A 112587-nucleotide genomic window follows, 5' to 3' on the forward strand; every position below is an offset into this window, starting at 1 on the left:
CGCGAGGTTTCGGCACGTTGGCTTTCGGGCACGTTCCTGACCGGGGTGACCTCGAGCGTGCTGATGGGCGTGGCCTTGTTCGCAGCCCTTGACGGTCGCCAGCAGCTGGCGACGCCGCCTGAAATCGCCGAGCTCATCAACCTCGCCAGCGGCGGCGACGATTCCGGCGAGCAGGCCAAGACGACCAGGCTGGTCGCGCCGCGCCAGATCGCCAGGGCCAAGGACCGCCGGCGCATGGAAGTATCGATGGTCACCAAGGTCGGCGACCGCGACGTCATCCACACCATGCCGTTCGTGCAGATCAAGATGGCGCTTGCGGCGGGTCACACCACCAGCCGTCCCTACCCGCCATTCGACCCGATGCAGGTCTTCGGCGACGACGGCGACGACAACGCTCAGCCGGCTTCCGCCACGGCGGTCGCCGGCCAGATCTATGGCGCCAAGGTCGAAAGCGAGATGAGCCTGAAGACGGTCGACTTCCCGATCGAGACGGCATCCTTCGACGAAAAGAGCGACCTCTCCGCCGATGAGGTGGAAAAGGTGGTGCGCGAAGCCGGCAACGGCCTGAGCGACGGCGCCGTTCAGGTTGCGGCGCTTCATTATGTCGACCCGCAGCGCTTCGGCGACGCCTTCGCCGAGAGCATGGCGGGTTCCTACGACGTCAAGATCACGCCGGAGAACGTCTCGGTGGCGCCGCGCGCCACGCCGGACGACCAGACGCCGGCCTTCGCCGAGGAAATCATCCCTTTCACCGAGGACACCGATATCACCGAGGCCTTCGCTGATTCGGGCTACACCGGCGATGACGCCACCGGCATGTCGGAAGCGATCGGCAAGCTCTTGAACGCGACGGCGCTCAAGGCCGGAACGGTGCTGCGCGTCGGTCTGGAGGTGCGCGGCGACGTCGCCAAGGTGGTCCGCACCAGCGTTTACGACCGCACCACGCATATCGTGACCATCGCGCTCGACGATCGCGGACAGTTCGTGCCGGCGCAGGAGCCGGAGCCTAATCCCGAATTGCTGACGGCGTTCGACGATTCGCAGCCGGTGGTGGTGCGCGGCAACCTGCCCAACGTCTATGACGGCATCTATCGAGCCGCCTATTCTTATGGCATGTCGAAATCGATGACCCAGAAGCTGATCAAGCTTCTTGCCTCGGACGTCGACTTCCAGTCGCGGCTTTCGCCGTCGGACCGTCTCGAGGTCCTGTTCTCGCAGCCCGACGGCGACGACCAGACCTCCGACAATTCGGAGCTTCTCTACGTCTCAGCCACCTTCGGCGGCCAGACGCGCAATTTCTATCGCTTCCAGATGCAGGACGGCGGCACCGACTATTTCGACGAGAACGGGTCGAGCGCCGAGCAATTCCTGCTGCGCAATCCGCTGCCCGCCGGCAAGTTCCGCTCCGGTTTCGGCGCTCGCCGGCACCCGATTCTGGGATATGTGCGCATGCACACCGGCGTCGATTGGGCCGCGCCCATCGGCACGCCGATCATCGCCGCCGGCAACGGTGTTGTCGAAAAGGTCGGCTGGGCCGGTGGCTACGGCAAGCAGATCATCATCCGCCACGCCAATGGCTACGAGACCTCCTACAATCACCAGAGCGCTTTCGCCAAAGGGATCGAGCCGGGCGTGCGCGTGCGTCAGGGCCAGGTCATCGGCTATCTCGGCCAAACCGGCCTCGCCACCGGCCCGCACCTCCACTACGAGCTGATCGTCAACGGCACCAAGGTCGACCCGATGCGGGTCCGCCTGCCGGTCGGCAAGGTGCTGAAGGGCGACGATCTCGTCGCCTTCAAGCGCGAGCGCGAGCGCATCGACGACCTGCTCAAGCAGGAAGACGGAAATTCGCTGAAGGTTGCCAGCGCCAAGACCGATTCGCAGCTTCCCAACTAATCCGGCGAATCGCCCGTCTGCCGCGGCCAGGGCAGCGCCTGTCCGGGCACGGTGAACCAGGCGATGATCGACGATAGCAGGCAAAGCAGCGTCGTGACGGCGGCAACAGCGGCAAAGGCCGAATCGCTTGCCGCAATCCTCAACGCGTCGAGATTGGCCGCGAGCCCGGACGCCGGCGGTTCGCCGAAACCGGGCATGCCGGCGGGGCTGCCGGTCGATCGCGCATAGACGAAAGCCGCGAGCGAGCCCATCGCCGCCACCGCGATCAGGCCGCCGATGCGCGAGACGGCATTGTTGATGCCGGATGCCGCGCCCGTGTCCTTGTCCTCGACGGAGGTCATGATCGCCGTCGACAGCGGCGACACGACGAGCGCCATGCCGAGCCCCATCACCGCCATCAGCGGAAAGGTCCCGGTCCAGAAATTGTGGATCCCGGCATGGGCGAGCAGGGCCATGCCGGCAAAGGCGATGGCGACGACCAAGCTGCCGGCGGCGATCGGCAGGCGCGGGCCGATCTTGTCGGACCACTGGCCGACCGGCCCCGACAGCAGCGCGATCAATGCCGACAGCGGCAGGAAGATGAAGCCGACCTCGGCCGAACTCAGTCCCCAGCCCGCGATCAGAACCATGGGCAGGTAGAACAGGTTCGCCGACAGCGCGAAATAGAGGAAGAAGGTCGCGAGATTGGCGCCGGCGAAGGCCCCGATGCGAAACAGGCCGAGATCGATCATCGGCTCGCGCTGCCAGCGCTCATAGAGAATGAAAATGAAAAGCAGGACGACGCCGGCGACGATCGCCGGCCCGGCCATTATCCCGCCGCCCTCGGCGTTCATCGCCGTCAGCCCATAGGCCAGCGCCCCGAAGGCGAGCGTGGCGAGCGCGGCGCCCCCGAGGTCGAGGCTGCGCTTTTCGGTCGGCTGGTCCGCCGGTATCTTGGCGAGCAGCAGATAGATCGAAACCAGTCCGAGCGGCAGGTTGACGGCAAAGATCGCGCGCCAGACGCCGTTGCCGAAAGTCGACAGCACGAACCCGCCGAGCACCGGCCCGAGCGCCGTCGTCATCGCCGAGGCCGCGGCCCAGATGCCGATCGCCCGGCCGCGCTCCTTTTTCGGATAGGCCTTGGCGATGATGGCGAGGCTGCCCGGAACCATAATGGCGGCGCCAATGCCCTGGATGGCGCGGAACGCGATCAGCACCGCCGGATTGGGCGCCAGGGCGCAGGCGAGCGATGCTGCGATGAAGAGCGCGATGCCGGTCACGAATGCGCGCCTTAGGCCGAATCGGTCGCCGGCGGCACCACCGGCCAGAATCAGCGCCGAAAGCGTCAGCGCATAGGCGTTGGAGATCCATTGCGCTTCCGCCAGGCTGGCGCCGAGATCGACGCGCAAGGCCGGCATGGCGATCGCCAGGATCGAACCGTCTATGAAGCCGAGCGCCGAGGCCAGGATTGCCGCGACCAGTACGAACTTGCGCTGCGTCTGCGGGCAAAAGGTGCCGTTCGCGCGCGTCGCGGTCGAAAGCGAATCGGCTGTGGCTTCACTCGAGGAAGGCATGAAAACCTGCTTAGCTCTCCGGCGTATCGGTAACAACGAGCCAGAAGATTGCAGTTCTGAAACCAGTTTGGTGACGGCATGGCCAGGAAGGTAGCTATCGTAAATGCAAACGAGCCGTCGCGTGCTAGGTTCCCGCCGGTCATTCCAGAAGGGGGAGAGCCAGCCTATGCCTCATCACCCGCTGCTCAGCGCGGATCATCCTGGTGATGCAGCGGATCTATGCAACCGCCCTGCGCGGCTCATTGCTGCGCAAAATCATCGACTGATGACCCGCCGACGAACTCGACGGTCACGCCCGGCGACACCAGCTTGGCGAGCTCTCGCGCATCCCAGTTGGTCAGGCGCACGCAGCCGTGGCTTTCGGTCTTGCCGATCTTGGAAGGATCGGGCGTGCCGTGGATGCCGTAGGTCGGCTTGTCCAGTGCGATCCAGACCGAGCCGACCGGACCGTTCGGCCCCGGCGGGATGGTCAGGATCTTGTCGTTCTGGCCCTGCTTGAAATTGATGCTGGGATTATAGGTGTAATTGGGATCGAGCGCGATGCGCGACACGGTGTGGATGCCGGTGGGCGACGGCGTGTCGGCCGAACCGATGGTGGCCGGATAGGCTGCGACCAGCTTGCCGCCCGCGTCATAAGCGAAAACTTCCTTCTTGTCCTTGTCGGCGACGATGCGGGCAACCGGCGTCGACACCAACTGGCCGAAATTGGCGACCTTGATGATTGTCCCGGGACGGTTGAAGTCGAGGCCTTTGTTGATCGACTTCAGATAGCCTTCGTCCATGTGGAAGCGCTCGGCGAGCGCCTCGGTGACCGAGGTGTAACCCATGCGGTCGAGCTTGGCCTTCTGGCTGTAGTCTTCCGGGATCGAGGCGACATAGGGTCCGGCCACGTCCTCGGGCGTGATCGTGTAGGAGGCGAAGGCGTCGCCCCCCGACTGGGCGAGCGCCGCCTTGATGGCGGCCGAGTCGGTCGATTTCAGATTGCTGCCGGTGATCTGGTTGTAGGCGGCCAGGGCCTTGTCGACATTCGAGCCGAAGCGGCCGTCGATGACTCCCGGCGAGGCGCCGGCGCGGTCGAGCAGCACCTGGAGTTCGGCCACGTCCTGGCGCACGCCGAGCGAAAGCGACGGATCGACGGTGGCCTTGCCGCCCGTGTCCGGCGGCAGCGCGGCCTGGGTCTCCGGATTGACTTGCAGCACGTCCCCCTGCCCAGGGTGCGGTTCGATCGATGCTTCGTTCAGCGGCTCGCGCTTGATGGTGTCGGACCTTGGCGCCTCCGGATAGGTTGTGGCATACCCTTCGTCGTTCGGCGCCGGCGGATAGGCCTCGACGGAATTGCCGCTGTTGGAATCGTAGTCGTCGACCGGCGGCGGGATATACCGGCCGTTCTCGTCCAGCTGCCTGCGGCGGAAGCGGGCCATGTCGTCGGGATCGTCGAGATAATAGCGGTCGTCGTCCTCGACGGGCGCACGCCCGAGTTCCTGCATCCGCAGCTGACGGCGCAGCGCCCGGCGATCGAGCCTGGTCTGCGGCGGCTGGATGGCAATAACCTTTCCGGTATCGGCATCGACAAGCACCCGGTTGCCCCTGGCATCGTAGTAGATGTCGATATTGCCGTCCTGGGCGAGCAAGAGCGCGCCGTGCTGAGCGGGCCGAACCGTCTTCTGCGCGTCTTCCAGACTCGGCGCTGCGAGCGCGCCGGAAGCCGCCAGCCCGGCCGCGAGTGCCGAAAGGGAAAAGATCGTGCGCAGCATGTGGGTCAGGCTCTCCGGTCGGCTCGGTCTTGCTGGGCGAACCCTTCGCCAGCAAACCAGTTACCAAAACTAAGGCTCCAATATGAACCGGGCATGAAGATGGCGGATTTCCGGCGTTCCCAACCGAATGTCAGTGCAGCCCCAATTCGCTGCGCGCCAGTTTCGTCAGCTTCAGCACGACCAGGCGGTGGCTTTCGCGCAGGTAGTCCTTCAGCGCGGCATCATCCACGCTTTGGCTTGTCTGGCGCTGGATCCATTTCATGCCGCGCGACGCGAGATAGGGCGCGGGCCGACAGCCCGGCTGTTCCTTCAGCACGTCAAAGGCCATGTCGGAGCATTTGAAGGTAACGAAGACCTCGCCTTCCCGGTCGTGGCCGCCGATCGCGAACACCTTGCCGCCGACCTTCCAGACGTGAGCCCCGCCCCACTGCACGACATGGGTCGTAGCGGGCAGCGTGGCGCAGAAGCCGTTATAGTCCTCGAGCTTCATTGGAATCGGCCCTCCGGGACCCGCGATCAAGCTCGGTTCTGCCGCAGGGCCCTGTCGAAAAGCAAGAGCGCGCCGCCCTGCCGGATGCGACGCGCTGCTGGTATCTTGTTTGCATTCCGGACGGAGAGCACCAAAGGCTTTTCCTGGAATTGCTCCGGTCACATGCCCCGGCTCGACTCAGGCGGCGGCTTCAGCCGCCACCACCGTCGGCTTCGAACGGAAGTTCAGGCGATCGGAACCGGCGATGACCTTGACGGTCGAGCCGTCGAGGATTTCGCCGAGCAGGATCTTCTCCGCCAGCGGATCCTGCAGTTCCTTCTGCATCACCCGCTTCAGCGGCCTGGCGCCATAGGCCGGATCGTAGCCCTTGCCGGCCAGCCACTCGATCGCATCGTGATCGAGCGACAGCGTGATCTTGCGATCAACAAGCAGGTTCTCCAGCCGCCTGAGCTGAATCTCGACGATGCGGTCCATATCCTCGCGGCGCAGCCGGTGGAACAGGATCACCTCGTCGACGCGGTTGAGGAACTCCGGACGGAACGAGGCTCTCACCACGCCCATCACCTCGTCGCGCACGGCATCGACGTCCTGGTCATCGCGGAGATTGACCAGATATTCGGCGCCGAGATTGGAGGTCATGATGATCAGCGTGTTGCGGAAGTCGACCGTGCGGCCCTGACCATCGGTCAACCGGCCGTCGTCGAGCACCTGGAGCAGCACGTTGAACACGTCCGGATGCGCCTTCTCGATCTCGTCGAACAGCACGACCTGGTAGGGCCGGCGCCGCACCGCTTCGGTGAGCGCGCCGCCCTCCTCATAGCCGACATAGCCGGGAGGCGCGCCGATCAGCCGGGCGACCGAGTGCTTCTCCATGAACTCCGACATGTCGATGCGCACCATGGCGCTCTCGTCGTCGAACAGGAAGGCGGCGAGCGCCTTGGTGAGCTCCGTCTTGCCGACGCCGGTCGGACCCAGGAACATGAACGAGCCGATCGGCCGGTTCGGATCCTGCAGACCCGCACGGGCGCGCCGCACGGCCTTGGAGACCGCCTGCACCGCCTCGCCCTGGCCGACGACGCGTTTGCCGATCTCGTCCTCCATACGCAGCAGCTTCTCGCGCTGTCCCTCAAGCATCTTGTCGACCGGAATGCCGGTCCAGCGTGACACGACATGGGCGACGTGGTCAGGCGTGACCACCTCTTCCACCATGCCGGCCTTACCGTCCTGGGCTTCGGCTTCCTTGAGCTTCTTCTCCAGCTCCGGGATCTTGCCGTAGGCAAGCTCGCCGGCGCGCTGGAACTCGCCCTTGCGCTGGGCAATCGCCAGCTCGTTGCGCATCTCGTCGAGCTGCTTCTTCAGGTCGGCGGCAAGGCCGAGCTTGTGCTTTTCGGCCTGCCACTTGGCGGTCAGCTCGGTCGACTGCTCCTCGAGGTCGGCCAGATCCTTCTCCAACTTGGTCAGCCGGTCCTTCGAGGCGTCATCCTTCTCGACCTTCAGCGCCTCGCGTTCGATCTTGAGCTGCATGATGCGGCGGTCGATCTCATCCAGCGCCTCGGGCTTGGAATCGACCTGCATCCTCAACCGCGATGCGGCTTCGTCCACCAGGTCGATCGCCTTGTCCGGCAGGAAACGGTCGGCGATGTAGCGGTTGGAAAGCGTCGCGGCCGAAACCAGTGCCGAATCGGAGATGCGCACCTTGTGGTGCTGCTCGTATTTCTCCTTCAGGCCGCGCAGGATCGAGACAGTGTCCTCGACCGTCGGCTCGTCGACGAAAACGGGCTGGAAGCGGCGAGCGAGCGCCGCGTCCTTCTCGACATGCTTGCGGTATTCATCGAGCGTGGTCGCACCGACGCAGTGCAGCTCGCCGCGCGCGAGCGCAGGCTTCAAAAGGTTCGAGGCGTCCATCGCGCCATCGGCCTTGCCGGCACCGACCAGTGTGTGCATCTCGTCGATGAACAGAATGATGCCGCCTGCGGCGGAAGTGACTTCCGACAGCACGGCCTTCAGCCGCTCCTCGAACTCGCCGCGATACTTGGCGCCGGCAATCAGCGCGCCCATGTCGAGCGCCATCAGCCGCTTGTCCTTCAGCGATTCCGGCACGTCGCCATTGACGATGCGCAGCGCCAGGCCTTCGGCGATCGCCGTCTTGCCGACGCCGGGCTCGCCGATCAGCACGGGATTGTTCTTGGTGCGGCGCGACAGCACCTGGATGGTGCGGCGGATCTCGTCGTCGCGGCCGATGACCGGGTCGAGCTTGCCCGCCCGCGCATCCGCGGTCAGGTCGCGGGCGTATTTCTTCAGCGCGTCGTAGCCCTGCTCGGCACTGGCCGAATCGGCGGTGCGGCCCTTGCGGACATCGTTGATAACCTGGTTCAGCGCCTGCGCGGTGACACCGGCCTTGGCCAGGATGTCGGCGGTCTTCGCCGACTTCTCCATGGCGAGCGCCTGCAGCAGCCGCTCCACGGTGACGAAGCTGTCGCCGGCCTTCTTGGCCAGTTCCTCTGCGGTCGAAAACACCTTGGCAAGCGGCTGGGCGAGATAGAGCTGGCCGTTGCCGCCTTCGACCTTGGGCATAGCCTCCAACGCCGCCTCGACGCCGAGCTTCACGTCGCGAATGCTGCCGCCGGCGCGCTCGATCAGAGACGCGGCAAGGCCCTCGTCATCGTCGACGAGCACCTTGAGCATATGTTCGGGAGTGAATTGCTGGTGGTTGCGCGAGAGCGCCATGGTCTGCGCGGACTGGATGAAACCGCGCACGCGCTCGGAATATTTCTCCGTATTCATGTATGTCTCCTTCCATCACCGGCCCGCTTTGCGGCACCGGATCAGATTGCGGTGACGGACCCGCTCATTCGAGCCGAGTCCTGTTCAGCCGAGATATGGTGTATTAGCTCAGGTCTCTCAAGACGCCCTGATGTCGGTCAGCGCAGAATATTCCAGGGCCTGGTCGCCCGAAGCGCGCAGCGGTTTTGGGCGAACATTAGGCTTAAAAAAATGGCTTAAGCGCTGCGGCTGCGCGACGCGCGACATCGACGGCTTCATGATCGTCCACCGCTCGCGCCCAGGGTGACGAGAAGCTCGTCCAGTTGCCCGAACGTCTCGCCCATCGCCTCCGCCGCACCGGTGCCGGCAGCGTCGAGAGCCTCCTTCGAGGGATAGAGCTCGTGCAGGACCAGCAGCGTCTTGCCACCTTTTTCCTCGAAGGTCACCGTCGTGACGGGTCCACCCTCACCGCCTTCCTCATTGGTCCAGACGAGGCGCGACTGCGGTGTCACTTCGATGTACCTGCCGAAGAACTCGTCAAGGTTTGAGCCATCGTGGCCGAACGCCAAACGGTACCTGCCCCCGACACGGACATCCATCTCGCAGGAACGCAGCACCATTCCCATCGACTTCGGGGCCCACCACTGCTTGAACAGCTCAGGCTTGGTCCACGCCTCGAACACGATGCGCGCCGGAGCGTTGAAGCTTCGCGTGACGACGAGCTCGCGGTCCGACGTCCGTTCCACAGTCGTGCGGTTCTGCATCGGTGTGGCCTCACTCCCTTTGCTTGCGTCCATCGACCTTCTCCTTTCGTTTCAGTTCCTCGACCACCTTGTCCAACACGTCGAAGCGTGCGTCCCAGAGCTGGCGGTACCTCTCGATCCATGCCGCCTCTTGCTCCAGCCCGCGCAGGCCGAGCTTGCAGGTCCGCACACGCCCGATCTTTTCCGTGCTGACGAGCCCCGCTTGCTCCAAGACACCGACGTGCTTCTTCATGCCCGTGAGGGTCATGTGGAACTTCTCGGCCAGTTCCGTGATCGAAGCGTCCGCACGGCCGAGCTCCTCCAGCACGCCGCGTCGGGTCGCATCCGAGAGCGCGGCGAATGAAGCATCGAGGCGGGTCTTGATATACTGAACCATATGGTTCAGTATTAGCGCACAAATTACCGCCATGCGAGGAAACGAAAGCGCGTCGCGCTGAAACGGATTCAGGCGACGTGCTTTAGGCACGCACAACGAAAAACGGCGGAGAAACCTCTCCGCCGTCAGACTGCTGACGAACCCCGTCGATTTTCGGCGGGGTTTTGTTTTGCAGATTGATTGCGCTTGGGAAATTGGTGGCGGGAGCGGATGTCAGGAGGCCGCCGACGCAGATTTGGCCTCAGGCGAGGACCGGTTTGGGCTTTGGCCAGAGGCTGATTGCGATCTTTTTCATGTTCTGGGCGGCGGCTGCGATCAGGCACTGGCAGGCGACGCGGGTTCGCCCTCGGAAGCGGGCGTAGCGATGGCCGAACCAGCTGCTTGGCATCGGCGAAGGATCGCTCGACCGTCTCCTTGCGACGCCGGTAGATGGCCTTGCCCCAAGCCGTGAGCCGGTTGGCATCGACGCGCTCGCGTTGATCCTGCCAGACATGGCGTGTGATGGTGCGCTCGGCCTTGGCGTTTGAGGTGCAGGAGGCCGCCAGCGGACAGTCGCGGCAGATGGCCGGATCGCTTCTGTAATGACGATAGCCGCCGCGATCGGTGCTGGCGTAGGGGAGCAACTGGCCCTGCGGACAACGATAGCCGTCCCGATCCGGCTCATGGACGAAGGCGCTCTTCCTCATCTTGCCGGGCCTTGGCGGGGTCGGGTTGCGATAGCCGATGACGCCCCGGATGTTCCTGTCCTCCAGCCCCTTGGCGATGCCTGGCGTGGCATAGCCGGCATCCAGCCCCGCCGCCGCCACAACGAAGCCGAAGCGCTCCACCTGGCGGTCGAGCCGGCCAAGATAGACGATCGAGTCATGCATGTTGGCCGGCGTGGCGAAGGTGTCGGTGATGATGCCGCAACGACCGTCCACCGTGCGGTGATCGAGATAGAAGAAGCCCTTCGGCTTGCCCTCGCGCACCATGTAGCCCGGCCTCCGGATCGGCGCGCGAGACCTTGGTCTGCTTGACCGGCGGCTTGCGCTCCTTCTGCTTCAGCGGCTTTTGGCCGTGCAGCGCCCGTTCCGTCTCGATGGCGCGGTCGAGCTCGCCCCAGTAGTCGGCACGCGACTTGGCGACCATGGCCAGGTCGTATTTGCCCTTGTTGGCGTTGGCCTTCAGGTGCGTGCTGTCGGTATACAGCACCGTCCCATCCACCAGCCCCGCAAGGATCGCCTGCTCCACGATGCGGTCGAAGATCGCCTGCGCGATCGCCTCGTCCTGGTAGCGCAGACGACGGTTCTGCGACAGCGTCGAGGCGTCGAACACCTTGTCGGTCAGCTTCAGCCGCAGGAACCAGCGGTAGGCGACGTTGACCTCGATCTCGCGCACCAATTGCCGCTCCGAGCGCACCCCGAACAGGTAGCCGATGAACAGCGCCTTGAACATCAAGGTCGGGTCCAGCGGCGGGCGGCCATTGTCGGCGCAGTACAATGGCGCCGTCAGATCGTGGATGAACGAGAAGTCGATCGATCGATCGATCTTGCGCAACAGATGATCGGCCGGAACCAGCTGATCCAACGTCACCATCTCAAGCGCGGTCTGTTCAGGGGCGGGTCGCTTCAACATGACCCAGTGAATCAAAAACCCCCGGCAAACGCCAGGGGTTTGTCAGCAATCTGACGGCGGAGAAACCTCTCCGCCGTTCGAATTGCCTGGAAATGGACCTGCGGTCAGCTATCTGCGTCGGCGACTGCCGGCTCGCCGGCGCCGCCTGCCGGCTCACCGGCGCCGTTCTCGCTCGGCGCTACATTTGCCTCTTTGGCGGCAGTCGCGGCAGTCGCGCTGCCGCTGTCCGCGACGTTGCCGCCATCGGCGGCGCTGTCCGCCCGGCCGGCATTGCTTTCATCGGCATTGCCCTGCTCGGCGCTATGGCCCTGCTCGGCATTGCCGCGACCGCGACGTGGACGTCTCTGCCGACGCCCACCGCCATTGTCCGTGCCGGCTTCGTTGCGCTCGGCCTGGGCGGCAAGGCCCGCAGGCGAGAAGCTGTCGAACAGCGGAGCCTGCTCGGCCGCAACGCCGTCTTCGGCGGAGCCCTCCGGCTTGGCCTGCGCCTCATTGCGGCGGCTCTGATCGATCTGCTGGCCGCCATGTTCGCTGCGCTCTCGCTGACCATTGTCGCCGCGCTGACCATTCTGACCGTACTGGCCATAGCCGCCATTGCGGCGGTCGCGGTGTCTGTCACGACCATTATTGTCGCGCCGGTTGTCGCGGCCGTTTTCCTGGTTGTAGGCGAGTTCCGCCGGCGTGCCTTCGATCACCGGCTGCGGCCCGGAACCGTTCGCGGCGGCCTGCGACTCGCCGGCATTTGCGTTGCCGACCGTGTCGAACTCGTCGCGATCCTCATCGACGTCGTCATCGAAGTCGTCGCGGTTCTGCTGGGCGTTCTGGATGGGCATCTGCGCCTGCGCGGCCGCGATGATGCGATTGTAGTGCTCGGCGTGCTGGAGATAGTTCTCCGCCATCACCCGGTCGCCGGAGCTTTGCGCGTCACGGGCGAGTGCGGCATATTTTTCGGCGATCTGCTGAGCCGATCCGCGGATCTTCACGTCCGGACCGTTGCTCTCATAGTTGCGCGTCAGGGGATTGGGCCCCTTGCGGTTGTTGTTGCCACCGCCGCCATTGTTGTTGCGACCGCGCATGCGCCTGTTCTGCTGTTGTGGCCTCATTCGACTCTCTTCATGTGAATTTTCTAAAACTCGTCGCGAACGGTGGCGCTCATGCAGCCGACCGTTTCGTTTTTTCACCGGCGTTCGCCCGCATCGATTGCGTTGGCGCCACGTGCCATCCTGTTCCGGTTACATCACTTGCCGGACGATTCCCGCACGAAGCATGGGCGTCGTTTGCGCAAGGAGGCAGCTATTTCCAAGGAAAACCGAATCGCTAAGAGCACTGCCTGCTTCGTCTCATCCGGTTAAGCCGGAACCTAGCTGCATTCCCTAATATTGCCAAGCGTTTTTTCGCACTGCATCAGGGGTTTCAACGCTCAAACACCAGAACCCTGTCGTTTCCGCCGAGATCGCGTCGCGCCTCCGGCAGCCTGTAGCCGGCTGCCGCGAAGATCGCGGTCACCTCGCTTAGCTGCGTATGGCCGATCTCGACCGCTACCTTGCCCTGCGCTTCCAGAAATCCTTCCGCCTCTCCGGCGATGATCCTATAGGGGATCAGCCCGTCCACACCGCCATCAAGGGCCTGGCGCGGATCGAAATCGCGGACCTCGTCCTGCAGATTTCCAATGTCTCGACTGGGTATATAGGGTGGATTCGCGGCAATTAAATGGTATCGGCCCGAAACTTTTTCGAACCAGTTGGAATGCAAGGCCTTGAAGCGCCCGCCGAGCCCCAGATCCGCGGCGTTTCGCGTGGCGGTCGCCAGCGCGCCGGGCGAAATATCAACGCCGGTCGCGGTCGCGGCCGGAATCGCGCTGAGCAGCGCCAGCGCGACTGCACCGGTTCCGGTGCCGAGATCGAGGAGACGGCACTGGCCAAGCCTTTCGGCCGTCGACTTGGCGAAGGGCAGGATCGCGTCGACCAGCGTCTCGGTATCGGGGCGCGGCTCCAGCGTGTCCGGCGACAGCGACAGCCGCAGCCCATAGAACTCGCGATAGCCGAGAATGCGATGCACCGGCTCACCTGCGACGCGACGCCTCAGGGCCGCCTCGATTGCCGCAAGAGCCGCAGAATCCACCGTTCGGCCCGGCTCCGCGATAGCCTGGGTGCGCGTGGTTTCGGAAAAATGCTCGACGATCAGCCTGGAATCGAGCGCCGGATCGGCAATGCCGGCGGCAGCGAGCCGCTCCCTCGCCGCGCGCAGCAGCGGTCGAAGTGCCGAGGGCAAAGGATCAGCCATCAATACCCATGTCGGCGAGCAGCTTCGACTGATGGTCGGCGATCAGCGCGTCGATCACCTCGTCGAGCTCGCCCATCATCACCCGGTCGAGCTTGTAAAGGGTGAGGTTGATGCGGTGGTCGGTGACGCGTCCCTGCGGGAAATTATAGGTGCGGATGCGCTCCGAGCGGTCGCCCGAGCCGACCTGCGATTTTCGCGACGACGAGCGCTCCTCGTCCGCGCGGCTGCGCTCCAGGTCATAGAGCCGCGCCCGTAAAATCTGCATGGCCCGCGCCCGGTTCTGGTGCTGCGACTTTTCCGCCTGCACCACCATGATGCCCGTCGGCAGATGCGTGATGCGCACCGCCGAATCGGTGGTGTTGACGTGCTGCCCGCCGGAGCCGGACGCGCGCATGGTGTCGATGCGGATGTCCTCTGCCCGGATATCGATATCGACCTCCTCGGCCTCGGGCAGTACGGCGACCGTCGCCGCCGAGGTATGGATCCGCCCGCCGGCCTCGGTTTCCGGCACGCGCTGCACGCGATGCACGCCGGATTCGAATTTCAGCTGCGCGAACACGCCCTTGCCCGACACCGAGGCGATGATTTCCTTGTAGCCGCCGACTTCGCCTTCGCTCGCCGAAACGACCTCGAAACGCCAGCCGCGCGAGGCGGCGTAGCGCTCATACATGCGAAACAGATCGCCGGCGAACAGGGCCGCCTCGTCGCCGCCGGTGCCGGCGCGGATTTCGAGGATGGCGTTCCTGTCGTCGGCGGCATCCTTGGGCAGGAGCAGAATCTGGATATCCTTCTGCAGCACCTCGATGCGCTCCTTAACCTCCGGCAGGTCGGCCTCGGCCAGCGCCCGCATCTCGGCGTCGATGTTCTTGTCGGCGAGCATCGCTTCGAGGTCGGCCTGTTCCTGCTCGGCGGCGCGCAGCGCCCGGATCTTGCCCACCATCTCCTGGATATCGGCATATTCGGAAGCCATTTTGACGTAGGCATCGGCCGACGGCCCTGCCGACATCTGCGCTTCGAGCATGTCGAAACGCTTGACGACTTGGTCCATGCGGTCGCGGGGCAGGTTGATCATGGGCTTGGGACTTCGGTGGACTTCACGTCAGGACGAGTCGAAACTGGCGAATTTCGAGAACCGGAGCGGAATGTACATTTAGGTACATGAGCACCGGAAGCGCAGAAAATCGACATTTGCAGACCGCCCTCACGTGAATCTAGAGCGGAATGGAGCGGTCGTCGGCAAAGGCTTGCAGCAGCGCCCGCATCGGCGTCCCTTGGACGGGGGCCATCAGATTGTCGTTGAAGAAGGCTTCCAGCTCCTGCAGCGGCAGTTCAGTCAGCATCGCCTTGACCGGACCGATCGAGGCCGGCGACATCGAGATCGAGCGGAAGCCGACGCCGATCAGCGCCATCGCCGAGATTGGCTTGCCCGCCAACTCGCCGCACAGCGTCACCGGCGTATGGTTGCGCGCGCCGGCGTCGGCGATCTGCTTCAGCACGCGCAGGAACGGCGCCGACAGCGTGTCGAAACGGTCGGCAAGCTGCGTGTTGCCGCGGTCCACTGCCATGACGAACTGGAAGAGGTCGTTGGAACCGACCGAGACGAAGTCGACCGCCTTCATCAATTCGTCGAGCTGGAACAGCAGCGACGGCACCTCCAGCATCGCGCCGAGCTTGAGGCTCGTCGGCAAATGATGCGCAAAACGCGACAGGTGCCGGACTTCGCGGTCGATGATCTCGCGCGCCTGCGCGATTTCCGACAGTTCCGTCACCATTGGCAGCATCAGCTTCAGCTCACGCCCGCCACAAGCCTTGAGCAGCGCGCGGATCTGTGTCCTGAGGAGGCCGGGGCGGTCGAGGGTGAGCCGGATCGCCCGCCAGCCGAGTGCCGGGTTTTCCTCTTGCACCGCGCCCTTGAAATAGGGCAGCACCTTGTCGCCGCCGATGTCGATGGTACGGAAGGTGACCGGCTTGCCGCGCGCCGCCTCGAGCACATCGCGATAGAGCCGCTCCTGCGCCTCGGCGCGCGGAAAGGTCGAGGCCACCATGAACTGCAATTCGGTGCGGAACAGGCCGATGCCGGCCGCTCCCGATTCTGAAAGCTGCGGCAGGTCGACGGCAAGGCCGGCATTCATCAGGAGATCGACGGGGACGCCGTCCTTGGTCAGCGACGGCTTCTTGCGCAGTTCGCGATAGATTTCCTGCCGCCGAGCTCGGAAGCGGACCTTTTCGGCATAGGCGGCCTCGAGGTCGGACTGCGGCCGCAGGTGGATGGTGCCTTCCTCGCCGTCGACGATGATGGCATCGCCGTTTTCCGCCATGGAGACGGCGCCCTTGACCTGGCCTGCGACCGGAATGCCCATGGCGCGCGCGACGATGACGACATGGCTGGTGGCCGCGCCGTCCTCCAGCACCAGGCCGCGCAGCTTGTCCCTGGGATAGTCGAGCAATTCGGCCGCACCCATCGAGCGGGCGACGATGATGGCGTCCTTTGGAAGAGAGGCCGCGACATCCTCCGGACCGCGCCCCATCAGCTGGCGCAAGAGCCGGTTGGCGAGATCGTCGAAATCGCTCATGCGCTCGCGCAGATAGGGGTCCGTCATGTGCAGCATGCGTGCGCGCATGTCGCTCTGCACCTTCTCGACGGCCGCTTCCGCAGTCAGGCCGTTGCGGATCGCCTCTTCCAGCCGGCGCACCCAGCCGCGGTCGTTGGCGAACATGCGATACGCCTCGAGCACCTCTCGATGCTCACCCTCGAAAGCGACGTCGCGGCGCTCGAGCATGTCGTCGATCGACAGCCTTAGCGAGCCGAGCGAACGGTCGAGGCGACGCACCTCCTCCTCGCTGTCCTCGTTGAACAGGTTGGTGACGACGATGCGCGGCTCGTGCAGCACGACATGGCCAAGCCCGACGCCTTCGTTGAAGGCAAGACCGGTGAAGCTTGCCGGACGGCGCAGGTCAAGTTCGAGCCCCGGCCGGGTGAGACGGGCAAGATCGCCGGTGGCGACCATCTCGGCGATCACCATCGCCGTCGTCTCCAGCGCCTCGACCTCGTCGTCGCGATAGTGGCGCATGGTCTTGTTCTGCACCACCAGGACGCCCAGCGTGCGCCCTGCCCGCAGCACCGGCACGCCGAGGAAGGAATTGTAGATCTCTTCGCCCGTCTCCGGCAGGTAGGCGAAGGCCGGATGCTCCTGCGCGTTGGAGAGATTGAGCGGCCGCGCGCTGGCGGCGATGGTGCCGACAAGGCCTTGCCCGAGCCTCAACTGCGCCAAATGGACGGCGGTGGGGTTCAGACCTTCGGTGGCGTAGAGCTCCAGCACCGAATCGGCGCGCAGCACATAGAGCGAGCACACCTCGGCGACCATGTTGGAGGCGATGTCGCGCACGATGCGGTCGAGCCGCTCCTGCGGCTCCAGCGGCTCCTGCATGAGCTCGCGGAGCCGTCTCAGCAAAACGCGCGGGCCACCGGCCATGTCACGCATCGCGGCTTCTTCTCCAATGGGCACATTGCCCGCCGCAGCTTCTGCCGCGGCCGGCGCTCACGCAATAGCGGACTCAGTTCTTGCTATTGCTTATCGAGCCCGTAGACGGAATGCAAAGTACGAACTGCAAGTTCCGTATAGGGACCGTCGATCAGTATCGAGATTTTGATCTCGGAGGTGGTGATCGCCCGGATATTGATCGCTTTGTCGGCCAGCGCCTTGAAGGCGGTGGCCGCGACACCGGCATGGCTTCGCATGCCGATACCGATGACCGAGACCTTCGACATGCCGGCTTCCGACTGCACGACGTCGTAGCCGACATCGGCCTTCAGCCGCTCGAGCACGGCCAGCGCCTTGTCGATGTCGCCCGACGGTACCGTGAAGGTCATGTCGGTGAATTTGCCGTCCTCGGAGATGTTCTGGACGATCATATCGACATTGATGTTGGCCTCGGCCAGCGGGCCGAAGATGCCGGCGGCGACGCCTGGGCGGTCGCCGACGCGGCGCAGCGAGATCTGCGCTTCGTCCTTGGCATAGGCAATTCCGGTGACGACCTGCTGTTCCACGATCTCTTCCTCGTCGCAAATAAGCGTTCCGGGCGGATTGAGCAAATCCCCCATTCCGGGCGCGTCGGGATCGTCGAAGGACGACCGCACAAAGGTACGCACCCTGTGCACCATGGCAAGCTCGACCGACCGCACCTGGAGCACCTTGGCGCCGAGCGAGGCCATTTCAAGCATTTCCTCGAACGAAATCTTGGCCAACCGCCGGGCTTTCGGCTCGATGCGCGGATCAGTCGTGTAGACGCCGTCGACATCGGTGTAGATGTCGCAACGGTCGGCCTTGACCGCGGCCGCGATCGCCACGGCGCTGGTGTCGGAGCCGCCGCGGCCGAGGGTCGAGATGCGGTTGTCCGGGCCGATGCCCTGGAAACCGGCGATGACCGCCACCTGGCTCTCGCCGAAGCGCTTGATCAGGAACGCGCCGTCGATATCGAGGATGCGCGCCGCGCCATGGGCGTTGTCGGTCTTGATCGGGATCTGCCAGCCCTGCCAGGAACGGGCATGGACACCCATGTTCTGCAGGGTTATCGCCAACAGGCCGGCCGTGACCTGCTCACCGGAGGCGACAACGGCGTCATATTCGCGCGCGTCGTGCATGGGCGAGGCCTCGCGCGTCCAGCCGACCAGCTCGTTGGTCTTGCCGGCCATGGCCGAAACCACCACGGCGACCTCATGGCCGGCATCGACCTCGCGTTTGACATGGCGCGCCACATTGCGGATGCGGGCGATGTCGGCGACCGAAGTTCCGCCGAATTTCATCACGATGCGCGCCATGGAAGCGAGATGCCTTTGACTGAAGCCGGCTTGGGGCCGGAAAATGGAAAATGCGCCCGGACCAGCCGAGCCGCGGAAATGCGCGGCCTCCTTAACTAAAACAGCAAGGCTTCGCAAGCGAGGGCGCAGGAGAAGCGGCCTTGGCCCGATTTTTGAAGTCTCCTGGCGGATTCCTGCCGCGCAATGCGATAAACTTGGAAATCGGATGGAGGAATTCATGACCGAGACGCTGGAGATCGTGACCTTCCGCCTCAAGCCGGATGCTGCGGCTGGTTTTGTTGCCCAAAATGGCTTCGTCACCGACTGGCTGGTGCGCCAGCCCGGTTTTCTCAGCCGCCATCTCGGCGAGCGCGACGACGGGAGCTGGGTCGACGTCGTGCGCTGGCAGAGCCTCGAGCAGGCCCAGGCGGCGGCACAGCGCATCATGGCCGAAATCGGCGATTGCGAGGCCATGCGGGCGATCGAGCCAGCCAGCGTGGCCATGGGTCATGCCGCGGTCGCGCTGTCGGCCTAGGCTCGACCGTCCCTCGTGCCGCTGCGGCTGGTTGGCGGCAACGGAAAAAACCTGCCTTGACTTTCGATCTCGGGAACCCGACTTCCTAGCGTTCCCCGACTTGCTGGCGTTCGAGGAGACCCGCCCCATGCCTGAGCCCCGCCGATCGACCATAGATGCCGGAGAAGTCGAACGCTTCTCCGCCCTTGCCGCCGAATGGTGGAACCCGAACGGCAAGTTCCGGCCGCTGCACAAGTTCAACCCTGTGCGGCTTGCCTATATCCGCGACCAGGTGGCGGCGCGCTTCGGCCGCGATCCGCGCGCGGCAAGGCCATTCGAGGGACTGCGCTTCCTCGACATCGGCTGCGGCGGCGGGCTCTTATGCGAACCGATGGCGCGGCTTGGCGCGGAAGTGGTCGGCGCCGACGCCTCGGCCACCAACATCGAGGTCGCTAAGCTGCACGCGGCCGAGGCTGGCGTCACTGTCGACTATCGCGCCACCACGGCCGAGGCGCTGGCCGCCGCCGGCGAGACATTCGACGTTATCCTCAACATGGAGGTGGTCGAGCATGTCGCCGATGTCGATCTCTTCGTCGCCAAATGCAGTGAGATGGTCCGGCCCGGCGGCATCATGTTCGTCGCCACCATCAACCGCACGCTGAAGGCGCTTGGCCTTGCCATCATCGGCGCCGAGTATGTGCTGCGCTGGCTGCCGCGCGGCACGCATCAGTTCGGCAAGCTGGTGCGGCCGGAGGAGTTGGCAAAGGCGCTTGGCGCGGCGGGGCTGACCATCGTCGACCGGACCGGCGTGATCTATCATCCGTTGGCCGACCGCTGGCAGAAATCCAGGGACATGGACGTCAACTACATGGTGCTGGCCGAAAAAGCCTCGGTCTGAGCGGCCAACGAAGCGTTTACGCCGCCTGCCTTTGCAGCTTAGGGCTTGGCTGGCTCTGCGCCTTGGTGGTGATGAGAACGCCGGCGGTGATGATGGCCGCGCCCAGCCAGGTCAGCAACTGATAATGCTCGCCGAGGAAGATCGTGCCGGCAAATAGCCCGACCGACGCCGCCACATAACCGATCTGGCTGAGATAGACCGGCCCGCCGACCGCCTGCAGCCGGAAGAAGAAGGCAAACATCGCCGATGCCGATGCCACCTGTGCGGCGACCACCAGCGGCACGCCGCCGAGCGGAGCAAATGCCTGCCAGCCGAGCAGCGTCAGGATGCCGATGAGAAGCAAGGTTGCCGACGCCAGATGGCTGCCGACGGCGAGCTCGATCGGACCGGTGTCCTCGGGCCAGTCGATGGTGCGGTAGATGTTGCCGGCGGCGAGGCTGACGGGGATGAGAAGGCCGACCGCCACCCAGAAATATTCGGCCGGCTGGCCGGCCTCCCCACGCGTAAGCGCGACCATCACCGCGCCGATAAAACCAACGATAATGCCGATGACGCCGAACAGGTTCGGTCGCCGCACCCCAAGCAGGATCGAGAACACCAGCGTGATGACCGGCGACAGCGTGAACATGATGCCCGTGTAACCCGCGCCGAGATGCGGGATGGCCGAGAACATCAGCAAGTTAGGAAGAGCGTAGGAGATGGCTGCGGTGATGAAGAAATAACGCAGCTTGTGCGCCGTAAGCCGGATGCGCTGACCGAGCAGCAGAAGCGTTGTGAGCAACACGCCGCCGGCGCCGAACGAGATCACGAAAGCCCAGACCATTGCCGGGGCACCGGCCGCCGTTGCCAGCTTGCCGAAGGGGAGCGTCATGCCGAGCAATCCGCCGGTGACGATCAGAAGACCCAGTGCGGAGTCCCAGAGCAATTTCATCTGCGTGATCCTGTGGCTACGCGGCCAAGCTTGGCGGCCGCTCCAACTTGGGATAATATAGCATAAAGATTCTCAATGTCAAGATACTTTACGGTGAGGCACATGGACCGTGCGGGAAGAGCGATGGAGCAATGGCGCAAGGAACGGCCGGACCTCGACGTCTCGCCGATGGGAGTGATCGGGCGGTTGAACGAAGCGTCCGCGCTGATCGCGCGCGACCGGCTCGCGCCGGTCTTTGCCCGTTTCGGCCTGCAGCAGGGCGAATTCGACGTGTTGGCCACGCTTCGCCGCTCCGGCGCGCCTCACGCGCTGACGCCGACCGAACTCTACGAGGCGACGATGGTGACCTCCGGAGCAATGACCGCCCGGCTCGACCGGCTGGAAAAGGCGGGCCTGATCCAGCGCGCGCCGCATCCCAGCGATCGCCGCGGCGTTGTGGTGCAACTCACCTCGAAAGGCCTCGAACTCATCGATGAGGCCCTTACCGCCCACGTCGCGAATGAGCATGAAATCCTCGCCGGTTTGGCGCCAGAGGACCGGAAAATGCTCGCGACACTGCTGAAAAAGCTGATCGGAACTCTTAGTTCCGGTCCTCCGGAAAGCTCGGGATCGGCATGAATTCGACGCCGTCCTCGGCGAGGCTTTTCGCCTCGTCCGGCGTGGCCTCGCCATAGATGCCGCGCGGATCGGTCTCGCCGAAATGGATCTTGCGCGCTTCCTCGGCGAACTTGTCGCCGACATAGTCGGCATTCTCGCGCACCTTGTCGGCGAGCGCCTTGAGCTGTGCCAGCGCCTGTTTCTGCGCGTCGCCCATGGCCAGCGCCATCTTCTCCTGCTTGCGTGAGGTGGAGACGGCCGGCGCCATCAGCGCCTTCTCGACCTTGTGCGAGCCGCAGATCGGGCAATCGACGAAACCGCGTTTCTTCTGCGTGCCAAAGTCGTCATTGCTGCGGAACCAGGCTTCGAATTCGTGCTCGTGTTCACAGATGAGCGAAAAGCGGATCAAGAGGCTGCGCCCCTGAGACGCGGCGCCTCGCCGGCATTGACGGTGAAATCCCGCGCGTTCTTGAGATTGGGAATCTTGCGACGCGCCGCAGCCGACTGCGCCGGGTCGATCTCGGCGACGATCACTGCGGGCTCATCATGCGCGGCCTCGGCGATGATGCGTCCCCACGGATCGACGATCAGCGAATGGCCGTAAGTCTCGCGGCCGTCCTCGTGCAGGCCGCCCTGCGCGGCCGCGATGAGATAGGCGCCGTTCTCGATCGCGCGTGCCCTGAGCAGCACGTGCCAGTGCGCCTCGCCGGTCTGGCGGGTGAAGGCCGCAGGCACCGAAAGCACCTGAGCCCCCGCCAGCGCTTCGGCACGGAATAGCTGCGGGAAGCGCAGGTCGTAGCAGACGGCGAAGCCCAGCTTCACGCCGTTGATCTCGGTGACGACGCCCTCTGTTCCCGGCTCGTAAGAGGCGGATTCGCGCCAGCTCTCGCCGTTGTCGAGGTCGACATCGAACATGTGGATCTTGTCGTAGTTGGTGATCATGGCGCCGTCGGGCGCGAACAGGAACGCCCGGTTGGCGAGCTTGCCGTCGGCGCGCAGGATGGCCGTCGAGCCGACATGCAGGAAAATGCTGAGTTCCTGCGCAAGTTTGCGCGCCGTCGAAACGACGACGTCCTTGTCTTGGCTGGTGAAAGCGGCGGCACCCGCCTGCTTGTCGCGGATGAGCGCGCCGGTCATTTCCGGCGTCTGCACGTAGGTGGCGCCCTGCTGTGCGGCCTCGCGGACCAGCCTTTCCATGTCGGCCGCGTTGCGCTCCGGGCTGGTGCCCGAACGCATCTGCACCGCCGCCGCCTTGAAAACACCCATGATCAAACCCTCGCCCCGTTGGCAAGCAACACGTCCAGCCGGCCCTCGGACTCCAATTCATGGAGGTCGTCGCAGCCGCCGACATGCGTGTCGCCGATGAAAATCTGCGGAAAAGTGGTGCGCCCATGCGCCCGCGAAATCATTTCCTGGCGCAATTCCGGCGAGAACGACGCGTCATGCTCGGTATAGGCTACACCCTTGCGCTCGAGCAACCGCTTGGCAGCGGTGCAATAGCCGCACATCATCCGGGTATAGATCGTCACATCAACCATCGATCACCAATCCTGCCTGCGCACATCGCCCAGCGGTTATGCGAAAGCGACATGCACCAAAACAACAACTTAAGCCCTATATAGTTGCAGACTCATCGGCCCGGAAGTCCCCCGGCAGGACGCGGGCAAAGGTCAGCACGTCGACCGCTCCGGCGCCGCCTTTCTTCAGCGCCTTGGCCACCGACCGCACCGTGGCGCCGGTGGTGAAGACGTCGTCGATGACGAGCACCCTTCGGCCGGCGATCTCGATTTCCGCCTCGGGCGGGACGCGGAAGGCGGCGCGCACATTCTCCTCGCGTTGGTGCCGCTCCAGCCCGACCTGCTGGCGGGTGAGTTTTACGCGCCTCACCGCAGCCGGCGCGAAAGGCAGGCCGCTCAGCTTCGAAACCGCCCGTGCCAGCTCCGCCGACTGGTTGAACTGCCGCCGGAAGAAGCGTCGCCAATGCAGCGGCACCGGGACCACGACATCGGCTTCAGCGATCAGTTCGGCGCCGGCGCGCATCATCCAGCGCGCCATCCAGGGCGCGAGATCGGTGCGATCCTGGTATTTCAGCCCTTGCACCATCTGGCGCGCGACCCCTGAATAGACGACCGCCGCCCGCGCCCGCTCGAAAGGCGGCGGATCGGCGATCGCTTCGGCGGAAAGAAAACCGTCGCCCATGTCATGCGTAAACGGCGTGCCCATCACTGGACACCAAGGCTTCTCCAGCAGTCGAAGCTTCGGCCAGCAGGCGCCGCACAGCACGCCAGGCTGCGAGACGTGGCGGCGGCAGCCGGCACAGACCGGCGGAAACAGCAGGCGCGCCGGCCAGCCCAGAGCCTGCCGCGCCATGTCCTTCATCGCAATGGTCTTGATCTTGCGCACCGGATCGGCCACGTGAAGCGAAACCCCGCGCCACCATAGCATCGGTCCGGCATGCGCCGACAACAGGAATAACCCATTGCAGTCTTTGATCGACACGGAGCTCTGGCTTGCGCACAAGCGCCGGGCGCTGATGCACCCCGTCGACGGAGCCGATTTCCTGATACGGCGGGCAGCGGAGGACCTTGCCGACCGGCTGGGCGCCGTCGAGCGCAAATTCGGCAAGGCGGCGGCGCTGTTTTGCCAGACATCGGCCGCGACCAGGGTGCTCGCCGGCAGCGGCAAGGTGGCCGACACAGTACGCGTGGAAACAGACGGTGCCTTCCTTGCCGGAGAAGCCGGCATGGTCGCCCCGGCGGAGACCGTGCCGTTCGAGGCGGAGAGCCTCGATCTTGTCGTCTCGCTGCTGTCGCTGCAGGCGATGAACGACATCCTCGGCGTGCTGGCGCAGATCCGCCGCGCGCTGAGGCCCGATGGGCTGTTCCTCGGCGCTTTAGCCGGTGCCGGCACGCTTTCCGAGTTGCGCGAGAGCCTGCTTGCCGCCGAGACCGAGCTTTACGGTGGCGCGAGCCCTCGCGTCCTGCCGTTCACCGATGTGCGCGACGCCGGCGCGCTGCTGCAGCGGGCCGGCCTGGCGCTGCCGGTCGCCGACGTGGAGACGGTCACGGTGCGCTACGATTCGTTGTTCGGGCTTGCCGCCGACCTGCGCGCCATGGGCGAGACCAGCCCGCTTTTGGACCGCAGCCGGCGTCCGGCCACCCGGCGGCTGTTCGCCCGCGCCGCCGAAATTTATGCCGATCGGTTTTCTGACCCGGACGGCCGCATCCGGGCAAGCTTTTCGATTGTGTGGATGTCCGGCTGGGCGCCCGATGCCTCACAGCAGAAACCGCTGAAGCCTGGCTCGGCCAGGGTCTCGCTGAAGACGATCCTCGAGAAGCCGACGGGGCACTGACCATGCGCGCCGCGGTCTGACCGATGCGGTCAGTGCTGGGCAAAGGCGTTGGCAAGCCTGCTGTTGTTGTCGGAGAACAGCCACTGGATCGCGTCGGCGGCCTTGCCGACGCCGCCGACGATTACAAGCGACAGCACGGCAACGATCAGGCCATATTCGATGGCCGTGGCGCCCGATTCATCTTCTATGAATTGCTGCAGCAGGTTTTTCATGGTCATCGATCCCTCTTGGCGGGAACCATAGCGCCTACCCGTTAAGAAAGGTTAACGGCAAAAGCTTAACGGGCGGTGAAATAGCGGTTTCTTGCTGAATTTATTAACCAATTAGCACTCGCCGTAGCGGCTGCCATCGTTGCGGATTACGCAAACGGAACTTGGCAGCGGCTGCAGCACGCTTCGCCGCAAGGTGTAGGTATCGCGGCGACTGATCGAACCGGTGCTGCTTAGGTCGAGTCCGCCGGTCAAGCTCTCGCGCGCGCCCTGCGGACGCAGCTGACTGTCCAGGAAAGGCGTCGCGATCAGAGCCAGCGCCACCGCGGCCGACCCGAAAAGCAGGGTGATCCGCAAGATACCCATGCCGGCATCGGCGGCGCGGAAAGCGCGGTCGGGCCGGATCGAGTCCCATTCTCTGTCGAGGCTCATGGATTGGCTCCAATCAAAATCGGCATGCCGCCACGCGGACGATTCGCGTCAATTTTCCATGTCGAGATAAATCTTCCATTAACGCTGCCTAAAGCAGACGGAGCAAACGGCAGCTTGGAGCAATTCCGGCCGGAGGTCGCCAAATCAGCATTTTGGTGGAAACGCCGAAGCGGCTGTGACGATCACAAGAGATCGATGAGGAACTGGATCAGCGGCGCGTCCGCCGGCGGCATCGGGTAGTCGCGCATCTGGCGCGGCCTGACCCATTTCAGCCCCTGCCCTTCCCTCGGCTGCGCGATGCCGCGGAAGCGCCGGCAGATGTAGAGCGGCATCAGCAGGTGGAAATGGTCATAGCTGTGGCTGGCGAAGGTGAGCGGCGCCAGGCAGGGGATCTCGGTCTCGATACCGAGCTCCTCATGCAGCTCGCGCACCAGGCATTCCTCGGGCGTCTCGCCTGGCTCGACCTTGCCGCCCGGAAACTCCCAAAGGCCGGCGAGCTGCTTGCCCTCGGGACGCTGCGCCAGAAGCACGCGTCGGTCGGCGTCCACCAGCGCGCAGGCCGCGACAAGAAGCAGGCGCTTTCCAGCTGGCGTGATCTCGCTCATGCGTCCGGCCGCCGGCGATAATGGTAGCGATAGACTTCCTCGAAGCCGAGCGACCGGTAGAGCGACAGCGCCGCAACATTGCCGGCTTCCACCTGCAGCCAGGCTTCGCGCGCGCCGCGCAGCCTGGCCCATTTCAGCGCCGACAGGATGAGGTTGCGGCCATGGCCCTTTTTGCGCGCCGATTTTTCGGTGGCGACCTCGAACAGGCCGGCGAGATCGCCGTCGTGGACGCAGATCAGCGTTGCCAGCGGCTCATTGCCGTCCTCGAGCGCAAACAGCCCCGCCTCAGGCTGGATTGCTCCGATGACTTCCGAGAGGCCGGCTCGCAGCGAGGCGTCCGAGCCGTTCGTCCTGATCGCCGCGCCGATGAAGCGGCTGATGTCTTTCAGCGGAATCTGGTCCATCGCGGCGTCGAGTTGCGCCTCTTTGAGCGGCAGACGCATCACCACCGATTCGTCGAACCGGCTCCAGCCTGCATCGTCGAGATGCGTCGACAGCACCTGCCCCGAAAGCGGCGACATACGAAAGGTCAGCGGCCGGCCGTAAGCCTCGAAGCGACGGCTGGCGCGCACGATGCGTTCGGCAATGGCATGCGTGTCGCCGGGATCGAGCGGATTGACCGAGTTCAGGCGCTTCGCCGGATGGCCCGCCGTCAGCCGCACCAACCATGTCCCGTCATAGTGAACGGCCGCCGCCGGCCAGGCGCGAAAGCCCGCCGCCTCGTAGCGGCGCACGATCGCGAGCACGCTTGCCGGATGCGTCGACACCGGTGCCATCAGCTCCGGTAGTCGCCATTGATGGCGACATATTCCTTGGTGAGGTCGCAGGTCCACACCGTCGCCTTGCCGCGGCCGATGCCGAGGTCGGCGCGGATGCGGATGTCGTCGCGCTTCATATAGGCCGAGGTCGCTTCTTCCGAGTAAGCCGGATCGCGCTCGCCCTCATGCGCCAGCCGGTTGTCGCCGAACCAGATCGACAGCCGGTCGCGGTCGGCCGGCTCGCCGGCCTTGCCGACGGCCATGACGACGCGGCCCCAATTGGCGTCCTCGCCGGCGACCGCCGTCTTGACCAGCGGCGAGTTGGCGATCGAAAGCGCGACGCGCTTGGCCGAGCGCGCGGATTTGGCGCCGGTGACGGTGACCTCGACCTGCTTGCGCGCGCCTTCGCCGTCGCGCACCACCTGCAGCGCCAGCGACTTCAGCACCTTGCCGAGTGCGCGGCGGAAGGCGCCGAGCCGCGCATCTTTCGGGTCGCTGATCTGGGGCGCGCCGCGCGAACCAGCCTTGCCGGTGGCGAAGAAGAGCAGCGTATCGCTGGTCGAGGTATCGCTGTCGACAGTGACCGCGTTGAAGGTCTTTGCCGTGCCGCGCGACAACAGATCCTGCAGCACCGGGGCTGCGATCGGCGCGTCGGTGGCGATGAAGGAGAGCATCGTGGCCATATCGGGCGCGATCATGCCGGCGCCCTTGGCGATGCCGTTGATGGTGACGTCGGCGTCGCCGAGCTTCACCATCTGGGTCGCCACCTTCGGATAGGTGTCGGTGGTCATGATGGCCTTCGCCGCCTCGGTCCACAGGTCCGGCTTGCCGTCCTTCACCAGGCCGGCGAGCAGATGGCTGAATTTGTTGGTGTCGAGCGGCTCGCCGATGACGCCGGTCGAGGCCAGGAACACTTCGCTCTCGGAGCATCCGGCGGCCTTCGCCGCCGCCTCGCCGGTCAACGCCGTCGAGGCGCGGCCTTTCTTGCCGGTGAAGGCGTTGGCATTGCCGGAATTCACCACCAGCACGCGCGCCTTGCCGGCGGACAGGTTCTGGCGGCAGTAGTCGACCGGCGCCGAGGGGCATTTCGACTTGGTGAAGACACCGGCGACGGCCGTGCCGGGATCGAAGATCATGGCAAGCAGATCGGTGCGATTGCGATATTTGATCCCGGCCTCGGCGGTAGCGATGCGCACGCCCTCGATGACCGGCATCTTGGGATATTTCTTCGGTGCGAGCGGCGAAATCGTTGCGGACATGGGACCCCGGAGCGGCAGAACGCAAATAGGAGGCCGGTTTGCCCGATAGCGCGCGCTGGCGCAAGAGCGTTCTGGCCGCGCTTCATGGGCTCTCTCGGGGTGCGCGGCATAGCGCGCGCCTGAAATGCGAAAGGGCGCCCGAAGGCGCCCTGAGCAGCATCTTTCAGGCTGGCCGGCTTACTTGCCGCTCTCCAGCGTGTCGACCGCCGACTTCAGCTTCGCGTCCGGGATCTCGATCTTGGCGGCGCCGCGCAATTCCTTGACCATGGCGAAATACTTGTCGCGGATGACGGCCTGCTTGGCCTGGTCCTTGACGTCGTCGAAGGCCGGCGGCTGCTTGGCGCGCTTGTCCTCGACCTTGATGACATGCCAGCCGAACTGCGACTGCACCGGCTCCTTGCTGTACTTGCCGACATCAAGCGCAAACGCGGCCTTGTCGAACTCCGGCACCATCTGTCCGGGACCGAACCAGCCGAGGTCGCCGCCATTCGACTTGCCGCTCGGGTCGCTGGTGTGCTCGTTGGCGAGCTTCTGGAAATCGGCGCCGCCGTCGAGCTGCTTGATGATCGCCTCGGCTTCTTCCTTCGTCTTCACGAGGATGTGACGGGCGTGGATCTCATTGACCGGCGGCGTGTTGGCGATTTCCTGGTCGTAGCGGGCGCGGACATCTGCATCCGTCACCTTGTCGACGACTTCCTTCTCGACGACCTCGCCGTGCAGGGCGCGCTGCTGCAGGAAGGCCATCCGACGCAGGAAATCGGCATCCTTGTCGAGGCCGCTGTCGACCGCTTTCTTGGCCATGACGCGGATTTCAATGGCCGCCGAAAGAGCAGCGGCGCGGCGCTGTTCCGGCGGCAGCTGCGCGAACTGCTGCGACAGCTCGCCTTCGGCCAGCGCGAGGTCGGCCTCGGTCAGCTTCTCGCCGTTAATGGTGGCGACCACGGCGTTGGGATCCACGGGAGCGGCTGCGGGAGCCGCCGCGCCCGGCTGGGCGGGCTTGGTTTCCTGCGCCATCAGCGGCGACAGCGAAAGAGCCGAGAGCCCGAAGGCCAAGCCAAGGCTGGCGAGCGACGCGCGGCGGAACGACAGGGACATCAAGATAACTCCAATGGGGATTGCCGATAAGGATCGCTTGAACGGGAAGGTTCCAGATCAGTCCGATTGTGGCGGAATTTGGCGCTGCCCATAGGGCTAACGCGGCGTTGACATCAGTTGAGCCCCCTCTTATCTGTCCAACGACTTGGCGTCCAGAACCGTTTTCCGGGCGCTTTTTGCGTTTGTCCGCATTCACGCGGATTTGATGGGCCCGCCAGGCGCCTGTCGCAAACGGCTAAAATTGCTATCGAAAGGACCATTGGATGGTCAGTCTCGGCGCTCTCGCGCGTAAGGTTTTCGGCTCTTCCAACGACCGCCGAGTCAAGGCGACCAGGCCCCGGGTCGAGGCCATCAATGGGTTGGAAAACGAGATGCGGGCGCTCTCCGATGCCGAGCTTGCCGGCCGCACCGAGAAATTCCGCCAGGACTTCGCCAATGGCGCCTCGCTCGACGACCTGCTGATCCCGGCCTTTGCCACGGTGCGAGAGGCGGCCCGCCGCGTTCTCGGCATGCGTCCCTTCGATGTCCAATTGATCGGCGGCATGGTGCTGCACAATGGCGGCATCGCCGAGATGCGCACCGGTGAGGGCAAGACGCTGGTCGCCACCTTGCCGGTCTATCTCAACGCGCTCGCCGGCAAGGGCGTGCATGTCGTCACGGTCAACGACTATCTTGCCAAGCGCGACGCCGAATGGATGGGCCGCGTCTACAAGTTCCTCGGCCTCACCGTCGGCATCATCGTACACGGCCTCTCCGACGACGAGCGCCGCGAGGCCTACGCCGCCGACGTCACCTACGCCACCAACAACGAGCTCGGCTTCGACTATCTGCGCGACAACATGAAGTATGAGCGCTCGCAGATGGTCCAGCGCGGCCATGCCTACGCCATCGTCGACGAGGTCGACTCGATCCTGGTCGACGAGGCGCGCACGCCGCTGATCATTTCCGGTCCGCTCGAGGACCGCTCGGAAATGTACAACACCATCGACGCCTTCATGCTGAAGCTCGGCCCGGCCGACTACGAGGTCGATGAAAAGCAGAAAACCACGATCTTCACCGAGGACGGCACCGAGAAGCTGGAAAACATGCTGCGCGATGCCGGCCTGTTGAAGGGCGAGTCGCTCTACGACGTCGAGAACGTCGCCATCGTCCACCACGTCAACAATGCGCTGAAGGCGCACCTGCTGTTCCAGAAGGACAGGGACTACATCGTGCGCAACGGCGAGATCGTCATCATCGACGAGTTCACCGGCCGCATGATGCCGGGCCGCCGCTATTCGGAAGGCCTGCACCAGGCCCTCGAGGCCAAGGAGCATGTGCAGATCCAGCCGGAGAACCAGACGCTGGCCTCTGTCACCTTCCAGAACTATTTCCGCCTTTACAAGAAGCTCGCCGGCATGACCGGCACGGCGCTGACCGAGGCGGAGGAATTCGCCAACATCTACAATCTCGAAGTCACCGAGATCCCGACCAACCTGCCGGTCGCCCGCAGGGACGAGGACGACGAGGTCTACCGGACGGTGGAAGAGAAGTACAAGGCCATCGTCAAGGAGATCCGCGACGCCCGAGAGCGCGGCCAGCCGATCCTGGTCGGCACCACCTCGATCGAGAAATCCGAGCAGCTGGCCGAGCGCCTGCGCAAGGAAGGCGTCAAGAATTTCGAGGTGCTCAACGCCCGCCACCACGAGCGCGAGGCGGCTATCGTCGCCCAGGCCGGCAAGCCCGGCGCCATCACCATCGCCACGAACATGGCTGGACGCGGTACCGACATCCAGCTCGGCGGCAATGCCGACATGCGCATCGCGGAAGAACTGGCGGATATGCCCGCCGGCCCGGAGCGCGAGGCGCGCGAACAGCAGATCCGCGATGACGTCGCGCAGCTGAAGGAAAAGGCGCTGGCCGCCGGCGGACTCTACGTCTTGGCGACCGAGCGCCATGAATCGCGCCGCATCGACAACCAGCTGCGCGGACGTTCCGGCCGCCAGGGCGATCCTGGCCGTTCGAAATTCTTCCTGTCGCTGCAGGACGATCTGATGCGCATCTTCGGCTCCGAGCGCATGGACGGCATGCTGCAGAAGCTCGGCCTCAAGGAAGACGAGGCCATCATCCACCCGTGGATCAACAAGGCGCTGGAGAAGGCGCAGAAGAAGGTCGAGGCGCGCAACTTCGACATCCGCAAGAACCTGCTGAAATACGATGACGTCTCCAACGACCAGCGCAAGGTGGTTTTCGAGCAGCGCATCGAGCTGATGGATGGCGAAGGCCTGTCGGAGACGGTGGCCGAAATGCGCGAGGGCGTCATCGAGGAAATCGTCGCCAAGAACATCCCGGAAAACGCCTATGCCGAGCAGTGGAATGTCGCCGGCCTGAAGGAGGAAGTGGCGCAGTACCTCAATCTCGACCTGCCGATTGACGACTGGGTCAAGGAGGAGGGCATCGCCGAGGACGACATCCGCGAGCGCATCTCCGCCGCCGCCGAGGCAGCCGCCAAGGAACGCGCCGAGCGCTTCGGCCCCGACGTCATGAGCTATGTCGAGCGTTCGGTCGTGCTGCAGACGCTCGACCATCTGTGGCGCGAGCACATCGTCAACCTCGACCATCTGCGTTCGGTCGTGGGCTTCCGCGGCTATGCCCAGCGCGATCCGCTGCAGGAATACAAGGGCGAGGCCTTCGAGCTGTTCCAGGGCATGCTCGGCAATCTGCGCCAGGCCGTGACCGCGCAGCTGATGCGCGTCGAGCTGGTCCGCCAGGCGGCTGAAGCGCCGCCGCCGTCGGCGCCGGATATGTTCGGCAGCCATATCGACGGCACCACCGGCGAGGACGACTTCCAGGGCGGCGAGACGGCGTTGTTGGTCCGCCAGGAATCCCATGCCATGGTGGCACCGGAAAATCGCGATCCGAAGAATCCCGCGACTTGGGGCAAGGTCGGCCGCAACGAGGCCTGCCCCTGCGGCTCCGGCAAGAAATACAAGCACTGCCACGGCGCCTTCGCTTGATCCCCTTCCCTTCTTCTCCCCGGATATGACCGGGAGAAGGAAGCCCTCCACCCAACCGTTTCTTAATGTGTTTCGCATACACCGAAACCTTGGAAACAGGCGGAAAACGGAGAGTATTCGGGGTGCGCTTTTCCGCGGCGACGACTGCCGGGCGGTTCTTGCCGCAGCGCTGGGCGCTGCGCATGCGGCCGCTGCTTGGCCGCATCGACGCCGTGCTGTTCAGCGCCGACGAACGCGGCGAAGCCGGCCGCATGTCGCTGATCGCCTTTTCCATCCGCATCGTCAGCGCGGTCATCGCCTTCGTCAGCCAGGTGCTGATGGCACGCTGGATGGGCTCGTTCGAATACGGCATCTTCGTGCTGGTCTGGGTGACGATGGTCATCGTCGGCAATCTCGCCTGCCTCGGCTTCCACACCTCGGTCATCCGTTTCATTCCCGAGTATCGCGAGCGCGGCATGCTCGCCGAGCTGCGCGGCATCGTGCTGGCGAGCCGGCTGTTCGTGCTGGTCGCTTCGACGGTGATCGCGGGGCTGGGCGCGCTCGGCGTCTGGCTCGCCTCGCCCTGGATCGAGAACTACTACGTCATTCCCTTCATCCTCGGTGTCATCTGCCTGCCGATGATCGCGATGGGCGACCTCCTGCAGGGACTGGCGCGGGCGAACTCATGGGCGCTGTTCGCGCTGTCGCCGACCTATCTGGTGCGGCCGGTGCTGATCCTGGTGTTCATGGCGCTTATGCTCGCCATGCACTACGTGCCGGATGCCAAGACCGCGATCTTCGCCTCGATCGCCGCCACCTATGCCACGACGCTCGGCCAGCTGATGGGCGTCACCTCGCGCATGGACAAGCAGATCCCGGCCGGGCCGATGACCGTGCATTTCGGCCAGTGGTTCCTGGTCTCGCTGCCGATCTTCCTGGTCGAGAGTTTTTTCTTCCTGCTCACCAATGCCGACGTGCTGATGGTCGGCGCCTATCTCGAGCCCAATGACGTCGCCGTCTATTTCGCCACCGTGAAAACGCTGGCTCTGGTGCATTTCGTCTATTTCGCCGTCAAGGCGGGCGTCGCCCAGCGCTATGCGCAATTCACCCATGGCGAGCCGGAAAGGCTCGCCGCCTTCGCCCGCGAGACCGTCTCCTGGACCTTCTGGCCCTCGCTCGCGATGGCGCTGCTGGTGCTGGCGCTCGGCGAGCCGATGCTGGTGCTGTTCGGCCCTGAATTCACCGCCGGCTATCCGCTGCTTTTCCTGCTGGTCTTCGGCGTCGTCGCGCGCGGCGCCGTCGGCCCCTGCGAAAGCCTGCTCACCATGAGCGGCAACCAGAACATCTGCGCCGCCGTCTATGCCATGACGCTCGCGCTGAATATCGCTCTCAATGTGGTTCTGATCCCGCTCTTCGGCCTCTGGGGCGCGGCGATCGCCACCAGCCTCGCCATGGTCTTCGAGGCCGGCGCGCTGTCCTTCACCGTCTGGCGCAAGCTCGGCATCGTCATGGCGATTTTCGTGCCCGCAAACAAGGAAGTCGCCTGATGGCCGCCATTCCGCTGCTTGAAGAGACCAGCGGCGGGCCCGCCGGCGCCATGGTGTCGGGCCTTGCCGGCCTCGTCAGGGAGGCCGATCCCGCCCATATCGAGCTGTTCGCCAACAACCGGCCGGAGCGCAAGCTCGCGATCTATCCCGCCTCGGCCGGCTTCGACCTGGTCGAGGAGCTCGACTATCTTAGCGCCCGCACGATCGAGCCCAACGTCTTCTTCAACCCGCGCTTCCTGGCGCCGGCCATGCCGAGGCTCGAGGACCGCGAAGTGCGGCTGGCCGTGATCCGCGACGGCGACGAGTTCCGCAACCGGCTGCGGCTCCTTGTGCCGTTCTCGGTCGAGCGCCCCGCAATTCCGCTCGGCGTCCCGGTCATGCGCACATGGTCGAGCCCGTTCGGCCCGCTCGGCACGCCGCTGGTCGATCGTGACGATCCGGTCGGCGTCATCGAGGATTTCTTCTCGATGCTGTCCAGGCCGCATCTCAAATTGCCGAAGGTCTTCGTGCTGCCCGACATCAAGCTGGACGGCCCGGTGGCGAGCCTCCTCACCTCCTTTGCCGACAGCCGCGGCCTGACCCTGGTCGTCACCGGCAAGGCCGAGCGCCCGGTGCTGGAAAGCGATGCCGACGGCGACGACTACCTCAAGGCCTCGCTGCGCGCGCATCACTATCGCGAATTCCGCCGGCTCAAGCGGCGCCTCGCCGGCCTTGGCAAGCTGGACCATGTGGTGGCGCGCGGACCGGACGAGATCCGCCACGCCATTGAAAGCTTCCTGACACTGGAGGCGGCCGGCTGGAAGGGCCGCGAGCGCACCGCCATGGCGATCGACCGCTACCGCGCCGCCTTCGCCCGCGAGGCGGTGCACAGGCTCGCCGAGCACGACATGTGCCGCATCCACACACTGACGCTCGACGGCCGCACGATCGCTTCTCTCGTCGTCTTCGTCGAAGCGGGCGTCGCCTACACCTGGAAGACGGCCTATGACGAGACGCTCTCGGCCTATTCGCCGGGCACGCTGCTGATGATCGAGGTGACCAAGCAGCATCTCGATGATCCCAATGTCGCCATGACCGATTCCTGCGCGGTGCCCGACCATCCGGTGATGAGTCGCCTTTGGACGGAGCGCAAGCCGATGGGCACGCTGGTGGTCGGCCTGACGCCCGACGCCGACCGGCCGGCCCGCCAGGCGGCCTCGCAGCTCCATCTCTACCGCGAGACCCGCAACATGGCGCGGCTCCTGCGCAATCGCATGCGGAGCCTCTTGAAAGGCGCTAGATGAAAGGCCGCATACCGGCTATGGCATCCGGCGGCCGAGCCGCCATGCCTTCTTCACAAAGCAATCCAGATGTTCGAAACCTTCCTGCGCTTCGCCCGCCTCTGTGCGCCGCTTGTCCTGCTTGCCATGCTCCCGGCGCGAGCCTTCGCCGAGTCCTGCCCCGAGGATTGCTCCGAGCCTGCGCCCGTCGACATCTACAGCCACACCACCGCCGGCCATATGGCTCCAGCCGCGGCAGCTGCGTTGCCGCGCGTCTATGTGCCCAACCGCTCCTCGAACAGCGTTTCCGTCGTCGATCCGACGACGCTGAAGGAGGTCGACAGGTTTCCGGTCGGCAGCAAGCCGCAGCACGTCGTTCCTTCCTGGGACCTGAAGACGCTTTGGGTGGCCAATAACGGCACCGGCAAGAACGGCAGCCTGACGCCGATCGACCCGACGACCGGAAAGCCCGGCAAGCAGGTGCCGGTCGACGACCCCTACAACATGTACTTCATGCCGGACGGCAGCGCCGCCATCATCGTCGACGAGGCCCTGAGGCGGCTCGATCTGCGCGATCCGCGGACCATGGCGCTGCAAGCCGTCATCCCGACGCCGGCCTGCCCCGGCATCAACCATGCCGATTTCGCGGCCGACAATTCCTATGCGATCTTCACCTGCGAATATGGCGACGGCGGACTGGCCAAGATCGACCTGAAGAACCGCAAGGTGCTCGGCCCTCTCGACCTGTCGAAGATGGGCATGCCGCAGGACATAAGGCTCTCGCCCGACGGCAAGGTCTTCTACGTCGCCGATATGATGAATGACGGCGTCTTTCTGATCGAAGGCGACAGCTTCAAGGAGATCGGCTTCATTCCGACGGGCATTGGCGCGCACGGCTTCGTCGTCAGCCGCGACGGCAAGCGGCTCTATGTGTCGAATCGCGGCTCGCACAAAATGGAGCAAGGCCGCGCCGACGGGCCGGGCAGCGTGACGGTGATCGACTTCGCGACGCGCTCGGTCGTCGCCCAATGGCCGATCCCCGGCGGCGGCAGCCCCGACATGGGCAATGTCAGCGCCGACGGCAAGCAGCTCTGGCTCTCCGGCCGCTTCGACAGCGAGGTCTATATGATCGACACGACGTCGGGCGCCGTGACGAAGATCCGCGTCGGCGTCGAGCCGCACGGCCTGACGGTGTGGCCGCAGCCGGGCCGATACTCGCAGGGGCATACGGGGAATATGCGGTAGGGTGTCGGTGACCTGCAAATGCTGACGACCTCAATCCCAATGGAGCCTTGGCACCATCTCCGCTGCCCTTCCGCGACGGCTCCCTGCCGATGCACTTGGAACTCGTCTGACCATATTTCGATCATTGTCGAAATAGAGTTGACCGGCAGCGGCGGAGGGTGCAGTCTATTTCCATGAAACTCGAACAAGCCGCAAAACAGCTCGAAGCCATCGGCAACCCGACACGGCTCAAGCTCTATCGCACACTGGTCAGAGCCGGCGAAGCTGGCCGGCCGGTGGGATACTTGCAGGACACCCTTGGCATCGCGGCCTCGACGCTGTCCCATCACCTGCATCGCCTCATTCTGACCGGCCTCGTGACGCAGGAGCGTCAGGCGACGACCCTCATCTGCCGGGCCAACTATCCTATCATGCGCGACTTGATCGGCTTCCTGGCTGACGAGTGCTGTGCTGACGCAGCTTGCGGCGCGACGGAGAGCGACGCGGCGGCATAGCCTCTTTTTTGCATCGTATTTCGATGATCCCGGAAGGATGGAAAAATGTCGATGAATGACCCTGACGCCCTCCCTGTCGCCGTCATCGGAGCCGGCCCGGTCGGCTTGGCGGCTGCCGTCCAGCTCATCCAAAGGGGGCTCCCGGTGAAGGTCTATGAGGCCGGCGCTGGCATCGCCACAAATCTCAAGGACTGGGGCCATGTCCGGGTGTTCACGCCTTGGCGCTACTGTGTTGATCAGGCGGCCCGAAAGCGTCTTGAGGAGAGCGGCTGGACGATGCCCAAGCCCGAGGCGTTCCCCACCGCTGATGAATTGATTGCCCGCTACCTCGAGCCGCTAGCAAGGCTCCCTGAACTCTCCTCGTCCATCGAAACCAGTGCACGCGTGATTGCTGTTTCGCGCTGGGGCGCAGACAAGGTCTTGAGCAAAGATCGAAAGGCGCGACCGTTCATGCTGGTGGTCGAAACCGGGGAAGGCATCAGGCGCGACAGTGCACGAGCCGTCATTGACGCCTCAGGCACGTGGCAGACGCCAAATCCACTTGGGGCCGGTGGTGTCCCGGCGGAGGGCGAAGCGGAGTTCGCAGACAAGATTGCCTATGGCATTCCCGACATTCTCGGCCGCGACCGCACCCTTTATGCCGGCCGCGCCACGCTTGTTGTCGGTTCGGGTCATTCGGCCGCCAATGCCCTGCTCGATCTCGATAGGCTGGCTGCGGTTGAGCCGGGAACCGCTTTTGTCTGGGCGACACGCGGGACCGATCTGGTTCGCATTTACAGCGGTGGAGACTTGGATCAACTGCCTGCCCGTGGCGAGCTTGGTTCTGACGTTCGCGAACTTGCGGAGAGCGGGCGCACAAAGCTCGTCACTGGGTTCGCAACGCTGGCCATCCGCAGCTCAAACGGCCGCCTGGCAGTCGAAGGTCAGACGAAGGATGGCCTACAAATGCTCGGGCCTTTCGACCGCATCATCGCAGCGACTGGCCAGCGGCCCGATCTGTCCCTTACGCGCGAGCTTAGGCTTGATCTCGACCCCTGGCTTGAGGGCGTAAAGGCGCTGGGGCCTCTGATCGACCCCAACGAGCACTCCTGCGGCGACGTCCCCCCGCACGGCCATCGCGAACTGAGCCACCCCGAGCCCGACTTCTACACTGTCGGCATCAAGAGCTACGGCCGCGCCCCGACCTTCTTGCTGCTGACCGGGTATGAACAGGTGCGGTCGGTCGCGGCAGCCCTCGCTGACGACATGGCGGCTGCGGATGCGGTGCAACTGGTGCTACCCGAAACCGGCGTCTGCACGGTTCCCCAGTCGACCATACGCGCGACCGCTGGCGGATGCTGTGGTGGTCCCGCTTCTTCCGAGGCTGACGCCTGTTGTCTCGCCGATGCTGAAGCGAAGGCCGCTGGCAAGGGTGGCTGCGGGTGCGGGGTGGCAGCCTAATCGCATCACGCCCGATGAAACGCAGTCGCCGAACGATCATCACCGTCCTCGGGCTGACCCAGATCATGGCCTGGGGGTCCACCTATTACCTGCCGGCGGTGATTGCACCAAAGGTCGCCGCCGACACCGGCTGGCCGCTGCCTTGGGTCGTGGGTGGATTGTCGCTTGGCCTGCTCGTCGCCGGGCTGATTTCACCTCGCGTCGGCTCGTCCATTGAGCGCCACGGCGGCCGAAACATTCTAGCGTTCAGCGCCGGCTGCATCGGCGTCGGCCAGATCGGGCTCGCTGCCTCGCCGAACCTTGTCGCCTACATCGCAGCTTGGCTCGTTGTTGGGCTTGGAATGGGGGCGGGCTTGTACGATGCCGCCTTCGCGACCCTCGGCCGGCTCTACGGGCATAGCGCGCGCTCGGCCATCACAACCCTTTCGCTGTTCGGCGGCTTCGCCAGCACGTTCTGTTGGCCGATCTCGGCCTTCCTGATGGGCGAGACGGGCTGGCGCGGCACATGCCTCGTCTATGCTTCGGTCCAGTTGTTCTTCGCCCTGCCTCTGTATCTCGGAATGTTGCCGCGTGGGATACCGCTGCCGAGCGTCACAGATCGGCCGGGAAAGGAGCAGGTTGGCACCCCAGTTCAGCCGGCCTCAGTTCCGATCATGGTCGTCCTGGCTGCCACGCTGACCTTGGCGGCGGTCATTTCGTCGACTGTGTCGGTTCATCTCCTCACCATCTTGCAGGCCAGCGGCATGGCGCTCGCCGCTGCCGTTGGGCTCGGGGCACTGGTCGGCCCCGCTCAGGTGTCGGCGCGTGCCGTCGAGATGATCATCGCCCGCTACCATCATCCCATCTGGACCAAGTTCGCGTCGGTGAGCTTCGTCGCCATCGGCATTGGTGCGCTCTGCGTCGGGGTTCCGGTGGTGCCTGTGGCGCTGGCGTTCTACGGTGCAGGCATCGGCCTCGAAACGATAGCGCGAGGCACGCTGCCGCTCGCTCTGTTCGGTCCGTCGGGATACGCGAGACTGATGGGGCGACTTGCCATGCCCAGCTTGATCGCTCAAGCAGCAGCGCCGTCTGTCGGAGCGCTATTGTTGGAGCATGTGGGCGCTCACGGCACTCTAGCAGCTCTCGCTGGCTTGGCGCTGCTGAACGTCGGACTGGCGTGTAGCCTTGGCTGGCTGATCTTCCGTCGTCGAACCTTAAATTAGAGGTACAGGCGCAGTGATGCTTTGTAACCGGCCGGTAGCCCTGTGAAGCGGTTGGCCAGCCTATGAAGCTCCGTCACTTCGGCAACTGCCTGGTTGAAGATCAAAGAGACCAATTGGTGCCCCTAGCCGGGATCGAACCAGCACTCCTTGCGGAACTCGATTTTGAGTCGAGCGCGTCTACCAATTCCGCCATAGGGGCTCAGGCCGGGCGGCCTGGATGGGCGCGGACTATACGGGCGGACGGGCTTTCGTCAACTGGCCTGTTGCCGATTTGCAGGCGCTGACTGCACCCGGCCATGCCTTTCAGTCTCGTGAACGTCCCGCCATTGTGCGGCGCGGAAAATCTTTCTAGACAGGGGATGCGTTGAGGCGCTTCGGATCCCGAAGGGTGGATGCGGCGCTTTGGGACCTTGTCTTCCTGCCACCCGGTGGCCAAAACCACTGCGCGCTTTTCAGGAGAGCCGATGCTTCGCGGACTTTACGACTGGACCATGTCCCTGGCGGCGAGGAAATCGGCCGAATGGTGGCTGGCCTTCATCGCCTTCGTCGAAAGCTCGGTCTTTCTGGTGCCGGCCGACGTGCTCTATCTGCCGATGGCGCTGTCCAAGCCGGAGCGCGCCTATCGCTACGCGCTGGTTGCTACGGTGGCCTCGGTGCTCGGCGGCGTCGCCGGCTGGTTCATCGGCCACTACGCCTACGAGGCGGTCGCCAAGCCGATTCTGGAATTCTACGGCAAGTATGACGAGTTCGAGCAGCTGCGCACCTCATCCGGCGTCGGCTTCATCGTCCTGATGCTGATCACCTCGGGCGCGGCGCATTTGCCGCCGATCAAGGTCGTGACGATCTTGTCGGGCGTCATTGGCGTCAACCTCCTGCTGTTCATCGGGCTGGCGATCGTTGCGCGCGGCGCGCGTTTTCTGCTGCTTGCCTGGCTGCTGCGCCGCTACGGCGAGTCGATCAGGGAGTTCATCGAGAAACGGCTGGGCATGATCGTCAGCGCCGGCGCCGCTGCCCTTATTTTGCTCTATATCGCGGTCAGATACGCTCACGGATAATGCATGTCGGCCAAAAGTGCGCAGCGGTTTTGGGAGAACGACATGCATCGAAACAAGACTCAAGCGCGGCGCCTGAATTCATTTCTGCGCGACGCGCTTTAGGTGCCAAGCGAACGGATCACGACCGATGACAGCGACCATGACCGCCGACACTGGACGCCAGCGGACGCGTGCCGCGCTGTTCCTGGCCGTCGCCATGGCGGCGACGGTCGGCTCGGCGCTCGCCTTCCAGTATATCGGCGGCTACATTCCCTGCCATCTCTGCCTGGAGCAGCGCACGCCCTATTATATCGGCGCGCCGCTGATGCTGGTCGCGGCCGCTGCCTCGATGCTGCGCGCGCCGGCCTGGTTGACGCGCGGCCTGCTGGCGATCGGTGGCCTGTTGATGCTCTATGGCCTCTATCTCGGCGTCTACCACTCGGGCGTCGAGTGGGCGTGGTGGCCTGGCCCCGCCGACTGCACGGCCAGCGCCGGTCCGGTCGACACCGGCGGCAAGGGCGTGCTCGACGCGCTGGACAAGTTCGTGCCGCCCTCCTGCGACAAGGCCGCGCTTCGCATTCTCGGCCTGTCGCTCGCCGGCTGGAACGCCATCGCTAGCCTCATCCTGGCTGCCGTCGCCTTACGCTGCGCGCTCGCGCGCGACTGAGCTACACAGCCGTAGTGACGGGGAGAAAAGAGGCCGTCATCAATGGCTTCGCCAATGATCGACGTGCAGAATGGGTGACGTCGCGGCGGACAGTTCCTTCTCCCCGCAACTAAACGGAGAGAAGGTGGCGCCAGCCGGATGAGGGCAACGCCGAAGATCGGCAATTTGTCGTTGCATGGCCGGTCGATTGTGCCGAACTCTACGGCTCCAATTCGACATCCCAGTACAGATAGTCCATCCAGCTTTCATGCAGATGGTTGGGCGGGAACAGGCGGCCGTTATTGTGCAGATCGTGCACGGTCGGCTGATAGGGTTTTTGCAGCGGCCACATCTTGGCCTGCGCCGGCATCATGCCGCCTTTCCTGAGATTGCAGGGCGAGCAGGCGGCCACCACGTTCTCCCAGGTCGTCGCCCCGCCGCGATGGCGCGGGATGACATGGTCGAAGGTGAGATCGTCGGTCGTGCCGCAATATTGGCACTGGAAGCGGTCGCGCAGAAAGACGTTGAAGCGGGTGAAGGCGGGATGCCGCGACGGCCTCACATAGGCCTTCAGACTCACCACGCTCGGCAGCTTCATCGAGAAGGTCGGCGAGGAGACGGCGTGTTCGTATTCGGCGACGATATTGACCCGGTCGAGGAAGACAGCCTTGATGGCGTCCTGCCACGACCAGAGCGACAGGGGGTAATAGCTGAGCGGACGGTAATCCGCATTCAGCACCAGCGCGGGAAGCCCATCCGGAGATACGGCAACCGTCACGTAGTTGGCCTCCTTCGTTCCAAACCGAACGCCACGGATACTGTAAGCCCGACATGACAGGGATGTGAAGCGGATTGTCGTTCAGCGAAACGTTCAAAAACGCATGATTTTCATGCTTTTTCGGCCATCTCGACAGGTGGCGCCGCGTCCCTGCCCTTCAATTCCCGATAGTAGGCCCAGAAAAGCCGCGACGCGACCCCTCGCCACGGGCTCCATGATTCGGCCAGTCGAATCAGAGTTTTCTCCGGCGGACGAGGGTCGATGCCCAGGGCATGGCCGACCGCCGTCTGCAGCGCGACGTCGCGCGCGGGAAACACATCGGGGTGGCCGGCGGCGAACAGCAGGTAGCACTCCGCCGTCCACGGTCCGATGCCCGGCACCGCCGTCATCGCCGCGATCGCCTCGTCGGCATCGAGCGAGCAGAGATGGTGGAGGTCAAGCCCGCCGGCCACGGCTTGCGCGATGGCGATCAGCCCGCGCTGCTTCGGCCGCGACAGGCCGGCCTCGCGGAAAATATCCTCGCCGGCGCAAAGGATGCCTTCCGGCGTCAGCGGATCGACCAGCCTGATCAGCCGGCCGAAAATGGCATCGGCGCTGGCGCGGGATACCTGCTGCGAGACGATGATCGACGCGAGGCTGCCGAATCCGGGCTCGGAGAGCCTCAGCGGCACCTCGCCGGCCATGCCGCGTACCTTCTCCAGCCGTGGATCGAGCTGGCAGAGCGCGTCGAGTCCTGCCGCAATGTCGTCGAGCGAGGCGATGCGTTGCACGTTTGCTTGTTCCCAGGGCGCTCATGAAGTGGCAATTGATGGCTAACTATCAACCGGCGGAAGCGCCTTTCAACCCGAATGCCGTCCGAGACATGACGCTCCTGACATTCCGCTTCGCGCCGAGCCCCAATGGCGAGTTGCATCTCGGCCATGCCTATTCGGCCCTGCTGAACCGGCAAATGGCGGCGCGGGCGGGAGGACGGCTGTTGCTGCGCATCGAGGACATCGATGTCATCCGCTGCACGCCGGAATTCGAGGCCGGCATATTCCGCGACCTGGAATGGCTGGGGTTCGAATGGGAAGAGCCCGTGCGGCGCCAGTCCGAACACTTTTCCGAATACAGGGCCGTGCTCGACCGGCTGATCGCCGAGGAACTCGTCTATCCCGCCTTCATGAGCCGCGGCGAGATCCGCGCCTTCATTGCCGAGACCGAGAAACGCGGCCGCGATTGGCCGCGCGACCCCGACGGCGTGCCGCTTTATCCGCCGCTCGACAAGGCACTTCCGTCTAAGGAGCGCAGGCGGCGCATTGCCGAGAACACGCCTTTTGCCTGGCGGCTCGACATCGAGGCAGCCATGGCGCGCATGCCGGGCGCCTTGTCATGGGTCGAGTTCACCGACGAGGCCATGGCCGCGACGCAAACGGTCGACGCATCGCCGCAGGCCTGGGGCGACGTCGTCGTGGCGCGCCGCGATATCCCGACCAGCTACCATCTCGCAGTCGTCGTCGACGACGCGCTGCAGGGCGTCAGCCATGTCGTGCGTGGTCAGGACCTTTACGCGGCGACCAGCGTGCAGCGCTTGTTGCAGGACCTGCTCGGCCTCCCCGCGCCGCGCTACTTCCACCATCGGCTGATCCTCGGCTCGGACGGGCGGAAGCTGTCCAAGAGTTTCAAGGACACCGGTCTTGCCGCACTCAGGCAGGCAGGCGTCTCGCCGCAGGATGTCATGCGGCTCGTTGGGCTTTAACTACAAGCGAGCCAGTCCGGCCTTGATCAGCGCCATCACGCTGATGAAGACGAAGGCGCCGCTCAATCCCCATGCCACAGCTAGCTTGATATCCCGGAAGGTGATGCCGTGCTCATTGGCGATCATCACCGCGACGAAGAAGCCCAGCGTGAAGAGCAGCGTGTTGCCGGTCGAGCCGAAGCCGTCGTCCTTCATAATGGCATCGAGCGCGGTACCGAAGAAGAATCCGAAAACCGCGACGGTGGCGACCGCGAACAGCAGCCATGTCGTCCCGAGATGCAAAAGCATGCCTGCTCATGGCGTGCCTTAACGCCATGCCCCTCTTGGCACCGTTTGTTGAATTCGGATGAGCTTATGGATCAACCGTTTCGTTTTGCTTGCCGAATTGATCGGCATTAGAGCAATTGCCGACATTAACTTTTCACGCGCAGCCAGAGCCCTCCTTCCAATGCACAGCATCAAGCGGTTCATCCCCGCCTCTTTCGTCGTTCTGTGGGCGACCGGCTTCATCGGCGCGCGCTATGCCATGCCATGGGCGGAGCCTTTCACCTTCCTCGCCATCCGCTTCGTGCTGGCGGCGATCCTGTTTGCGGGACTGACTGTCCTTATCGGCTCGCGACGGGCCACCCGCGAGGAGGCGCTTCATGCGACGGTGGCCGGCGTCCTAATGCACGGCGTCTATCTGGGCGGCGTCTTCTGGGCGATCCACAGAGGCATGCCGGCCGGGCTTTCGGCGCTGATCGTCGGCCTGCAGCCGCTGATCACGGCGGTGCTCGCCGGCAAATTTCTCGGCGAGGCGATCCTGCCGCGCCATTGGGCGGGCCTTGCCGTCGGGCTTCTGGGCGTCGTCATCGTGCTGTGGCCGAAGCTCGGCATGATTGGCGGCGGCGTTACCGCGGCAACGCTGACGGCCTCGCTGGTCTCGGTGCTCGGCATGGCCGCTGGTACGATCTGGCAAAAGCGCTTCGCCTCCGGCGGCGACCTCGTCTCGGCGACCATGTGGCAGTATGTCGGCGGCTCGGTCGTCACGCTCCTGGGGTCGCTCGCCTTCGAGACGCGCACCATCACCGTCAACGGCGAGCTCATCTTTGCCATGGCATGGCTGGTCCTGGTGCTGTCTCTCGGCGCCATCTTCCTGTTGATGGTGATGATCAGGGACGGCGAGATCTCGAAGGTCGCATCGCTGTTCTATCTTGTGCCCGCCGTCACCGCCGTCATCGCGTGGGCTCTGTTCGGCGAAGAGCTCACTCTGCTGCAGATCGCCGGCATGGCGATCGCCACTTTGGGCGTCGGGCTCGCGACCGCCCGTCAGGACAGAGCTCAACCCACGCGGGCGCGCGCCTCGAGATAGCGGCTGATCGCGGCATTGAGCTCGCCGCCAAGGATGAAAATGGCCGAGATGATGTAGAGGAACACCACCGCGATCATGATCGAGGCCAACCCCGCATAGGTCGTCACATAGGACGAGAAATGGTCGAGATAGGTGGCGAAGATGGTCGAGCCGGCCAGCCACGCGACCAGCGTGAAGACGATGCCCGGAACGATGGAAACGAAGCGGCGCTTGCCGGCCGGCAGCCAGATATGCACCGCGAACAGGCCGATGACGATGACCGTCGAGGCGATCACGTAACGCCATATGGTGATCGTGCCCATATAGGGCTTGATCCATTCCAGATGCGCCTCGGCCAGCCGCGCGAGCAGGGGCGCGAGCACCAGAAGCACGCTGACGGCGAGAAAGCAGGCCGTCGCGATCAGCACGAAGACGATGCTCTGCACCCGGCGGTGGATGATGCCGCGCGTCTCGGTAACGCGATAGGCGCGGTTGAGCGAGGTCCTTAGCGCCTCGATGCCGTTCGAGGCGAAGTAGGCGGCTAAGAGCACGCCGTAGGTCAGGAGGTCGCTGCGCCGCACGGTGAGCACATTCTGCACCTCGCGCGCGATCGGCTTGGCAATCTGCTCCGGCCAGGTGTCGAAGACCAGATGCACGGCCGTGTCGGCGAAGGCGCGCGCGCCGAGAAAGCTGGCCAGCGTCGTTGCGAAGATCAGGAACGGAAACAGCGCCATCAGCGAGGTGATCGCCAGATGGCTGGCCATTGCCCAGCCATCGTCGGTGGTGAAATGGCCGATCGCATCGTAGAGCACGCGCTTGACCGCGACGATATTCCTGAGCAAGGACCCGCGCTCCGCTCGATTGTGTCGACGCCGCGAATATGGGAAGGGATTGCGGCAAATGGCAACCCCAGGTCCCACAACGTTGCCCACCGCTGAACAGTTGCGCAGCATCATCGTCACCGGCACCTCCTCCGGCATAGGCGCCTATTGCGCGCGGGCATTGAAGGCGGAAGGCTGGCGCGTGTTCGCCACGGCTCGCGCACCGGCCGACATCGCCGCGCTCGAGGCGGAGGGCATCGAAGCCTTCTATCTCGACTATCGCGAGCCCGAGTCCATCGCCGCCTTGGCCGAGGCCGTGCTGGAGCGCACGGGCGGCACGCTCGACGCGCTGTTCAACAATGGCGCCTACGCGCAACCCGGTGCCGTCGAGGACCTGCCGGTCGAAGCGCTGCGCGAGCAGTTCGAAGCCAATTTCTTCGGCTGGCACGACCTGACCCGCCGCGTCGTGCCGGTCATGCGCCGCCAGGGGCACGGTCGCCTCGTCCACTGCTCCTCGATCCTGGGGCTCGCCCCGGTCCGTTTTCGCGGCGCCTATTCGGCGTCGAAACATGCCGTCGAAGGCCTGATGCTTTGCCTGCGCCAGGAGCTCGAAGGCAGCGGCATTCATGTCTCGTTGATCGAGCCGGGGCCGGTGATCTCGAAGATCGCCAGCAACGGCCTGGTATGGTTCTTGAAGAACATCGACGTCGAGAACTCCGTTCACCGCGCCGACTACCAGGCGCAGCTCGCGCGGCTCAAGGCCGGCGGCAGCGTCTCGCGTCTGAAGCCCGGACCTGAGGTGGTCCATGCTGCCTTGCGCCACGCGCTTCTGTCACAGCGCCCCCACCCGCATTATGTGGTAACGGTGCCGGCCAGAATCGGCGTGGCGCTTAAGCGCATCCTGCCGGCCTCGATGCTCTACCGCGTGCTCGCCAGGCGGGCCTGACCGAAACCCAACTGGAGCCAGCCCCATGGCAACCGTCTTCAACATCCTCGCCATAGTCGTCATGGCTGCCGTCGTGGTCGTGCTGATCCGCGGCCTCGTCAACATGATGCGCGGCGGCTCCGGCTTCACCTCCAACAAGCTGATGCAGGCCCGCGTGCTGCTGCAGTTCATAGCTCTGGTGCTCATCATGCTGACCGTCTACTTCACCCGTAAGTAACGGGCCGGGAGGAGAACGTGGTCAAGCTCAACAAGATCTATACCCGTACCGGCGACGACGGGACCACCGGTCTGGGCAGCGGCGAGCGGCGCCTGAAGTCAGATCTGCGCGTCGAAGCCTACGGCACCGTGGACGAAGCAAATGCCTGCGTCGGCATGGCGCGCGTCCACACCGCAACCGATCATCCGGCGATCGACGCCATGCTCTCCCGCATCCAGAACGATCTTTTCGACCTCGGCGCCGACCTTGCGGTGCCGGACAACGGCAAACCGCTCGGCTACGAGCCGCTGCGCATCGTCGCCGCGCAGACCGGGCGCGTCGAAAAGGACATCGATGCTCTCAACAAGGACCTGCAGCCGCTGAAATCCTTCGTGCTGAACGGCGGCACGCCTGCCGCGGCAGCCCTGCATCTTGCGCGCACCGTAACACGGCGCGCCGAGCGCCTCATGGTGGCGCTGGCGCAGGACCCGGCCGAGCACGTCAACCGCGAAGCGCTGAAATACGTCAACCGCGTCTCCGACTTCCTGTTCGTCGCCGCCCGGGCGGTCAATGACAACGGAATTGCCGACGTGCTATGGGTTCCCGGCAAGAACCGCTGACAACCGGGTATGGCGGGAGGGTCCGATGTTCATCCCGCTCTACGACACCAACAGGCTCCGCCACATCCGCCTGCAATATGTGACGATCGGCCTGATCGCCGCGAATGCCTTGGTCTATCTCGCTACCACGCTTGGCGGCGAGAGCTTCACCAATGCCGCCGTGCTTGGCCTCGGCTTCATCCCTTCTGTCGTCCATGACAAGGTGGAGCTGTCGCCCGAATTCGTCGTCATTCCCGAAAGCCTCAGCTATCTCACCTATTCCTTCCTGCATGCCGACATCTTCCATCTCGGCGGCAACATGCTGTTCCTGTGGGTGTTCGGCGACAATGTCGAGGACGCGCTCGGCCACATACGCTACCTGATCTTCTACCTCGCCTGCGCGGCGGCGGGCGCTTTCTTTCAAGGCTTGGTCGGCTGGGATTCCCAGGTGCCGCTAATCGGCGCCTCCGGCGCCATCGCCGGCGTGGTGGCGGCCTATCTGATCCTCTATCCGAGGGTTAAGGTGTGGGTATTGGTCTTTGCGCGCATTCCTCTGCGCATCCCGGCCTTCATCCCGCTCGTCCTTTGGATCCTGTTCCAGATCGTGATGTTTGCCGCCGGCGGAGAGGATCAGATTTCCTGGGCCTGCCACATCGGCGGCATCATTGCCGGCGCCGTTCTCGTCCTGGTGCTGCGCAGCCGCGGCGTGCCGCTGCTTGCCGGCGCAGACGGCGAGCCGGACCCGACGCCGAAGGTCCAGAACGTCCCTCTCCCGATCGAGCCCGGACCAGCGCCCGAGGCGCCGGCACAGACGGCGCCTCGATGGGGCCGCGGCGCGGCGTCACCGCCAGACTGAACCGATTTGAGTGCGACGTGCATATTGACGCGCCGGATTGCCGCCACTACGGAACGCCACCACAGAGCATGATCCCGAAAAGTGGGGACCGCTTTTCGGAACGATCATGCTCAACCGAAACATCGGGGTGGAACAGCTTCTTGGCCGTTGGAGACCAGAATTCCGCCCGGAATGTCGGCTTTCGACAACTCTGACAAGGCGCACACTGCTATAGCGCGCCCGACTATCTCAGGAGAGGTGACAGGAAAATGAAGATCCTTGTGCCCGTGAAGCGGGTTGTGGACGCGAACGTCAAGGTCCGGGTCAAGGCCGACGGACTGGGCGTCGAGCTTGCCAACGTCAAGATGGCGATGAACCCGTTCGACGAGATCGCGGTCGAGGAAGCGATCCGGATCAAGGAAGCCGGCAAGGCCGAGGAGATCATCGTCGTCTCGATCGGCCCGCAGCAGGCGCAGGAGACGCTGCGCACCGCGCTCGCCATGGGCGCCGATCGCGCCATCCTGGTCAAGACCGACGAGCAGACCGAGCCGCTGGGTGTGGCCAAGGTGTTGAAGGGCGTGGTCGAGGCCGAGAAGCCCGGCCTCGTCATCCTCGGCAAGCAGGCGATCGACGACGACAGCAACCAGACCGGCCAGATGCTGGCGGCGCTGCTCGGCTGGGCGCAAGGCACCTTCGCCTCCAGGATCGAGCTCGCCGGTGATCATGCCAAGGTGACGCGTGAGGTCGACGGCGGCCTGCAGACGGTTGAGCTGAAAATGCCGGCGATCGTGACCGCCGACCTTCGCTTGAACCAGCCGCGCTATGCATCGCTCCCCAACATCATGAAGGCCAAGAAGAAGCCGCTCGACGAGAAGAGCCCGGCCGACTACGGCGCCGACGTCAAGCCGCGCCTGAAGGTGATCAAGACCGAGGAGCCCGGCGGCCGCAAGGCGGGCGTCAAGGTCAAGAGCGTCGCCGAGCTGGTCGAGAAGCTCAAGAACGAAGCCGGCGTGCTCTAAGCGGTCAGGAAAGGAACAGGAAAATGGCAATTCTCCTCATCGCCGAACACGACAACGCAAGCCTTTCCGACCAGACCGCCAAGGCGCTCGCGGCGGCCCTGCAGATCGGCTCGGATGTCGATGTGCTGGTCGCCGGTAAAGGCGCCAAGGCGGCAAGCGACGCGGCCGCCAAGCTGAAGGGTGTTCGCAAAGTCCTGCTGGCCGAGGCCGACGAGCTCTCCGAGCGCCTGGCGGAGCCGCTGGCTGCGCTCGTCGTCTCGCTCGCCGGCTCCTATGACGCGATCGTCGCCCCCGCCACCTCAGCGGGCAAGAACGTCGCGCCGCGCGTGGCGGCCCTGCTCGACGTCGCGCAGGTCTCGGAGATCATCGAGGTGGTCTCGCCCGACACCTTCAAGCGGCCGATCTATGCCGGCAACGCCATCCAGACCGTGCAGTCGACCGACGCCAAGAAGGTGATCACGGTGCGCACCGCCTCCTTCCAAGGAGCGCCCGAGGGCGGCTCGGCTTCGGTCGAGACGGTGAACGCCGCCGCCAATCCCGGCCTCTCCTCCTTCGTCGAGAACAAGCTCTCCGAGAACGACCGTCCCGAGCTGACTTCGGCCAAGATCATCATCTCGGGTGGCCGTGCACTCGGCTCCTCGGAGAAGTTCCAGGAGGTCATCCTGCCGGTCGCCGACAAGCTCGGCGCTGCCGTCGGCGCATCCCGCGCCGCCGTCGACGCTGGCTATGCGCCCAACGACTGGCAGGTCGGCCAGACCGGCAAGGTGGTCGCCCCCGATCTCTACATTGCGGTCGGCATCTCCGGCGCCATCCAGCATCTTGCCGGCATGAAGGATTCCAAGGTCATCGTCGCCATCAACAAGGACGAGGAAGCGCCGATCTTCCAGGTTGCCGACTACGGTCTCGTCGGCGATCTCTTCGTCATCCTGCCGGAACTGCAAAAGGCGCTTTGACGCTTTCTGCTCTGGCATATTAAAATCGGAAGGGTGGGGTAGACGAAGTCGCCCCGCCCTTTTAGTTTGCACTGCACAAAAAGCAGGCCGGTAAAGACTTGCGCAATTCCAGGAAAAGTCCGTAGCGGTTTTCCCTCCGGAATTGCGATAAACAAAAAGGGCAATTCCAGGAAAGTGCCGAGCCACTTTGCGTCCGGAATTGCGGGAAACAAAGAGAAGGGAGCGCTTCCGTGCCTCGCAGAAGCGGAAATGCTCCAGACGGGATTGGGGTAATGAGCAAGATCGAGACGATCGGCATTGTCGGCGCAGGTCAAATGGGGGGCGGTATCGCCCACGTCTCGGCGCTGGCCGGCTACAAGGTCCTGATCCACGACATCTCGCCCGACCGGGTCGAGAAGGGCATCGCCACGATCAGCGGCAACATGGCCCGTCAGGTCGGTTCGGGAAAGCTCGAGGAGAAGGCGCGCAACGAGGCGATGGCCCGCATCTCATCGGCGTCCGCCATGGCCGATCTTGCCGCCGCCGACCTCGTCATCGAGGCGGCGACCGAGGATGAGACGGTCAAGCGCAAGATCTACGCCCAACTCTGCCCGCAGCTCAATCCGGAGGCGATTCTCGCGACCAACACCTCCTCGATCTCGATCACCCGGCTCGCCGCGCAGACCGACCGGCCTGAGCGCTTCATCGGCATACATTTCATGAACCCGGTGCCGGTGATGAAGCTGGTCGAGCTGGTGCGCGGCATCGCCACCGAGGACCAGACGTTCGAGGCCGCCAAGACCTTCGTGAACAGGCTCGACAAGACGATCACCGTTTCGGAGGATTTCCCGGCCTTCATCGTCAACCGCATCCTGTTGCCCATGATCAACGAGGCGATCTACACGCTCTATGAGGGCGTCGGCACGGTGGACGCCATCGACACCGCCATGCGGCTCGGCGCCAACCATCCGATGGGGCCGCTACAACTGGCCGACTTCATCGGTCTCGACACCTGCCTGTCGATCATGCAGGTGCTGCATGAGGGCCTGTCGGACTCCAAGTATCGCCCCTGCCCGCTGCTGGTGAAATATGTCGAGGCCGGCTGGCTCGGCCGCAAGACCGGCCGCGGCTTCTACGACTATCGCGGCGACCATCCGGTGCCGACGCGCTGAGCCGCCCGCGACTGAACGCTCACCACGCGGCGTTCAGGATGCCGCGGCAAGCGGGAGGGGCGCCGCCTCGTCCTTCGAAACTTCATCGGGTGCTGCCGAAACGCAGCCGCGGCCGGCCGCCTTGGCGGCATAGCAGGCGGCATCGGCACGGGCGATGATCTCATCCACCTCGCCGCAGCCGGCGCGGATCGGCGCAAGCCCGATGCTGGCGGCGATCGAATGCGGACGACCGTCCCAGCTGAAGCCCAGGTTGCGGATGGCTTCGATGATGCAACGCGCCGCGACCGTCGCTCGCGCCGGCGCGCCCGATTTCAGTATGACCGCGAACTCGTCGCCGCCCAGGCGGGCGACGATATCTTCCGGCCCGAGCACGTTGCGGATGGCGTCGGCGACGCGCTTCAGCAGCGCATCGCCCGCCGCGTGGCCGCCAGTGTCGTTGACCGCCTTGAAGTGGTCGAGGTCGACGAACATGAACTGATGCTCGCCGCCATTCAACCGGCACCAATCGACCAGCTCCTCCATCGTGCGGATGAAGCTTGGGCGGTTGGCGAGCCCGGTCAGCGCGTCATGGGCCGCGGCATAAGCGAGCTGGCGCTGCAGGGCGCGCGCGTCGGTGAAATCCTGGAAGACGATGACGAGCCCGCAGAACTCGTCGTGGTCGTTCATGATCGGCGACACCATTTGGCGGATGCTGCAGCGCGTGTCGTCGCGCCTGATGAGCACGGCGCGGGCGTTCTGATCGCAATGATGGCGGTCGGCGGCCGAAGCTCGCGTCAGGCCGATCCTCTGCCCGGTTTCCTCGTCGACCGCCCAGTAGACATCGCCGAGCACCTTGCCAAGCGCCTCGCCGCTGGCAATGCCGGTGAGCTTTTCGGCGACCGGATTCATGAAGCTGACGCGGTTGGCGGCATCGGTGCAGATCACCGCGTCGCCGATCGACTGCAGCGTCACCCTGAGCCGCTCCTTTTCGTCGGCGAGCATCGCCGCCGAGACCTTGCGCCGTTCTTCGGCCTCCTTGCGCTCCGTGATATCGGTCAAGCTGCCGATCGCCCGGATCAGCCGGCCCTCGCCGTCGCGTTCGATCGCCTTGCCGCGGTCGAGGATCCAGACCCAATGGCCGTCCTTGTGGCGCATTCGGAACTCGGCCTCGAAGAAGGCCGTCTCGCCGGCAAGATGCGCCCGGTCCGCGTCGGCGACAATTTGGCGGTCGTCCGGATGGATCATCGTCAGCCAGCGGTCGGGGTCCCCGTCCAGCTCGCCATCCTCATAGCCCAGCATTCTGACCCAGGTTTCGGAGTAAGTCGTGCCGCCCTTGCGCATGTCGAGGCTCCAGACGCCTTGTCCGGCGCTGGTCAGCGCGAAATTCCAGCGCGTCTCGGCTTCGGCGATGCGCGCTTCGGCCTGCTTGCGCGCATCGATGTCCTCGATCTGCGACACAAGATAGAGCGGCTTGCCGGTCTCGTCTTCGCGAATGACCGAGCCCGCAAGCTGCGCCCAGACCGGAGTGCCGTCCTTCTTCAGGTAGCGCTTCTCGAAATGAAAGGAATCGATCTTTCCCTCTTTCAGCGCGATCATCGTCTCACGGCCGATCTGCAGGTCGTCGGGATGCGTGATCTGGAAGAAGGTCAGCGCCTCGATTTCCGCCCGGCTGTAGCCGAGCATCGCCGCGAAGGCGGGATTGGTCTGAAGGATGCGGCCTTCGAGGCCGACGATGGCGACGCCGATCGCCGAATCTTCCATCGCGCGGCGAAAGCGCTGCTCGCTCTCGGCAATCTGCCGGCGGTCGTCGATGATCCTGCGGATGAACAGCGCCGAGACAAACAGCGTCACGGCCGTGACGGCGACGGATATCTGCAGGCAGAACTTCAGCGCGTCCGCGCCGAGCTCCAGCGCCGGCAACAGGACCGATGCCATCGGGGTGACGATCCCAGCCGCCATCAAGGCGAGCACAGATCGCTTGCCGGCCCGCGGACCTTTCCAACTCAACCACGCCACAATGCGATTCCACCCCATGCGCAACTGCCACAACCCTGGCGGATCGATTTTAAGGAATGGTTGTAAGCTGCGGCGGCCACGCGGCTAACCGGCAAAGCAATTGCCGGCATGATTAAGGATCGGTGTGTAATCCTACCAGCGGACGAAAAACCGTCCGCCAAGCGCGCCGAGCGCGGTGAGGAAAGCGATCGCGATCGTATACCACGTGGCGACGAACAGCGGCGAATCGTCGAAGCAATGCGCGGCATAGAAGGTCGCCGCCAGTCCGCCCGCGAGCAAGCCCGCGACCGCGCCGGCCAGCACCGGCCGCGTCGGCGCGCCATAGCGCAGCATACCGAGGAAGATCGCCAGGGGACCGATGCCGATCAACGGGATGAAGCTCATGCAGATCATCATGTTGGAACCCACGAGCCGCCTGCCCCAGTCCGCCTCCGGCACGACGAAAAGCTCCAGGATGACCGCGATCACGACGAGCGCAGGCGCGGCGAGCGTCCATAGTTTCGCTCGCCTGCTCGCCGCACCGGGCGTCGACAGGGCTCGGATCAGAGCGAATGCGCTGGTCGTGAGCGCCAAGGTGAAGACGAACTTCGACATGAAGCGCATCGTATGCATGGCCGGCATGATGTCCGGGCGCGGACCGATGGTCATGAAAAAGACCACCGCCGCGACCACAACCGCCACGCCGACGGCCAGCCACCAGGCGAGGCCAAGCGGCATCGCCTTGTTGCGGGCATCGGCGTCGAGCGCCTTTATGAGGTCCTCGGTTCTCATGTCACCGTCGTCCGAACCTTTTGGCGATCGCGGCAAGGCCGCGATGCAGCGACACGCGCACCGCCGTCTCGCTGATGCCGAGCTTGACCGCCGTTTCGCCGATCGAATGGCCGTCGACCGAGATCGAGGAAACCACGGAACGCTGCGAGGGCGGCAAGCCGTCCAGGGCCCGGTTTATGTCGCGCTCGCTCACCGTCTCCGCTTCCGGCTCGGCGAACGTCTCTGCGATCTCGTCGATCTCGACCTCGATGCGACGGCCGCGCCTGCGGAATGCATCGATCAGCTTGAAGCGGGCGATCGCATAGACCCATGGCAGCACCGGCGCGTCTTCTCGCCACGTGTGCCTTTTGACGTGAATGGCCAGCAAGGTTTCCTGCACGACATCCTCGGGGTCGACCCCGCCCTGGACGATCTTGCGCCGGACGAAGCCACGAACGAGAGCGGCTATCCGGTGAAGAAAGTCGGCGTAAGCCCTTTCGTCTCCCGCGATCGCGGCCCTGAGCAGCCGGGAAAGCTCGGCCTCGTCCTTGCCGGTCACAAGAGTTTACCCCCGATGTTCGCGTCTCGGCCCTGGTTTGTTACGTGTCCGGCGAAATAATGTCCAAGCCAAAGTACCGGAAAATCACGAAAGTTTGCGGCACGGCGACCGATTGAAGCAGGCCGGAATGTTGACTATCGTAATCAGGTATTTATAGGTGCGCCTGAGCCCGAACCCCTGTCTCCAGATTTGAGGACGATGCCCATGAAAACTGCCTTTTCCACTCTTGCCGGCGCCGCCGCGCTGGCGCTCGGCCTGATTGCCGGACCGGCCATGGCGGAGGATGCAGGCATCATCGTCTACAACGCCCAGCATGAAAGCCTGGCCAAGGAATGGGCGAAGGGCTTCACCAAGGAAACCGGCATCAAGGTCACGCTGCGCAACGGCGGCGACAGCGATTTCTCCAACCAGATCGTCGCCGAGGGTGCTGCCTCGCCGGCCGACGTGTTCCTGACAGAGAATTCGCCTGCAATGGCGCTGGTCGAGGCGGCCGGCCTGTTCGCGCCGGTGGATGCCGACACCCTCGCTCAGGTTCCGCAGGAATACCAGCCTTCGAGCGGCAAATGGGTGGGCGTCGCCGCGCGCAGCACCGTCTTTGCCTACAACAAGGACAAGCTCAAGGAAGGCCAGCTGCCCAAGTCGCTGCTCGACCTTGCCGATCCGAGCTGGAAGGGCCGGTGGGCCGCCTCGCCGTCCGGCGCCGATTTCCAGGCCATCGTCAGCGCGATGCTCGAGCTCAAAGGTGGAGCCGCGACTTCCGACTGGCTGAAGGCCATGAAGGAGAACTTCACCGCCTACAAGGGCAACAATACGGTGATGAAGGCGGTCAATGCCGGGGAGATCGATGGCGGCGTGATCTACCACTACTACTATTTCGGCGACCAGGCGAAGACCGGCGAGAACAGCAAGAATGTCGGCCTGCATTATTTCAAGAACCAGGACCCGGGCGCGTTCGTGTCGATCTCTGGCGGCGGCGTGCTGGCCTCGAGCAAGCATCCGAAGGAAGCCCAGGCTTTCTTGAAGTGGGTCACCGGCAAGGCCGGCCAGGAGGTTTTGAAAACCGGGACCTCTTATGAATACGCGGTCGGCAAGGATGCCATGTCGAACCCGAAGCTCGTGCCGCTGGCCGATCTGCAGGCACCCAAGATCGATCCGACGCACCTGAACTCGAAGAAGGTCATCGACCTGATGACGCAAGCCGGCTTGCTTTAGTCCGCGTTCGTCCTAAAAGGACAACCGACCGTGCTCCCGCCGGAATTCGCTTTCCGCGGGAGCGCTTTTGTTTTGGAGATGGCCTCGTCGATGACGATCATCTGCGTTTCCGACCGCGTTCGCGGTTCATCAGATCGTCTCCAGGCGGTGCATTCCGGCTGATGTCCGCGATCGACCTCACGCATTCGGGGCCGCCGGCTGCCGCAAGACAGAGCCGGCGATCCACGTCGTGGATTACGCTTGCGGCCGCCATCGTCTCCCTGATCGCTCTCCTGCCGCTTGCCTTCATTGTCTGGGTGGGCATCCAGACGGGATGGGACACGGTGGTGGCGCTGATCTTTCGGCCTCGCGTCGGCGCGCTCCTGGTCAACACCATCCTGCTTGTCGTCCTGGCCGTCCCGATCGCCATCGTGCTGTCGGTGGCGCTTGCCTGGCTGACCGAGCGCAGCGACCTTCCCGGCAACCGTTGGTGGTCGTGGCTGTCGGTGGCGCCCTTGGCAATTCCCGCCTTCGTCCACAGTTACGCCTGGATCAGCCTAATCCCCGGCCTGCACGGGCTCTGGGCCGGCGTGATCGTCTCCGTCATCGCCTATTTCCCGTTTCTCTATCTGCCGATCGCAGCGGCGCTGCGCCGGCTTGACCCGGCGCTGGAAGATGCCGCCGCAGCATTGGGCCTCGGACCCTGGCGCGTCTTCGCGCGTGTCGTGCTGCCGCAGTTGAGGCTGGCCATCTGCGGCGGTTCGCTGCTGGTTGGCCTGCACCTGCTTGCCGAATACGGGCTTTATGTCTTCATCCGCTTCGATACCTTCACCACCGCGATCGTCGACCAGTTCCAGTCGACCTTCAACGGCGCGGCGGCGAACATGCTCGCCGCCGTGCTGGTCGCCTGCTGCTTCGTGCTGCTTGGCGTGGAGGTGATCGTGCGTGGTGAGGAGCGTTATGCCCGCGTCGGCTCCGGGGCGGCGCGCCAGCAGCAGCGTACCGCCCTCGGCCGCGCGGCGCTGCCTTGCCTGCTGCTGCCCGCCGGCACTGCGCTGCTCACGCTCGGCGTGCCCTTTGTGACCGTCGGCCGCTGGCTGCTTGCCGGTGGCGCCGACGTCTGGCGTTGGGACGAGATCAGCCTGGCGCTCGGCCAGACGCTGGTCCTCGCCGTCGCCGGCGCGCTGCTTGCCACGGTCGCCGCAATGCCCATGGCCTGGATCTCGATCCGTGCGCCCGGCCGCTTGCAGCGCCTACTCGAGAGCTGCAACTACATCGTCGGCTCGCTGCCGGGTGTGGTCGTCGCGCTGGCGCTGGTGACCATCACCGTACGCATCGCCTTGCCGCTCTATCAGACGCTCTTCACCATCCTTTTCGGCTATGCGCTGATGTTCCTGCCGCGCGCGCTGGTCAGCCTGCGCGCCTCGATCGCCCAGGCGCCGGTGGAACTCGAACGCGCAGCTTCGAGCCTCGGCCGCCCGCCGCTCAGGGCGCTATGGTCGACCACGATCCGGCTGTCGGCGCCGGGCGCGGCGGCCGGGATGGCGATGGTGGCGCTCGGCATCACCAATGAATTGACCGCCACGCAGATGCTGGCGCCGAACGGCACCCGCACCCTTGCGATGGCGTTCTGGTCCTACAGCGGCGAGATCGACTACGCCTCGGCCGCCCCTTACGCCTTGATCATGGTGGCGATGTCGCTGCCCATGACCTGGGTGCTCTACGTCCAGTCAAAGCGGATGGCCGGCCGATGAGCTTCCTCGAGCTCCGCGACGTAGCAAAACATTATGGCCCGGTGGGAGCACTTGCCGGCGTTGACCTCACCGTCGAAAGCGGCAGCCGCACCGCGATCGTCGGACCCTCCGGCTGCGGCAAGACCACCTTGCTGAGGCTGATCGCCGGCTTCGAGGCGCCAGACCGCGGCCGCATCGCGCTCGACGGCAAGCTGCTCGCCAATGGCGGGGCGGCGGTGCCGGCGCATCGCCGCGGCATCGGCGTGGTGGCGCAGGACGGCGCCCTCTTCCCGCATCTCACCATCGCCGACAACATCGGCTTCGGCATGCCCCGAAGCGCCGAGAAGCGCGCCGAGCACATTGTCGAGCTCGCCTATATCGTCGGGCTGGACAAGGCGATCCTGAAGCGCCGTCCGCACGAGCTTTCCGGCGGCCAGCAGCAGCGTGTCGCGCTTGCCCGCGCCATGGCGATGAAACCCCGGCTGATGCTCCTCGACGAGCCGTTCTCGGCGCTCGACACCGGCCTGCGCGCCTCGATGCGCAAGGCTGTGGCCGAGCTTCTGGAGGATGCGGGCATCACCACCATCTTGGTCACCCATGATCAGGCCGAGGCGCTGTCCTTCGCCAGCCAGGTAGCCGTCATGCGCGACGGCCTGTTCTCGCAAGTCGGCACGCCGCGCGAGCTCTACTTCCAGCCCAGGGACAGGATGGTTGCCGAGTTCCTCGGCGACGCCATCATCGTGCCGGCCAAGATCGCCGACGGCTTTGCCATATCGCCACTCGGCCGCATCGCGGTCGACATCACCGAGCGGCGCGACGTCGCCCGTATCATGCTCAGGCCCGAGCAAGTGGTGCTTAAACGAACCTCCCGCGAAGGCATGTCGGGGACGCCGGACATGCTGTTCGGCGAGGTGACGGACTCCGAATTCGCCGGCTCGGTCTGCACCATCGCCGTGCGGCTGCTCAACAGCCCGGATCCGCCGGATGCGGCCGCGATCGGCAACACACCGCTCATCCTGCGCAAGACCGGCATGGACGTGCCGGAGGTCGGCGAGATCGTGCGCCTCACCGTGACCGGCAAGGCGCATGTGTTTGCCTGAAGCTGGGTCAAGAGGAGGGGCTTGTGCTGTCGAGGCGCCTGCCGCCCCGATCGAACCAGTGCAACTTCTCGGCTGGGGCGGTGATGCGCAACTTGTCGCCGGGCTTTGCCGCCGTGCGGCCGCCAACCCGTATCACGATACGATTGCCGGCGGCCGAGCAGTGCAGGAAGGTTTCCGCGCCGACCGGCTCCACGGCCTCGACCGTTGCGGACAGCATCAGCGCCCCGGATCGGTCCTCGGCATCGGCGACGAGTTCGGCGTCCTCGGGCCTGAAGCCTAGCATTGCCGCCTGCCCGCCGGGCGGGGCAAGCCCAAGCAACTTTCCTTCCAGCTCATTTGCAGAACTTTCTGTGCTCAGTGAGAGCAGGTTCATCGGCGGCGCGCCAATGAAGGACGCGACGAATGTCGAGGCCGGCTTCTCGTAAATGTCGAGAGGAGCGCCGATCTGCTCGACCAGCCCGGCATTCATGACGACAAGCATGTCGGCTAGCGTCATCGCCTCGAGCTGGTCGTGCGTGACATAGACCGAAGTGACGCCGAGCCTGCGCTGCAGGCTCTTGATCTCGACCCGCATCTGGCCGCGCAGCTTGGCGTCGAGGTTGGAGAGCGGTTCGTCGAACAGGAAGACTTTCGGATTGCGCACGATCGCCCGGCCCATGGCGACGCGCTGTCGCTGGCCGCCGGAAAGCTCGCGTGGGCGCCGGTCGAGCAGTCCCGACAATTCCAGCACCTTGGCAGTTGAACGCACTCTGCTGTCGACCTCGGCCTTCGGCGTGCCCCGATTGCGCAGGCCATAGGCCATGTTGTCGTAGACCTTCATATGCGGGTAGAGCGCGTAATTCTGGAAGACCATGGCAATGTCGCGTTCGGTCGGACCGACGGCATTGACGATCTTGCCGTCGATCGCAACCGTTCCGGACGAGATGGTCTCGAGTCCGGCGATCATCCTGAGCAACGTCGATTTGCCGCAGCCGGAGGGACCGACCAGCACGCAAAGCTGCTTGTCCGGAATGGCGATGGAAACGCCTTTCACGGCCTCGACGCCGCCGGCATAGACCTTCCTCACATCATTGAGATCAACCGTCGCCATCGCCCCTCACTTCTCGGATTCGACCAGGCCGCGCACGAACCAGCGCTGCATCAGCACCACGACAAGGATCGGCGGCACGATGGCCAGCATCGCGGTGACCATCACAAGGTGCCACTGGGTATCGGCATCGGCGAAGGAAACCATCTTTTTCAGCGCGATGACGATGGTGTTCATGTCGTTGCTGTTGGTGACCAGCAGCGGCCACAGATATTGCGTCCAGCCATAGATGAAGAGGATGACGAACAGCGCCGCGATGTTGGTGCGCGACAGCGGCAGGAGGATGTCGAAGAAGAAGCGCCACGGCCCGGCGCCATCGACGCGCGCCGCCTCGACGAGCTCGCCCGGGATGGTCATGAAGAACTGTCTGAACAATAGCGTGGCCGTGGCCGAGGCGATCAGCGGAATGATCAGACCGGCATAGGTGTCGATCATGCCGAGATCGACCATCACCTTGTAGGTCGGCAGGATGCGGACCTCGACGGGCAGCATCAGAGTGATGAAGATCAGCCAGAAGAAGGTCATGCGCAGCGGGAAACGAAAGAACACGATGGCATAAGCCGACAGGATCGAGATGAAGATCTTTCCGACCGCGACGCCGAGCGCCATGACCGTCGTGTTGAGAAGCAGCCTGCCGACGCTGACGCCGCCGATGCGCCCGACACCGCCGAACAACGCCTCGCTGTAATTGTTCCAGAGCTGGTCACCGGGCAGCAGCGGCAGGGGCGGCTTGAGGATCGTCTGCAGCGTCTGTGTCGAGGCCACGAATGTGTAGTAGATGGGAAATGCAACGATCAAAATGCCGAGAATGAGAGCGGCATGGGCGATCAGGACACGCAACGGGGACTGGCCGATCATCGCTTGCCTCAGCCGTAGTGGACTTTGCGTTCCACATAGCGGAACTGGATGGCGGTGAGCGCTATGACGATGACCATCAGGATCACCGACTGCGCCGCCGAGTCGCCGAGGATCAGGTTGACGAAGCCGTCATTGTAGACCTTGTAGACCAGCGTCTCGGTGGTCTTGCCCGGTCCGCCGCCGGTGACGGCATGGACGATGCCGAACGTGTCGAACAGGGCATAGACAGTGTTGACGACCAGCAGGAAGAAGGTCGTCGGCGCGAGCAGCGGGAAGATGATGGTCCAGAAACGCTTGGTCTCGCGGGCGCCGTCGATCGCCGCCGCCTCGATCAGCGTCTTCGGCACCGCCTGCAGCCCGGCGACGAAGAACAGGAAATTGTAGCTGATCTGCTTCCAAGCGGCGGCGGAAACCAAAAGGATCATGGCGTGACTGCCGTTGAGCAACGGGTCCCAGGCTATACCGAGACTTCTCAGCACGTAGGATAGCGAGCCGATCGAAGGGTTGAACAGGAACAGCCACAACATGCCGGCGATCGCCGGCGCCACCGCATAGGGCCAGATCATCAGCGTGCGGTAGAGCGCTTTCCCGCGCACCACTTTTTCCGCCATTACGGCGAGCAGCAACGCCACGGCCATGGCCACGATTGCGGTGGCAAGCGAAAATACCACCGTTACCTTGATCGAGTTGAGATAGGCCGGGTCGGCAAGCACTTTGCGGAAATTGGCAAACCAGACGAACTTGCTCTTCAGCCCGAATGGATCCTGCCTGAGCATGGACTGGTAGAGCGCCTGCCCGGCCGGCCAGTAGAAGAAAACCAGTGTTATGGCGAGTTGCGGCGCCACAAGCAGGTAAGGCAGAACTTTGTGGGGGAAAACGACGCGCGGGGTCAGCTTGGTTTCCTCGTCAAGCAAGGATCGCCCGCGCGGATCCGCGCGGGCGACGTTTCATCTCGGCCAGGTCTAGTTGCCCAAAGCGTCCTTGATCGCCGCGTTGCCGCGCGAGACGGCATTGTCGAGCGCCTGCTGAGCCGTTTCCTGGCCGGCCAGCATCTTCTCGAACTCCTCGTTCTGGATATCGCGCACCTGCGGCAGATTGGGCAGGCGCACACCCTTCGAATTCTCGGTCGGCGCCTTGCCGGTCATCTGCAGGATCGGTGTCTCGCGGCCCGGGTTCTTGTCGTAGAAGCCGGACTTCTTGGTCGCCTCATAGGCCGCCAGCGTCACCGGCAGGTAGCCCGACTTCTGGTGCAGATATTCCTGCACCTCGGTCTTGGAGAGATAGGCGAAAAAGGCCGCGACGCCCTTGTACTCCGCATCGGATTTGCCGCTGAAAACCCAGAGGCTTGCGCCGCCGGGCGTCGTGTTCTGCGGCGCGCCCTTGGCATCGCTGTCATACGGCAGTTGGCCGATGCCGTAGTTCATGCCCGACTTGACGATATCGCCGAGCCCGCCCGAGGACTCGGTAAAGATGCCGCATTCCCCGGCGAGGAATATCTGCTTGGCCTCGGAGGTGCGCCCGCCATATTTGAAAGTGCCATCCTTGGCGAGGTCAGCCAGCGCCTGAAAGTGGTTGACGAAAATCGGCGCATTGATCTTGAGCTCGACGTCGCCGCCGGCCAGTCCGTTCTGCTGGGTCGCCCAGGAAACATTGTTCCAGGCGGCAAAATTTTCCAGATGGATCCAGGTCAGCCAGGTCGAGGTGTAGCCGCAAGGGGCCGCGCCGCTCGCCTTGATCTTCTTCGCCGCTTCCCATACCTCGTTCCAGGTCTTAGGCGGGTTGTTCACGTCGAGGCCGGCCTTCTGAAAGATGTCCTTGTTGTAGTAGAGGATCGGCGAGGAGGAATTGTAAGGGAAAGACAACATCGTGCCGTCCGGCTTCGAATAGTAGCCGACTATGCCGGGCAGATACTGGCTCTTATCGAACGTCATCCCCGCGCCCGTCAAAACTTCGGCCACGGGTTTGATCGCGCTCTCGGCCGCCATCATGACGCCGGTGCCGACATCGAAAACCTGGATGATGTCTGGCGCCTGGCCGGCGCGGAATGCGGCGATGCCTGCATTCAGCGTCTCGGGATAGGTGCCCTTGAAGACCGGAACGATCTGGTAGTCGCTTTGGCTGGCGTTGAAGTCCTTCGAGATCTTGTCGACGACTTCCGCATTGGCGCCCGTCATCGCATGCCACCAGCTGATCTGCGTGACAGCGAAAGCGGACGTGGTGGAAAGCAGGGTCAAGGTAGCGGCAACACCTGCCGCGAAGCCGAAGAGCTTCATGTTTTCATCTCCCGTTGTGATTGGCGAAAGGGGGGCTTCCGCAGAAACCAGTATGTGTTGCGCATGACAATCGGACAACGGTTTTGTTATGCGTCGATGAACATCAACTGATCCTAAAATAACGTGCATCAGTCACGGCCGGGCAGATTGTTTGCCGGCTTAGGATTTGAGCGACTCCAACCATCGTGTGCGACAGCCGGCCTAACCTTATCCGCCCTTACAACCCGAGACACACGCGTCGGTTGCAGGTCCACTAATCGATTCTTCAGCTGTCGGGCCTTAAGCAATCTTAACTTGATTGATGCGGGAAGATCAGGTGGGGCCAAATGTTGACCGTCTATAATTGCATCGTGCACGAGCACGATCTGAGGTTGGTCGCGCTTGCGGCGCTCATCTGCGGAATTTCGTCTTTCTCGGCGGTCAATCTTCTTCGCCATGTCGAGCAATCGACCAGTCGAAATCGCTACGCATGGCTGTTGATTGCAGCCACGGCGACCGGATTTGGCATCTGGGCGACGCACTTCGTCGCCATGATCGCCTTCACGCCGGGAATACCCAACGCCTATAACGCGGAGCTTTCCGCCCTTTCGCTGGCTGCCTCCGTAGTTCTGACAGCGGCCGGAATGTGGATCGCCACCATCCGCGGCGGCATTGATCACTACCTTGTCGGCGGCGCCGTGCTCGGCGTCGGCATTGCCGTGATGCACTATACCGGCATGGCGGCGTTCGAGGTCCAGGGCCGGATCGTCTGGAACGAGCTGCTCGTCGCTCTTTCGCTGGCGGCGGGCGTCACGCTTGCCGCGCTTTCGCTGCTCGTCGTGCTGCGCCGCCCGTCGACGCTTACGACGATCGCTGCCGCCGTCTTGCTCACACTGGCCATCTGCACACTGCATTTTATCGCCATGGCGGCGGTCTCGATTTATCCGGACTCCTCGATAGAGATCTCAAAATTCACCATCGCGCCGATGTCGCAAGCCTTTGCCGCCGCGGCGGCAAGCCTGGTCATCCTAGTGCTCTCGGCCGCGGCGCTCCGCATCGACCTGCGCTTCCGACGCCACCAGGCGGAAGCGCAGCGCATGCACGGCCTGGCCAACGCGGCGGTCGAGGGGCTGATCGTCTGCGACGGCAGCCGCATCGTCAGCGCCAACGACAGCATCGCGGCGCTGAGCGGCATCGCGCCCGGCACGCTGAACGTGATGACGCTTGGCGACCTCTTCGGCGCACGCATCGCCTCAGCCATCGCCGGCGGCAGCGGCCAGGCGCAGGAAGCCGAGCTGCGCAGCCAGGACGGCACCCGCATCCCGGTCGAGCTGATCGCCCGCAGCATCGACTATTGCGGCAAGCCTCACGACGTCGTCGCCGTCCGCGACATGCGCGAGCGCAAGAAGGCCGAGCAGGAGATCCTTCACCTGGCGCATTTCGATCCGCTGACCGGGCTTGCCAATCGCCGCAGCTTCACCAGCCGCCTCGAGGCCGAGATCGCCACGGCAAGCGGCAAGGGCGGGCAGCTCGCGCTGATGCTTCTCGATCTCGACCGCTTCAAGGAGGTCAACGACCTCTTCGGTCATGCGGCCGGCGACGCCGTGCTGCAGAGGGTGGCGCAATGCGCTTCGGGCGTGCTCCGCCATGGGCAGATGCTCGCCCGCCTCGGCGGCGACGAGTTCGCCATCATCGCGCCGAACCTTCCCGACCCGCAGGCCGCGGGCCGCATCGCCGAGGCGGTGCTTTCCAGGCTGCGCCAGGAGAGCCAATTGTCGCCCGGCGGCGAGCTGGTGTCGGCCAGCATCGGCATTGCTCTTTACCCGCTGGACGCCGACGAGCAGGCGGCGCTGGTCAGCCATGCCGACACCGCGCTCTACCGCGCCAAGGCCGAGGGCAAGGACACTTATCGCTATTTCGAAGCTTCGATGGGCGCCGAGACGCGCGACAGGCGCGCCATGGAGCACGATCTGCGCCAGGCGGTTGCGCGCGGCGAGTTCCGGCTGGTCTATCAGCCGCAAAAAGAGATCAGCAGCGGCAAGATGATCGGTTTCGAGGCCTTGATCCGCTGGCATCATCCGGAGCGCGGCAACATCCCGCCGTCGGTCTTCATCCCGGTCGCGGAAGACAGCGGCGCCATCGCCCAGATCGGCGAATGGGTGCTGGCGACGGCCTGCGAGGAAGCCGTGCGCTGGAAAAATCCGCTGACCATCGCCGTCAATGTCTCGGCGGTGCAGCTCCACAACCCGAATTTCAGCCGCAAAGTGCACGAGATTCTGCTGCGTTCGGGACTTCCGGCCGGACGGCTGGAGCTTGAAGTGACCGAGACGGCGCTGATCAAGGATATGCCGCGGGCGCTGGCGACTCTGCGGCAGGTCAAGGCGCTTGGTATTCGCGTCGCGATGGACGATTTTGGAACCGGCTATTCATCGCTTTCCAATCTCCGCGCCTTCCCTTTCGACAAGATCAAGATCGACGGCTCCTTCATCAAGTCGGTCGACAGGAATGGCCAGGTCGCGGCCATCGTGCGCGCCGTGCTGGGTCTGGGGCGCGGCCTCGGCCTGCCTGTTCTGGCCGAAGGCGTCGAAACGCTGGACGAATTGCGCTTCCTCGATGCCGAAGACTGCGAGATCGGCCAGGGATACTATCTCGGCAGGCCAGGCCCGATCGAAACCTTCAGCGAGCTGACCGGCGTGCCGGCGGCCATGGATGCTGTCGAGGCCCGCGGCGGCAGCATCCTGATGCTCGAGCCGGCCGCCGCGCTGCGCTCAGCTTGACGGACTGAGCGCGGCCTCCACCAATCGCTTGGCGTCGGGGCTCGACCATTCCGCCGGGCCGTTCATATGTGCGATCAGGCAGCCTTCGCCGTCGATCAGCATCGTCACCGGCAGGCCAAGCGCCAGCCCGCGCGTCTTGGCCTCGTTGAACAGGCCCATCGTCGCATCCCGGTAGTAGCCGAGCGTCTCGATGCCGATCTCCTTCAGGAACTTTTTCGGCTTGGCGTCGTCGCCGGTGTCGACATTGACCGCGACGACCTCGAAAGCGTTGCCGCCCTTTTCCTTCTGCAACGCATCGAGCGCCGGCATTTCGGCGCGGCAGGGCGCGCACCATGTCGCCCACAGATTGAGCAGCACCGTCTTGCCGGCATGACCGGCGATCGTCGTCGGCTTGCCGTCGGGTCCGTTGAAGGCGAGGCCCTTCAGCGATTGCGGCGGATCCGCCGGCTGCAGCGCCGCGACCTGGCCGACTGCCTTTGCCGCAACCTGCTTGGCCCGTTCGACCTTCGCCTTGCAGGCGATGTCGTCCTTGCCGGTGCCGGCCGCGGCAACCTGATCCGGCGTGTTGTTGCCAGAACCGCTCTCGCTGACATATACCGCGACCGCGCCGGCCAGCACGCCCGCTACAAGCGCGGCGAGGATGAGGCGCGGGGCCGGGAAGAATTTATTGCCGTCTGCCATTTTCTTAAAAACTGCTCCGGAGCACGGGTTATAGCGATGAGCGACAAGAAGGCCAGCAACCAGATGTGGGGCGGACGTTTTGCCTCGGGTCCGGCCGCGATCATGGAAGCGATCAACGCATCGATCGCCTTCGACCGCAAACTCTACGCGCAGGACATCCGCGGCTCGATCGCCCACAGCGAGATGTTGGCTGAAACGGGCATTATTTCGGCGGCCGATCAAGGGAAAATCGCTCACGGCCTGAACACGATCCTGAAAGAGATCGAGGCTGGGAAATTTGAATTCTCGACCAAGCTCGAAGACATCCACATGAATGTCGAGGCGCGTCTGGCCGATCTGATCGGGCCGGCTGCCGGCCGCCTGCATACCGCCCGCTCGCGTAACGATCAGGTGGCGGTCGATCTGAGACTCTGGGTCAAGGAGGAATGCCAGCGCGTCGCCCAGGCACTGAAGGACCTCATCGGCGCCTTTCTCGAGCGCGCCGAGGAGCACGCCGCGACGGTCATGCCCGGCTTCACTCATATGCAGGCCGCGCAGCCGGTGACCTTCGGTCATCATTGCATGGCTTATGTCGAGATGTTCAGCCGCGATCTGTCGCGTGTCCGCGACGCCATCGAGCGCATGGACGAAAGCCCGCTGGGCGCCGCCGCGCTGGCCGGCACGAGCTTTTCCATCGACCGCCATATGTCGGCGAAGGCGCTCGGCTTCCGCGAGCCGATGCGCAATTCCCTCGACAGCGTGTCGGACCGCGATTTCGCGCTCGAATTCCTGTCCATCGCCGCGATCTGCGGCACGCATCTGTCGCGGCTCGCCGAAGAGATCATCATCTGGTCGACGCCGCAATTCGGCTTCGTCCGGCTCTCGGATAGCTTCTCCACCGGCTCCTCGATCATGCCGCAGAAGAAGAACCCAGACGCCGCCGAATTGGTGCGCGGCAAGACCGGCCGCATCAACGGCCATCTGGTCGGCCTGCTGACGGTGATGAAGGGCATGCCGCTGACCTATGGCAAGGATATGCAGGAGGACAAGGAATCGGTCTTCGACGCCGCCGAGACGCTCGACCTGATGCTGGCGGCGACCACCGGCATGGTGCGCGACATGACCGTGAACACGGCCGCCATGAAGAAGGCCGCCGGCGCCGGTCACGCCACCGCCACCGACCTCGCCGACTGGCTGGTGCGCAATCTCGGCCTGCCCTTCCGCGAGGCCCATCACGTCACCGGCCGCGCCGTCGCGCTCGCCGAGGAGAAGAAGGTCGGGCTGGAAAAGCTCTCGTTGGAGGACCTGCGCTCGATCCATCCCGGCATCACCGACGGCATCTTCTCCGTGCTTGCCGTGCAGAATTCGGTGAAGAGCCGGACCAGCTTCGGCGGCACCGCGCCGTCGGAGGTGAGGAAGCAGATCCGCTATTGGAAAAAGCGGCTCGCCAAGGCGTGATGCCGGGATGCAATGCGCCGAAAACTCGGCTAAAAGCGCGGCTGGACAAAACAGTTTCGAACGGATGGATCGATGACCCGAGGCAGGATTTTGGTGACGCTCGCGCTGCTGGCGGCGGTTGTCACCGTCACGGCCTGCGGCAGGAGAGGCGGCCTCGATACGCCTTACGAGGCTGCCGTGCAGGCGCGCAAGGATGCGGAGCGAGCCAAACAGCCGCTGCCGCCCGAGCCTGAGAAACCGGTCAAGGACAAGAAGTTCATTCTCGACCCCTTGCTCTAGAGCCGAGGAGATCATCCGATCTCATCGCGCTCCAATTTTCGGACCTCTCCCCGTGAACCATTTCGACTACCGCGACGGCGTTCTCTACGCCGAGGATGTGGCAATCCCCGACATCGCCGCCAGCGTCGGCACGCCGTTTTACTGCTATTCGACCGCGACCCTGACCAGGCATTTCCGGGTCTTCAAGGAAGCTTTTGCCGGTCTCGACGCGCTGGTCTGCTACGCGATGAAGGCGAATTCCAACCAGGCCGTCCTGAAGACCCTGGCAAGACAAGGCGCCGGCGCCGACGTGGTGTCGGAAGGTGAACTGCGGCGCGCTTTGGCCGCCGGCATCCCCGCGAGCAAGATCCTGTTTTCCGGCGTCGGCAAGACCGCGCGGGAAATGGACTTCGCCCTCAATGCCGGCATCCTCTGCTTCAACGTCGAGTCCGAACCCGAACTCGAACTGCTGTCGGCGCGCGCCACAGCGCTCGGCAAGGTGGCGCCCGTCTCGCTGCGCATCAACCCGGACGTCGACGCCAGGACCCACAAGAAGATCTCCACCGGCAAGGCCGAGAACAAGTTCGGCATCCCGTGGCAGCGGGCGCGGCAGGTCTATGCCCGCGCGGCGGAGCTGCCGGGCATCAAGGTCACCGGCATCGACACCCATATCGGCAGCCAGATTACCGAGCTGCAGCCTTTCGACGACGCTTTCGCGCTGCTGGTGGAACTGGTCGGCGTGCTGCGCGCCGACGGGCATTCAATCGAGCATGTCGATCTCGGCGGCGGCCTCGGCATTCCTTACCGCGTCGACAACAGCCCGCCCCCCTTGCCCGACGCCTATGCCGAGATCGTCCGCAAGCATGTCACCCGGCTCGGCCTGAAGGTGATGTTCGAGCCTGGCCGGCTGATCGTCGGCAATGCCGGCATCCTGGTCTCGGAAGTGATCTATGTGAAGGAAGGCGACGCCAAGAACTTCCTCGTCGTCGATGCCGCCATGAACGACCTGATCCGGCCGACGCTTTATGACGCCTTCCACGACATCAGACCGGTGGTGCAGCCGCCGGCTGCCACGCCGCGCATGAAGGTCGATATCGTCGGCCCCGTCTGCGAGACAGGCGATTTCCTCGGCCTCGACCGCGATCTCCCCAGGCTGAAGGCCGGCGACCTGATCGCCGTCTCCACGGCCGGCGCCTATGGCGCGGTGCAGGCCGGCACCTACAACACAAGGCTCCTGGTGCCCGAAGTGCTGGTCGACGGCGACCGTTTTCACGTCGTACGGCCGCGCCCGACCTATGAGGAGCTGATCGGGCTGGATTCATTGCCCGAGTGGCTGAAATAGAAGCACGAGGGTCCCGCGCTCAAAGGAGCAAGCCATGCTGGAGACTGGAGCTATCACGCGGGATCGCATCGCCGCGGTGGAACCGCACATCCGCCCGTTCGTCCGCCACACGCCGGTGATGCGCGTCGACATGGCTGACTTCGGCCGGCCGGCCTTTCCGGTCGATCTGAAGCTCGAATGTCTGCAGCATTCCGGTTCGTTCAAGGCGCGCGGCGCCTTCACCAACCTGCTCGAGCGGCAGGTGCCCGCAGCGGGTGTGGTCGCCGCCTCCGGCGGCAATCATGGCGCCGCCGTCGCCTATGCCGCCATGAAGCTGGGGCACAAGGCCACCATCTTCGTGCCCGAGGTCAGCCCGCCGGCAAAGCTCGAGCGCATCCGCAGCTACGGCGCCGAGCTGGTGGTCGGCGGTGCGCGCTATGCCGAGGCGCTGGCCGCCAGCGAGGATTTTGCCGAACGAACCGGCGCCCTGCAGATCCACGCGTTCAACCAGGAAGAGACGCTCATCGGGCAAGGGACTCTCGGGCTCGAGATCGAAGCCGATCTGCCGGAGATCGAGACGCTGCTTGTCGCGGTCGGCGGCGGCGGCCTGATCGGCGGCATCGCCGCCTGGTTCGCTGGCCGCATCCGCATCATCGCCATCGAGCCCGAGGGCGCGCCGACGCTTCACCGCGCCTTCGAGGCCGGCAAGCCGGTCGATGCACCGGCCGAGGGCATCGCCGCCGATTCGCTGGCGCCGAAGCGCGTCGGCGAAATGATGTTCCCGATCGCGAAAGCCTTCGTCGAGCGCTCGATCCTGGTCAGCGACGACGACATCGTGGCGGCGCAGAAAGCGCTTTGGGACCGCACGCGAATCATCGCCGAGCCGGGCGGGGCCGCTGCCTTTGCGGCGATGCTTTCCGGTCGCTACGCGCCGGCTCTCGGCGAGCGCGCGGCCGTCCTGGTCTGCGGCTCCAACACGAATCCCGCGAATTTCTGATCGTAAAGGCGGCGAACCCTTCACAGATTTTGGAACCCGCCTCGCCTTCGCCGTGTTTGGTGTTATCCTCTGCTCATGAGGTCCGGGCGATCCTGCCCGGGCAGGAAGGGCCGATGACGGAACGACCCATTTCCAGCGGCGAACGCGGTCTGGCCGGGCGCCTTGCCTTGAGCCGGCTGGCGACGCGGGCCTCGATGATCTTCGAGCGCGGCTGGCCGTTGCTGTTGCCGCTGGCGGTGGTCGCCGGCCTGTTCCTCAGTGTCTCGTGGCTGGGCTTGTTCCAGCGCCTGCCGGATCTGGCGCGGATCGGCCTCCTGATCCTCTTCTCCATCTCGGCGCTCGCCGCGCTCTTTGCGCTGCGCTTCTTCCGCATTCCTTCCGCCGCCGAGGTCGACCGGCGCATCGAGGCAGCGAACGAGCTGCTGCACAGCCCCGTGCAGGTGCAGACCGACCGGCCGAGCGGCGCGGACAGCCTCTTCTCGCAGGCGCTGTGGCGCGAGCACCAGAAGCGCATGGCCGAGCGGCTCTCCGGCCTGGGCGCCGACCGGCCGCGCACAAGCGTGCCGGATTATGACCGCTGGGGCCTGCGGGCTGTGGTGGGGCTGCTGTTCGTCACCGCTTTTGCCTTCTCGTTCGGACCTTTCGGCGGCAGGATCAGCGACGGCTTCGTCGCCAGCGCCGCGCGCGATAGTGTGCCGCCGCGCATCGATGCCTGGGTGACGCCGCCGTCCTATACCGGCAAGCCGCCGCTGTTCTTGACCGCCGACGTGAACCAGGCCGCGCAGGTCTTCAGCGTCCCAGAGGGCAGCGACGTCTCGCTGCGCGTCACCGGCGGAACCGGCGAAGAAACGCTGAGCTATGCCGACGCGAACGGCAATGATCGCGCCATCGAGCCGGCTGCGCCGAAGGGCGCAGCGCCAGCCGCGGCACAGCCGGGGTCCCCAGCCGGGCTCAAAGTGCGCCAGTTCTCCGGCAAGCTGAACACCAACGGCACGCTGCGGCTCAAGTCCGGCGAGGACGACCTCGGCCACTGGGCCTTCGCCATCATCCCGGACAAACCGCCGACGATCCGTTTCGTCGGCGAGCCCAAGCGTGCCGTCAATGGCGCCGTCGAGCTCAACTACCAGATCGACGACGACTATGGCGCGGCCTCCGCCAAGGCCGTCTTCGAGCTGTCTGAGCCGCCGCCGGCCAGTGCACATCCGCTCTATGGCCCGCCCGACATGCCACTGACGCTGCCGCGCCGCGGCGGCAAGGCGAACGCCGCCAAGACGACCAAGGATCTGACCGAGCATGTCTGGGCCGGCAGCACCATCAAGCTGACGCTGACCGCCACCGACGATGCCGGCCATACCGCCACCAGCGAGACCAGGACGCTGGTGATGCCGGAGCGGCCCTTCTCCAATCCGCTGGCCCGCGCTGTGATCGAGCAGCGCCGCCTGTTGGCGCTCGACGCCAACGCCAAGCCGCGCGTGCTCGACCTGATGGACGCGATCACCCTGCGCCCCGAGGATACCTTCGACAACATGTCGCATTACCTTGCGATCATGAGCGCGAGGAGCCGGCTGAAGCTTGCCGAGAACGACGACCAGCTGCGCAACGAGGTGGCTTATCTGTGGGAGATCGCGCTCGGCATCGAGGAAGGCAATCTGTCGGCCGCCGAGCGTCGGCTGCGCCAGGCGCAGCAGGCGCTACAGGACGCCATCAAAAACGGCGCCAGCGACGAAGAGCTCGAAAAGGCGATGAAGGAACTTCGCGAGGCGATGAACCAGTTCCTGCAGGAATTCGCCCAGCGCGCCCAGCAGAACCCGAACGCGCCGCAGATGCAGCAGAACGGTCGGGAACTGCGCCAGAGCGACATCAACCGGATGATGGACGAGATCGAGAATCTCGCCAAATCCGGCGACCGAGACCGGGCCCAGCAGTTGTTGTCGGAACTGCAGGACATGATGAACAACCTGCAGGCCGGGCGCCAGCAGCAGGCCGGCGAGCAGGACAGCGAGATGCGCCAGCAGATGGACAAGCTGGGCGAGATCATGCGGCGCCAGCAGGAGATGATGAACGATACCTTCCGCCTCGACCAGATGCAGCGCGGCGATCGGCAGCGCGGTGCAAATCGCGACGAGCAGCTGGGCGAGGATGGCGAGCAGTCGCAGGATGGGCAGAAGCCCGGTGATGACCGCGACCCGCTCGGCCGGCCGAAGCAAATGACGCCGCAGGAATTCGCGGATGCGCTGAAGCAGCTGCAGGAAGGTCAGGGCCAGCTGCAGAGCGAGCTCGACAAGCTGAAGAAGGGCCTCGAAGGCATGGGCATGCAGCCCAATGAGGGCTTTGGCGAGGCCGGCAAATCCATGGGCGATGCCGAGCAGGCGCTGGGCGAAGGCGAAGGCGACCAGGCGGTCGGCCACCAGGGCCGCGCGCTGGAGGCGCTGCGCCGCGGCGCCAAGGAGATGATGAAGCAGATGCAGGCCATGCAGGGCGACCAGGGCGGCAGCGAACAGGGCGGACGTCAGCAGGACGCCGACCGCGACCCGCTTGGCCGGCCGCGCGCCACGAAGGGCCCCGACGACGGCAACTCCGTCAAGGTGCCCGACGAGATCGACGTGCAGCGCGCCCGCCAGATCCTCGAAGCGATCCGCAAGCGCCTCGGCAACGCGCTCAGCCCGGACATCGAGCGCAGCTACCTCGAACGCCTGCTCGAACTGAAATAGCGCCCACACCGGTCACCGCCGACATGCCGAAGCTTGGAACCGTCACGCCGATCCTGCGCATGTTCGATACCGTCAAGGCGCGAGAGTTCTATCTCGACTTCCTCGGTTTCGAGGTCCGCTTCGAGCATCGCTTCGACGACAACGCGCCGCTCTATATGGGCGTCGCCCGCGACGGCTGCGAGCTGCATTTGAGCGAGCATCATGGCGACGGCTCGCCCGGTGCCAATATACGCATCGAAGCGACCGGCATCATTGAGCTGCATCGCGAGTTCAAGGCCAAGAACTACCGCTTCAACAGGCCGGGCCTTGAGACGACGCCTTGGCAGACGAAGGAGGTCACGGTGATCGATCCGTTCGGCAATCGCCTGACCTTTTTCGAAAGAGACTGAGGTAGCGGGCAGCCGCAGGTCGCTCTCGCCACACGCATTGCAGGCCGCGCTGCCTGCCGGTATCGTCATCGTCAAGGGAGACTGGCGATGATCGACTTCTGGTTCTCCATCGGCAGCACCTACACCTATCTTTCGGTGATGCGTCTCGCCGAGGTTGCGGCTGAGACCGGCATCGAGTTCCGCTGGCGACCCTTCAATGTGCGCGCCATCATGATCGAGATGGACAACATTCCCTTTGCCAAGAAGCCGGCGAAGGCGGCTTATATGTGGCGCGACATCGAGCGCCGAGCGGCGATGTACAGGATGGTGCCGAAACTGCCGGCCCCTACCCGCTGGCCGAGCTCGAACGCGCCAATCGCGTGGCTCTCATCGCGGCGCACGAGGGCTGGTGCGAAGCCTATGCCCGGGAAAGCTACCGGCGCTGGTTCGAAATGGGTGAGCCGGCGGGTAGCGAGCCAAACATTTCGGCGAGCATCGAGAAGGCCGGACAGAAAGCGGAGCCGGTTCTTCGGCGGGCCGACAGCGATGACGCCAAGGCCGAGCTCGCGGCCGCGACGGAGCAGGCCAAGGCGCTCGGCATCTTCGGCTCGCCGAGCTTCGTCGTCGACGGCGAGCTGTTCTGGGGCGACGATCGCCTTGAGGATGCCATGCGCTGGCTCAAGCAGATGGAGAGCGGACCGCCGGATTGAGCGGACCGTTTCGTAAGTCAAAGACTGACTGTTGCCTGTGCCTGCCTGGTCAGCATAAAAGCCTCGCGGATCGCGTTTTCCATCCCGTCGATCGCTTCGCCCGTCGCCAGCGGATTGCGGTGCAGCACCACATTCGAGGAATCGATGTCGCCGAAGCCGTCGGCGGCGGTCAGCTCGCGGCAATCGAGCGGGATGTTGCTGCGCGAGATCGGTGCGATCGCCAGGCCAGAAGTGACCGCCAGCGTCAGGCCGCCATTGGTGTCGCTGGTGTAGGCGACGCGGTAGTCGAGGCCGCGCTGCTGCAGCGACTTGATCGCGAAGTCCCGGCACCAGCCATTGCGGCTGTAAAGCGCGATCGGCACCGGCCGTTCCTCATGCATGTGATGCAGCGTTGACGTCACCCATACCGTGGGATCGTGCATCAGCACATCGCCGCCGGAAAAACCTTCCCACTCGAACACCACCGCAAGGTCGAGTTCGCCGGCCGCAAGCGCCCTCACCTGCGAGTCGGAATGCGCGTAACGCACCGTGACCTCCACGCGCGGGTGGCGTTTGGCGAATTCGCCAAGTGCCCGCGACAAGATCGACCGTCCGTATTCGGCAGGAATGCCGATGCGCACCAGCCCGCCGAGCGGCGGCGCGACCAGCGATGCCGCCGTCTCGTCGAGCAGCGAGACGATGCGGCGGGCGTTGGCGATCAGCTCGCCGCCGCGACGTGTCAGCGCCACCCCGCGAGAGCCGCGTTCGAACAGGCTGTCGCCCACCATGTCTTCCAGCTTCTTCATCTGCATGGACACCGCCGACTGGGTGCGTCCGGCCTTTTCCGCCGCCTTGGTGAAATTGCCGGTCTCGGCCACCGCCACGAAGGTGCGCAGGAGGTCGCTGTCGAGGGTGGGCTTCATCGATGCCGCCATAAGAAATTTTGATTGCTGGTATCATTCCAATTCGTTTGCAACATGTCAAACGCCGCAGGATAGTTGCTCTACCCATTGGATATGCGGCCGTGAGATCCGGCCGCGGACCAATTCGAAAAGTCCTCACTCGTGCCCGCTGCCCGAAACGGTGGCGGGCTCTTTTTCACTGGAACGAACATGCAGAACCGGATGGTGCTTGGCATTTTGAGCCTCTGCCTCGGCGTTCTTGTCTTTTCGTTGCAGGACCCGCTGGTGAAGGCGGTTTCGGGCAGCTATCCGGTGACGGAAGTGATGGCGATCCGCGCCCTCGTGGCGCTGCCGATCCTGGTCGTTATCGTCCAGGCCGATGTCGGCCTGACAGCCTTGCTGTCGAAACGAGCGGGCATGCTGACGCTGCGCGGCTTCATCCAATTCAGCTCCTACACCGTCTACTATCTGGCGATTGCCGCCCTCTCGCTGGCCGACGCGATAGCGCTCTATTTCATGGCGCCGCTCTTTATCATGTTGCTTGCCGGGCCTTATCTCGGCGAGCACGTCTCCGGGCGGACGCTGACGACGGTGCTGATCGGCCTCGTGGGCGTGGTCGTGATGTTGCGTCCGGGCGCCGGATTATTCGACTGGGCGGCACTGCTGTCGCTCGGCTCGGCATTCCTCTACGGGTTCTCGCAGCTGATGGCGCGCCGGATCGGCGAGACCGAATCCTCGACGGTGATGGCCTTCTACCAGAACGGCGCCTATCTCACCGGCGCTGTGGCGGTCGCCGCGGTGTTTCATCTTGCCGGCATCACCCATGCGGGCCACCCGAGCCTCGACTTCCTGGTGCGGCCCTGGGTCTGGCCGGCGCTGCCGGACTTCCTGAAGATGGCGGCCTGCGGCTTCGTTGCCTCCGCCGGCATGATCTTGCTGTCGCAGGCCTACCGGATGGCGCCCGCCAACCGGGTCGCAACCTTCGAATACACGGGCATCCTCTGGTCGCCGCTGTGGGGCTTCCTGTTCTTCGCCGAGGTCCCGCGGTCAACGACGGTGCTGGGCGCGGCGCTGATCATCGGCGCCGGTCTGGTTGCACTCAACGGTGAGCGCCGACGCGGCGCAGCACCTGCAATCGCAGCGACCGGCGATGCCGTCTAAACGATCAAGCGAAGCAGCTTAATGCCCGTCCGACGCGGGCGCGTATTTCGGCAAGCGTGAACGGCTTCTGCACGACGTCGAGGATGATGCCGTTCAATTCCTCGGCGCGCTCGCGCTGGTCGGCATAGCCGGTCATCAGCATGATCTTCATGGCCGGAAACTGTTTTGCCGCCGCGGACGCCATCTCGATGCCGTCCATCTCCGGCATGCGGATATCGGACACCACGAGATCGTAGCTGCCGCGCTGCTGGCGGATCAGGGTGAGCCCCTGCGCGCCATCGGCGGCGATGGTGACACTGTGCCCATCACGCTCCAGCGCGCGGGCAGCGAGGGTGCGGACGGATTCATCGTCCTCGACGATCAAGAGCTTTGCCATGCCGAGATAGATGCCGCCGAAACGTTGACGTTTTCTGAAAATTTGAAACGTCCATGCGGCCTTTTCGGCGCGACCTTACTCGTCGCCTTTCACGACCCCGACAAACGGCAATTCCCGGAACGCATGCGCGACGTCCATGCCGTAGCCGACGACGAAATAATCGGGGCAGTCGAAGCCGACATAATCGGCGTTGAGCGTGGTCTGGCGGCGCATGCGCTTGTCGAGCAGCACCGCGATGGCGCAGCTCCTGGCGCCGCGCGACAGCATCAGGTCGCGGGTGAAGGAAAGCGTCTTGCCGGATTCGAGGATGTCGTCGATCAAAAGAACGTCGCGGCCGGCGACCTCGTTGTCGATGTCGCGCAGCACCTTGACCTCGCCGCTTGTGGTGCCGGCTCCATAGCTGGAGATGAAGATGAATTCGACCTCGGGCGACAGGCCGACATCGTGCATGGCGCGGATAAGATCGGCGGCAAAGACGAACGAGCCTTTCAGGATCGATATCACAAGCAGGTCGTGATAGTCGCGCCCGGCGATTTCCTTGGCGAGCTCGAGATTGCGCCGGGCGATCGCCGACGCCGAAAACAGGACCTCGATGTCCTTGCCGCGTACAACTGGCATAGCTTTTTCCTTCAGAATCGCCTGCAACGCCGGAAGGGCTAGGTTCATCAATATTCAGGTCAGGCCGAGCCGAAAATAGCGGGTTCCGAGAACCGGAGCAGAGCGTACTCAAGCACGTGAGCACCTAAGCGCAGGAAACCACTAATTGCAGGCCGGCATCACCTGAATATCGATGCACCTACCCGGCGAAGGTGACCGATACGGCCTTCACGCCGTTTCTAGGGACATCGAGCCGGCTGGAAAAGCCGAATCTTTCGCCGGGCGCCAGCGAGCGGTTGGACGTCCCCAGCCTGTAGCGGATGACATTGCTGGCATTGTCGGTGACGCGGATCTCGAGCGGCGGCAGCGACTCCGCCCGTACGCCGTCATTGGCGGCCTCGCCGTCGATGAACAGGATGGGCTTCAGCCCCGAGGCATCGATTCGCGACGTCACACCGGAAATGCTGAGCGCGCTTGCCGGCTGCGCAGCCGCCCAGAAGGGGCTCTGACGCACCAGGGCATGTCCGCCCGACACCCAGAAAGCCACGAGTGCGGCGCCCACTCCGGCGGCCCAGAAGATTGGACCGCCACGCGAGGCCGGCCGCGCCGGCGCAGCCTCCGGTTTGCGCAGCATGCCCATGCCAGCGATGGATGGCGTCGAGGGCGCTTGCGGCGGCAACGGCGCCGCAATCGGTTCCGAACGGGCGGCGAATCGCGGCAGCACCACATAGTCGGCATCGACGACATCGGTGTCGAGGATGACGCGCTCCGGCGCGGCCTTTGTCGCCGTGCCGGTCATGATTTCGCCGGAAACAGAGCGCGCGGTTCTATCCTCAGCCATTACGGCCCCAGTGCAATCTTCGTTGCTTTTGGGTAAACGCAAATGGTTAACGCTTCCCCACCGGAACTGCTGTGAAACGTCGAAAGCGCGCAGAAATTAACCAACGATTAACCATGCCGGCCGATGGTCTTGGCAGAGAACAGGCTGGCGGGATGCCGCCTAAGGTTTCAGGTCGCCGAACGTGATCCGCTTCGAAAATGTCGGCCTCCGCTATGGCATGGGTCCGGAGATCCTCCGCGACATTTCCCTGCACATTCCGGAGCGCTCCTTTCAGTTCCTGAGCGGCCCCTCGGGCGCCGGCAAGACCACCTTGCTGCGCCTGCTTTTCATGTCGCTGAAGCCGACGCGCGGCCTGATCACCATTTTCGGCAAGGATCGTTCGCGCATCTCGCGCGGCGAGTTGCCGCTGCTCAGGCGCCGCATCGGCGTGGTGTTCCAGGATTTCCGCCTGCTTGACCACATGACCACTTACGAGAACGTGGCGCTGCCGTTGCGCGTGCGCGGGCGCGAGGAGGCGAGCTATCGCACCGACGTCACCGAGCTCCTGAAATGGGTTGGCCTCGGGGAGCGCATGCATGTGCTGCCGCCAGTGCTGTCGGGCGGCGAGAAGCAGCGTGCTGCGATCGCTCGCGCGCTGATCGAGCAGCCGGAGATCCTGCTTGCCGACGAGCCGACCGGCAACGTCGATCCGCCGCTGGCGCGCCGGCTGCTGAGGCTCTTCATCGAGCTCAACCGGCTCGGCACCGCCGTGGTGATCGCAACCCACGATCTCGGCCTGATGGAGCAGGTCGATGCGCGGCGCATGATTCTCGCCGGCGGAAGGCTGGACGTCTATGACTGAACTTCCGGCCGATCACCTGCACGAGGAAGCCGTCGAGACGCCGGCTGCCATTCGCCGTGTCCAGCGCAAGATGGCGCCGATCGTGCCGGCGCACAACATCGCCGGCCGGGCCCTGGTGCTGGTCATCGCCATCATGACCTTCCTGTCCTGCCTAACCTTCGGCGCCGTGACGCTGGTGCGCGACACCGCCTCGGTGTGGGAGAACCAGATCTCGCGCGAGGCGACGATCCAGATCAAGCCCGTCGAGGGCCTCGACATGGAAGCAGCCCTCGCGCAGGCCTCTGAGATCGCCAGCGAGTTCCCGGGTGTGAAGGGTACGAGGATCGTCGATCGCGATGCGACGGCGCGCCTTTTGGAGCCGTGGCTGGGCACCGGCCTCAACATCGATGAACTGCCGGTGCCGCGCCTCATCGTCGTCACCATCGACGAGGCCAATCCGCCCGACTTCGCGGCCATGCGCGCCGCGATCACGCCCAAGCTGCCGAGCGCCGCGCTCGACGACCATCGCACCTGGGTCGACCGGCTGGTCGCCATGGCGCATACGACAGTGACGATCGGCTTTGCCGTTTTGGCGCTGATATTATCGGCGACGGTGCTGACGGTGGTGTTCGCCACGCGCGGCGCCATGGCCGGCAACGGCCACATCATCGAGGTCCTGCATTTTGTCGGCGCCGAGGCCCGCTTCATCGCGCGCGAATTCCGTTGGCATTTCCTGGTCACCGGCATGAAAGGCGCCGCCGCCGGAGGTGCCGCCGCTATCATGGTCTTCATCGTCTTTTCCTGGTGGTCGTCGCGCAACATGGCGACGCCTGAGGCCGACCAGGCGACCGCGCTGTTCGGCAATTTCGCGATCGGCTCCACCGGCTATCTCGGCGTCGCCCTGATGGTGCTGGTGATCGGCGCGCTGACCGCTGCGACCTCGCATGCCACGGTCGTCGCCTATCTCAGTGAGATCGACATCCGGCAGCCGGAGGCAAGCTGATCATGACGCGAAACCAAGGGTGGCGCGAATGCAAGAGGTGGCAAGTTGGGTTTCCAATGCGACCCGGACCCTACAAGTGCATGATCACGCAAGGGAAACTGCCGTAACGCAATGTGCGCCGTGCTATCTATGAAAGGCGACGTTTCAGAGTTAACCATTGGATGTTTTCAGGATTAACCTGGGGATGATGGACGCGCGGGACTCGATCGGAACGGCTGGACGGATGCCAGCGGCGCTTACGCGCGGTGCTGCGTCTGCAAGAACCGGTCGTCTCAGATTTGCGCTTCGTCTCTGCGGTTTCTTCGTGCTCGCCCTGCTGGCGCTTTTCGCCGGCGGCTTCGGCTGGTTTGCCGACAAGGTCAGCAACATGACGACGCCGGTCAATCCGGCCAGGGCCGACGCAATCATCGTGCTCACCGGTGGTCAGTCGAGGCTCGACGCCGCCATGGATCTGCTGGCATCAGGCAAGGGCGAGCGGCTCTTGATCAGCGGTGTTCACCCCACGGCGAGCCGCCGCCAATTGCAAGCGGCAATGGGCGGCGATAAGCAGCTGTTCTCATGCTGCGTCGACATCGACCGCGCCGCGCTCGACACGATCGGCAATGCCGAGGAGAGCGCCAAATGGGTGGAAAGCCACGCCTATGGCAGCATCATCGTCGTCACCAACAACTACCACATGCCGCGCAGCCTGCTCGAGATGGGCCGGCTGCTGCATGGCGCGCGGCTTGAGCCCTATCCGGTGGTCAACAACAAGCTCGGCAATGGCAGCTGGCTGACCAAGCCGGAAGCGCTGCGCGTGCTGCTCACCGAATACAGCAAATATGTGCTGGCGCTGGCGCGCGGCATCGTCCCGCTTCGGCCGACTACCGAGGGCGTCACGCTCGCCGAAGCCTCTACGGTGAGCAAGAACTAAGCTTCGCCAGACGCGCTGTTGCGCAGGCGTGCGATCTCCTGCTCCAGACCGGCAATGCGTCTATCCCGCTCGGCAAGCGCCGCGGCCACATCCGCCGCCTCGAAGCGCTGCGGAATGTGCTGCGGGCAATTTGCATCCCAGGCCGTGACGCTGAACAGGATCGCCTGCTCCGGCCGCGCCTTGTAGTTGGCCGGCATCAGCCTCGCCGTCAGCTCCGCATCGTCCTCGACGACGCGCGCCGTGCCCCAGATCTTGATGCGCTGCCGAAGCATGTAGTCGATCAGGAACAGGAAAGCCTGGGAATTGTCCGCAAGATTGCCCTGGGTGATGAACTGCCGGTTCCCCGAGAAATCGGCAAAGCCGATCGTATGCCCGTCCAGCACCTTCAGGAAGCCGGCTGGCCCGCCGCGATGCTGAACATAGGGTTGACCTCCGCCATTGGCTGTCGCCAGGAACACGCTGGTCTGCGCCTCGATGAAGGCAGCGAGGTCGGGCGTGATCGTCGCCCGCCAGCCGCCGCGCTCCTCGACCCGCGCATAAGATGCGCGCGAGCCCTTGCGGGACTGGATGGCCTTGACCGTAGGGGTAAAGGCGACGTCGCTGGTGAAGGCGTCCATGGCGGCGGTCCTCTGCCAAAGTGGAACGACATGTAGCCCCTTCCGAAATCCGGAGTTAGAAGGCATAGTTGCAATCCATCCTTCCACATTTCGGAAGAATAGATGGACCGCCTCGACGCCATGTCCTTGTTCGTAGCCACGGTGGAGGCCGGCAGCCTTTCCGCCGTCGCGCGACACGCCGGCGTACCGCTCGCCACCGTCAGCCGCAAGCTCTCCGAACTGGAGAGGCACCTCAAGACGCGTCTGCTCAACCGCTCGACGCGGCGCCTCACCTTGACGGACGCTGGTCGTTCCTATCTCGCCGCCTGCCGCCGTATTCTCGATGAGGTGGGCGAAGCCGAACGAGCCGCCGCTGGCGAATATTTGAGCCCGACCGGCGAGCTGGTGATCACTGCGCCGGTCGTCTTCGGCCGCCTGCATGTGCTGCCGGTCGTCACAGATTTTCTGGCCGCCTATCCCGAGGTCGACATCCGCCTGACGCTGTCCGATCGGATCACGCAACTGATCGAGGAGCATATCGATCTTGCCGTGCGCATCGGCGAGCTGCCGGATTCGGCCATGGTCGCAGCGCGCGTCGGCCAGATCCGCCGCATCGTCTGCGCCAGCCCGGCATATCTTGCGAAGCATGGCACGCCGTTCGAACCGCGCGACCTTTCAGGCCACAACTGCATCACCTTCGAAGGGCTTGCCTCTCCCGCGACGTGGAGCTTCGGCACCGGCAAGAGCGAAACCGTGGTTCCGGTCCGCTCGCGGCTGCAGCTCAACACCGCCGAGGCAGCAATCGATGCGGCGATCGCCGGCCTCGGCCTGACGAGGGTGCTCTCCTATCAGGCGGACGCCGCGGTGCGCGCCGGCGCGCTTCATGTCGTGCTCGAGCCGTTCGAGCCGCCGCCATGGCCGGTCAATCTCCTGCATGCCGGTCAGGGCCTGCTGCCGGTGAAGCTGCGCGCCTTCCTCGATTTCGCGGCGCCCCGCCTGAAGGAGCGGCTGGCGCGCTCGCTGTGATGCGCCCCACCGTCGCGCCGTTTCCTTTTTGCCCGCGCTTGGTGTAACCAACGCTCACTTCCACACCGGGCCCTTTCCCGCATGCTCATTATCCGCTCGCTGGCGTTCAACCTAGCCTTCTATCTCAGCCTGGTCGTTCAGATGATCTTCTGGACGCCCTTCTATTTCCTGTCGCCCCGCCACCGCGCCTGGTTCGTGCCGAAATTCTGGTCGCGCACCTCGATGTGGCTTTACGACAAGATCGCCGGCACCAGGAGCGAAATCACGGGCGCCGAGAACCTGCCTGAGGGGTCCTTCATCCTGGCGCCGAAGCATCAGTCCTTCTGGGACGCGATCGCCTTTTTTCCTTATCTCGACGACGCCTTGTATATCCTGAAGCGGGAACTGACCTGGATCCCCTTCTTCGGCTGGTACATCATGAAGATGCGCATGATCCCGGTCGACCGCGGCAGCCGCTCCAAGGCGCTGAAAGCGGTCGTTGCCGCGACAAGGCAGGAGATGGCGCGCAACCCGCGTCAGCTTATCATCTACCCGGAAGGCACTCGTCGCCCACCGGGCGCCGAGCCGTCCTACAAATACGGCATCGTCGAGCTCTATACCCAGCTGGGCGTTCCCGTGGTGCCGGTCGCCCATGTCGCCGGCCTCTACTGGCCGCGCCGCAAGTTCATGCGTTATCCGGGCACCATAAAGGCCCGTTTCCTGCCGCCGATTCCTCCGGGGCTCGACAAGGAGGAGTTCATGCAGCGGCTGATCGGCGAGACCGAGACCGCCTGCGACGAGCTGCTGGTCGAGGCCTCGCGCGCGCCGAACCCGCCGCCGATGCCGCCGACGGCGGTGAAGCGGCTGGCAGAGCTCGGCGCTGCGCCGAAGGCCTGAGCTCCCCTTACGGCAGCCCCGCCAGTGCAGTCGTCAGCACCAGCGTCGCCGCGAAGACGAGATTGATGATCCGCGACGCCAATGGATCGCGCAGCAGCCTCGCGAAAATCGTCCCAGCGAGAAGCCAGAGCACATGAATGGCGACGATCATCGCTGCCAGCACCAAAAGCTTGGTCGAAATCCCGAGCCCGTCGACCGTGGATGAAGCTCCCGCGAAGACCGCGCCGATCGCCACATAGGCTTTCGGGTTGGCGACGGCGAGCATGAAGCCGCCGAAGGAGGTGGGACGCGCCGCCGCATTGCCGCCTTGGGCAAGCGGCGGCGCTGTCGCGATCCTGAAGGCAAGGTAGAGGATATAGAGGGCCGAAGCGACAGTCAGCAACGGCGCCAGCCCCGGCACCGAGGCGAGCATGCCGAATATCCCGGCGGCCACAACCAGGAGCACGGCCATCGTTCCAAGCACGATGCCGGACATATAACCCAGCGAAGGCCGCAGCCCGAAAGCGGCGCCGACGGCGGTGACGCTGATCGTCGCCGGACCTGGGCTACCCATGACAACGGTCGCCGCCATGACCAGCGCCAGCACCTGCTGCCAGGGCTGCGCTTCAGACAGAACGTCTCCGGTCATCCCGAACCTCAATTCCTGCCGCGATCGGGCAGGAATTATCGCGAGGTACCGAAAAGGTCTTGAACGATCGTGCGTGGGACCTACTGCACTAACGCATGTTGGATCCGGGTCAGGCCGGCACCCCCTGAATAGCGACACGCCTTAAGCGCTGGCGCGATCGAGCGCTGCGATGTCGTCGGCGGAAAGCTTGAGCGATGCGGCGCGGATCAGGCTTTCCATCTGTGCGGGCGTCGTGGCGCTGGCAATCGGCGCGGTGATGCCCGGCCGCGCCATGATCCAGGCGAGCGCCACTTCGGCCTGCTTGGCCGAATGGCGCCCGGCCGCGGCATCGAGCGCGGAGAGAATGCGCATGCCGCGCTCGTTGAGATACTCGGCCACGTCTTCGCCACGCTCGCTCCGGCCAAGGTCGGCCTTGCTGCGGTATTTGCCGCTGAGAAACCCCTTGGCCAGGCTGAAATAGGTGATGACGCCGAGGCCTTCAGCCTTGCACAGGTCGAGCAGCGGGCCGTCCAGCGAAGAGCGATCGTACAAATTGTATTCGGGCTGCAGAACCTCGTAACGCGGCAGGCCCCGCAGGCTGGCGACATCCAGGGCCGCGCGCAATTGCCCCGCATCGAGATTGGAGCAGCCCGGGTAGCGGATCTTGCCCTTATCGAGCAGGCGCTGATAGGCGCCGAGCGTTTCCTCGTAAGGCGTCGCCGGGTCTGGCCAGTGCGACAGATAGAGGTCGATGACGTCGGTCTGCAGCCGCTTGAGCGATTGGTCGACCGCCTTTTCGATATAGGCTGCGGAGAGGTCCCGCCTGCCCTGTCCCATGTCGGAGCCGACCTTGGTGATGACGACGATGCTGTCCCGGTTGCCGCGGCTCTTCATCCAGTTGCCGATGATGGTTTCGGATTCGCCGCCTTTGTTGCCCGGCGCCCAGCGCGAATAGGCGTCCGCAGTGTCGACTGCGTTAAAGCCGGCCTCGGCAAAGCGGTCGAGCAGGTCGAACGAGGTCTTCTCGTCGGCGGTCCAGCCGAAGACGTTGCCTCCAAGGACCAGCGGCGCGATGGAAAGGTCGGTGCGACCGAGACGGCGTTTCTGCAAGACTGATCTCCGTGATGCTGGGAAGGGCCTGGGTGCCCAGAGGATGGATTGCGGCTAACCTAGGTCGTGCCTTGCCCAGGTCAAAGGCATGGTTTTGCTTTTTGATCGGGCCAGATCTTCACGAAGGCGCGACCTGCCGCCCCACCTCTTCCAGCCAGTGGTCGCGGATGCCGAGCGCCCTCAGATGCTCCACTGTGCTCAGGACATAGTCTTCGTTCCTGCCCGATTGGCCCACGGCGCCGCGCACGACTTTTGCCGCATGGTCGGCGTCGAGCCCGCCGGCATATTGCTCATGCGCGCGGTCGACGATGTAGGCGACCGCTTCGACCGTTCCGCCTTGTCCCGCCCCATCCAGCCGGACATCGAGGGTGCGTTCGAGATAGACGCTGGTCACCAGCTCGCGCTCGCGCAGATAGGAAAGCACTTCGTCACGCAAATCGCCGGGCACGCGGAAGGCGAGCCCGACGCAGGAGCCGCCGCGGTCGAGGCCGAGCACCAGGCCCGGCCGCTCACGCGTACCGCGATGGACGAAGGAATAGACGCAGAGCGACCGGCGGAAGCCGTAAAGACGGGCGCGCCGCGTCTCGACATGTGCGAAACCGGGCCGCCAGATCAGCGACCCGTAGCCAAAAACCCAAAAATCGCCCATATCGCCAAGCCTGATTGCATTCGAGTGACGACACCACACCAGTAAGGTGCTTCTTCTGTCCCCGCTTGTCGTGCGTAAGAACAACCACCCGCTCGCCGCATGAGCGGGTTAACGAGAGCCGCAGCATGACGTCAAGTGACGAGCGATCGCGCAAACCTCGCCGCCGGCTGTTCTGGCTTGCGGCGTTCATCTTGGTGCTGTTCGCGCTCTACAGCGGCGGATGGTTCTATCTCGCCGGCAAGGTCAAGACCGAGGCCGAGCGGGCCGTGGCCGAGCTTGGAGGCAAGGGCATCAAGGCCGACTGCGCCAATCTCACGGTCAGCGGTTATCCACTGGACTTCACGGTCGCCTGCGACAGCCTGGCCTATCAGGACGATGCCAGGAATGTAGCGGCCTCGACCGGCGATATGAACGTCGTCGCTCGCATCACCCAGCCTCTGTCGCCCGTGGCGAACCTGCGCGGGCCGTTGCGGACTGTGGCGCCGGGCATGCCGCCGCTTTGGCTCGACTGGGACAAGCTGCACGCCACGGTCAAGCTGTCATGGCCGCTTCCGCGCCGCATTTCGCTTCAGGCGGAAGGCTTGTCTGGACAGACCGATCCGGCCGACGACACCGATCCCGTGCAGCTGTTCAGCGCCGGCCAGGCGGCCGGCCAGCTGCAGCCGAACGGCCAGGACCTCGTCTATACCGGCAGCTTTGGCGACCTGAAGATCGACGCGGAAGCTGTCGGCGGACGCGTGCTGCCGGAACTCGACGGCGCCGGCGAAGCGACAGTGAAGAACGGCGTCGCGCTGATTAAGGCGCCGCCGAAAAGCCTGCGCGGCCAGTCGGTCGAGATTGCCAGCCTCGACGTGTCATCAGGCACGGCGCGCGTAACTGTGTCCGGGCCGATCTCGATCGACGCCGACGGCCTGATCGATGCAAATCTGTCGATCAAGCTGAAGGACCCAAAGGCCGTAGCGGCGATCCTCGCCGGCGCCATTCCCGAGCACAAGAGCGAGATCGAGCAGGGTTTTGCCGGCATTGCCATGCTCGGCAACCAACCGTCCATGCCGCTCAAGATCGTGAAGGGTAAAGCTTCGCTTGGCTTCATCCCGCTCGGCAAGATCAAGCCGGTCGATTGAGACTGCGATGGCCGGACCGGTCAAACTGCTCAGCGTCGGCGCGTTCACCCTCGACACGATCCTGCGTGTCGAGATGCTGCCCGCGCATCAGGGCAAGTTCATCGCCAGCGACGGTGTCCAGATCGCCTCCGGCATGGCGACGAGTGCGGCCTGCGCCGCGCATCGCCTCGGCGCCGATGTGTCGCTTTGGGCGAGCGCGGGAGACGATGCGGTCGGCGACCGGCTGATCGCCGAGATCGAGGCGGAAGGCGTCGACTGCAGCCTGGTCCGCCGCGTCGCCGGCGCGCGCTCGGCGCTGGCCGCGATCCTGGTGGATGCCCATGGCGAGCGCATCATCGTGCCCTTCTATGACAGCAGGGCGCAAGCCGATCCCGACACGCTGCCGCTTGCCGAATTTTCCGCCTTCAACGCCGTGCTGGTGGACGTCCGCTGGCCGGGCGCCGCCGCACTTGCCTTGGCGGCCGCGCGGGATGCCGGCCGTCCGGCGATCCTCGACGCCGACACGGCGCCGATCGACGTGCTCGAGCGGCTTTTGCCGTTGGCCTCGCACATCGTCGCCTCGGAGCCGGCGGCGCGGATCGTCTGCGGCCATGCGCTCGATCCGGAAAGCGCATGCGCCGATCTCGCCTCGCGCACCGACGCCTTCGTTGCGGTAACGGGCGGCGCTGCCGGAACCTGGTGGCATGACCGGGGAACCGGTCGCGTCCGGCATGTCGAGGCGCCGAAGGTCAAGGCGGTCGACACGCTCGCCGCCGGCGACGTCTTCCACGGCGCCTTCGCCGTCGGGCTTGCCGAAGCCATGCCGCCCGAGCAGGCGCTGCGCTTTGCCAGCGCCGCCGCCGCGCTTAAATGCCTGCGCTTCGGCGGCCGGCTCGGCGCTCCAAACAGAGCCGAGACAATGGCCATGATGGCGGCGCACTGGCCCCCATCGGGACAGATCGAGCAGAAGGCCTAGGGCTTGGCCCGCGGGTGCTCTACGGCCTGACGGCCGAAATCCGGGACATCGATATCCTGGCCGGCCTCGATGATCGAGCGGCGGATGGCGCGCGTGCGGGTGAACAGGTCGAACAGCTTTTCGCCGTCGCCCCAGCGGATCGCCCGCTGCAGCGAGGCCAGATCCTCCGAGAAGCGCGCCAGCATTTCCAGGATCGCGTCCTTGTTATGCAGGCACACGTCCCGCCACATGGTCGGGTCGGAAGCGGCCAGTCGGGTAAAGTCGCGAAAACCGGAAGCGGAATATTTGATGACTTCCGTCTTGGTCACCGATTCCAGGTCGTCGGCGGTGCCGACGATGTTGTAGGCGATGATATGCGGCAGATGCGAGACGATGGCCAGGGTCATGTCGTGATGCTGCGGGTCCATCGTGTCGATGTTGGAGCCGCAGCGCCGCCAGAATTCGGAGAGCTTTTCCAGCGCCTCCGGATCCGTGCCCGGCAGCGGCGTGAAGATGCACCAGCGGTTGTCGAAGAGGTCGGCGAACCCGGCATCCGGCCCGGACTTTTCCGTGCCCGCCAGCGGGTGCCCGGGGATGAAATGCACACCGACGGGCACATGCGGCTGCATTTGCGCGATCACCGAAGCTTTGGTTGAGCCGACATCGGTAAGGATCGCGCCTTTCTTCAGCGCCGGCGCGATTTCGGCCGCGACCTCGCCGGACGAGCCGACCGGAACCGAGACGATGACGAGATCCGCGTCGCGCACTGCGTCTTCGGCCTCGGTCGTGTAGGAATCGCCGAGACCCAGTTCCTCGGCGCGCTTGAGCGTCGATTGGCTGCGCGTCGCGATAGCGATGTGGCGCGCCAGGCCTTCGCGGCGGATGACGCGGGCGAGCGACGAACCGATCAGGCCGATGCCGACCAGCGCTATTCTTCCGAACATCGGTGCTGTCATGGTGCTTCAGCTTTTCAGAAATGTCTTGAGCGCCTCGACGACGCCGCGATTGGCCTCCTCGATGCCGATGCTCATGCGCAGCGCGTTGGGAAAGCCGTAGCCGGTGACGCGCCGCAGGATGTAGCCACGCGCGCTGAGATAGTCGTCCGCGGCCGCTGCCGAATGCTTTTTGTTGTCGGGGAAGTGGATCAGCACGAAATTGCCGACGCTGGGCGTCACGCGCAGCCCGAGCCCGGTCAGTTCCTCGCTGACCCAGGCAAGCCACTTCTCGTTATGCGCCACGCTGCGTTCAATATGGGCGCGGTCGCGGATGGCCGCGATACCGGCCTCGATCGCGGTCGCATTGACGTTGAAGGGCCCGCGCACCCGGTTGATGGCATCGACGATATGCGCCGGTCCGTACATCCAGCCGATGCGTGCGCCGCCGAGGCCGAGCTTGGAGAAGGTGCGGGTCATGACCACGTTCTCCGAGCTCCCGGCCAGCTCGATGCCGGCTTCATAGTCGTTGCGCCGCACATATTCGGCATAGGCCGCGTCGAGCACCAGGAGCACGCTCTTGGGCAGTCCGGCATGCAGCCGGCGCACCTCCTGGAACGGCACATAAGTGCCGGTCGGATTGTTGGGGTTGGCGAGGAACACGATCCGCGTCGCCGGCGTCACCGCGGCGAGGATTGCGTCGATGTCGGCGCGCTCGTCCGTCTCCTTGACCGCCACCGGCTTGGCGCCGGCGGCTTGGATATAGATCTTGTAAACCATGAAGGCGTGTTCGGTGAACACGGCCTCGTCTCCCGGCGCGAGATAGGTCTGCGCCAGCAGCCCCAGGATCTCGTCGGAGCCATTGGAGCAGACGATGTTTGCCGGATTGAGGCCGTGCACATCGGCGATCGCCTCGCGCAGCCGGCGGGCGGAGCCGTCGGGATAAACGTCCAATTTGGCAGCCACCTCCCGGGCGGCCTCGATCGCCTTCGGCGAGGGCCCGAGCGGATTCTCATTGGACGACAGCTTGTAGACCTTCGTCACGCCGGCCGGCGCGGTACTTTTTCCCGGCACATAGGCCTCGATGTCCATGATGCCCGCGCGGGGCGTCGGACGTGGCTGATCCTGCTTCATGTCACAAATCCGTCGAGAGGCCCTGGTTCGAGGCCGCAGCGGAAATACAGGCCGTGGCCCCGAATGTCGAGGGCCGGCGCGCTCGCGCGTAGGCAGACCGTTGACGAAGCGCCGCGCTGGCCCTAGAAGAACAGCCGGATCTCCCGTGGTGATTTGGCCGGTCGGCTTGCAGCCACGTTAAACAATTCGCTAAAGGGCCGTTTGCAACCTGTAACCGGCTTTGCGAAGGCAGGCCGGTTTTTTGTTGTCCGTTGCCGGCCGGACGCCGTATCGCGAGATCGATGCGACTGGATGGGGAATGCAATGGCCGCTCAGCGCGCTCCAAGGACCAACCACGAGGCCGACCAACCGTCGAGCCCGGTGTTGCAGTTCGGTCCCGACAAGCCGTTAAAACTCGATGCGGGCACCGTGCTGTCGCCGTTCCAGGTCGCTTACCAGACCTACGGCGCCCTCAACGACGCCCGCTCCAACGCCATCCTCGTCTGCCACGCGCTGACCGGCGACCAGCATGTCGCCAGCACCAATCCCGTGACCGGCAAGCCGGGCTGGTGGGAGGTGCTGATCGGCCCCGGCAGGATCATCGACACCAGCCGCTTTTTTGTCATTTGCGCCAACGTCATCGGCGGCTGCCTCGGCTCCACCGGCCCGGCCTCGACCGATCCGGCGACAGGCAGGCCCTATGGGCTCGACCTGCCGATCATCACCATCCGCGACATGGTGCGGGCGCAGCTGATGCTGGTCGATCATTTCGGCATCGAGAAGCTGTTCTGCGTGCTCGGCGGCTCGATGGGCGGCATGCAGGTGCTGCAATGGGCCGCAAGCTACCCGGGACGCGTCTTCTCCGCGTTGCCGATCGCCACCGGCGCCCGCCATTCGTCGCAGAACATCGCCTTCCACGAAGTCGGGCGGCAGGCCGTCATGGCCGATCCGGACTGGCACGGCGGCAAATATCTCGATTTCGGCAGGCGGCCGGAAAAGGGGCTCGCCGTGGCGCGCATGGCCGCGCACATCACTTACCTCTCGGAAGCAGCGCTGCACCGCAAGTTCGGCCGCAACCTGCAGGATCGCGAGGCGCTGACCTTCGGCTTCGACGCCGATTTCCAGATCGAAAGCTATCTGCGCCATCAGGGCATGACCTTCGTCGACCGCTTCGATGCCAACTCCTATCTCTATCTGACCCGCGCTATGGACTATTTCGACCTCGCCGCCGACCACGGCGGACGGCTGGCCGATGCCTTCGCCGGCACCAAGACACGCTTCTGCCTGGTATCGTTCACAAGCGACTGGCTGTTTCCGACCGAGGAAAGCCGCTCGATCGTGCATGCGTTGAACGCCGCCGGCGCGTCCGTCTCCTTCGTCGAGATCGAGACCGACCGCGGCCACGACGCTTTCCTGCTCGACGAACCGGAATTGTTCGCGGCCATCAACGGCTTCATAGCCTCGGCGGCGCGCGCAAGGGGGCTCAGCCTATGAGCGGCGCGCGATCTCTGTGTCTTGGCCGCACTTCTGAGGCGCCGAGATTCCCATTGGCCGCAAATGCTCAAAGGCCGGAGGTGTGCCCATGAGCGTCAATCGCGCCCAGCGCGTCGACCTCGAAGTCGTCACCGATCTCATCCCGCCGCATTCGCGCGTGCTCGATGTCGGCTCCGGCGATGGCGTGCTTCTGGAGGTTCTGCAGGCGACCAAGCAGGTTGATGGCCGCGGCCTGGAGCTGTCACAGCGCGGCGTCAACGAATGCGTGGCGCGCGGCCTTTCCGTCGTCCAGGGCGATGCCGACAAGGACCTCGAATTCTACCCCGACAAAGGTTTTGATTTCGTCGTCCTGTCGCAAACGCTGCAGGCGACCCGCAACCCGAAACTTGTGCTCGACGAGCTGCTTCGGATCGGCAACCGCGCGATCGTCTCCTTCCCCAATTTCGGCCATTGGCGCGTGCGCTTCTCGCTGCTGATCAAGGGCAGGATGCCGGTCACCAAGGACCTGCCCTATTCCTGGTACGACACGCCGAACATCCACTTCTGCACCATTCGCGACTTCGTCAACCTGTGCGAAGAGCTCGGCGCGACGGTCGAGAAGGCGACCGCGCTCGACGCCAACGGCCAGAAGATCGGCCTGTCGATGCCCTGGTGGTTCTGGAACTTCTTCGGCCAGCAGGCAGTGTTCTTGCTGAAACGATGATCTCGCTCGATCTCTTTCGACGCCGGCCGGCCGTGGTTCAAATCCCGTCGGAAATTCTGTCGGAGATAAGCACTGGGATTCTTGTGTGCACTTCGCCGCGTACCGGCAGCAATCATCTTGCAGGACTGATGGCTTCCGCCGGGCTGGGCAATCCACTGGAGTGGTTTGGCGGGCGCCGGCTGCTCGAACAGCCAGGCTATCCGCGCGATGCCAGAGGGCAGCTTCTGAGGGCGCTGACGGAAGGACGGTCCTCTTGCGGAATCTACGCGATCAAGCTTTTTGCGAGTCAATTCGCTCAAGTTGCCAAGAAGGTGAACCTCCCCGCCAGTCTTCCCAACCTTCACTATGTGCGCCTGACGCGCAGCGATCTGCTGGGTCAGGCGATCTCATGGGCGCGTGCGCGCCAAACCCGCAGATTCCGCTCTACCGAGGTCAGTCGCGCAGCCCCACGCTATGACGGCGAGGCTATCGCCGAATCGCTTGAAAAGATTCTGATGGAAAATCTGGCCTGGGATGGGTGGTTCGCGAAAAACGGGCTGTCCTTCCTTGCGCTAACTTACGAGCAGGTCCAGCAAGACCCGAGAGGAAGCCTCGAGAAAATTGCCCAGTTGGCCGGGGTCGAGCCTGTCTGGAGAATGAATGTCGGGTCAGGTCTCGAAATCCAGCGCGACGCGACCAATGACGAATGGAGAAAACGTTTCCTGTCTGAATATGCCGACCCGTCGAGCTTCCCGCACAGAAAAAAGCGCGGGTTCCTGAAGATCTAGAAAGAATCATGCGATTGAAGCGCAAACTTGCAAATAGAATGGCACCGAGAATCGTTTGACGGCATACCCCGCAGGGCTATAGCGACTGTACCGGCAAAACTGGTGGTGATTATCTATGGCTGAACACCCGATCTATTCGATCGTCATGGAGATGGAGAACGCCAAATCCATCGACTGGAACGAGATCGGCCTGGGGCTGAAGTCACTGGCGCGCGAAATCGCGGCTGTTTCCGCTAAGGGTTTTGCAAGGCCAAAAGTTGTCGTGTCGCATGGCGGGCCCGATTCGGACGGCAGCTTGCTGCAAGCGAGCATTGAAGCTGAAGCGCCTGAATTGATGCAGGTTGCCGACCTGACAATCACAGCTTGCCCCGACGGTCGGTATTACGAACTCAAGAACAACGGCGTGCTTTTGACCGAAGGAGACATCGTCGTTTTCCTGGATTCGGACACGGTCCCTCAGCCAGGTTGGCTTTCAAATCTGCTGCAGCCGTTTCAACAGCCGCAAACCGTCTGCGTGAACGGCCATACCTATCTGTCCTATGACGACTTCTTCTCGAGAACCTTCGCCTTGATCTGGTTCTTCCCGATGGCCCGCGGAGATGAAAGATTCGCCTCGAAGCGGGCGATCAATGCCAACAATGTCGCCTTCCGGCGCCATTGGATCGTCAACCACCCTTTCCCGGCACATAACGGCTTCAAGGTGTCCTGCACGCTGCTGATGCACCAGCTTCGGCGCGAGGGCCACAAGATCGTCAACGTCGATGCGCGCGTTTACCACTACTCTCCGCGTGGCTGGCGGTTCTTCTATTGGCGCGCGTTGGTGACCGGCAGGGACGCCGACCGCAAGTTCGTCGCGCTTCATGCCCCCAGTCGCAGCCAGCGGATCGTCAAGTCGTTCAGTCGCTGGTGGACCATGTCGTGGCGCACGACGCGACGCGTGCTCAGCCACGCGCCGCAAACGGGTATGCCTCTTTGGCAGATCCCGTTTTCACTGGTGGTAGGCCTGGCTTTTTATACCCTGGCATTTCTTGGTCATTTCAGCCTCGCTGCCGGTCTCGTAAGCGACGAAATCGAAACCGTGCCTGACTATGTCGGGCATAGTTGAAGGATAAACCGCCGCGAAGTGTTGCTTTCAAACCGCATGACTTTGAGGAAACACGCTCTGAACTTGACCCCGATGCGACACCTCAGGTGACATAGGCGGCTCTTTTCTGTAGCGTTTGCCGAATCCATCCGGGGGCGGACATGGAGGCAGGTGGTGCGAGTATCTTACGGTCATCGTTTATCTGCCCATAACGAAAGTTAGATGCCGACTGCCTCCGACACAGCTCCGCTGATCACCGTGATCACGCCGACGCACAACCGGCGAAGCCAGGTCGTGCGCGCGGTGGAAAGTGTTCTTGCCCAGACACTTACCCGCTTCGAGCACATTGTTGTCGACGACGGTTCGACCGACGGAACGGCCTTGGCGCTGGCCGAGATTCGCGATCCCAGACTGATCTATGTCGGCGCGAAATGGCGCGGCGCCAATGCCGCGCGCAACGCGGGCATCGAGCGCGCGCGGGCGCCGATCGTGACCTTTCTTGATTCGGACGATGTCTATCTGCCGGACCGCCTCGACCGGACGCTGTCGCACTTCGACAGGAACCCCTCGCTCGAAGTGCTGATCAGTTCCTTCATCTCGGTCAAGGGCGGCCGCAGCACCAAATGCATCAATCGTCAGGCCTTGCTCGACAAGAGCAGGCTGCAGCGCGCCCTGGTCTCGCAGACGATCTTCATCGCTGGCTCGGCGATCACCGCCCGGCACGAATCGCTGCTTGCGATCGGCGGCTTTGACAGCGATATCACGCGCATGCAGGACCGCGAATTGCTGCTGCGTTTTGCCAACCGCAGCGGCGCCTTGCTGTCGGATGATATCGACTGGAAGAAATACAATTCGGAAAATTCGATCTCCGGCCGGCGCGACGGCTATGTCGAGGCCTACGCCAACCTGATCGGCAAACATCCTTATATTGCCGACCGCTATCCCGACGTGCCGCCCTATATGATCGCGCGGCAGATCATCGCCGACATATTGAAGGGGAGGCTGCCACAGGCCTTTTCGGGCTATCTCGCCAATCGGTCGTCAAAGGCGCTCGGCTACTCGCCGACCGAACTGCTGCGCGGCTATGTCGTCGGCCGGCGCTGGCGCCGCGATTGCTATGACGAGTTCCGCGCCAGATACGGCGCCCGGGCGGCCTGAGGCACAGCGCGGCGCTCTGGCCGAAACAGTGCAAATGGGGACTTCACCGATCCAGCTTCGGAAAATAAGGATCGGAAAACCGCTGCCGCAGCCGTTCGCCAAGCAGGCAGTCGGTCGGCGCCTCCGAATCGACGCGGATGCTTCCGGCGTCGCCGATCCCGCTCACCTCCTGGATCAGCTTGCGGCGGATAGCCGTCGAGAATTCCGACGCCGCATAGATCGGCAGCACGAACGAACCGGGGCCGCCGGTGACGCAATCGGCATAGTAGCGGTCGAGACGAATGACGCTCGGCGACGGACTGATCAGGATCGGCAGGCCGTTGACCACGATGCCCTTGGCCAAAGCCGCATCACGGATCATCGCGACGGGCAGCCCGGCATTGTTGGGCCCGTCCCCCGATATGTCGATGACCCGGCGCGGCGCCGAGTAGCTGTTTTTCTCCAGAAGTCCGGCGCCGAATCCGAGAGCGCCTGAAATCGACGTGCCGCGAAAGCTCCGGAACGGACGACCCGCGATGGTGTCGGCGAAGGCGTTGGCGCTGTCCGCGCCGTCGATCACTTGCCAGCCGATCACGCCGTCGTCGCGCACGACGCCCGCCCATTCGAAATAGGCGAGCGCGATGCGGCCCCTCGGGCCCGAGCGCGCGGCGCTGATGAAGTCGGGATGGCGCAGCGCCTCGACATAGCCGGCGCGCTGCAGGGCGAACTCTTCTTCGTCCATCGATTGCGAGATGTCGACGGCCAGCACGAGTTCGACATCGACGGCAGTGCCGCCGATTGCAGGCATTGGCGCTGCCTCGGCGCAGGCAAGGCACGCAAGCAGGCTGAACAGCTTGACCACGGCAGGTTCCACCACGCCGGGATTGTTCCCGGCGATCGCGGCGAAATAAAGCTATTTCTTGGCGCGCGCGGCAACAGGCGGGGGCTCGATCGCCCCGGCGCGGAGACGGGCCGGCTTGAGCGCCGATCCGCCGCTGTCCTTTACGATGGTGAGCGCGCGCGGGAAGAACTGGTTGTTGTGCAGACCGCGCCCGATATTGAGGATGGCGGCGTGCGGCAGTCTGGACTGCAGCATCGCCAGCACGCGCCGAAGCGTGGCGCCGTCGAACGTATCCAGCGCTTCGTCGATGATCACCCATTTCGGCTTCCTCAGCGCCAGCCGGGCGAAGGCGAGCAGCCGCTGCTCGTCGTCGGCCAGCTCATGCTCCCAGCGCGCCGAGCGGTCGAGCTGGAACGAGAGGCGCTCGAGGCCGACTTCACCGAGCACGGCGGAAATCTCGGCGTCGTCGATCTTGGCGCCTTCGGCATGGTTGAGCACGTCGCGCAGCGTGCCGAGCGGGAAATAGGGGGTGCGCGGCACGAAGAACGGTGTCTGTCCGGCCGGCATGCCAATGCGGCCGCCGCCCCATGGCCAGAGGCCGGCGATCGCGCGGAAGAACAGCGTCTTGCCGGCGCGCGGATCGCCGGTGATCATGACGCGCTCGCCGGCCTTTATCTCGACCTCCGTCTCCGCAAGCCTGGTGCAGCCGTCGGGCGAGGCGACTTCGAGCTTGTCGAATGTCAGCGTGCCATTTGCGTTTTCGCCGAACGCGATGCGCTTTTGCTTGGCATGCAGGATGTCCGTTTCGCCGAGCGCGATGCGAAAGTCGGCAACGCGCATCAGCGTTGCCCGCCAATCGGCGATGGCGCCGATGTTGTTGATGAACCAGCGCAGCGAGGAATTCACCTGGTTGAAGGCGCCGACGGCCATCATCAAACCGCCGAAGCTGATGTCGCCAGCGAAATAGACCGGTGCGGCGACCAGAATCGGCGCCACCACGGTGATCCAGCCATAGGCGTCGGTAACCCAGGACAGGTTGATCTGGGCGCTGTAGATGCGCCGCATGGCGTCGAGCACGCCGCCGAGGTCGAGCTCGAGCTGCCGCCTGGCGTCCGCCTCGCCATGGGTGAGCGCGATGGCGTCGACATTCTCGTTGACGCGGACCACGGAGGAGCGCAGCACGGCCTCGCGCGTGTAGCGATCGCTGTTGAAGCGGATCAGCGGCCGGCCTACCAGCCAGCTCAGCCAGGAGGCGATGCCGGCATAGAGGATCGCCGCCCAGACCATGTAGCCCGGTATTTCCAGCGAATGGCCGCCGACATGGAAGACGAAGCCGGAAGAGAGCTCCCACAGCACGCCGATGAAGGACACAAGCAGGATGAAGGATTGCAGCAGGCCGACGCCGAGATCGGTCGACAAGTCGGAGAGATGCCCCGCGTCCTGCTGCATGCGCTGATCGGGATTGACGCCGATCGCGCCCGCATGGGTGAGCCGGAACGCACGCGCCGGCCGCATCCATTCATCGATCAGGTCGAGCGTCAGCGCCTCTCGCAACTTCAGCCGGATCGTCTGGTTGAGCCAGGTCTGGCCGACATTGAGCACCAGGAGGCTGCCGGCGATTGCGGCAAACACCATCAGCTGATGCAGGAAGCCCGGCAGGTCGCGCCGCGCCAGGGCATCGTAGAAAGGCTGGTTCCAGCGGTTGAGCAGCACTTGCCCGATCGAGGTCGCGACGATGACGCCGACAATCCCGATCGAGGCCCACAGGAGCCGCCTGCGCACCGGCGATGCCTTCAGCGCCAGCCTGATCGCCGCCAGCTGGTCTGAGAGGCGGCTCGTCTCGACTGAGAACGCGGCCTGTTCGATACTGGGCGTGTGGTCCATGATGCGAGATCCCTGCTGCCAGGAACGGTCATTGGCGGCGATGCCGCACCCCGAACCCGCCTCTGAGATAGGGTGACGATTGCCGTATGACGCAAGGCTTGGCCCCGATCACGAACGCGTCATCCGCCTGCCCGCGGCACCGGGCCGCCGGCCCGACGCCCGAGCGTCGTTGCGCCCTGTGGCGAGAACACCGGCACGAAGACGCGGCGCGAGGCGCGCTGCGCGACAGGCACGCCCTGGTAGAGCCGCTTCTGCGCCTCGACGACGATAACCCCGGAAAAGATCGGCCAGAGCCGCCGGCCGGCGCGCTCCAGCACGTTGTGGAACTGCATCATGGAGCGCCGCGGCGATGGCGGAAAGAACAGCGCGTCCGACCATGCGGCCGGCGTGAAATTGGCCTCGCGCAGCAATTCGGTGAGCTGGCCGCGCGAGAACGGCCGGCCGTTGCCGAAGGGCGTGTGCTCAAAACGCGCCCAGACGCCGCGCCGGTTGGGCACGACGATGACGACCCTGCCTGCCGGCGACAGCACGCGCCAGATCTCGTTCAGCGTCTCGCGCGGATTTTCGACATGTTCGAGCGAGTGGACGAGCAGCATGCGGTCGATGCAGGAATCGACCAGCGGCAGCTCCTCGTCGAAGACCAGCGCCGTCGCCGTCGGCCCCGTCGCCGGCCAGACCACCGCCCCTTGCGTCGCCGGCATGAAGGCAAAGACGCGCTCGGCATCGGCGCCGAACCGCTCCAGCCACGGCAGCGTGTAGCCGAGGCCGACCAGGCGCTCGTTCGGAACGGGCGCCCATATCGACGACAGCGACATGGTGATCGCGCGCTCGGCGAGGCGCCCGAGCGTGGTCGAATAGAAGGACCGGAGATCGACGATATCGGAATGCATGCGCCGGACGGTAGCCGCGATATCCGGCGAGTTCAACAAAGGCGGATGACATCGACAGCCGGGCGCCCTATGTCTGCGGCCATAAACGGAGAGCGACGAGATGCCGGTCGAAATCGAACAGTTCATGTGCCGCACCGACAATTTCGGCGTTCTGGTGCATGACCCCAGGAGCGGGCAGACGGCGATCATCGATGCCCCGGAAGAAGCGCCGATCCTCGCCGCGATCAAGCGCACCGGCTGGTCCCCGACGATGATCCTGACCACGCATCATCATGGCGACCATGTCGAGGCCAACCTGGCCCTGAAGGAGCGCTTCAAGCTCACCATCGTCGGACCGGAAGCGGAACAGGCGAAGATCCCCGGCATCGACGAGACGGTCAGCCAGGGTTCCGTCATCCGCCTCGGCGAAGAAGAGATCGAGGTCATCGAGACGCCCGGCCATACCGCCGGCCATGTCTCTTACCATTTGCCGGCCTCGAAGGTGGCCTTCACCGCCGACACGCTGTTTGCGCTGGGCTGCGGCCGGCTCTTCGAATGCAAGCCGCCGATTATGCACGAATCGCTGAAGAAGCTTGCCGCCCTTCCGGCCGAGACCGTCATCTATTGCGGCCACGAATACACATTGGCCAACGCGCGTTTCGCGCTGACCGTCGACCCCAGCAATTCAGCTTTGAAAGAGCGCGCCGCCAGGATCGAGAAGCTGCGCGCCGACAACAAGCCGACCCTGCCGACGACGATCGGCGAGGAACTGTCGACCAATCCGTTCCTGCGCTGGCACGACCCGGCGATCCGCAGGCATCTCGGCATGGAAAGGGCGAGCGACACGGACGTGTTCGCCGAGATCCGCAAGCGCAAGGATAACTTCTGAGCGTTCCTGCATGACCAGCGCCGCCGAAATCATCGCCGCGCTCGGCCTCGAGCCGCACCCCGAGGGCGGCTGGTATGCCGAGACGTTTCGCGACGCGGAAGGTGGCACGCGCGGCTATTCGACCGCGATCTACTTCCTTTTGGAGGAAGGCCAACGTTCGGCCTGGCACCGGGTCAAGGACGCGGCGGAGGTCTGGCATTTCTATGCCGGCGCGCCGCTGGCGCTCGCCATGCATGAGGAAGGCTCCGGCACCGTCGTCGAACATCTATTGGGCGCGGCACTCGCCGCCGGCGAGCGGCCGCAGATCGTGGTCCCGGCCGGCTGTTGGCAGTCGGCGCGCAGCCTCGGCGAATGGACGCTGGTCGGCTGCACGGTGGCACCGGGCTTCGATTTCGCCGCCTTCGATCTGGCCGAGCCGGGCTGGCAGCCGAAAACAGCCTAAGCCAGCAGGAAACCAAGCGTGATCGCCAACTGGGCCGCATAATAGAGCACCCAGACCGCATAGCGCATCCAAACGCGATGCGGCGAACTCGCGGCCAGCAGGAAGCGCTCTGCCGCCAGCAGCCCGTCCGATATGATGAACAGCACGGCTCCGGCGATAACCCAGGGATGGAAGGTCGTGAGCGCCGAAACACCCATGGCGAGGATCGCCCCGGCATAGACGGCGACCGGAACGCGCAGGGCAGGTCCGACGCGCCGCCAAAGCGCGGCGAGCATCGTGCTAACGAAAACCGCCAGCGCCAGCGCAATGGCGCCGCGCCAGGACTCGGCGGTGAGCAGGCCGATTCCGCCACCGGCGTTCAGGAACAAGGCGACATAGGCGACATGCGCGGCAAGAAAGCTCGCCAGCCCTCCAAGAAAGGCTTTTTCACCGTCTTGGGAGAGGAACGCGTCGCCGGCAGCGCTGAGCGCCAGCGCTGCGACGAGCAGCGGCGGACCGCCCTGCATGACGGCGAGCGCCGCCAGCAAGGCCACGGCCAGCGTCTTGGCGGCGGAACGGGCGAGGCGTGGCGGCAGCTCGAGCGCAAGGACGTAAATCGCGGCGGCGGCGATCGAGAACAAAAGCGTCGCATTGGGATTGGCGTCGATGCCGCCCGGAAACGGCATCATGCGCGCGCTCCGCCGGTCGCCGGCTTGCGCAGCCGCGAGGCGTCGGTGAGCAGTGCAAGCAGCGCCCACAGGGCGACCGCCGAGAAACCGATCAGTGTTGCGCGCCCCATGCCCCATCCCCGGCGGCGCGCCGTGGCGCCTAACTATTCGGCTGCTTCGAACCGTCTTGCGCTGATGGTCAGCGGGCCGATCTGGGTCCCGACCGTGGCGCGGATCGGCGCATATACGCCGGATTGGCCGACGGGTGCAAATGTCACCATCATGCGGCTTTTGTTCTTCAGGAAGTCCAGCGCCTTGCGGCCCTTGCGATAGCCCGCCACCGGCTCGAAGCCCATCTTGCAGGTCACGGTGTCGCCCTTGTAGCCCGGCACCGAGATCGAGCCTTTCGAGGCATAGGTCAGCGACAGGTTGGCGCGCATCTCGCCATCGTAGAATTTGACGGTCCGCCCGCAGACCTTGTCCAGGCTGTCGGCATGGACGACGGTCGCGGCCATCGGATCGACCACCGATTTCAGGTCGCCGGAGCCGACCGGCACCCAATTCTTGGGATCGCGCTTGCCGGGCTCCGGAACGACCTTCGTCGAGGAGACGTCGCCATCGGCGAAGCGTATGTCGACCACCGATGCCTTCTTGCCGGAAGTATAGTCGGCCCGGAAGGCCCGCGGCCGCATCTGCTGGCCCGAAATCGTACCCTTCGACGAGATCGTGCCTTTCGTATCGTCGAACAGCTTGGCGATGCCGGCGGCCGAGACGGTGCCATTGATGGCATAGGTGTCGCCGTCGTAACGGCTGGAAAACGTCGCCCTGGCGACCGAAAGGCCCAGGAACGACACGGTGTATTCGCCCTTGAAGGACTGCGGCGAGGCAGCAGCGAAGGCGGTTGAAGGCACAGCGACGGCGAGCAGCGCGGCAAGGGCGTGGGATGGGCGAAGCATGGCGGCAGCAGGTCCTTGATACTGGCGGAAACGCAACGGTTCCAGCCTGGCAATCCCTTCGCGCAGGGCTTATACGACGAATTCCGGCCTTTATATGGAGCGAGCTTGGCCGCCGCGTAGGTGCCGGAGCTTGACGTAGTGGCGAAATGCAACTATGGAACGCCAACTTTTTCCAAAGGCCGCCTGACCGAGACCGCGCGCCGCCTGGCGCGGGCAGAATGGTTTGGCAGGTTTAGAACTGAAGGTTAGACAAGATGTCCCGCACCTGCGAGCTCACTGCCAAGGCAGTCCAGACCGGCCACAATGTGAGCCATGCCAACAACAAGACCAAGCGTCGCTTCCTGCCGAACCTGGTCAATGTGACGCTGATTTCCGAAGTGCTGAACCAAAACGTTCGCCTGCGCATTTCGGCCAACGCGCTGCGTTCGGTCGAGCATCGCGGCGGGCTCGACGCGTTCCTGGCCAAGGCCGACGCCAAGGAGCTGTCGCAGCGCGCTCGCCTGCTGAAGAAGCAGATCGCGAAGAAGCTCGCCGAGCAGTCGGCCGCCTAAAGCTCTCTTTTCAGGCGGGGGACGACCGCCTCGAGCACCGGCTCCAAACTGGTGCTCGGACCTGAGCGCCGTCATGACGCTCGGCTGGTTCCATTACCCAGGATAAAAAAATGAACTTCCTTTCACGGTACCTGCCTTTCGTGGCCGCCATGGCGCTTGTCGTCGTGGCGTCCAATATCCTTGTCCAGTTCCCGATGCAGGGCCAGATCGGCGGCCTGTCGCTGGCCGACCTGCTCACCTGGGGCGCCTTCACCTATCCTTTCTCCTTCCTGGTCACCGATCTTGCCAATCGTCGCTACGGCCCGGTGGTGGCGCGCAAAGTGGTCTTCGTCGGCTTCATGACGGCGGTCGTCTGCTCGATCCTTGTTCCGCCCTTCCTGTTCCGCCACGGTCTGGTCGCGTTCGAGACCGCCGCTGACCGGCTGGTGCGAATCGCGGCCGCGTCCGGCGCCGCCTTCCTCGCCGCACAACTGCTCGACGTGACCGTGTTCAATCGTCTGCGCCGGCAAAGCTGGTGGCGCGCGCCGATCGTCGGCACGCTGGTCGGCTCTGTCTTCGATACGGTGGTGTTCTTCGGCGTCGGCTTCTCCGCCGCCTTCGCCTTTGTCGGGCCGAACGACGGCTTCGCGCTGGAGACGGCACCGCTGATGGGCGTGATGCCTGTCGAAACCATGCGCTGGGTGTCCTGGGCGCTTGGCGATCTCTCGGTCAAACTGATCATCGCGGTGGTGGCACTGATCCCCTACCGGCTGCTTGCCGCCCGCTGGAGCCAGCCGGCCATCGCCTGACCCTTGAAGCGGCCCTTCGCGGCTTTACGCTTTGTTACGGCCATTGGTGCAGGATCGCCAAAACGATCCAGGACATTGCCATCAGCATGACCATCCAGGGCACCGGTTGGAAACATGACCTTCTGCTTGCGCTCTGCGCGACGCTGCTCGTGCTGGGGATCAATGCGATCTCCGGCTTCCCAACGATCGCGGACCTTGGCGCCGACAATGACAGCATGCTGAGGCTGGTCGAAGTTCGCGACCTCTTGGCTGGACAGGGCTGGTTCGATCTTCATCAATACAGGATGGGCCTGACCGGCGGCTTCGTCATGCACTGGTCGCGGCTGGTCGACACCCCGATCGCGCTGATCATCTTCACCTTCCAGGCCCTGGGCGCCAGCACGGCTGCCGCCGAAAAGGCAGCGCAGATCATCTGGCCGCTTTCCCTATATGGGCTCACTATATTCGTCATCCTGCGCGCTTCCCGGCGTTTCGCCGGTACGGACGTGGCGATGCCTGCGCTGGTGCTGTGCACTGCGGCGCTGTTCTTTATCGGCATTTTCCACCCTGGCACCCTTGACCACCACAACGTCCAGCTCCTGCTCACGGCAGCCAGTCTCTGGCTTATGACGGAGGCTCCCTTCCGGCGGTCAGCCGCTCTTCTGTCCGGCCTGTGTGCAGGCCTCACCCTTGCCGTCGGCATGGAGACGGCGCCTTATGTGGCCACACTTGGCGCCTGCGCCGCCGTGCTCTTCATCTTCGATGAAAGGGAGCGCCAGACCGCGCGCGGCTTCGGCATCGGATTTGCCGCGATAGCCTTGGTGGTTCTTGTTGCCACCATACCGCCGTCGGCCTGGGGCGTGGCCGAGTGCGACGCCTTCTCGGCTTTCCAGTTCGTCATCGCGGCGCTGTCGGGCTTTGGACTGGCGGCGATTGCGGGTCTACCCGGACAGTCGACGGCTAAGAGGCGGTTCCTCTCAATGTCCGCGTTGGCCGTTGCAATTGCGGCCGTTGCGCTCCTGTTCTTCCCGCAATGCCTGGCATCGCCCTATGCCGGCATGGATGAGCGCATTCGCACCTATTGGCTGAACGACGTCGTTGAGGCGCAGCCCTTCCTCAGCGTGGCCGTCAACGAGCCGAAGCTGATGGCGGCGCGTTATGTGACGCCCTTCATCGCAATCCTGTTGATTGGCCTTCAGCTGCGCAGCCGCCGCCTGCGCCGCGAGGAAGCCCTTACCGCCGTGCTGCTGATCGTCGCTTTCGCCGTCAGCCTATGGCAGGTGCGCGGCTCGACCTTCTCGGTTGCCTTCGCGGTGCTGCCGCTCTCGACCTGGATCGCCGGGGTTCGCCTGCAGGCAACCGCCGCGCAGTCGTGGCGCGTCTCCACCCGCATCGCGGCGGCATGGCTGGTATCGCTCAATGCGACCTGGGCCGGCGTCGCCGTCGCCGCGCAGTCCGTGGTCCAAAAGGCACCCGCAAAGATCAATTCCGATGCCGATCATGCGCTGACCTGCGGCAAGGCCTCGGACTTCAGCGACCTAGCCGGCATGCCGGCAACGGCGGTGCTTGCGTCCTCCAATCTCGGCTCCCCCATCCTGATGTTTACCGGCCATAGGGCGTTGGCCGGCCCCTATCATCGCAATGTCGGCGGCAATCTCGCCATGCTCGACGCCTTCATGGGAACGCCGGATGCCGCCCGCGCCATCATTGAGCGCGAGCATGTCGGGCTGGTCGCCATATGCCGCGGCAATTCGGAAGAGCTTTCGCTCGCCGCCCAAGCTCCGAAGGGCCTGGCCGCGAAGCTGCTGAAGCGGGACGTTCCCGATTGGCTGGAACTGGACGACGCGACGGCGAGCAAGCCGGTCGAGATCTATAAAGTCCGCTGAGGTGGGCAACTTCGGGACAAATGCGCAGCGGTTTTCCGTTCCGAATTGGACGAAACCAAGCGCCGCTCAGTCCTGGTGCAGGATGAATTCCAGGTAGAGGTTCCGCTGCAGGATCGATTGATTGTCGTCCGACACCAGCGACACCATCAGCGCGCCGTCGTCGCGGGTCCAGACGTCGAGCCCTTCCATATTGTCGATCTGGTAGCCCATATCGGCGTCGATCAGCACCGGACCGTCGGCGACCGCGCCCTTCTCGATGCTCTCGCCATAGATACGCCTCAGCCGCATCTTCACCCCGCGCGCCATCGAGAAGCTGCGTTCGAGTAGCAGCAGGTCGCCATCGGGCAGGAAGGCGCCGTCGGTGATGTCGAAATTGCCGTTGCGCTTGACGGTGAAGACGCCCTTCCTCGGTCCCTCGATGATGGCGGCATAGATGTTGCCGGCCTTGTCGAGGCTCTTTTCCGACACCACGACCAGGCCACCCTCGTGCTGGCCGTAAGGGTTGGCGTGTGTGACCGTCTCGAAGCCGCGGTTCTGGCGCAGCTCCCGCGCCGGGACCAGATAGTCGAGCGTCTTGAACGGAGCCTTCATATTGTCCGGCTCGACCTTGAACTGGACGACGCGCTGGTCGCGCTCGAAACCGACGGTGGCGATACCGTCCTTGACCGCGAGGCCTTCGGCGTCGACCTCCCATTTCTTCTCGATCGGCTGGCCCGAGGCGTCGACCATCTGCTGCATGCGGAAATTCGACACGCCCGAGGGGCGCTTGTCGGCATCGTGGGTGATGGTGCCGAAGAACCAGAAGCCGGTATCGGTGACGCCAATGAAATCGCTGCCTGATTTGAGGAAGCGGAAAGCCGAAAGTGCGCCGAAATCGCGCGACGGCGAGGTCATCTCCAGCCCGCCGACGAACTCGAGCGACCCGAACTGTTTCCGGTCGCGGCCGATATGGAACTCGGTGATCGGCCGCGCTGAAACTTCGATCGTCTCAACCGCAGCGCCTCCCTCGGCGAAGACCGGAGAGGCGGCCGAACAGACCAGCGCGCAAACAAAAGCCGTCCGCCGGCATCCGCCCCGCGAAAGGATCATCCGGCGCGCCTCAAGCCACCGCGCCGCGTGTCGCGCGCGCTCTCCTCGCCGAACAGCGATGCCAATTGCTCCGTCATGGCGCCGGCCAGCTCTTCGGCATCGACGATGGTGACGGCGCGGCGATAGTAGCGCGTGACATCGTGGCCGATGCCGATGGCTAAAAGCTCCACCGGCGAGCGCGTCTCGATGAGATCGATCACCGCGCGCAAATGGCGCTCCAGATAGTTGCCGGGGTTGACCGAGAGCGTGGAATCGTCGACCGGCGCGCCGTCCGAGATCATCATCAGGATCTTGCGCTGTTCCGGCCGGCCGATCAGCCGGTTGTGCGCCCAAAGCAGCGCCTCACCGTCGATGTTTTCCTTGAGCAGGCCCTCGCGCATCATCAGGCCGAGATTGCGGCGCGCGCGCCGCCACGGATGGTCGGCGGACTTGTAGATGATGTGGCGCAGATCGTTGAGCCGGCCCGGATTCGACGGCTTGCCGTCCTTCAGCCACTTCTCGCGCGCCTGCCCGCCTTTCCACGCACGTGTGGTGAAGCCGAGGATTTCCACCGAAACCCCGCAGCGCTCCAGAGTGCGCGCCAGGATGTCGGCGCAAGTCGCGGCAACCGTGATCGGCCGCCCGCGCATCGAGCCCGAATTGTCGAGCACCAGCGACACCACCGTGTCGCGGAACTTGGTGTCGCGCTCCTGCTTGAAGGACAACGGCTGCATCGGATCGATAACGACGCGCACCAGCCTGGATGGATCGAGATAGCCCTCCTCCAGATCGAAATCCCAGGAGCGGTTCTGCTGCGCCATCAGCCGCCGCTGCAGCCGGTTTGCCAGGCGGCCGACGACGCCGGAGAGATTGGCGAGCTGCTTGTCGAGGAAGGCGCGCAGCCGGTCGAGCTCCTCTTCCTCGCAAAGGTCCTCGGCCCCGACCGTCTCGTCGAAGGCGGTGGTGAAGACCTTGTAGTCGATGTCCTTCGGCAGGTTGAGGAAGGGATTTTCGTTGCGGCGCGCCTCGCCCGGCGTCTCGGCGTCGGAATCATCCTCGTCGGAAAGATCGTCCGATGTGGCGTCGGTCGCCTCGGTTTCGGCCGACTCTTCCTCGTCGGCGGAAGCCTCGGCGTCCTCGGACTGCGACTGTTCGGAGCCGGAATCGTCCTCGCCGCCTTCCTCGCTCTGCTCCTCGCCCTGCTGCTCGTTTTCCTCGTTGTCCTCGGAGTCTTCCGTCTCCTGGTCGTCGCCGAGTTCCTCGGCCATCTCCATGGAGACGAGCATGTCGCGCACGATGCGGGCGAAGGCTTGCTGGTCATCGAGCCTGGACGACAGGCCGTCGAGGTCGCTGCTGGCCTTTTCCTCGACCCAGGGCCGCCACAGATCGACCAGTCGCTCGCCGCTCTTCGGCACGGTGCGGCCGGTAAGCTTTTCGCGCACCATCAGGGCAAGCGCCTCCTCGAGCGGAGCGTCGGCCTTGTCCCTGACGTCGACCAGGTTTGCCCTGGCGTATTTGTCCTCGAGCATCGAGCCGATATTGTCGGCCACACCCTGCATGGCGCGGCTGCCGATCGCCTCGACGCGGGCCTGCTCGACGGCATCGAAAATAGCCCGCGCGAGCTTGCCTTCCGGCGCCAGCTTGCTGTGGATGCGCTGATCGTGGCAGGCGCGCTTCAGCGCCATGGAATCGCCGATGCCGCGGGTGATCGCGATGTCGGTGCGGGAAGCCTTCTTCGGCAGCTCGGGCAGCCTGGCGCGGTTGCCGGCCAGCGCCGGCCGATCCTTGGCGAAGCCGACCTCGAGATCCTTGTCGCCGGCGACGGCGCGCATGCAGACGGTGACGGCGCGCTTGAAGCTGTCCGCTTCAGACCCGTTCTTCGGCTTGTTGCGCGTGTTGTCGCCCGGACCCGCCATCGATCATTCCCTGCGCGTTGTGGTCCGAAAGGCCAAGCCTTCCGGCACGCGCCTTACCCCAGCACCACGTTGGCGGCGCTCTCCGGCAGATCCTCGCCGAAGGCGCGCTGGTAGAATTCGGCGACCACCGAACGCTCCAGCTCGTCGCATTTGTTGAGGAAGGTGAGCCGGAACGCCATGCCGATATCGCCGAAGATCTCGGCGTTCTCGGCCCAGGTGATGACCGTGCGCGGGCTCATCACCGTCGACAGGTCGCCATTGATGAAGGCCGAGCGCGTCATGTCGGCGACGCGCACCATCTTATTGACGATCTCTTTGCCCTTGCTGTCGCGATAGTGCTTGGCCTTGGCCAGCACGATCGACACCTCGTTGTCGTGCGGCAGGTAGTTGAGCGTGGTGACGATCGACCAGCGGTCCATCTGCGCCTGATTGATCTGCTGCGTGCCGTGATAGAGGCCGGTGGTGTCGCCGAGACCCACCGTGTTGGCGGTGGCGAACAGCCGGAAAGCCGGATGCGGGCGTATGACGCGGCTCTGGTCGAGCAGCGTCAGCCGGCCCGACGATTCCAGCACGCGCTGGATGACGAACATCACGTCCGGGCGTCCGGCATCGTACTCGTCGAAGCAGAGTGCGACGTTGTGCTGATAGGCCCAGGGCAGGATGCCGTCGCGAAATTCCGTGACCTGCAGGCCTTCCTTGACGACTATGGCGTCCTTGCCGACGAGATCGATGCGGCTGACATGGCTGTCGAGATTGACGCGCACGCAGGGCCAGTTGAGGCGCGCGGCGACCTGCTCGATATGGGTGGACTTGCCGGTGCCGTGATAGCCCGACACCATGACGCGGCGGTTGTAGGCGAAGCCGGCGAGGATCGCCAAAGTCGTTGCCTTGTCGAACAGATAGTCGGGGTCGATGTCGGGCACGTGCTCGGTCGCCGCCGAATAGGCCGGAACCACCATCTTGGAGTCGAAGCCGAATTTCTCCTTCACCGGCACCGTCGTATCGGGCAGGTTGGCGATGTCGCGATCGACCTTGTTCATCTCTATCAACGTCTCCACGGGCGAAACGCCGCGTTTCGCCGGCAATCGATTTTGTTCGGGGGCGGTCTTAGAGCCTTTTCCAACCTTATGAAAGTTGGAAAACGACATGGACCGTAGGGTCGCTCAGCACAATCCTGCTTGCTTGAGCACGCGATAGGCCTGCAGCACATCGCGGAACCGGTCTTCCGAACCTCTGTCGCCGCCATTCGCATCCGGATGGTGGCGCTTTACGAGTTCCTTATAGCGCGCCTTGATATCCTTGCCAGTCGCCTTTGTATCAAGGCCAAGCGTTTCCAGCGCCTTGGCCTCAAGCGGCTTTGCCTTGCGCTCGCGCACTTCGCGCGTTCCGCCGCCGAACAGATTGAAGGGATCGCGCATGCGGTTGTAGTAGCCTGCACGCCCGGAGCGCTGCTGCGCGAAGTCTGGTGCCGAACGCATGCCGCCGCCATTGGCGCCCATGCGCCAGGTCGGCCGGTGTCCGGTCAGCGCCTCTTTCTGGAAGCGGGCGATCTCGCTGTCCGACACGCCCGAGAAGTAGTTGAAGCTCTTGTTGTATTCGCGCACATGCTCAAAGCAGAAGCGGAAATACTCGCCCTCCTTCAGGCGCCCGACCGGCGCGCGATGCGTACCGGCCTCGCTGCAACCGTCCCACTGGCAGATCGGCGCGCGCGACTTCAGCTCCGCGTCCTTTTCCGGCCGGATGCGAATTTTCTCGAAATATTTGGGATACGGTTTCATCCTTACCCATTTATGGGCTGTTCGCTACCGCGAAACAAGAATTGACATTTCGCCGATGATCGCCCTAACCGCTGAATCGCGGCCTAAAGCGGTCGAAAGCACAGATTTTGCGGCGGTACCGCAGATGTGGTGAAGGGAAGCCCCGATGTCCATACAGTCGACGATGGAAAACAAGCTGAAGGCGGCATTTTCGCCGGAAAGGCTCACCGTCATCAACGAAAGCCATCTTCACGCCGGCCATCACCACGTCGAGCACGGCCACGAGGCCGTTTTCGACGGCACGGGCGAGACCCATTTCCGCGTCCGTATCGTCTCGCAGGATTTTGCCGGCATGAACCGCATCGAGCGCCACCGCGCCGTCAATCGCCTCCTTGCCGACGAATTGAAGGCCGGCGTGCACGCGCTGGCGATCGAGCCTGCAGCACCTGGTGAGAAGACACGCTGGTAAGCGCGGCGGGCCGGGGGCCGCTCAGATCACCGCTTCGATGAGGAACGGGCCCGGACGCGACAGCGCGCTGACGAGCAGCGCGTCGAAGCGCTCGCATGTGTCAGCGCGGGCTGCTTCCACCCCCATGCCGGCTGCCAGCGAAACCCAGTCCAGAGCCGGCTGATCAAGGTCGAGCATTCGCCTGGCATTCTCGCCGATCGCGTTCACCCCGACATTGCGCATCTCGCCGTGCAGGATGGCGTAGCTCCGGTTGGAAAAGACGATCGTCACCACGTCGAGCTTTTCCCGCGACTGGGTCCATAATCCCTGCACCGTGTACATGCCGCTGCCGTCCGCCTCCAGATTCAGCACCTTGCGGCCAGGACAGGCGATGGCCGCGCCAGTCGCCATTGGAATGCCGCCGCCGATCGATCCGCCTGTGCCCATCATGTAATCGTGCGGGGCGGCAAAGGCCGAGAGCGCAAAATAGCGCCGCGCCGAGGTGACGGCCTCGTCGCAGACGATCGCATTCTCCGGCAGCTTCCGGGCTACCGAAAGTGCAACCGCGTCGTCCGTCAGCTTGCCGCGCGGGGCCGGCTCATTGGGAAAGGCCGTGGCGACGGGCACCGGCTGCGACGGTTTGATGCCCAGTTCGTCGCGAAGCGCAGCGAGTGCCGCCTTCAAATTCTCGCCATGCTCGGCCAACGACATCACTTCACAGCCTTCGCTCACAAGCCGGCCCGGCTTTCCGGGATAGGCAAAGAACGCCACCGGTTCCTTGGCTCCGACGAGGATCAGGAGATCGATGTCGGCAAGGAGGGTGCGCGCGGCGTCGATCGGATATGGAACGCGGGTAGGCGCAACGCGGCCCCGGCCGCGCTGCATCCGGGCGATCAGAACGTCGCTGAACAGCCGGACATCCGAAACCGCCGATATCTGTCCGGCGATTTCCAAGGCATCCTCACGCGCGGCCTGCCCACGCAGGATCATGCCGACGCGACCGGGCGCGGCGCGAATGGCCCCGGCAATCTTGCGCACGATAGCTGCGTCGACCGGAGGCGGCGCCGCAAGCTCCACCTTGGCCGCCAGGAGCGGACTGGCCTCTCCCCACGCCGCGTCCGCCGGCAGGATCAGCGTAGCGATGCCGGGAGGCGTCAGCGAAGCGCGAAAGGCCGCCTGCGCGGCCGGCGCGATGTCGGCCGGACCGGCGATGCGGCGGACCCAGTTCGACATCGGCGCGGCGAGACCTTCAATGTCGCTGGTGAGCGGCGCGTCGAGCGGCAGGTGATAAGAGGCATGGTCGCCGACGATGTTGATCATCGGCACGCGGGCGCGCCGGGCATTGTGGATGTTGGCCAGGCCATTGGCCAATCCGGGGCCGGTGTGGAGCAGCGTCGCAGCCGGCCGGTCGGTCATCCTGGCGTAGCCGTCGGCGGCACCCGTCACCACGCCCTCGGCAAGACCGAGCACGCAGCGCATCTCCGGCTTGCGGTCGAGCGCGGCGACGAAGTGCATTTCCGAGGTACCGGGATTGGCGAAGCAGACATTCACGCCGTTCGCCAGCAGCACATCGCAAAGCACATCGGCGCCATTCATCGCGTTCCCTCTCGTCCGATTGCCCCCGGATAATTGAGCCGACAAGTCTTCATGCCGCAATGTCCGGTCAACGACTTTGAGGTGATCCAGTTTCTGGACTGCCGGCGCGTTCAGGCGACCGTCGCCTTCAGGACAGCCATGACGGCGGCAGTCAGCGCATCGCCGTTCTTCCCGAAGCGGTGGTTGATCGCCATATGCCATGGGCGCCGCCGTCGAATAGGGCGACTTTGGTTCCCCGGCCCGTAGCCGGGCCGCGAGATCGTGGGCCGCGGCTGCATGGGCCGGCGCGCGCCGCCGCCCCGGGGGGCACCATGGAACATTTGCCTGATCTGGTGGTTTGATGCAGGCCCGGCCCTTGCCTCGTCCATGCTGGGCGGATTGCTAGTCGGACCGGCGAACCGATGCCCTCGGCCGGCGCTTCCGAACGGTGACCACCAATGAGGAAGACGTATCGACCTCCAGCCGCGCCGCCCAATGGGCGCTCAAGCCGTTCGGAACCTCTGCGCCTGTTTCCGGCAATTGCACTGGCGGTACTCCTTTCGGCTCCGGCGGCTGCGCATCAGGCGCCCAAGGGCTGGCAGTATGACAGCTCATGCTGCTCGGGAATGGACTGCTACCAAGCACCCGCGGCCGACGTGAAGGAAACGAAATATGGGTACCAGCTCTCCACCGGAGAGCTCATTCCCTACTCCGATCGTCGGATCAGGCGTTCGCGTGACGAGTTCTTTCACGAGTGTAAGCCCGGAGGCGACGCGAATTCTCAGCATTCCTTCTGCCTCTACGTTCCCGACCACGACATGTGAGTGGAAAACCTAAGATTTTCCTTGAAGCTCTCCCGGCCATCACCACCTAATCATCATGGGTGAGCATTCCGTCCGCATCGGGTGCTGTGAGTCGTCAATGCCCGATTGCAGGCGCTCTCTCTCATATGAGGGAACCACAATGCTTTCCGGCAGTTGAATACGAGACGAGCCGACTGGCCGACTGGCAACCAGAGCGGCTCTGAGGGCAGAATATCATGCGAGAGAACCAATCCGACGTCTTCGATCTGTTTTCGGAGATATATTCCAACGCGGCCCAGGAAGAGATGAGCCTCCAGCAGTATCTGCTTGGCTGCCGCGAAGACAAATCCATGTATGCCTCGGCGCCCGAACGAATGGTCGAGGCCATCGGCGAGCCCAATCTGGTCGACACCAGCAAGGATGAGCGGCTCGGGCGCATCTTCTCGAACCGGACCATCAAGGTGTACCCCTCCTTCTCCGATTTCTACGGAATGGAGGATACGATCGAGCGCATCGCCGGATATTTCCGTTATGCCTCGCAGGGCCTCGAGGAGCGCAAGCAGATCCTGTACCTGCTCGGGCCGGTCGGCGGCGGCAAGTCCTCGCTTGC

The 112587-nt window shown here is 64.4% G+C and carries 108 protein-coding genes, 1 tRNA gene, 2 pseudogenes and 1 riboswitch (2 of these 112 cut by a window edge); of the genes and pseudogenes, 55 read left to right on the top strand and 56 right to left on the bottom strand.

All coding sequences use genetic code 11. The features are described from left to right. Positions 1–1896, top strand: the 3' portion of a protein-coding gene (locus tag A9K71_RS02960; protein ID WP_066990472.1) for a M23 family metallopeptidase. 84 nt of this gene lie to the left of the window's left edge; the window shows 1896 of its 1980 coding nt (coding positions 85–1980); its start codon lies beyond the left edge, outside the window; it ends in the stop codon at positions 1894–1896. Here the strand turns inward: A9K71_RS02960 and A9K71_RS02965 are convergent. From A9K71_RS02965 to A9K71_RS03020, 12 genes and pseudogenes are all read right to left on the bottom strand, one after another. Then, positions 1893–3449, bottom strand: a complete 1557-nt coding sequence (locus A9K71_RS02965) for an MFS transporter (RefSeq protein WP_066990066.1) — start codon at positions 3447–3449, stop codon at positions 1893–1895. The genes A9K71_RS02960 and A9K71_RS02965 overlap by 4 nt on opposite strands. Before the next feature lie 239 nt (positions 3450–3688). Beyond that, positions 3689–5203 (bottom strand): L,D-transpeptidase family protein, encoded by a 1515-nt coding sequence (locus A9K71_RS02970; RefSeq protein ID WP_066990069.1) that lies wholly within the window; start codon positions 5201–5203, stop codon positions 3689–3691. A gap of 130 nt (positions 5204–5333) precedes the next feature. Beyond that, the gene (locus A9K71_RS02975; RefSeq protein WP_066990072.1) at positions 5334–5693 is read right to left on the bottom strand and encodes an MmcQ/YjbR family DNA-binding protein; all 360 of its coding nucleotides are present in this window, start codon (positions 5691–5693) and stop codon (positions 5334–5336) included. Positions 5694–5870: 177 nt separating this feature from the next. Continuing rightward, positions 5871–8477, bottom strand: a complete 2607-nt coding sequence (gene clpB / locus A9K71_RS02980) for an ATP-dependent chaperone ClpB (RefSeq protein WP_066990074.1) — start codon at positions 8475–8477, stop codon at positions 5871–5873. 254 nt (positions 8478–8731) lie between these two features. After that, positions 8732–9253, bottom strand: a complete 522-nt coding sequence (locus tag A9K71_RS02985; protein WP_066990077.1) for an SRPBCC family protein — start codon at positions 9251–9253, stop codon at positions 8732–8734. Beyond that, entirely contained in the window at positions 9231–9596 is a 366-nt protein-coding gene (locus A9K71_RS02990; RefSeq protein ID WP_066990080.1) for a helix-turn-helix domain-containing protein, read from the bottom strand. Before A9K71_RS02990 ends, A9K71_RS02985 begins: the two co-directional genes overlap by 23 nt. A gap of 241 nt (positions 9597–9837) precedes the next feature. Then, a pseudogene (locus tag A9K71_RS02995) lies at positions 9838–11210 on the bottom strand (IS1182 family transposase). 104 nt (positions 11211–11314) lie between these two features. After that, positions 11315–12286 (bottom strand): DUF4167 domain-containing protein, encoded by a 972-nt coding sequence (locus A9K71_RS03000; RefSeq protein ID WP_082980320.1) that lies wholly within the window; start codon positions 12284–12286, stop codon positions 11315–11317. A 337-nt stretch (positions 12287–12623) separates the two neighbouring features. Beyond that, positions 12624–13493 carry a peptide chain release factor N(5)-glutamine methyltransferase gene (gene prmC / locus A9K71_RS03005; protein WP_066990083.1) on the bottom strand — a complete coding sequence of 290 codons (870 nt, stop codon included), beginning with the start codon at positions 13491–13493 and terminating at the stop codon, positions 12624–12626. Then, on the bottom strand, positions 13486–14565 hold the full coding sequence (gene prfA / locus A9K71_RS03010; RefSeq protein WP_066990087.1) for a peptide chain release factor 1: 1080 nt from the start codon (positions 14563–14565) through the stop codon (positions 13486–13488). The genes prmC and prfA overlap by 8 nt, the downstream gene beginning before the upstream one ends. A 139-nt stretch (positions 14566–14704) precedes the next feature. Next, on the bottom strand, positions 14705–16975 hold the full coding sequence (ptsP, locus tag A9K71_RS03015; protein WP_066990090.1) for a phosphoenolpyruvate--protein phosphotransferase: 2271 nt from the start codon (positions 16973–16975) through the stop codon (positions 14705–14707). A gap of 83 nt (positions 16976–17058) precedes the next feature. Further along, positions 17059–18312: an aspartate kinase gene (locus tag A9K71_RS03020; protein ID WP_066990093.1), complete on the bottom strand. Its 1254-nt coding sequence runs from the start codon at positions 18310–18312 to the stop codon at positions 17059–17061. 217 nt (positions 18313–18529) lie between these two features. Between A9K71_RS03020 and A9K71_RS03025 the strand changes: the two genes are divergently transcribed. Next, positions 18530–18826: an antibiotic biosynthesis monooxygenase gene (locus A9K71_RS03025; protein WP_082980321.1), complete on the top strand. Its 297-nt coding sequence runs from the start codon at positions 18530–18532 to the stop codon at positions 18824–18826. Positions 18827–18953: 127 nt separating this feature from the next. After that, on the top strand, positions 18954–19703 hold the full coding sequence (gene ubiG / locus A9K71_RS03030) for a bifunctional 2-polyprenyl-6-hydroxyphenol methylase/3-demethylubiquinol 3-O-methyltransferase UbiG (RefSeq protein WP_066990476.1): 750 nt from the start codon (positions 18954–18956) through the stop codon (positions 19701–19703). 16 nt (positions 19704–19719) lie between these two features. On the opposite strand, the gene A9K71_RS03035 is transcribed toward ubiG, so the two are convergent. Beyond that, positions 19720–20634 (bottom strand): DMT family transporter, encoded by a 915-nt coding sequence (locus A9K71_RS03035; RefSeq protein WP_066990100.1) that lies wholly within the window; start codon positions 20632–20634, stop codon positions 19720–19722. A gap of 102 nt (positions 20635–20736) precedes the next feature. Between A9K71_RS03035 and A9K71_RS03040 the strand changes: the two genes are divergently transcribed. After that, positions 20737–21252, top strand: a complete 516-nt coding sequence (locus A9K71_RS03040; RefSeq protein WP_066990104.1) for a MarR family transcriptional regulator — start codon at positions 20737–20739, stop codon at positions 21250–21252. Here the strand turns inward: A9K71_RS03040 and A9K71_RS03045 are convergent. The 4 genes from A9K71_RS03045 to A9K71_RS03060 all read right to left on the bottom strand — a co-directional run bounded on the left by A9K71_RS03045 (position 21215) and on the right by A9K71_RS03060 (position 23646). Then, the gene (locus tag A9K71_RS03045) at positions 21215–21640 is read right to left on the bottom strand and encodes a DUF1178 family protein (RefSeq protein ID WP_066990107.1); all 426 of its coding nucleotides are present in this window, start codon (positions 21638–21640) and stop codon (positions 21215–21217) included. The genes A9K71_RS03040 and A9K71_RS03045 overlap by 38 nt on opposite strands. Continuing rightward, positions 21637–22497 (bottom strand): carbon-nitrogen hydrolase family protein, encoded by an 861-nt coding sequence (locus A9K71_RS03050; protein WP_082980312.1) that lies wholly within the window; start codon positions 22495–22497, stop codon positions 21637–21639. The genes A9K71_RS03045 and A9K71_RS03050 overlap by 4 nt, the downstream gene beginning before the upstream one ends. A 2-nt stretch (positions 22498–22499) precedes the next feature. Beyond that, complete coding sequence (gene grxC, locus A9K71_RS03055; RefSeq protein ID WP_066990112.1) at positions 22500–22769, bottom strand: glutaredoxin 3; 270 nt, start codon at positions 22767–22769, stop codon at positions 22500–22502. A gap of 76 nt (positions 22770–22845) precedes the next feature. Further along, positions 22846–23646: a ComF family protein gene (locus A9K71_RS03060; RefSeq protein WP_066990479.1), complete on the bottom strand. Its 801-nt coding sequence runs from the start codon at positions 23644–23646 to the stop codon at positions 22846–22848. A gap of 64 nt (positions 23647–23710) precedes the next feature. Here A9K71_RS03060 and A9K71_RS03065 point away from each other — a divergent pair, with 64 nt between their 5' ends. Beyond that, positions 23711–24583 (top strand): methyltransferase domain-containing protein, encoded by an 873-nt coding sequence (locus A9K71_RS03065; protein ID WP_066990115.1) that lies wholly within the window; start codon positions 23711–23713, stop codon positions 24581–24583. A gap of 29 nt (positions 24584–24612) precedes the next feature. Here the strand turns inward: A9K71_RS03065 and A9K71_RS03070 are convergent, their stop codons facing one another. From A9K71_RS03070 to A9K71_RS03095, 6 genes are all read right to left on the bottom strand, one after another. After that, on the bottom strand, positions 24613–24801 hold the full coding sequence (locus A9K71_RS03070) for a Flp family type IVb pilin (protein ID WP_082953632.1): 189 nt from the start codon (positions 24799–24801) through the stop codon (positions 24613–24615). Between the two features lie 105 nt (positions 24802–24906). Further along, entirely contained in the window at positions 24907–25224 is a 318-nt protein-coding gene (locus tag A9K71_RS03075) for a hypothetical protein (RefSeq protein ID WP_066990118.1), read from the bottom strand. Between the two features lie 182 nt (positions 25225–25406). Beyond that, positions 25407–25829, bottom strand: a complete 423-nt coding sequence (locus A9K71_RS03080) for a (deoxy)nucleoside triphosphate pyrophosphohydrolase (RefSeq protein WP_066990121.1) — start codon at positions 25827–25829, stop codon at positions 25407–25409. Then, entirely contained in the window at positions 25826–26605 is a 780-nt protein-coding gene (locus A9K71_RS03085) for a GNAT family N-acetyltransferase (RefSeq protein ID WP_176477585.1), read from the bottom strand. Before A9K71_RS03085 ends, A9K71_RS03080 begins: the two co-directional genes overlap by 4 nt. After that, complete coding sequence (gene argJ, locus A9K71_RS03090; protein ID WP_066990124.1) at positions 26605–27846, bottom strand: bifunctional glutamate N-acetyltransferase/amino-acid acetyltransferase ArgJ; 1242 nt, start codon at positions 27844–27846, stop codon at positions 26605–26607. The genes A9K71_RS03085 and argJ overlap by 1 nt, the downstream gene beginning before the upstream one ends. Before the next feature lie 177 nt (positions 27847–28023). Then, positions 28024–28941, bottom strand: a complete 918-nt coding sequence (locus A9K71_RS03095) for a peptidylprolyl isomerase (RefSeq protein ID WP_066990127.1) — start codon at positions 28939–28941, stop codon at positions 28024–28026. A 263-nt stretch (positions 28942–29204) separates the two neighbouring features. Here A9K71_RS03095 and secA point away from each other — a divergent pair, with 263 nt between their 5' ends. From secA to A9K71_RS03130, 7 genes are all read left to right on the top strand, one after another. After that, entirely contained in the window at positions 29205–31937 is a 2733-nt protein-coding gene (secA, locus tag A9K71_RS03100) for a preprotein translocase subunit SecA (protein ID WP_066990130.1), read from the top strand. Between the two features lie 122 nt (positions 31938–32059). Then, the gene (locus tag A9K71_RS03105) at positions 32060–33463 is read left to right on the top strand and encodes a lipopolysaccharide biosynthesis protein (RefSeq protein WP_066990133.1); all 1404 of its coding nucleotides are present in this window, start codon (positions 32060–32062) and stop codon (positions 33461–33463) included. Next, the gene (locus A9K71_RS03110; protein WP_066990136.1) at positions 33463–34746 is read left to right on the top strand and encodes a GNAT family N-acetyltransferase; all 1284 of its coding nucleotides are present in this window, start codon (positions 33463–33465) and stop codon (positions 34744–34746) included. Before A9K71_RS03105 ends, A9K71_RS03110 begins: the two co-directional genes overlap by 1 nt. Positions 34747–34812: 66 nt before the next feature. Beyond that, complete coding sequence (locus A9K71_RS03115) at positions 34813–35967, top strand: YncE family protein (RefSeq protein ID WP_066990138.1); 1155 nt, start codon at positions 34813–34815, stop codon at positions 35965–35967. 173 nt (positions 35968–36140) lie between these two features. Next, positions 36141–36461, top strand: coding sequence for a metalloregulator ArsR/SmtB family transcription factor (locus A9K71_RS03120; RefSeq protein WP_066990141.1), 321 nt, complete (start codon positions 36141–36143; stop codon positions 36459–36461). 51 nt (positions 36462–36512) lie between these two features. Continuing rightward, positions 36513–37901: an NAD(P)-binding protein gene (locus A9K71_RS03125; RefSeq protein WP_066990487.1), complete on the top strand. Its 1389-nt coding sequence runs from the start codon at positions 36513–36515 to the stop codon at positions 37899–37901. Between the two features lie 14 nt (positions 37902–37915). Next, a complete protein-coding gene (locus A9K71_RS03130) occupies positions 37916–39103 on the top strand; it encodes an MFS transporter (protein WP_066990144.1) in 1188 nt (395 codons plus the stop codon). Between the two features lie 114 nt (positions 39104–39217). Here A9K71_RS03130 and A9K71_RS03135 read toward each other — a convergent pair. Beyond that, positions 39218–39302, bottom strand: a tRNA-Leu gene (locus A9K71_RS03135). A 265-nt stretch (positions 39303–39567) separates the two neighbouring features. Between A9K71_RS03135 and A9K71_RS03140 the strand changes: the two genes are divergently transcribed. Both A9K71_RS03140 and A9K71_RS03145 read left to right on the top strand, forming a co-directional pair. After that, positions 39568–40158: a YqaA family protein gene (locus A9K71_RS03140; protein ID WP_066990147.1), complete on the top strand. Its 591-nt coding sequence runs from the start codon at positions 39568–39570 to the stop codon at positions 40156–40158. 127 nt (positions 40159–40285) lie between these two features. Further along, a complete protein-coding gene (locus tag A9K71_RS03145; RefSeq protein WP_066990150.1) occupies positions 40286–40804 on the top strand; it encodes a disulfide bond formation protein B in 519 nt (172 codons plus the stop codon). A gap of 199 nt (positions 40805–41003) precedes the next feature. Here A9K71_RS03145 and A9K71_RS03150 read toward each other — a convergent pair whose 3' ends face one another. Both A9K71_RS03150 and A9K71_RS03155 read right to left on the bottom strand, forming a co-directional pair. Beyond that, on the bottom strand, positions 41004–41561 hold the full coding sequence (locus A9K71_RS03150; protein ID WP_066990153.1) for an HNH endonuclease: 558 nt from the start codon (positions 41559–41561) through the stop codon (positions 41004–41006). Between the two features lie 110 nt (positions 41562–41671). Further along, positions 41672–42331, bottom strand: a complete 660-nt coding sequence (locus tag A9K71_RS03155) for a DNA-3-methyladenine glycosylase (RefSeq protein ID WP_066990156.1) — start codon at positions 42329–42331, stop codon at positions 41672–41674. 92 nt (positions 42332–42423) lie between these two features. Between A9K71_RS03155 and gluQRS the strand changes: the two genes are divergently transcribed. Continuing rightward, the gene (gene gluQRS / locus A9K71_RS03160) at positions 42424–43299 is read left to right on the top strand and encodes a tRNA glutamyl-Q(34) synthetase GluQRS (protein ID WP_066990489.1); all 876 of its coding nucleotides are present in this window, start codon (positions 42424–42426) and stop codon (positions 43297–43299) included. Here the strand turns inward: gluQRS and A9K71_RS03165 are convergent, their stop codons facing one another. Beyond that, positions 43300–43587 (bottom strand): hypothetical protein, encoded by a 288-nt coding sequence (locus A9K71_RS03165; protein ID WP_066990158.1) that lies wholly within the window; start codon positions 43585–43587, stop codon positions 43300–43302. It lies immediately after the preceding gene. 160 nt (positions 43588–43747) lie between these two features. Between A9K71_RS03165 and A9K71_RS03170 the strand changes: the two genes are divergently transcribed. Then, the gene (locus A9K71_RS03170) at positions 43748–44650 is read left to right on the top strand and encodes a DMT family transporter (RefSeq protein ID WP_066990161.1); all 903 of its coding nucleotides are present in this window, start codon (positions 43748–43750) and stop codon (positions 44648–44650) included. Here the strand turns inward: A9K71_RS03170 and A9K71_RS03175 are convergent. After that, on the bottom strand, positions 44620–45471 hold the full coding sequence (locus A9K71_RS03175) for a YihY/virulence factor BrkB family protein (RefSeq protein WP_066990164.1): 852 nt from the start codon (positions 45469–45471) through the stop codon (positions 44620–44622). The genes A9K71_RS03170 and A9K71_RS03175 overlap by 31 nt on opposite strands. 58 nt (positions 45472–45529) lie before the next feature. On the opposite strand from A9K71_RS03175, the gene A9K71_RS03180 reads away from it, so the two are divergent. From A9K71_RS03180 to A9K71_RS03210, 7 genes are all read left to right on the top strand, one after another. Further along, entirely contained in the window at positions 45530–46396 is an 867-nt protein-coding gene (locus A9K71_RS03180; protein ID WP_082980313.1) for an SDR family oxidoreductase, read from the top strand. 25 nt (positions 46397–46421) lie between these two features. Next, on the top strand, positions 46422–46613 hold the full coding sequence (locus A9K71_RS03185) for a twin transmembrane helix small protein (protein ID WP_066990167.1): 192 nt from the start codon (positions 46422–46424) through the stop codon (positions 46611–46613). 17 nt (positions 46614–46630) lie between these two features. Then, a complete protein-coding gene (locus tag A9K71_RS03190; RefSeq protein WP_066990170.1) occupies positions 46631–47212 on the top strand; it encodes a cob(I)yrinic acid a,c-diamide adenosyltransferase in 582 nt (193 codons plus the stop codon). Positions 47213–47237: 25 nt separating this feature from the next. Continuing rightward, on the top strand, positions 47238–48047 hold the full coding sequence (locus A9K71_RS03195) for a rhomboid family intramembrane serine protease (RefSeq protein WP_066990173.1): 810 nt from the start codon (positions 47238–47240) through the stop codon (positions 48045–48047). 248 nt (positions 48048–48295) lie between these two features. Further along, positions 48296–49045 carry an electron transfer flavoprotein subunit beta/FixA family protein gene (locus A9K71_RS03200; RefSeq protein ID WP_066990176.1) on the top strand — a complete coding sequence of 250 codons (750 nt, stop codon included), beginning with the start codon at positions 48296–48298 and terminating at the stop codon, positions 49043–49045. A gap of 23 nt (positions 49046–49068) precedes the next feature. Further along, positions 49069–49998 (top strand): electron transfer flavoprotein subunit alpha/FixB family protein, encoded by a 930-nt coding sequence (locus A9K71_RS03205; protein ID WP_066990179.1) that lies wholly within the window; start codon positions 49069–49071, stop codon positions 49996–49998. A gap of 272 nt (positions 49999–50270) precedes the next feature. Further along, on the top strand, positions 50271–51149 hold the full coding sequence (locus A9K71_RS03210) for a 3-hydroxybutyryl-CoA dehydrogenase (protein WP_066990182.1): 879 nt from the start codon (positions 50271–50273) through the stop codon (positions 51147–51149). A gap of 33 nt (positions 51150–51182) precedes the next feature. On the opposite strand, the gene A9K71_RS03215 is transcribed toward A9K71_RS03210, so the two are convergent. The 3 genes from A9K71_RS03215 to A9K71_RS03225 all read right to left on the bottom strand — a co-directional run bounded on the left by A9K71_RS03215 (position 51183) and on the right by A9K71_RS03225 (position 54453). Beyond that, positions 51183–53063 (bottom strand): PAS domain S-box protein, encoded by a 1881-nt coding sequence (locus A9K71_RS03215; protein WP_245299511.1) that lies wholly within the window; start codon positions 53061–53063, stop codon positions 51183–51185. Positions 53064–53276: 213 nt separating this feature from the next. After that, a complete protein-coding gene (locus tag A9K71_RS03220) occupies positions 53277–53915 on the bottom strand; it encodes an NrsF family protein (protein WP_066990189.1) in 639 nt (212 codons plus the stop codon). Between the two features lies 1 nt (position 53916). Further along, positions 53917–54453: a sigma-70 family RNA polymerase sigma factor gene (locus tag A9K71_RS03225; protein ID WP_066990192.1), complete on the bottom strand. Its 537-nt coding sequence runs from the start codon at positions 54451–54453 to the stop codon at positions 53917–53919. A 204-nt stretch (positions 54454–54657) separates the two neighbouring features. On the opposite strand from A9K71_RS03225, the gene A9K71_RS03230 reads away from it, so the two are divergent. From A9K71_RS03230 to A9K71_RS03240, 3 genes are all read left to right on the top strand, one after another. Further along, the gene (locus tag A9K71_RS03230) at positions 54658–55665 is read left to right on the top strand and encodes an iron ABC transporter substrate-binding protein (RefSeq protein ID WP_066990195.1); all 1008 of its coding nucleotides are present in this window, start codon (positions 54658–54660) and stop codon (positions 55663–55665) included. A gap of 161 nt (positions 55666–55826) precedes the next feature. Next, complete coding sequence (locus A9K71_RS03235) at positions 55827–57398, top strand: iron ABC transporter permease (RefSeq protein ID WP_082980315.1); 1572 nt, start codon at positions 55827–55829, stop codon at positions 57396–57398. Then, positions 57395–58477 (top strand): ABC transporter ATP-binding protein, encoded by a 1083-nt coding sequence (locus tag A9K71_RS03240; protein WP_066990202.1) that lies wholly within the window; start codon positions 57395–57397, stop codon positions 58475–58477. The genes A9K71_RS03235 and A9K71_RS03240 overlap by 4 nt, the downstream gene beginning before the upstream one ends. 7 nt (positions 58478–58484) lie before the next feature. Here the strand turns inward: A9K71_RS03240 and A9K71_RS03245 are convergent, their stop codons facing one another. From A9K71_RS03245 to ugpB, 4 genes are all read right to left on the bottom strand, one after another. Further along, positions 58485–59567, bottom strand: coding sequence for a sn-glycerol-3-phosphate import ATP-binding protein UgpC (locus A9K71_RS03245; RefSeq protein WP_066990205.1), 1083 nt, complete (start codon positions 59565–59567; stop codon positions 58485–58487). Between the two features lie 6 nt (positions 59568–59573). Next, positions 59574–60422 carry a sn-glycerol-3-phosphate ABC transporter permease UgpE gene (gene ugpE / locus A9K71_RS03250; protein ID WP_066990208.1) on the bottom strand — a complete coding sequence of 283 codons (849 nt, stop codon included), beginning with the start codon at positions 60420–60422 and terminating at the stop codon, positions 59574–59576. Positions 60423–60430: 8 nt separating this feature from the next. Further along, the gene (ugpA, locus tag A9K71_RS03255; RefSeq protein ID WP_066990493.1) at positions 60431–61315 is read right to left on the bottom strand and encodes a sn-glycerol-3-phosphate ABC transporter permease UgpA; all 885 of its coding nucleotides are present in this window, start codon (positions 61313–61315) and stop codon (positions 60431–60433) included. Between the two features lie 69 nt (positions 61316–61384). Next, positions 61385–62695: a sn-glycerol-3-phosphate ABC transporter substrate-binding protein UgpB gene (gene ugpB / locus A9K71_RS03260; RefSeq protein ID WP_066990210.1), complete on the bottom strand. Its 1311-nt coding sequence runs from the start codon at positions 62693–62695 to the stop codon at positions 61385–61387. 326 nt (positions 62696–63021) lie between these two features. Here ugpB and A9K71_RS03265 point away from each other — a divergent pair, with 326 nt between their 5' ends. Then, the gene (locus tag A9K71_RS03265; protein ID WP_066990213.1) at positions 63022–65451 is read left to right on the top strand and encodes an EAL domain-containing protein; all 2430 of its coding nucleotides are present in this window, start codon (positions 63022–63024) and stop codon (positions 65449–65451) included. Here A9K71_RS03265 and A9K71_RS03270 read toward each other — a convergent pair. After that, entirely contained in the window at positions 65443–66132 is a 690-nt protein-coding gene (locus tag A9K71_RS03270; protein WP_066990216.1) for a TlpA disulfide reductase family protein, read from the bottom strand. The genes A9K71_RS03265 and A9K71_RS03270 overlap by 9 nt on opposite strands. 36 nt (positions 66133–66168) lie before the next feature. Between A9K71_RS03270 and argH the strand changes: the two genes are divergently transcribed. The 8 genes and pseudogenes from argH (at position 66169) to A9K71_RS03305 (ending at position 73934) form a co-directional block, all read left to right on the top strand. Then, the gene (gene argH, locus A9K71_RS03275) at positions 66169–67569 is read left to right on the top strand and encodes an argininosuccinate lyase (protein ID WP_066990219.1); all 1401 of its coding nucleotides are present in this window, start codon (positions 66169–66171) and stop codon (positions 67567–67569) included. A gap of 72 nt (positions 67570–67641) precedes the next feature. Further along, positions 67642–67848 (top strand): lipoprotein, encoded by a 207-nt coding sequence (locus A9K71_RS03280; RefSeq protein WP_066990222.1) that lies wholly within the window; start codon positions 67642–67644, stop codon positions 67846–67848. Between the two features lie 52 nt (positions 67849–67900). Next, positions 67901–69169 (top strand): diaminopimelate decarboxylase, encoded by a 1269-nt coding sequence (lysA, locus tag A9K71_RS03285; RefSeq protein ID WP_066990225.1) that lies wholly within the window; start codon positions 67901–67903, stop codon positions 69167–69169. Positions 69170–69203: 34 nt separating this feature from the next. After that, the gene (locus A9K71_RS03290) at positions 69204–70145 is read left to right on the top strand and encodes a threonine/serine dehydratase (protein WP_066990228.1); all 942 of its coding nucleotides are present in this window, start codon (positions 69204–69206) and stop codon (positions 70143–70145) included. A gap of 113 nt (positions 70146–70258) precedes the next feature. Further along, positions 70259–72856 (top strand): TIGR02302 family protein, encoded by a 2598-nt coding sequence (locus A9K71_RS03295; RefSeq protein ID WP_066990230.1) that lies wholly within the window; start codon positions 70259–70261, stop codon positions 72854–72856. Between the two features lie 23 nt (positions 72857–72879). After that, positions 72880–73245 carry a glyoxalase superfamily protein gene (locus A9K71_RS03300; RefSeq protein ID WP_066990233.1) on the top strand — a complete coding sequence of 122 codons (366 nt, stop codon included), beginning with the start codon at positions 72880–72882 and terminating at the stop codon, positions 73243–73245. A gap of 138 nt (positions 73246–73383) precedes the next feature. Continuing rightward, positions 73384–73509: pseudogene (locus A9K71_RS32825) on the top strand (2-hydroxychromene-2-carboxylate isomerase); the annotation flags it as partial. 2 nt (positions 73510–73511) lie between these two features. Then, the gene (locus tag A9K71_RS03305; protein ID WP_245299512.1) at positions 73512–73934 is read left to right on the top strand and encodes a DsbA family protein; all 423 of its coding nucleotides are present in this window, start codon (positions 73512–73514) and stop codon (positions 73932–73934) included. Positions 73935–73951: 17 nt separating this feature from the next. On the opposite strand, the gene A9K71_RS03310 is transcribed toward A9K71_RS03305, so the two are convergent. Further along, on the bottom strand, positions 73952–74836 hold the full coding sequence (locus A9K71_RS03310) for a LysR substrate-binding domain-containing protein (RefSeq protein WP_066990494.1): 885 nt from the start codon (positions 74834–74836) through the stop codon (positions 73952–73954). Positions 74837–75025: 189 nt separating this feature from the next. Here A9K71_RS03310 and A9K71_RS03315 point away from each other — a divergent pair, with 189 nt between their 5' ends. Beyond that, positions 75026–75976: a DMT family transporter gene (locus A9K71_RS03315; protein WP_066990236.1), complete on the top strand. Its 951-nt coding sequence runs from the start codon at positions 75026–75028 to the stop codon at positions 75974–75976. Positions 75977–75980: 4 nt separating this feature from the next. Here the strand turns inward: A9K71_RS03315 and A9K71_RS03320 are convergent, their stop codons facing one another. The 3 genes from A9K71_RS03320 to A9K71_RS03330 all read right to left on the bottom strand — a co-directional run bounded on the left by A9K71_RS03320 (position 75981) and on the right by A9K71_RS03330 (position 77790). Continuing rightward, on the bottom strand, positions 75981–76352 hold the full coding sequence (locus A9K71_RS03320; RefSeq protein WP_066990239.1) for a response regulator: 372 nt from the start codon (positions 76350–76352) through the stop codon (positions 75981–75983). 75 nt (positions 76353–76427) lie between these two features. Then, a complete protein-coding gene (hpt, locus tag A9K71_RS03325; protein ID WP_066990495.1) occupies positions 76428–76970 on the bottom strand; it encodes a hypoxanthine phosphoribosyltransferase in 543 nt (180 codons plus the stop codon). A 178-nt stretch (positions 76971–77148) separates the two neighbouring features. Further along, positions 77149–77790 carry a hypothetical protein gene (locus A9K71_RS03330; protein WP_066990242.1) on the bottom strand — a complete coding sequence of 214 codons (642 nt, stop codon included), beginning with the start codon at positions 77788–77790 and terminating at the stop codon, positions 77149–77151. A gap of 181 nt (positions 77791–77971) precedes the next feature. Here A9K71_RS03330 and ftsE point away from each other — a divergent pair, with 181 nt between their 5' ends. From ftsE to A9K71_RS03345, 3 genes are all read left to right on the top strand, one after another. Next, on the top strand, positions 77972–78631 hold the full coding sequence (gene ftsE / locus A9K71_RS03335; protein ID WP_066990245.1) for a cell division ATP-binding protein FtsE: 660 nt from the start codon (positions 77972–77974) through the stop codon (positions 78629–78631). Then, a complete protein-coding gene (locus A9K71_RS03340; RefSeq protein WP_066990248.1) occupies positions 78624–79613 on the top strand; it encodes an ABC transporter permease in 990 nt (329 codons plus the stop codon). The genes ftsE and A9K71_RS03340 overlap by 8 nt, the downstream gene beginning before the upstream one ends. 223 nt (positions 79614–79836) lie before the next feature. Continuing rightward, positions 79837–80526, top strand: coding sequence for a YdcF family protein (locus A9K71_RS03345; protein ID WP_245299513.1), 690 nt, complete (start codon positions 79837–79839; stop codon positions 80524–80526). On the opposite strand, the gene A9K71_RS03350 is transcribed toward A9K71_RS03345, so the two are convergent. Beyond that, positions 80523–81143, bottom strand: a complete 621-nt coding sequence (locus tag A9K71_RS03350) for a pyridoxamine 5'-phosphate oxidase family protein (protein ID WP_066990254.1) — start codon at positions 81141–81143, stop codon at positions 80523–80525. The two genes, A9K71_RS03345 and A9K71_RS03350, sit on opposite strands and share 4 nt — an antisense overlap. A 102-nt stretch (positions 81144–81245) precedes the next feature. Here A9K71_RS03350 and A9K71_RS03355 point away from each other — a divergent pair, with 102 nt between their 5' ends. Then, positions 81246–82148, top strand: a complete 903-nt coding sequence (locus tag A9K71_RS03355) for a LysR family transcriptional regulator (RefSeq protein WP_066990257.1) — start codon at positions 81246–81248, stop codon at positions 82146–82148. Between the two features lie 81 nt (positions 82149–82229). Next, on the top strand, positions 82230–83024 hold the full coding sequence (locus tag A9K71_RS03360; RefSeq protein ID WP_066990260.1) for a 1-acyl-sn-glycerol-3-phosphate acyltransferase: 795 nt from the start codon (positions 82230–82232) through the stop codon (positions 83022–83024). Between the two features lie 7 nt (positions 83025–83031). On the opposite strand, the gene A9K71_RS03365 is transcribed toward A9K71_RS03360, so the two are convergent. The 3 genes from A9K71_RS03365 to A9K71_RS03375 all read right to left on the bottom strand — a co-directional run bounded on the left by A9K71_RS03365 (position 83032) and on the right by A9K71_RS03375 (position 85390). Continuing rightward, complete coding sequence (locus tag A9K71_RS03365) at positions 83032–83652, bottom strand: LysE family translocator (protein WP_066990263.1); 621 nt, start codon at positions 83650–83652, stop codon at positions 83032–83034. A gap of 141 nt (positions 83653–83793) precedes the next feature. Further along, positions 83794–84741, bottom strand: coding sequence for an aldo/keto reductase (locus tag A9K71_RS03370; RefSeq protein WP_066990266.1), 948 nt, complete (start codon positions 84739–84741; stop codon positions 83794–83796). Between the two features lie 118 nt (positions 84742–84859). After that, positions 84860–85390: a gamma-glutamylcyclotransferase gene (locus A9K71_RS03375; RefSeq protein ID WP_066990269.1), complete on the bottom strand. Its 531-nt coding sequence runs from the start codon at positions 85388–85390 to the stop codon at positions 84860–84862. A gap of 125 nt (positions 85391–85515) precedes the next feature. On the opposite strand from A9K71_RS03375, the gene A9K71_RS03380 reads away from it, so the two are divergent. Together A9K71_RS03380 and A9K71_RS03385 are read left to right on the top strand one after the other, a co-directional pair. After that, complete coding sequence (locus A9K71_RS03380; protein ID WP_066990272.1) at positions 85516–86514, top strand: DUF2125 domain-containing protein; 999 nt, start codon at positions 85516–85518, stop codon at positions 86512–86514. A 7-nt stretch (positions 86515–86521) separates the two neighbouring features. After that, positions 86522–87469 (top strand): sugar kinase, encoded by a 948-nt coding sequence (locus A9K71_RS03385; protein ID WP_066990275.1) that lies wholly within the window; start codon positions 86522–86524, stop codon positions 87467–87469. On the opposite strand, the gene A9K71_RS03390 is transcribed toward A9K71_RS03385, so the two are convergent. Both A9K71_RS03390 and hisC read right to left on the bottom strand, forming a co-directional pair. Further along, positions 87466–88404, bottom strand: coding sequence for a prephenate/arogenate dehydrogenase family protein (locus A9K71_RS03390; protein ID WP_176477939.1), 939 nt, complete (start codon positions 88402–88404; stop codon positions 87466–87468). The two genes, A9K71_RS03385 and A9K71_RS03390, sit on opposite strands and share 4 nt — an antisense overlap. A gap of 6 nt (positions 88405–88410) precedes the next feature. After that, a complete protein-coding gene (gene hisC, locus A9K71_RS03395) occupies positions 88411–89514 on the bottom strand; it encodes a histidinol-phosphate transaminase (protein WP_066990280.1) in 1104 nt (367 codons plus the stop codon). Between the two features lie 135 nt (positions 89515–89649). Continuing rightward, positions 89650–89727: riboswitch (SAM riboswitch) on the top strand. A gap of 90 nt (positions 89728–89817) precedes the next feature. On the opposite strand from hisC, the gene A9K71_RS03400 reads away from it, so the two are divergent. The 5 genes from A9K71_RS03400 (at position 89818) to A9K71_RS03420 (ending at position 94699) form a co-directional block, all read left to right on the top strand. After that, complete coding sequence (locus A9K71_RS03400; protein ID WP_066990283.1) at positions 89818–90987, top strand: homoserine O-acetyltransferase; 1170 nt, start codon at positions 89818–89820, stop codon at positions 90985–90987. Positions 90988–91075: 88 nt separating this feature from the next. Continuing rightward, on the top strand, positions 91076–91690 hold the full coding sequence (metW, locus tag A9K71_RS03405; protein ID WP_066990286.1) for a methionine biosynthesis protein MetW: 615 nt from the start codon (positions 91076–91078) through the stop codon (positions 91688–91690). Next, entirely contained in the window at positions 91639–92457 is an 819-nt protein-coding gene (locus A9K71_RS03410) for a Stf0 family sulfotransferase (RefSeq protein ID WP_156752576.1), read from the top strand. Before metW ends, A9K71_RS03410 begins: the two co-directional genes overlap by 52 nt. A 115-nt stretch (positions 92458–92572) precedes the next feature. Continuing rightward, positions 92573–93562: a glycosyltransferase gene (locus A9K71_RS03415; RefSeq protein ID WP_066990292.1), complete on the top strand. Its 990-nt coding sequence runs from the start codon at positions 92573–92575 to the stop codon at positions 93560–93562. 201 nt (positions 93563–93763) lie between these two features. Further along, the gene (locus A9K71_RS03420) at positions 93764–94699 is read left to right on the top strand and encodes a glycosyltransferase family A protein (protein ID WP_066990295.1); all 936 of its coding nucleotides are present in this window, start codon (positions 93764–93766) and stop codon (positions 94697–94699) included. A gap of 43 nt (positions 94700–94742) precedes the next feature. On the opposite strand, the gene A9K71_RS03425 is transcribed toward A9K71_RS03420, so the two are convergent. The 3 genes from A9K71_RS03425 to A9K71_RS03435 all read right to left on the bottom strand — a co-directional run bounded on the left by A9K71_RS03425 (position 94743) and on the right by A9K71_RS03435 (position 98293). Then, positions 94743–95540, bottom strand: coding sequence for a DUF1194 domain-containing protein (locus A9K71_RS03425; protein ID WP_082980322.1), 798 nt, complete (start codon positions 95538–95540; stop codon positions 94743–94745). A 51-nt stretch (positions 95541–95591) separates the two neighbouring features. Continuing rightward, positions 95592–97403, bottom strand: a complete 1812-nt coding sequence (locus tag A9K71_RS03430) for an ABC transporter ATP-binding protein/permease (protein WP_066990298.1) — start codon at positions 97401–97403, stop codon at positions 95592–95594. Positions 97404–97522: 119 nt separating this feature from the next. After that, positions 97523–98293, bottom strand: coding sequence for a methyltransferase domain-containing protein (locus tag A9K71_RS03435; RefSeq protein WP_066990301.1), 771 nt, complete (start codon positions 98291–98293; stop codon positions 97523–97525). Positions 98294–98393: 100 nt separating this feature from the next. On the opposite strand from A9K71_RS03435, the gene gloB reads away from it, so the two are divergent. Both gloB and A9K71_RS03445 read left to right on the top strand, forming a co-directional pair. Beyond that, positions 98394–99161 (top strand): hydroxyacylglutathione hydrolase, encoded by a 768-nt coding sequence (gene gloB / locus A9K71_RS03440; RefSeq protein WP_066990304.1) that lies wholly within the window; start codon positions 98394–98396, stop codon positions 99159–99161. A 10-nt stretch (positions 99162–99171) separates the two neighbouring features. Further along, entirely contained in the window at positions 99172–99603 is a 432-nt protein-coding gene (locus A9K71_RS03445) for a cupin domain-containing protein (protein ID WP_066990307.1), read from the top strand. Here A9K71_RS03445 and A9K71_RS03450 read toward each other — a convergent pair. Then, positions 99600–100271 carry a lysoplasmalogenase gene (locus A9K71_RS03450; protein ID WP_066990310.1) on the bottom strand — a complete coding sequence of 224 codons (672 nt, stop codon included), beginning with the start codon at positions 100269–100271 and terminating at the stop codon, positions 99600–99602. The genes A9K71_RS03445 and A9K71_RS03450 overlap by 4 nt on opposite strands. A 143-nt stretch (positions 100272–100414) precedes the next feature. Further along, positions 100415–101206 carry a DUF3108 domain-containing protein gene (locus A9K71_RS03455; protein WP_066990314.1) on the bottom strand — a complete coding sequence of 264 codons (792 nt, stop codon included), beginning with the start codon at positions 101204–101206 and terminating at the stop codon, positions 100415–100417. Between the two features lie 254 nt (positions 101207–101460). Between A9K71_RS03455 and rpmB the strand changes: the two genes are divergently transcribed. The 3 genes from rpmB (at position 101461) to A9K71_RS03470 (ending at position 104410) form a co-directional block, all read left to right on the top strand. Continuing rightward, positions 101461–101757, top strand: a complete 297-nt coding sequence (gene rpmB, locus A9K71_RS03460) for a 50S ribosomal protein L28 (protein ID WP_066990317.1) — start codon at positions 101461–101463, stop codon at positions 101755–101757. 110 nt (positions 101758–101867) lie between these two features. Continuing rightward, entirely contained in the window at positions 101868–102545 is a 678-nt protein-coding gene (locus A9K71_RS03465; RefSeq protein ID WP_066990320.1) for a queuosine precursor transporter, read from the top strand. A gap of 86 nt (positions 102546–102631) precedes the next feature. Next, entirely contained in the window at positions 102632–104410 is a 1779-nt protein-coding gene (locus A9K71_RS03470; RefSeq protein WP_066990323.1) for a polysaccharide biosynthesis protein GtrA, read from the top strand. Positions 104411–104476: 66 nt separating this feature from the next. On the opposite strand, the gene A9K71_RS03475 is transcribed toward A9K71_RS03470, so the two are convergent. The 4 genes from A9K71_RS03475 to A9K71_RS03490 form a co-directional block, all read right to left on the bottom strand. Further along, positions 104477–105499 (bottom strand): esterase-like activity of phytase family protein, encoded by a 1023-nt coding sequence (locus A9K71_RS03475; RefSeq protein WP_066990326.1) that lies wholly within the window; start codon positions 105497–105499, stop codon positions 104477–104479. Continuing rightward, a complete protein-coding gene (gene cobT / locus A9K71_RS03480) occupies positions 105496–107394 on the bottom strand; it encodes a cobaltochelatase subunit CobT (protein WP_066990329.1) in 1899 nt (632 codons plus the stop codon). The genes A9K71_RS03475 and cobT overlap by 4 nt, the downstream gene beginning before the upstream one ends. Before the next feature lie 53 nt (positions 107395–107447). After that, entirely contained in the window at positions 107448–108434 is a 987-nt protein-coding gene (gene cobS / locus A9K71_RS03485) for a cobaltochelatase subunit CobS (protein ID WP_066990333.1), read from the bottom strand. A 123-nt stretch (positions 108435–108557) separates the two neighbouring features. Further along, on the bottom strand, positions 108558–109172 hold the full coding sequence (locus A9K71_RS03490; protein WP_066990335.1) for a J domain-containing protein: 615 nt from the start codon (positions 109170–109172) through the stop codon (positions 108558–108560). Positions 109173–109317: 145 nt separating this feature from the next. Here A9K71_RS03490 and A9K71_RS03495 point away from each other — a divergent pair, with 145 nt between their 5' ends. Beyond that, positions 109318–109620, top strand: a complete 303-nt coding sequence (locus tag A9K71_RS03495) for a BolA family protein (protein ID WP_066990338.1) — start codon at positions 109318–109320, stop codon at positions 109618–109620. 21 nt (positions 109621–109641) lie between these two features. Here A9K71_RS03495 and A9K71_RS03500 read toward each other — a convergent pair whose 3' ends face one another. Continuing rightward, the gene (locus A9K71_RS03500; RefSeq protein WP_066990340.1) at positions 109642–111195 is read right to left on the bottom strand and encodes an acetolactate synthase large subunit; all 1554 of its coding nucleotides are present in this window, start codon (positions 111193–111195) and stop codon (positions 109642–109644) included. A 1018-nt stretch (positions 111196–112213) separates the two neighbouring features. Between A9K71_RS03500 and A9K71_RS03510 the strand changes: the two genes are divergently transcribed. Then, positions 112214–112587 carry the 5' end (the start) of a PrkA family serine protein kinase gene (locus A9K71_RS03510; RefSeq protein ID WP_066990342.1) on the top strand. The gene runs 1576 nt beyond the window's last position, so only the first 374 of its 1950 coding nucleotides appear in the window; it begins with the start codon at positions 112214–112216; its stop codon lies beyond the right edge, outside the window.

Origin of the sequence: Mesorhizobium sp. WSM3873 (assembly GCF_001672445.1) — a bacterium.
In the GTDB taxonomy this organism is placed as follows: domain Bacteria; phylum Pseudomonadota; class Alphaproteobacteria; order Rhizobiales; family Rhizobiaceae; genus Mesorhizobium.

Coding starts and splice junctions, on each gene's coding strand:
- A9K71_RS03240 (WP_066990202.1), top strand. CDS start 57,395: ATGAGCTTCCTCGAGCTCCGCGACGTAGCAAAACATTATGGCCCGGTG.
- A9K71_RS02990 (WP_066990080.1), bottom strand. CDS start 9,596: ATGGTTCAGTATATCAAGACCCGCCTCGATGCTTCATTCGCCGCGCTC.
- A9K71_RS03355 (WP_066990257.1), top strand. CDS start 81,246: ATGGACCGCCTCGACGCCATGTCCTTGTTCGTAGCCACGGTGGAGGCC.
- A9K71_RS03210 (WP_066990182.1), top strand. CDS start 50,271: ATGAGCAAGATCGAGACGATCGGCATTGTCGGCGCAGGTCAAATGGGG.
- A9K71_RS03400 (WP_066990283.1), top strand. CDS start 89,818: ATGGCCGCTCAGCGCGCTCCAAGGACCAACCACGAGGCCGACCAACCG.
- A9K71_RS03195 (WP_066990173.1), top strand. CDS start 47,238: ATGTTCATCCCGCTCTACGACACCAACAGGCTCCGCCACATCCGCCTG.
- A9K71_RS03000 (WP_082980320.1), bottom strand. CDS start 12,286: ATGCGCGGTCGCAACAACAATGGCGGCGGTGGCAACAACAACCGCAAG.
- A9K71_RS03455 (WP_066990314.1), bottom strand. CDS start 101,206: ATGCTTCGCCCATCCCACGCCCTTGCCGCGCTGCTCGCCGTCGCTGTG.
- hisC (WP_066990280.1), bottom strand. CDS start 89,514: ATGAAGCAGGATCAGCCACGTCCGACGCCCCGCGCGGGCATCATGGAC.
- A9K71_RS02965 (WP_066990066.1), bottom strand. CDS start 3,449: ATGCCTTCCTCGAGTGAAGCCACAGCCGATTCGCTTTCGACCGCGACG.
- rpmB (WP_066990317.1), top strand. CDS start 101,461: ATGTCCCGCACCTGCGAGCTCACTGCCAAGGCAGTCCAGACCGGCCAC.
- A9K71_RS03310 (WP_066990494.1), bottom strand. CDS start 74,836: ATGAAGCCCACCCTCGACAGCGACCTCCTGCGCACCTTCGTGGCGGTG.
- A9K71_RS03025 (WP_082980321.1), top strand. CDS start 18,530: ATGACCGAGACGCTGGAGATCGTGACCTTCCGCCTCAAGCCGGATGCT.
- A9K71_RS03115 (WP_066990138.1), top strand. CDS start 34,813: ATGTTCGAAACCTTCCTGCGCTTCGCCCGCCTCTGTGCGCCGCTTGTC.
- A9K71_RS03430 (WP_066990298.1), bottom strand. CDS start 97,403: ATGGACCACACGCCCAGTATCGAACAGGCCGCGTTCTCAGTCGAGACG.
- A9K71_RS03085 (WP_176477585.1), bottom strand. CDS start 26,605: ATGGCACCGGTGTCGACGCATCCGGCAAGCGTGCTCGCGATCGTGCGC.
- A9K71_RS03465 (WP_066990320.1), top strand. CDS start 101,868: ATGAACTTCCTTTCACGGTACCTGCCTTTCGTGGCCGCCATGGCGCTT.
- A9K71_RS03385 (WP_066990275.1), top strand. CDS start 86,522: ATGGCCGGACCGGTCAAACTGCTCAGCGTCGGCGCGTTCACCCTCGAC.
- A9K71_RS03350 (WP_066990254.1), bottom strand. CDS start 81,143: ATGGACGCCTTCACCAGCGACGTCGCCTTTACCCCTACGGTCAAGGCC.
- A9K71_RS03235 (WP_082980315.1), top strand. CDS start 55,827: ATGTCCGCGATCGACCTCACGCATTCGGGGCCGCCGGCTGCCGCAAGA.
- A9K71_RS03165 (WP_066990158.1), bottom strand. CDS start 43,587: ATGCTTTTGCATCTCGGGACGACATGGCTGCTGTTCGCGGTCGCCACC.
- cobT (WP_066990329.1), bottom strand. CDS start 107,394: ATGGCGGGTCCGGGCGACAACACGCGCAACAAGCCGAAGAACGGGTCT.
- A9K71_RS03495 (WP_066990338.1), top strand. CDS start 109,318: ATGTCCATACAGTCGACGATGGAAAACAAGCTGAAGGCGGCATTTTCG.
- A9K71_RS03450 (WP_066990310.1), bottom strand. CDS start 100,271: ATGATGCCGTTTCCGGGCGGCATCGACGCCAATCCCAATGCGACGCTT.
- A9K71_RS02985 (WP_066990077.1), bottom strand. CDS start 9,253: ATGGACGCAAGCAAAGGGAGTGAGGCCACACCGATGCAGAACCGCACG.
- A9K71_RS02975 (WP_066990072.1), bottom strand. CDS start 5,693: ATGAAGCTCGAGGACTATAACGGCTTCTGCGCCACGCTGCCCGCTACG.
- argH (WP_066990219.1), top strand. CDS start 66,169: ATGAGCGACAAGAAGGCCAGCAACCAGATGTGGGGCGGACGTTTTGCC.
- A9K71_RS03330 (WP_066990242.1), bottom strand. CDS start 77,790: ATGGCTGAGGATAGAACCGCGCGCTCTGTTTCCGGCGAAATCATGACC.
- A9K71_RS03080 (WP_066990121.1), bottom strand. CDS start 25,829: ATGAGCGAGATCACGCCAGCTGGAAAGCGCCTGCTTCTTGTCGCGGCC.
- A9K71_RS03170 (WP_066990161.1), top strand. CDS start 43,748: ATGCACAGCATCAAGCGGTTCATCCCCGCCTCTTTCGTCGTTCTGTGG.
- A9K71_RS03130 (WP_066990144.1), top strand. CDS start 37,916: ATGAAACGCAGTCGCCGAACGATCATCACCGTCCTCGGGCTGACCCAG.
- A9K71_RS03125 (WP_066990487.1), top strand. CDS start 36,513: ATGAATGACCCTGACGCCCTCCCTGTCGCCGTCATCGGAGCCGGCCCG.
- A9K71_RS03360 (WP_066990260.1), top strand. CDS start 82,230: ATGCTCATTATCCGCTCGCTGGCGTTCAACCTAGCCTTCTATCTCAGC.
- ptsP (WP_066990090.1), bottom strand. CDS start 16,975: ATGCGTGACATGGCCGGTGGCCCGCGCGTTTTGCTGAGACGGCTCCGC.
- ugpB (WP_066990210.1), bottom strand. CDS start 62,695: ATGAAGCTCTTCGGCTTCGCGGCAGGTGTTGCCGCTACCTTGACCCTG.
- prmC (WP_066990083.1), bottom strand. CDS start 13,493: ATGGCTGATCCTTTGCCCTCGGCACTTCGACCGCTGCTGCGCGCGGCG.
- A9K71_RS03220 (WP_066990189.1), bottom strand. CDS start 53,915: ATGAGAACCGAGGACCTCATAAAGGCGCTCGACGCCGATGCCCGCAAC.
- grxC (WP_066990112.1), bottom strand. CDS start 22,769: ATGGTTGATGTGACGATCTATACCCGGATGATGTGCGGCTATTGCACC.
- A9K71_RS03470 (WP_066990323.1), top strand. CDS start 102,632: ATGACCATCCAGGGCACCGGTTGGAAACATGACCTTCTGCTTGCGCTC.
- prfA (WP_066990087.1), bottom strand. CDS start 14,565: ATGATCAACCTGCCCCGCGACCGCATGGACCAAGTCGTCAAGCGTTTC.
- A9K71_RS03445 (WP_066990307.1), top strand. CDS start 99,172: ATGACCAGCGCCGCCGAAATCATCGCCGCGCTCGGCCTCGAGCCGCAC.
- A9K71_RS03230 (WP_066990195.1), top strand. CDS start 54,658: ATGAAAACTGCCTTTTCCACTCTTGCCGGCGCCGCCGCGCTGGCGCTC.
- A9K71_RS02970 (WP_066990069.1), bottom strand. CDS start 5,203: ATGCTGCGCACGATCTTTTCCCTTTCGGCACTCGCGGCCGGGCTGGCG.
- A9K71_RS03120 (WP_066990141.1), top strand. CDS start 36,141: ATGAAACTCGAACAAGCCGCAAAACAGCTCGAAGCCATCGGCAACCCG.
- A9K71_RS03245 (WP_066990205.1), bottom strand. CDS start 59,567: ATGGCGACGGTTGATCTCAATGATGTGAGGAAGGTCTATGCCGGCGGC.
- A9K71_RS03375 (WP_066990269.1), bottom strand. CDS start 85,390: ATGGGCGATTTTTGGGTTTTTGGCTACGGGTCGCTGATCTGGCGGCCC.
- A9K71_RS03490 (WP_066990335.1), bottom strand. CDS start 109,172: ATGAAACCGTATCCCAAATATTTCGAGAAAATTCGCATCCGGCCGGAA.
- A9K71_RS03345 (WP_245299513.1), top strand. CDS start 79,837: ATGCCAGCGGCGCTTACGCGCGGTGCTGCGTCTGCAAGAACCGGTCGT.
- A9K71_RS03075 (WP_066990118.1), bottom strand. CDS start 25,224: ATGAGCCTCGACAGAGAATGGGACTCGATCCGGCCCGACCGCGCTTTC.
- A9K71_RS03500 (WP_066990340.1), bottom strand. CDS start 111,195: ATGAATGGCGCCGATGTGCTTTGCGATGTGCTGCTGGCGAACGGCGTG.
- A9K71_RS03200 (WP_066990176.1), top strand. CDS start 48,296: ATGAAGATCCTTGTGCCCGTGAAGCGGGTTGTGGACGCGAACGTCAAG.
- A9K71_RS03110 (WP_066990136.1), top strand. CDS start 33,463: ATGGCCGCCATTCCGCTGCTTGAAGAGACCAGCGGCGGGCCCGCCGGC.
- A9K71_RS03140 (WP_066990147.1), top strand. CDS start 39,568: ATGCTTCGCGGACTTTACGACTGGACCATGTCCCTGGCGGCGAGGAAA.
- A9K71_RS03390 (WP_176477939.1), bottom strand. CDS start 88,404: ATGACAGCACCGATGTTCGGAAGAATAGCGCTGGTCGGCATCGGCCTG.
- A9K71_RS03205 (WP_066990179.1), top strand. CDS start 49,069: ATGGCAATTCTCCTCATCGCCGAACACGACAACGCAAGCCTTTCCGAC.
- A9K71_RS03180 (WP_082980313.1), top strand. CDS start 45,530: ATGGCAACCCCAGGTCCCACAACGTTGCCCACCGCTGAACAGTTGCGC.
- A9K71_RS03095 (WP_066990127.1), bottom strand. CDS start 28,941: ATGTCCCTGTCGTTCCGCCGCGCGTCGCTCGCCAGCCTTGGCTTGGCC.
- A9K71_RS03265 (WP_066990213.1), top strand. CDS start 63,022: ATGTTGACCGTCTATAATTGCATCGTGCACGAGCACGATCTGAGGTTG.
- clpB (WP_066990074.1), bottom strand. CDS start 8,477: ATGAATACGGAGAAATATTCCGAGCGCGTGCGCGGTTTCATCCAGTCC.
- A9K71_RS03215 (WP_245299511.1), bottom strand. CDS start 53,063: ATGGCATCGGTCCTGTTGCCGGCGCTGGAGCTCGGCGCGGACGCGCTG.
- A9K71_RS03315 (WP_066990236.1), top strand. CDS start 75,026: ATGCAGAACCGGATGGTGCTTGGCATTTTGAGCCTCTGCCTCGGCGTT.
- A9K71_RS03290 (WP_066990228.1), top strand. CDS start 69,204: ATGCTGGAGACTGGAGCTATCACGCGGGATCGCATCGCCGCGGTGGAA.
- ubiG (WP_066990476.1), top strand. CDS start 18,954: ATGCCTGAGCCCCGCCGATCGACCATAGATGCCGGAGAAGTCGAACGC.
- A9K71_RS03185 (WP_066990167.1), top strand. CDS start 46,422: ATGGCAACCGTCTTCAACATCCTCGCCATAGTCGTCATGGCTGCCGTC.
- gluQRS (WP_066990489.1), top strand. CDS start 42,424: ATGACGCTCCTGACATTCCGCTTCGCGCCGAGCCCCAATGGCGAGTTG.
- A9K71_RS03280 (WP_066990222.1), top strand. CDS start 67,642: ATGACCCGAGGCAGGATTTTGGTGACGCTCGCGCTGCTGGCGGCGGTT.
- A9K71_RS03270 (WP_066990216.1), bottom strand. CDS start 66,132: ATGGCAGACGGCAATAAATTCTTCCCGGCCCCGCGCCTCATCCTCGCC.
- A9K71_RS03340 (WP_066990248.1), top strand. CDS start 78,624: ATGACTGAACTTCCGGCCGATCACCTGCACGAGGAAGCCGTCGAGACG.
- cobS (WP_066990333.1), bottom strand. CDS start 108,434: ATGAACAAGGTCGATCGCGACATCGCCAACCTGCCCGATACGACGGTG.
- A9K71_RS03320 (WP_066990239.1), bottom strand. CDS start 76,352: ATGGCAAAGCTCTTGATCGTCGAGGACGATGAATCCGTCCGCACCCTC.
- A9K71_RS03295 (WP_066990230.1), top strand. CDS start 70,259: ATGACGGAACGACCCATTTCCAGCGGCGAACGCGGTCTGGCCGGGCGC.
- A9K71_RS03035 (WP_066990100.1), bottom strand. CDS start 20,634: ATGAAATTGCTCTGGGACTCCGCACTGGGTCTTCTGATCGTCACCGGC.
- A9K71_RS03435 (WP_066990301.1), bottom strand. CDS start 98,293: ATGCATTCCGATATCGTCGATCTCCGGTCCTTCTATTCGACCACGCTC.
- A9K71_RS03420 (WP_066990295.1), top strand. CDS start 93,764: ATGCCGACTGCCTCCGACACAGCTCCGCTGATCACCGTGATCACGCCG.
- A9K71_RS03365 (WP_066990263.1), bottom strand. CDS start 83,652: ATGACCGGAGACGTTCTGTCTGAAGCGCAGCCCTGGCAGCAGGTGCTG.
- A9K71_RS03070 (WP_082953632.1), bottom strand. CDS start 24,801: ATGACCATGAAAAACCTGCTGCAGCAATTCATAGAAGATGAATCGGGC.
- metW (WP_066990286.1), top strand. CDS start 91,076: ATGAGCGTCAATCGCGCCCAGCGCGTCGACCTCGAAGTCGTCACCGAT.
- ugpE (WP_066990208.1), bottom strand. CDS start 60,422: ATGATCGGCCAGTCCCCGTTGCGTGTCCTGATCGCCCATGCCGCTCTC.
- hpt (WP_066990495.1), bottom strand. CDS start 76,970: ATGCCAGTTGTACGCGGCAAGGACATCGAGGTCCTGTTTTCGGCGTCG.
- A9K71_RS03050 (WP_082980312.1), bottom strand. CDS start 22,497: ATGGGTGTTTTCAAGGCGGCGGCGGTGCAGATGCGTTCGGGCACCAGC.
- secA (WP_066990130.1), top strand. CDS start 29,205: ATGGTCAGTCTCGGCGCTCTCGCGCGTAAGGTTTTCGGCTCTTCCAAC.
- A9K71_RS03020 (WP_066990093.1), bottom strand. CDS start 18,312: ATGGCGCGCATCGTGATGAAATTCGGCGGAACTTCGGTCGCCGACATC.
- argJ (WP_066990124.1), bottom strand. CDS start 27,846: ATGTCCGCAACGATTTCGCCGCTCGCACCGAAGAAATATCCCAAGATG.
- A9K71_RS03040 (WP_066990104.1), top strand. CDS start 20,737: ATGGACCGTGCGGGAAGAGCGATGGAGCAATGGCGCAAGGAACGGCCG.
- A9K71_RS03380 (WP_066990272.1), top strand. CDS start 85,516: ATGACGTCAAGTGACGAGCGATCGCGCAAACCTCGCCGCCGGCTGTTC.
- A9K71_RS03145 (WP_066990150.1), top strand. CDS start 40,286: ATGACAGCGACCATGACCGCCGACACTGGACGCCAGCGGACGCGTGCC.
- A9K71_RS03415 (WP_066990292.1), top strand. CDS start 92,573: ATGGCTGAACACCCGATCTATTCGATCGTCATGGAGATGGAGAACGCC.
- A9K71_RS03475 (WP_066990326.1), bottom strand. CDS start 105,499: ATGATCCTTTCGCGGGGCGGATGCCGGCGGACGGCTTTTGTTTGCGCG.
- A9K71_RS03300 (WP_066990233.1), top strand. CDS start 72,880: ATGCCGAAGCTTGGAACCGTCACGCCGATCCTGCGCATGTTCGATACC.
- gloB (WP_066990304.1), top strand. CDS start 98,394: ATGCCGGTCGAAATCGAACAGTTCATGTGCCGCACCGACAATTTCGGC.